At 45.2% G+C, this 115,343-nt stretch carries 99 protein-coding genes and 1 pseudogene (1 of these 100 running past the window's edge); 43 read left to right on the top strand and 57 right to left on the bottom strand.

Annotated features, from left to right (window positions below; all coding sequences use genetic code 11):
• Together VNE01S_RS09680 and yqfB are read left to right on the top strand one after the other, a co-directional pair.
• Nucleotides 1-1,097, top strand: the 3' portion of a protein-coding gene (locus VNE01S_RS09680) for a DEAD/DEAH box helicase (RefSeq protein WP_053395004.1). It extends 103 nt beyond the left edge of the window; the window shows 1,097 of its 1,200 coding nt (coding positions 104-1,200); the start codon falls outside the window, past its left edge; its stop codon occupies nt 1,095-1,097.
• Nucleotides 1,094-1,408: a N(4)-acetylcytidine aminohydrolase gene (gene yqfB / locus VNE01S_RS09675; RefSeq protein WP_053395005.1), complete on the top strand. Its 315-nt coding sequence runs from the start codon at nt 1,094-1,096 to the stop codon at nt 1,406-1,408. Before VNE01S_RS09680 ends, yqfB begins: the two co-directional genes overlap by 4 nt.
• Before the next feature lie 51 nt (nt 1,409-1,459).
• Here yqfB and nqrM read toward each other — a convergent pair whose 3' ends face one another.
• From nqrM to VNE01S_RS09655, 4 genes are all read right to left on the bottom strand, one after another.
• Nucleotides 1,460-1,654, bottom strand: a complete 195-nt coding sequence (nqrM, locus tag VNE01S_RS09670; protein ID WP_053395006.1) for a (Na+)-NQR maturation NqrM — start codon at nt 1,652-1,654, stop codon at nt 1,460-1,462.
• A 1-nt stretch (nt 1,655) separates the two neighbouring features.
• Nucleotides 1,656-2,138, bottom strand: a complete 483-nt coding sequence (locus tag VNE01S_RS09665; protein WP_053395007.1) for a NifB/NifX family molybdenum-iron cluster-binding protein — start codon at nt 2,136-2,138, stop codon at nt 1,656-1,658.
• A gap of 3 nt (nt 2,139-2,141) precedes the next feature.
• On the bottom strand, nt 2,142-2,423 hold the full coding sequence (locus tag VNE01S_RS09660; protein ID WP_053395008.1) for a DUF134 domain-containing protein: 282 nt from the start codon (nt 2,421-2,423) through the stop codon (nt 2,142-2,144).
• A 210-nt stretch (nt 2,424-2,633) separates the two neighbouring features.
• Complete coding sequence (locus VNE01S_RS09655) at nt 2,634-3,515, bottom strand: NAD(P)-dependent oxidoreductase (RefSeq protein WP_053395009.1); 882 nt, start codon at nt 3,513-3,515, stop codon at nt 2,634-2,636.
• Between the two features lie 205 nt (nt 3,516-3,720).
• On the opposite strand from VNE01S_RS09655, the gene VNE01S_RS09650 reads away from it, so the two are divergent.
• On the top strand, nt 3,721-4,365 hold the full coding sequence (locus tag VNE01S_RS09650; RefSeq protein WP_053395010.1) for an HAD family hydrolase: 645 nt from the start codon (nt 3,721-3,723) through the stop codon (nt 4,363-4,365).
• A 165-nt stretch (nt 4,366-4,530) separates the two neighbouring features.
• On the top strand, nt 4,531-5,388 hold the full coding sequence (yghU, locus tag VNE01S_RS09645; RefSeq protein WP_053395011.1) for a glutathione-dependent disulfide-bond oxidoreductase: 858 nt from the start codon (nt 4,531-4,533) through the stop codon (nt 5,386-5,388).
• 104 nt (nt 5,389-5,492) lie between these two features.
• Here the strand turns inward: yghU and VNE01S_RS09640 are convergent, their stop codons facing one another.
• The 3 genes from VNE01S_RS09640 to VNE01S_RS09630 all read right to left on the bottom strand — a co-directional run bounded on the left by VNE01S_RS09640 (nt 5,493) and on the right by VNE01S_RS09630 (nt 10,085).
• On the bottom strand, nt 5,493-5,807 hold the full coding sequence (locus VNE01S_RS09640; protein WP_053395012.1) for a cupin domain-containing protein: 315 nt from the start codon (nt 5,805-5,807) through the stop codon (nt 5,493-5,495).
• 126 nt (nt 5,808-5,933) lie between these two features.
• Complete coding sequence (locus VNE01S_RS09635) at nt 5,934-6,542, bottom strand: CAP domain-containing protein (RefSeq protein WP_053395013.1); 609 nt, start codon at nt 6,540-6,542, stop codon at nt 5,934-5,936.
• A gap of 363 nt (nt 6,543-6,905) precedes the next feature.
• Entirely contained in the window at nt 6,906-10,085 is a 3,180-nt protein-coding gene (locus VNE01S_RS09630) for a chitinase C-terminal domain-containing protein (RefSeq protein WP_053395014.1), read from the bottom strand.
• Between the two features lie 367 nt (nt 10,086-10,452).
• On the opposite strand from VNE01S_RS09630, the gene VNE01S_RS09625 reads away from it, so the two are divergent.
• The gene (locus VNE01S_RS09625; protein WP_053395015.1) at nt 10,453-11,073 is read left to right on the top strand and encodes an esterase/lipase family protein; all 621 of its coding nucleotides are present in this window, start codon (nt 10,453-10,455) and stop codon (nt 11,071-11,073) included.
• A gap of 46 nt (nt 11,074-11,119) precedes the next feature.
• Here the strand turns inward: VNE01S_RS09625 and VNE01S_RS09620 are convergent, their stop codons facing one another.
• The 4 genes from VNE01S_RS09620 to VNE01S_RS09610 all read right to left on the bottom strand — a co-directional run bounded on the left by VNE01S_RS09620 (nt 11,120) and on the right by VNE01S_RS09610 (nt 16,455).
• A complete protein-coding gene (locus tag VNE01S_RS09620; protein WP_053395016.1) occupies nt 11,120-13,870 on the bottom strand; it encodes a M16 family metallopeptidase in 2,751 nt (916 codons plus the stop codon).
• A 272-nt stretch (nt 13,871-14,142) separates the two neighbouring features.
• Nucleotides 14,143-14,994, bottom strand: coding sequence for a mechanosensitive ion channel family protein (locus tag VNE01S_RS09615; RefSeq protein WP_053395017.1), 852 nt, complete (start codon nt 14,992-14,994; stop codon nt 14,143-14,145).
• A gap of 18 nt (nt 14,995-15,012) precedes the next feature.
• Nucleotides 15,013-15,171, bottom strand: a complete 159-nt coding sequence (locus VNE01S_RS19285; RefSeq protein ID WP_156309811.1) for a hypothetical protein — start codon at nt 15,169-15,171, stop codon at nt 15,013-15,015.
• 75 nt (nt 15,172-15,246) lie between these two features.
• Entirely contained in the window at nt 15,247-16,455 is a 1,209-nt protein-coding gene (locus tag VNE01S_RS09610) for a NupC/NupG family nucleoside CNT transporter (RefSeq protein ID WP_053395018.1), read from the bottom strand.
• A 515-nt stretch (nt 16,456-16,970) separates the two neighbouring features.
• Between VNE01S_RS09610 and VNE01S_RS09605 the strand changes: the two genes are divergently transcribed.
• A complete protein-coding gene (locus VNE01S_RS09605) occupies nt 16,971-17,417 on the top strand; it encodes a hypothetical protein (RefSeq protein ID WP_053395019.1) in 447 nt (148 codons plus the stop codon).
• Nucleotides 17,418-17,520: 103 nt separating this feature from the next.
• Here VNE01S_RS09605 and tdh read toward each other — a convergent pair whose 3' ends face one another.
• A complete protein-coding gene (gene tdh / locus VNE01S_RS09600; protein WP_053395020.1) occupies nt 17,521-18,552 on the bottom strand; it encodes an L-threonine 3-dehydrogenase in 1,032 nt (343 codons plus the stop codon).
• Complete coding sequence (locus tag VNE01S_RS09595; RefSeq protein ID WP_053395021.1) at nt 18,552-19,748, bottom strand: glycine C-acetyltransferase; 1,197 nt, start codon at nt 19,746-19,748, stop codon at nt 18,552-18,554. Before VNE01S_RS09595 ends, tdh begins: the two co-directional genes overlap by 1 nt.
• Nucleotides 19,749-19,946: 198 nt before the next feature.
• Between VNE01S_RS09595 and VNE01S_RS09590 the strand changes: the two are divergent.
• Nucleotides 19,947-20,868: pseudogene (locus tag VNE01S_RS09590) on the top strand (LysR family transcriptional regulator).
• Here VNE01S_RS09590 and VNE01S_RS09585 read toward each other — a convergent pair.
• The 3 genes from VNE01S_RS09585 to VNE01S_RS09575 form a co-directional block, all read right to left on the bottom strand.
• Complete coding sequence (locus VNE01S_RS09585; protein ID WP_053395023.1) at nt 20,848-21,252, bottom strand: hypothetical protein; 405 nt, start codon at nt 21,250-21,252, stop codon at nt 20,848-20,850. The pseudogene VNE01S_RS09590 and the gene VNE01S_RS09585 sit on opposite strands and share 21 nt — an antisense overlap.
• A 141-nt stretch (nt 21,253-21,393) precedes the next feature.
• A complete protein-coding gene (locus VNE01S_RS09580) occupies nt 21,394-21,777 on the bottom strand; it encodes a cytochrome b562 (RefSeq protein ID WP_053395024.1) in 384 nt (127 codons plus the stop codon).
• An 84-nt stretch (nt 21,778-21,861) separates the two neighbouring features.
• The gene (locus tag VNE01S_RS09575; RefSeq protein WP_053395025.1) at nt 21,862-22,605 is read right to left on the bottom strand and encodes a phosphatase; all 744 of its coding nucleotides are present in this window, start codon (nt 22,603-22,605) and stop codon (nt 21,862-21,864) included.
• A 187-nt stretch (nt 22,606-22,792) separates the two neighbouring features.
• Here VNE01S_RS09575 and VNE01S_RS09570 point away from each other — a divergent pair, with 187 nt between their 5' ends.
• The 6 genes from VNE01S_RS09570 to VNE01S_RS19450 all read left to right on the top strand — a co-directional run bounded on the left by VNE01S_RS09570 (nt 22,793) and on the right by VNE01S_RS19450 (nt 30,623).
• Complete coding sequence (locus VNE01S_RS09570; protein ID WP_053395026.1) at nt 22,793-25,669, top strand: HD domain-containing phosphohydrolase; 2,877 nt, start codon at nt 22,793-22,795, stop codon at nt 25,667-25,669.
• A gap of 363 nt (nt 25,670-26,032) precedes the next feature.
• Complete coding sequence (gene zwf / locus VNE01S_RS09565) at nt 26,033-27,535, top strand: glucose-6-phosphate dehydrogenase (protein WP_053395027.1); 1,503 nt, start codon at nt 26,033-26,035, stop codon at nt 27,533-27,535.
• Nucleotides 27,532-28,248 carry a 6-phosphogluconolactonase gene (pgl, locus tag VNE01S_RS09560; protein WP_053395028.1) on the top strand — a complete coding sequence of 239 codons (717 nt, stop codon included), beginning with the start codon at nt 27,532-27,534 and terminating at the stop codon, nt 28,246-28,248. The genes zwf and pgl overlap by 4 nt, the downstream gene beginning before the upstream one ends.
• A gap of 39 nt (nt 28,249-28,287) precedes the next feature.
• The gene (gene gnd, locus VNE01S_RS09555) at nt 28,288-29,736 is read left to right on the top strand and encodes a decarboxylating NADP(+)-dependent phosphogluconate dehydrogenase (protein ID WP_053395029.1); all 1,449 of its coding nucleotides are present in this window, start codon (nt 28,288-28,290) and stop codon (nt 29,734-29,736) included.
• Nucleotides 29,737-29,822: 86 nt separating this feature from the next.
• A complete protein-coding gene (locus VNE01S_RS09550) occupies nt 29,823-30,137 on the top strand; it encodes a DUF4144 family protein (RefSeq protein WP_053395030.1) in 315 nt (104 codons plus the stop codon).
• 348 nt (nt 30,138-30,485) lie between these two features.
• Entirely contained in the window at nt 30,486-30,623 is a 138-nt protein-coding gene (locus tag VNE01S_RS19450) for a hypothetical protein (RefSeq protein ID WP_169773942.1), read from the top strand.
• An 85-nt stretch (nt 30,624-30,708) separates the two neighbouring features.
• Here the strand turns inward: VNE01S_RS19450 and VNE01S_RS09545 are convergent, their stop codons facing one another.
• The 3 genes from VNE01S_RS09545 to VNE01S_RS09535 form a co-directional block, all read right to left on the bottom strand.
• Nucleotides 30,709-32,184, bottom strand: a complete 1,476-nt coding sequence (locus VNE01S_RS09545) for a methyl-accepting chemotaxis protein (protein WP_053395031.1) — start codon at nt 32,182-32,184, stop codon at nt 30,709-30,711.
• 13 nt (nt 32,185-32,197) lie between these two features.
• Nucleotides 32,198-32,722 carry a PAS domain-containing protein gene (locus VNE01S_RS09540; RefSeq protein ID WP_053395032.1) on the bottom strand — a complete coding sequence of 175 codons (525 nt, stop codon included), beginning with the start codon at nt 32,720-32,722 and terminating at the stop codon, nt 32,198-32,200.
• A 175-nt stretch (nt 32,723-32,897) separates the two neighbouring features.
• The gene (locus tag VNE01S_RS09535) at nt 32,898-34,667 is read right to left on the bottom strand and encodes a sigma-54-dependent Fis family transcriptional regulator (protein WP_053395033.1); all 1,770 of its coding nucleotides are present in this window, start codon (nt 34,665-34,667) and stop codon (nt 32,898-32,900) included.
• Nucleotides 34,668-34,986: 319 nt separating this feature from the next.
• On the opposite strand from VNE01S_RS09535, the gene exaC reads away from it, so the two are divergent.
• The gene (gene exaC / locus VNE01S_RS09530) at nt 34,987-36,507 is read left to right on the top strand and encodes an acetaldehyde dehydrogenase ExaC (RefSeq protein WP_053395034.1); all 1,521 of its coding nucleotides are present in this window, start codon (nt 34,987-34,989) and stop codon (nt 36,505-36,507) included.
• 96 nt (nt 36,508-36,603) lie between these two features.
• Here exaC and VNE01S_RS09525 read toward each other — a convergent pair whose 3' ends face one another.
• Both VNE01S_RS09525 and VNE01S_RS09520 read right to left on the bottom strand, forming a co-directional pair.
• Complete coding sequence (locus tag VNE01S_RS09525) at nt 36,604-37,368, bottom strand: sulfite exporter TauE/SafE family protein (RefSeq protein WP_053395035.1); 765 nt, start codon at nt 37,366-37,368, stop codon at nt 36,604-36,606.
• 105 nt (nt 37,369-37,473) lie between these two features.
• The gene (locus VNE01S_RS09520; RefSeq protein ID WP_053395036.1) at nt 37,474-38,304 is read right to left on the bottom strand and encodes a DUF6279 family lipoprotein; all 831 of its coding nucleotides are present in this window, start codon (nt 38,302-38,304) and stop codon (nt 37,474-37,476) included.
• 281 nt (nt 38,305-38,585) lie between these two features.
• Here VNE01S_RS09520 and VNE01S_RS09515 point away from each other — a divergent pair, with 281 nt between their 5' ends.
• Nucleotides 38,586-41,084, top strand: coding sequence for a bifunctional diguanylate cyclase/phosphodiesterase (locus VNE01S_RS09515; protein ID WP_053395037.1), 2,499 nt, complete (start codon nt 38,586-38,588; stop codon nt 41,082-41,084).
• A 144-nt stretch (nt 41,085-41,228) separates the two neighbouring features.
• The gene (locus VNE01S_RS09510; RefSeq protein WP_053395038.1) at nt 41,229-42,821 is read left to right on the top strand and encodes a BCCT family transporter; all 1,593 of its coding nucleotides are present in this window, start codon (nt 41,229-41,231) and stop codon (nt 42,819-42,821) included.
• Nucleotides 42,822-42,850: 29 nt separating this feature from the next.
• Here the strand turns inward: VNE01S_RS09510 and VNE01S_RS09505 are convergent, their stop codons facing one another.
• Entirely contained in the window at nt 42,851-43,576 is a 726-nt protein-coding gene (locus VNE01S_RS09505; RefSeq protein ID WP_053395039.1) for a UTRA domain-containing protein, read from the bottom strand.
• 210 nt (nt 43,577-43,786) lie between these two features.
• Here VNE01S_RS09505 and VNE01S_RS09500 point away from each other — a divergent pair, with 210 nt between their 5' ends.
• The 10 genes from VNE01S_RS09500 (at nt 43,787) to dsdA (ending at nt 55,876) form a co-directional block, all read left to right on the top strand.
• Nucleotides 43,787-44,854 (top strand): ABC transporter substrate-binding protein, encoded by a 1,068-nt coding sequence (locus tag VNE01S_RS09500; RefSeq protein WP_053395040.1) that lies wholly within the window; start codon nt 43,787-43,789, stop codon nt 44,852-44,854.
• A gap of 9 nt (nt 44,855-44,863) precedes the next feature.
• On the top strand, nt 44,864-45,670 hold the full coding sequence (locus tag VNE01S_RS09495) for an alkaline phosphatase family protein (protein WP_053395041.1): 807 nt from the start codon (nt 44,864-44,866) through the stop codon (nt 45,668-45,670).
• A complete protein-coding gene (locus VNE01S_RS09490) occupies nt 45,667-46,569 on the top strand; it encodes an ABC transporter permease (RefSeq protein ID WP_053395042.1) in 903 nt (300 codons plus the stop codon). The genes VNE01S_RS09495 and VNE01S_RS09490 overlap by 4 nt, the downstream gene beginning before the upstream one ends.
• Nucleotides 46,556-47,341: an ABC transporter permease gene (locus VNE01S_RS09485; protein WP_053395043.1), complete on the top strand. Its 786-nt coding sequence runs from the start codon at nt 46,556-46,558 to the stop codon at nt 47,339-47,341. The genes VNE01S_RS09490 and VNE01S_RS09485 overlap by 14 nt, the downstream gene beginning before the upstream one ends.
• The gene (locus tag VNE01S_RS09480) at nt 47,341-48,360 is read left to right on the top strand and encodes an ABC transporter ATP-binding protein (protein ID WP_053395044.1); all 1,020 of its coding nucleotides are present in this window, start codon (nt 47,341-47,343) and stop codon (nt 48,358-48,360) included. Before VNE01S_RS09485 ends, VNE01S_RS09480 begins: the two co-directional genes overlap by 1 nt.
• Nucleotide 48,361: 1 nt before the next feature.
• On the top strand, nt 48,362-49,021 hold the full coding sequence (locus VNE01S_RS09475) for an HAD family hydrolase (protein ID WP_053395045.1): 660 nt from the start codon (nt 48,362-48,364) through the stop codon (nt 49,019-49,021).
• Nucleotides 49,022-49,461: 440 nt separating this feature from the next.
• Entirely contained in the window at nt 49,462-50,121 is a 660-nt protein-coding gene (locus VNE01S_RS09470; protein ID WP_053395046.1) for a TetR/AcrR family transcriptional regulator, read from the top strand.
• Complete coding sequence (locus VNE01S_RS09465) at nt 50,108-51,418, top strand: efflux RND transporter periplasmic adaptor subunit (RefSeq protein WP_053395047.1); 1,311 nt, start codon at nt 50,108-50,110, stop codon at nt 51,416-51,418. Before VNE01S_RS09470 ends, VNE01S_RS09465 begins: the two co-directional genes overlap by 14 nt.
• Nucleotides 51,415-54,516: an efflux RND transporter permease subunit gene (locus tag VNE01S_RS09460; RefSeq protein ID WP_053395048.1), complete on the top strand. Its 3,102-nt coding sequence runs from the start codon at nt 51,415-51,417 to the stop codon at nt 54,514-54,516. The genes VNE01S_RS09465 and VNE01S_RS09460 overlap by 4 nt, the downstream gene beginning before the upstream one ends.
• A gap of 28 nt (nt 54,517-54,544) precedes the next feature.
• Nucleotides 54,545-55,876: a D-serine ammonia-lyase gene (gene dsdA, locus VNE01S_RS09455; RefSeq protein ID WP_053395049.1), complete on the top strand. Its 1,332-nt coding sequence runs from the start codon at nt 54,545-54,547 to the stop codon at nt 55,874-55,876.
• A gap of 70 nt (nt 55,877-55,946) precedes the next feature.
• On the opposite strand, the gene VNE01S_RS09450 is transcribed toward dsdA, so the two are convergent.
• The 13 genes from VNE01S_RS09450 to VNE01S_RS09390 all read right to left on the bottom strand — a co-directional run bounded on the left by VNE01S_RS09450 (nt 55,947) and on the right by VNE01S_RS09390 (nt 70,744).
• Nucleotides 55,947-57,935 carry a hypothetical protein gene (locus VNE01S_RS09450; RefSeq protein WP_053395050.1) on the bottom strand — a complete coding sequence of 663 codons (1,989 nt, stop codon included), beginning with the start codon at nt 57,933-57,935 and terminating at the stop codon, nt 55,947-55,949.
• A gap of 246 nt (nt 57,936-58,181) precedes the next feature.
• Complete coding sequence (locus tag VNE01S_RS09445) at nt 58,182-58,595, bottom strand: hypothetical protein (protein ID WP_053395051.1); 414 nt, start codon at nt 58,593-58,595, stop codon at nt 58,182-58,184.
• A 24-nt stretch (nt 58,596-58,619) separates the two neighbouring features.
• Nucleotides 58,620-59,261, bottom strand: coding sequence for a hypothetical protein (locus VNE01S_RS09440; protein WP_053395052.1), 642 nt, complete (start codon nt 59,259-59,261; stop codon nt 58,620-58,622).
• 750 nt (nt 59,262-60,011) lie between these two features.
• Entirely contained in the window at nt 60,012-61,268 is a 1,257-nt protein-coding gene (gene tyrS / locus VNE01S_RS09435; protein WP_053395053.1) for a tyrosine--tRNA ligase, read from the bottom strand.
• A 90-nt stretch (nt 61,269-61,358) separates the two neighbouring features.
• Complete coding sequence (locus VNE01S_RS09430; protein WP_053395054.1) at nt 61,359-62,156, bottom strand: response regulator transcription factor; 798 nt, start codon at nt 62,154-62,156, stop codon at nt 61,359-61,361.
• 137 nt (nt 62,157-62,293) lie between these two features.
• Complete coding sequence (gene katG, locus VNE01S_RS09425; protein ID WP_053395055.1) at nt 62,294-64,462, bottom strand: catalase/peroxidase HPI; 2,169 nt, start codon at nt 64,460-64,462, stop codon at nt 62,294-62,296.
• 256 nt (nt 64,463-64,718) lie between these two features.
• A complete protein-coding gene (locus VNE01S_RS09420) occupies nt 64,719-65,072 on the bottom strand; it encodes a RidA family protein (RefSeq protein WP_053395056.1) in 354 nt (117 codons plus the stop codon).
• Nucleotides 65,041-66,504: an NAD(P)/FAD-dependent oxidoreductase gene (locus VNE01S_RS09415; protein WP_053395057.1), complete on the bottom strand. Its 1,464-nt coding sequence runs from the start codon at nt 66,502-66,504 to the stop codon at nt 65,041-65,043. Before VNE01S_RS09415 ends, VNE01S_RS09420 begins: the two co-directional genes overlap by 32 nt.
• Before the next feature lie 11 nt (nt 66,505-66,515).
• Nucleotides 66,516-66,815, bottom strand: coding sequence for a (2Fe-2S)-binding protein (locus VNE01S_RS09410; RefSeq protein WP_053395058.1), 300 nt, complete (start codon nt 66,813-66,815; stop codon nt 66,516-66,518).
• Nucleotides 66,799-67,896, bottom strand: a complete 1,098-nt coding sequence (locus VNE01S_RS09405) for an NAD(P)/FAD-dependent oxidoreductase (protein WP_053395059.1) — start codon at nt 67,894-67,896, stop codon at nt 66,799-66,801. The genes VNE01S_RS09410 and VNE01S_RS09405 overlap by 17 nt, the downstream gene beginning before the upstream one ends.
• A 58-nt stretch (nt 67,897-67,954) precedes the next feature.
• Complete coding sequence (dctP, locus tag VNE01S_RS09400) at nt 67,955-68,980, bottom strand: TRAP transporter substrate-binding protein DctP (RefSeq protein WP_053395060.1); 1,026 nt, start codon at nt 68,978-68,980, stop codon at nt 67,955-67,957.
• A 12-nt stretch (nt 68,981-68,992) separates the two neighbouring features.
• Nucleotides 68,993-70,291 (bottom strand): TRAP transporter large permease, encoded by a 1,299-nt coding sequence (locus VNE01S_RS09395; protein WP_012842196.1) that lies wholly within the window; start codon nt 70,289-70,291, stop codon nt 68,993-68,995.
• Between the two features lie 3 nt (nt 70,292-70,294).
• The gene (locus VNE01S_RS09390) at nt 70,295-70,744 is read right to left on the bottom strand and encodes a TRAP transporter small permease (RefSeq protein ID WP_245649880.1); all 450 of its coding nucleotides are present in this window, start codon (nt 70,742-70,744) and stop codon (nt 70,295-70,297) included.
• A 145-nt stretch (nt 70,745-70,889) separates the two neighbouring features.
• On the opposite strand from VNE01S_RS09390, the gene VNE01S_RS09385 reads away from it, so the two are divergent.
• Entirely contained in the window at nt 70,890-71,804 is a 915-nt protein-coding gene (locus tag VNE01S_RS09385) for a LysR family transcriptional regulator (protein WP_053395061.1), read from the top strand.
• Nucleotides 71,805-71,912: 108 nt separating this feature from the next.
• On the opposite strand, the gene VNE01S_RS09380 is transcribed toward VNE01S_RS09385, so the two are convergent.
• The 3 genes from VNE01S_RS09380 to VNE01S_RS19280 all read right to left on the bottom strand — a co-directional run bounded on the left by VNE01S_RS09380 (nt 71,913) and on the right by VNE01S_RS19280 (nt 76,893).
• Nucleotides 71,913-75,032: an efflux RND transporter permease subunit gene (locus VNE01S_RS09380; RefSeq protein ID WP_053395062.1), complete on the bottom strand. Its 3,120-nt coding sequence runs from the start codon at nt 75,030-75,032 to the stop codon at nt 71,913-71,915.
• A gap of 10 nt (nt 75,033-75,042) precedes the next feature.
• Entirely contained in the window at nt 75,043-76,188 is a 1,146-nt protein-coding gene (locus VNE01S_RS09375) for an efflux RND transporter periplasmic adaptor subunit (RefSeq protein WP_053395063.1), read from the bottom strand.
• Between the two features lie 552 nt (nt 76,189-76,740).
• The gene (locus VNE01S_RS19280) at nt 76,741-76,893 is read right to left on the bottom strand and encodes a hypothetical protein (RefSeq protein ID WP_156309815.1); all 153 of its coding nucleotides are present in this window, start codon (nt 76,891-76,893) and stop codon (nt 76,741-76,743) included.
• 165 nt (nt 76,894-77,058) lie between these two features.
• Here VNE01S_RS19280 and VNE01S_RS09370 point away from each other — a divergent pair, with 165 nt between their 5' ends.
• Nucleotides 77,059-77,523: an HAD family hydrolase gene (locus VNE01S_RS09370; RefSeq protein ID WP_053395064.1), complete on the top strand. Its 465-nt coding sequence runs from the start codon at nt 77,059-77,061 to the stop codon at nt 77,521-77,523.
• Nucleotides 77,524-77,565: 42 nt separating this feature from the next.
• Here the strand turns inward: VNE01S_RS09370 and VNE01S_RS09365 are convergent, their stop codons facing one another.
• The 3 genes from VNE01S_RS09365 to VNE01S_RS09355 all read right to left on the bottom strand — a co-directional run bounded on the left by VNE01S_RS09365 (nt 77,566) and on the right by VNE01S_RS09355 (nt 80,687).
• Complete coding sequence (locus VNE01S_RS09365; protein WP_053395065.1) at nt 77,566-78,174, bottom strand: DUF6198 family protein; 609 nt, start codon at nt 78,172-78,174, stop codon at nt 77,566-77,568.
• Nucleotides 78,175-78,323: 149 nt separating this feature from the next.
• Nucleotides 78,324-79,688 (bottom strand): diguanylate cyclase domain-containing protein, encoded by a 1,365-nt coding sequence (locus VNE01S_RS09360; protein ID WP_053395066.1) that lies wholly within the window; start codon nt 79,686-79,688, stop codon nt 78,324-78,326.
• Between the two features lie 3 nt (nt 79,689-79,691).
• Nucleotides 79,692-80,687 carry an ABC transporter substrate-binding protein gene (locus tag VNE01S_RS09355; RefSeq protein ID WP_053395067.1) on the bottom strand — a complete coding sequence of 332 codons (996 nt, stop codon included), beginning with the start codon at nt 80,685-80,687 and terminating at the stop codon, nt 79,692-79,694.
• Nucleotides 80,688-81,080: 393 nt separating this feature from the next.
• Here VNE01S_RS09355 and VNE01S_RS09350 point away from each other — a divergent pair, with 393 nt between their 5' ends.
• Nucleotides 81,081-81,959, top strand: coding sequence for an AEC family transporter (locus VNE01S_RS09350; protein WP_053395068.1), 879 nt, complete (start codon nt 81,081-81,083; stop codon nt 81,957-81,959).
• Here the strand turns inward: VNE01S_RS09350 and soxR are convergent.
• A complete protein-coding gene (gene soxR, locus VNE01S_RS09345; RefSeq protein WP_053395069.1) occupies nt 81,930-82,397 on the bottom strand; it encodes a redox-sensitive transcriptional activator SoxR in 468 nt (155 codons plus the stop codon). The genes VNE01S_RS09350 and soxR overlap by 30 nt on opposite strands.
• A gap of 102 nt (nt 82,398-82,499) precedes the next feature.
• Between soxR and VNE01S_RS09340 the strand changes: the two genes are divergently transcribed.
• From VNE01S_RS09340 to VNE01S_RS09320, 5 genes are all read left to right on the top strand, one after another.
• Nucleotides 82,500-83,699, top strand: coding sequence for an MFS transporter (locus VNE01S_RS09340; RefSeq protein WP_174522332.1), 1,200 nt, complete (start codon nt 82,500-82,502; stop codon nt 83,697-83,699).
• 250 nt (nt 83,700-83,949) lie between these two features.
• Nucleotides 83,950-85,569 carry a methyl-accepting chemotaxis protein gene (locus VNE01S_RS09335; protein ID WP_053395071.1) on the top strand — a complete coding sequence of 540 codons (1,620 nt, stop codon included), beginning with the start codon at nt 83,950-83,952 and terminating at the stop codon, nt 85,567-85,569.
• A 462-nt stretch (nt 85,570-86,031) separates the two neighbouring features.
• Nucleotides 86,032-86,346 (top strand): helix-turn-helix domain-containing protein, encoded by a 315-nt coding sequence (locus tag VNE01S_RS09330; RefSeq protein WP_053395072.1) that lies wholly within the window; start codon nt 86,032-86,034, stop codon nt 86,344-86,346.
• A 227-nt stretch (nt 86,347-86,573) separates the two neighbouring features.
• Nucleotides 86,574-87,752 (top strand): substrate-binding protein, encoded by a 1,179-nt coding sequence (locus VNE01S_RS09325; protein ID WP_053395073.1) that lies wholly within the window; start codon nt 86,574-86,576, stop codon nt 87,750-87,752.
• The gene (locus VNE01S_RS09320) at nt 87,733-89,541 is read left to right on the top strand and encodes a GGDEF domain-containing protein (RefSeq protein ID WP_053395074.1); all 1,809 of its coding nucleotides are present in this window, start codon (nt 87,733-87,735) and stop codon (nt 89,539-89,541) included. The genes VNE01S_RS09325 and VNE01S_RS09320 overlap by 20 nt, the downstream gene beginning before the upstream one ends.
• Nucleotides 89,542-89,568: 27 nt before the next feature.
• On the opposite strand, the gene VNE01S_RS09315 is transcribed toward VNE01S_RS09320, so the two are convergent.
• Complete coding sequence (locus VNE01S_RS09315) at nt 89,569-89,763, bottom strand: hypothetical protein (protein WP_053395075.1); 195 nt, start codon at nt 89,761-89,763, stop codon at nt 89,569-89,571.
• Nucleotides 89,764-90,103: 340 nt separating this feature from the next.
• Here VNE01S_RS09315 and VNE01S_RS09310 point away from each other — a divergent pair, with 340 nt between their 5' ends.
• From VNE01S_RS09310 to malE, 3 genes are all read left to right on the top strand, one after another.
• Nucleotides 90,104-91,894, top strand: coding sequence for an alpha-amylase family glycosyl hydrolase (locus VNE01S_RS09310; protein ID WP_053395076.1), 1,791 nt, complete (start codon nt 90,104-90,106; stop codon nt 91,892-91,894).
• A gap of 1 nt (nt 91,895) precedes the next feature.
• Nucleotides 91,896-93,743 (top strand): maltodextrin glucosidase, encoded by a 1,848-nt coding sequence (gene malZ, locus VNE01S_RS09305; RefSeq protein WP_053395077.1) that lies wholly within the window; start codon nt 91,896-91,898, stop codon nt 93,741-93,743.
• A 192-nt stretch (nt 93,744-93,935) separates the two neighbouring features.
• Nucleotides 93,936-95,114, top strand: a complete 1,179-nt coding sequence (malE, locus tag VNE01S_RS09300) for a maltose/maltodextrin ABC transporter substrate-binding protein MalE (RefSeq protein WP_053395078.1) — start codon at nt 93,936-93,938, stop codon at nt 95,112-95,114.
• Nucleotides 95,115-95,153: 39 nt separating this feature from the next.
• Here the strand turns inward: malE and VNE01S_RS09295 are convergent, their stop codons facing one another.
• Nucleotides 95,154-96,050 carry a LysR family transcriptional regulator gene (locus VNE01S_RS09295; protein ID WP_053395118.1) on the bottom strand — a complete coding sequence of 299 codons (897 nt, stop codon included), beginning with the start codon at nt 96,048-96,050 and terminating at the stop codon, nt 95,154-95,156.
• A 145-nt stretch (nt 96,051-96,195) separates the two neighbouring features.
• On the opposite strand from VNE01S_RS09295, the gene VNE01S_RS09290 reads away from it, so the two are divergent.
• Nucleotides 96,196-97,827 (top strand): glycoside hydrolase family 13 protein, encoded by a 1,632-nt coding sequence (locus tag VNE01S_RS09290; RefSeq protein WP_053395079.1) that lies wholly within the window; start codon nt 96,196-96,198, stop codon nt 97,825-97,827.
• Between the two features lie 179 nt (nt 97,828-98,006).
• On the opposite strand, the gene VNE01S_RS19775 is transcribed toward VNE01S_RS09290, so the two are convergent.
• The 12 genes from VNE01S_RS19775 to VNE01S_RS09230 form a co-directional block, all read right to left on the bottom strand.
• Nucleotides 98,007-98,417, bottom strand: a complete 411-nt coding sequence (locus tag VNE01S_RS19775; protein WP_053395080.1) for a DUF6559 family protein — start codon at nt 98,415-98,417, stop codon at nt 98,007-98,009.
• A 47-nt stretch (nt 98,418-98,464) separates the two neighbouring features.
• Nucleotides 98,465-98,914 (bottom strand): hypothetical protein, encoded by a 450-nt coding sequence (locus VNE01S_RS09280; RefSeq protein ID WP_053395081.1) that lies wholly within the window; start codon nt 98,912-98,914, stop codon nt 98,465-98,467.
• Nucleotides 98,915-99,032: 118 nt separating this feature from the next.
• Nucleotides 99,033-99,401 (bottom strand): VOC family protein, encoded by a 369-nt coding sequence (locus VNE01S_RS09275; protein ID WP_053395082.1) that lies wholly within the window; start codon nt 99,399-99,401, stop codon nt 99,033-99,035.
• Nucleotides 99,402-99,511: 110 nt separating this feature from the next.
• Nucleotides 99,512-100,177 (bottom strand): T3SS effector IpaJ family cysteine protease, encoded by a 666-nt coding sequence (locus tag VNE01S_RS09270; protein ID WP_245649878.1) that lies wholly within the window; start codon nt 100,175-100,177, stop codon nt 99,512-99,514.
• Between the two features lie 122 nt (nt 100,178-100,299).
• Entirely contained in the window at nt 100,300-102,009 is a 1,710-nt protein-coding gene (locus VNE01S_RS09265) for a hypothetical protein (RefSeq protein ID WP_082331660.1), read from the bottom strand.
• A gap of 254 nt (nt 102,010-102,263) precedes the next feature.
• On the bottom strand, nt 102,264-103,055 hold the full coding sequence (locus VNE01S_RS09260) for a LytR/AlgR family response regulator transcription factor (protein WP_053395084.1): 792 nt from the start codon (nt 103,053-103,055) through the stop codon (nt 102,264-102,266).
• A 32-nt stretch (nt 103,056-103,087) separates the two neighbouring features.
• Nucleotides 103,088-104,116: a sensor histidine kinase gene (locus tag VNE01S_RS09255; protein WP_053395085.1), complete on the bottom strand. Its 1,029-nt coding sequence runs from the start codon at nt 104,114-104,116 to the stop codon at nt 103,088-103,090.
• Nucleotides 104,116-105,381: a hypothetical protein gene (locus VNE01S_RS09250; RefSeq protein WP_053395086.1), complete on the bottom strand. Its 1,266-nt coding sequence runs from the start codon at nt 105,379-105,381 to the stop codon at nt 104,116-104,118. The genes VNE01S_RS09255 and VNE01S_RS09250 overlap by 1 nt, the downstream gene beginning before the upstream one ends.
• 3 nt (nt 105,382-105,384) lie before the next feature.
• Nucleotides 105,385-106,116 (bottom strand): outer membrane lipoprotein-sorting protein, encoded by a 732-nt coding sequence (locus VNE01S_RS09245; protein ID WP_053395087.1) that lies wholly within the window; start codon nt 106,114-106,116, stop codon nt 105,385-105,387.
• On the bottom strand, nt 106,109-107,368 hold the full coding sequence (locus tag VNE01S_RS09240; RefSeq protein WP_053395088.1) for an ABC transporter permease: 1,260 nt from the start codon (nt 107,366-107,368) through the stop codon (nt 106,109-106,111). Before VNE01S_RS09240 ends, VNE01S_RS09245 begins: the two co-directional genes overlap by 8 nt.
• Nucleotides 107,356-108,039, bottom strand: a complete 684-nt coding sequence (locus VNE01S_RS09235) for an ABC transporter ATP-binding protein (RefSeq protein ID WP_053395089.1) — start codon at nt 108,037-108,039, stop codon at nt 107,356-107,358. Before VNE01S_RS09235 ends, VNE01S_RS09240 begins: the two co-directional genes overlap by 13 nt.
• 9 nt (nt 108,040-108,048) lie before the next feature.
• Complete coding sequence (locus VNE01S_RS09230) at nt 108,049-108,702, bottom strand: hypothetical protein (RefSeq protein ID WP_053395090.1); 654 nt, start codon at nt 108,700-108,702, stop codon at nt 108,049-108,051.
• A gap of 228 nt (nt 108,703-108,930) precedes the next feature.
• On the opposite strand from VNE01S_RS09230, the gene VNE01S_RS09225 reads away from it, so the two are divergent.
• The 4 genes from VNE01S_RS09225 (at nt 108,931) to VNE01S_RS19585 (ending at nt 111,761) form a co-directional block, all read left to right on the top strand.
• Nucleotides 108,931-109,179 (top strand): hypothetical protein, encoded by a 249-nt coding sequence (locus tag VNE01S_RS09225; RefSeq protein ID WP_053395091.1) that lies wholly within the window; start codon nt 108,931-108,933, stop codon nt 109,177-109,179.
• Nucleotides 109,180-109,433: 254 nt separating this feature from the next.
• Nucleotides 109,434-110,741, top strand: a complete 1,308-nt coding sequence (gene guaD / locus VNE01S_RS09220; RefSeq protein WP_053395092.1) for a guanine deaminase — start codon at nt 109,434-109,436, stop codon at nt 110,739-110,741.
• A 402-nt stretch (nt 110,742-111,143) separates the two neighbouring features.
• Nucleotides 111,144-111,344 carry a transcription antiterminator/RNA stability regulator CspE gene (cspE, locus tag VNE01S_RS09215; protein WP_174522331.1) on the top strand — a complete coding sequence of 67 codons (201 nt, stop codon included), beginning with the start codon at nt 111,144-111,146 and terminating at the stop codon, nt 111,342-111,344.
• 207 nt (nt 111,345-111,551) lie between these two features.
• Nucleotides 111,552-111,761 (top strand): hypothetical protein, encoded by a 210-nt coding sequence (locus tag VNE01S_RS19585; protein ID WP_082331661.1) that lies wholly within the window; start codon nt 111,552-111,554, stop codon nt 111,759-111,761.
• Between the two features lie 232 nt (nt 111,762-111,993).
• Here VNE01S_RS19585 and VNE01S_RS09210 read toward each other — a convergent pair whose 3' ends face one another.
• On the bottom strand, nt 111,994-113,259 hold the full coding sequence (locus VNE01S_RS09210) for a RidA family protein (protein ID WP_053395094.1): 1,266 nt from the start codon (nt 113,257-113,259) through the stop codon (nt 111,994-111,996).
• Nucleotides 113,260-113,873: 614 nt separating this feature from the next.
• Between VNE01S_RS09210 and trpB the strand changes: the two genes are divergently transcribed.
• Nucleotides 113,874-115,073, top strand: coding sequence for a tryptophan synthase subunit beta (trpB, locus tag VNE01S_RS09205; protein ID WP_217998400.1), 1,200 nt, complete (start codon nt 113,874-113,876; stop codon nt 115,071-115,073).
• The last annotated feature ends 270 nt before the right edge of the window (nt 115,074-115,343 follow it).

Below are 115,343 nucleotides of genomic sequence, written 5' to 3'. Positions count from 1 at the left end.
TTTTAAAAGGCGAAGACCTTATTGCCGCGGCTCAAACGGGAACAGGTAAAACGGCGAGCTTTGTGCTTCCTATTCTTGAAAAGCTAGCGCGAGGTGACACTCAGCGTAAGAAACGTATTCGCGCACTTATTCTGACACCAACGCGTGAGCTGGCAGAACAAGTTGAACAAAAAGTACGTGACTACGGTCAGAACTTGAACCTCACCTCACTTGCGATGTATGGCGGTGTGGATGAAAAAGCGCAAAAACAAGCATTGATTGAAGGCGTCGATATTCTTGTTGCGACGCCTGGCCGTTTGCTTGATATGTATGGTAAACGTGCCGTGTACTTTGAAGAGGTTGAAATGCTGGTCTTGGACGAAGCGGATCGCATGTTAGATATGGGGTTCATTGACGACATCAACAAGATCCTCGACCGCCTTCCAACAGACATCCAGCACCTACTCTTTTCCGCCACACTGTCGAATAAAGTTCGCGATCTGGCTAAATCCGCTGTACACAACCCATTCGAAATTTCGATTGCCGCTAATCAAGCGTCAAAGAAAAACATCGAGCAATGGCTCATCACTGTTGATAAAGATAAAAAGTCAGCGCTGCTTAGCCATCTGATTCAAGAAAATAATTGGAACCAAGCACTGATCTTTATTGAAACCAAACATGGCGCAGCTAAGCTAGCTCAGCAGCTAGAAAAACGGGGCATTGAAGCAGAAGCTTTCCATAGTGGTCGTAGTCAAGCCATTCGCCTACGTTTGTTAGAAGACTTCAAAGCAGGCAAGATCAAATACATGATCGCAACTGGTGTTGGCGCGCGCGGTATTGATATTGAAGGTCTAGAACGAGTGATTAACTACGACTTACCATTCCCTGCCGATGAATACGTACACCGCATTGGCCGTACGGGTCGTGCAGACGCGCAAGGCGAAGCGATTTCATTTGTCTCCAAAGACAATTTCAAAAACCTGTGTATGATCGAAAGCCGTTTAGGCCACTTGATTGAACGCCGTGAAATTGAAGGGTTTGAACCCCGCAAACCAGTGCCTATTTCTATCCTGAACTATGTGCCTAAGCACAAGCGCCAAAAACAGGAAGAGTCATGAACGCTCCGACAAAAATCACCTTCTTTGAGTTTTTAACACCGTCCATCGTAGCGGGTAAAAAGACGATTACGATTCGTGATGAGTCAGAGTCTCACTATGTGCCAGGTACAACGGTGGAAGTTTTCACACTTGAGACAGACAAGAAAGTTTGTGAGATTAAAATTTTGTCCGTTGAGCCGCTCCATTTTGACGACATCAACGAGTTCCACGCACAGCAAGAATTTATGGAACTGCCGAAGCTAAAAGCGCTGATCCGAGAGATCTACCCAAATACAGATACACTGTATGTGATTAGCTACGAATTAGCCTAAGTAAGAAGCCGCCTCAGACTAAGGGGCGGCTCAAATCATCACTCAGCAGTATCAAGAGTCATCAGGCTCAGAGATTTGATAAAGCTTTTTTTCACTACATGAAGTTTCACAGTTACACACTTTATCTACCCCGACGCTGCCCAATCCACCACAACTCCCTTGAATCCGTTTGTTGTGAAAGATAACGCCTAATGCCATCAGGAATATCACTACCATAAAGCCTAAAAAGGCAAACAACCACGTCATTTTACTCTCCTTGTTTACCTATAAGTTTAGCAAACCTCAGGTTGAAACGATCTCGCCTAGGAGAGCTAGACAAAGCCGAAGACTGTAACCGTGACGCCGCCTTTTCCTTAGCGCCTGAGCATCCTGAGCAACTTGTCTTATTTCGATGCTGAATAGACGGCCTACCTTGCTCACTCGATGCCAGCTTAGTGAGATCGCTCGTAAGCACTGCGTCTAACTCCACGCGCTTAGCAACGCGGTAGACACCGATATTGTGACGGAGTAACTTGGCTAAGGAACGCTCACCAATGTTTCTGGCGATAACCGCCTTAACACGTAACTCTTTAAGCTGATTAAGTAACTGAGACTTGGCCTTACAACCGCCCTCCAAAGCAGCATTAGGGATATTTTTGACCAAACCTTGCTCGTTGTAGAGAGCAATATAGGGCGCTTTCATAAAATGATTAGCGACGTGCAAACCATCATTGGGAATGGCATAGATCATGATTTACTCCTTAGGTGGAAAAATAAGCGCGTTACCTTCAACTAAGCTCTTCGCGACTTTCCATCTTGCTTTCTTCACTGTGTTACCAAATGTTTGCCTTGAAACCCCCATTTGTTCTGCCGCCTCTTGTTGGCTCATCCCTTCGAGATCGGCGAGGCGAAGTGCTTCTAACTCATCAGGCAGGATAGTCATCGAGTCTAATTGGCTAAGTGGTACACCATTGGGCTTAAAACAGGTGTGCGCGGCTCTGCCACAAACTCGGCGTTGGATTTTTGGTCTTGGCATAGCATTCCTCTGGCATCATTTGGCTAGGACGTTATTAGCCTATGCCAAAAACAATTAATAGCATATGCCAATAAAATAAGATTGCAGATCTGACAGTTTAGAGAGTAGGCATATTTACCGCCCTGAATAAAAAAAGAGATGCTAAAAGCATCTCTTACATACTGATCAGTGGCTTGGAGTGAACTTAATCATTCTCTCTGCTTGCATGCTCTATTTCTGATTTTTGGCAACCGACTTAAACAGTACCGACGTATCCATTCGACCTAAGCCTTCTTGTTGCAACTGCGCGTATTGTTCATCCACATTTTTGGTCAACGGTAATTCAATCCCCACTCGCTCCGCTTCTTCCAGGCAGAAACCAAGATCTTTACGCATCCAATCAATCGCAAAGCCAAAATCGAACTTATCTTGTGCCATAGTGACAGCGCGATTCTCCATCTGCCAAGATCCCGCAGCGCCATGTTTTAGCGTGTCGACGACCTGTTCAATGTCTAGGCCTGACTTTTGTGCAAGCAGCAAGGCTTCACTTAAACCTTGCAGAATGCCACCAATACAGATTTGGTTAACCATCTTACAGCGCTGACCTTGTCCATTTTCCCCAAGCAACGTGATTTGTTTTGCGTAAACATCCATCACTGGTGCCACCACGTCAAACACGCTCTGATCACCACCACACATAATAGTAAGAACGCCATTTTCTGCGCCAGCTTGACCACCTGATACGGGCGCATCAATAAAGCTGTTACCATTCTCTTTTGCCGCAGCCGCTAGCTCGATCGCAAGATCAGCCGAAGTTGTGGTGTGATCCACCAGCACTGCACCCGGCTTCAGCCCAGCCAGAATGCCATCTTCGCCAAAAACCACGCTGCGTACATCGTCATCATTACCTACACATACAAATACGACATCAGCGTCTAATGCTGCTTGCTTAGGCGTTTCGCACGCTTGCCCTTGATACTCGCTTGCCCACGTGTCTGCTTTCGCTTTTGTGCGGTTGAATACCTTGGTGCTGTAACCCGCTTTGCTCAGATACCCTGCCATTGGATATCCCATTACTCCTAAGCCAACAAATGCTACCTTCTTGTTATTCATTACTTTCTCCGCTGATTAGTGAATTATTCAATTGATTTGTTATCTTGGCAGTGTACTAAACAATTCAGTTACAATTCACTAACCAAAAGCAACTTTCTACCAATCACCTGTATATTGATCTCACCAATAGAGCAGCTCTTTTACTCGCTACGCCAACTGTGCCAGAATGACAGTAACTCTTTACGTTGTATAAATAAGTCGTACCATGAAATTTCAAGCAGCCATTTTTGATATGGATGGCCTACTACTCGACACTGAGCGTGTCTGCATGCGAGTGTTCAAACAAGCTTGCGAAACCGTGAATCAACCCTTTTACGAAGAGGTTTACCTTTCCATTATTGGTCGCAATGCCGCTGGCATAGAGAAAATATTTCGCAAAGCCTACGGTGATAACCTTGATGAACTCCACGAAGAGTGGCGCAAGAGCTACAACGCCATCGTCAAGCATCAGCCTATCCCTGTAAAACAAGGCGTGGTCGAGTTACTGGAGTGGTTAAACGAGAATAACGTCCCGACTGCGGTTGCCACTTCTACGCACAAAGACGTTGCGTCGGTAAAACTGAGGCTCGCAGGCTTAGATCGCTACTTTGATAGCCTAACTTGTGGTTGTGAGGTTTCTCGGGGGAAGCCAGATCCAGAAATCTATTTACTCGCGGCCAGCCGTTTGCAAGTAAGAGCAGAACACTGCCTCGCATTCGAAGATTCAAATAACGGGGTTCGAAGTGCCGTATCCGCCAATATGACAACCTTCCAAATCCCAGATTTGGTTGAGCCTTGTGAAGAGATCAAAAGCCTTAATCATCATATTATGCCGTCCCTCTCTGATGTTCTGGCTTACCTTCAAAAATAGTCATCGCCTACGTAGAAGCCAGTGATACTTTCCTGGCTTCTTTATACTTTTCTCTCCTTAATCAGCACCATTAGATCTAAACCATTTTTTAGTTTAGGGTTTGTATTTATCGTCACCATCCCAATTATGATTAGAGTCATCGAACAATCTGAATAAGGAATAGCAATGACAAACCAATACGTACCCCCAAAAGTTTGGACAATGGACGAAGAAAATGGCGGTCAGTGGGCGAGCATTAATCGTCCTGATTCTGGGGCACGCCATGAGCAACCTCTGCCAGTTGGTTCACACCCTCTACAGCTCTATTCAATGGGCACGCCTAACGGCCAAAAAGTGACCATCATGCTGGAAGAGCTACTCGCACTTGGAGTAAGTGAAGCAGAGTATGACGCTTACCTAATTAAGATTGGCGATGGTGATCAATTTGGTTCTGGTTTTGTCGATGCAAACCCAAATTCTAAGATCCCAGCTTTGGTTGACCATTCAGGTAAAACGCCAATTAGAGTTTTTGAATCAGGCAATATTCTATTTTACTTGGCTGAAAAGTTTGGCCATTTCTTACCTACTGAGGTGGCCTCTCGCACCGAGGTGATGAACTGGCTATTCTGGTTACAAGGCTCTGCTCCGTATTTGGGCGGAGGATTTGGCCACTTTTATGCTTATGCGCCAGAAAAATTTGAATACCCAATTAACCGTTTTGCTATGGAAGCGAAGCGTCAATTGGATGTGCTAGACAAACAACTGGCTAAACACACTTTCATTGCTGGTGAAGAGTACAGCATTGCAGATATGGCGATTTGGCCTTGGTACGGAAGCTTAGTGCTCGGTAGAGCGTACGATGCTGCAGAGTTTTTAGATGTTGATAGCTACCAAAACGTTAAGCGCTGGGCAGAAATGATTGATGCTCGGGCGGCGGTTCAACGCGGTCGAATTATCAACCGAGACTGGGGCGAAGACTGGGAGCAATTACCAGAAAGGCACTCAGCAGAAGATATTGATGCGGTATTAAAGCTCAAACCTTAGCAATATATACGCTAGCGGTTCTGAAACACAGAATCGCTAGTTGTTGTAGCTGATAGTGATTAGTACGGGTCTACATCTCTAAAGCATAGAACCAGCCGTACACGCTATTGGTAAAAGATAGCCAACCATATTGTGACTGTATTAGATGACGTTTCGACAACTTTGTGCTTTTCGTGAGGCTCAATATTAAGGTAATCACCCGCTTTTAGCTTGATACGCCGACCATCTTCAAATTCAAGAACGCCATACCCTTCGAGCACTAAAACCCACTCATTTTCTTCTTGGTCGTACCAACCTTTCTCAGGAGAGGTGTGCCCGTACGAGAGAATTCTTTCCACTCTAACCCCTTTGGCATTCACCAAGTCTTCGAAAATCTCACTAGAAAGATGACTAGGCACATCGTCAAACAGACTTGTCATAAACGTTCCCTAACATTAAGTGTTCCTTCTTTTATAGGCTACCTCAGCTCTTATGGACAACTATTGTTGTTAAAAAACAGGCCCTGATGGAAATCAGAGCCTGTAGGAAGATAAGGGAATAATCGCTTATAAAGGGCGAGCAAATACTTGCGTCCAGTAAATTCCATAACGGGTATCTGCATTTTCAACTGCAGCAGCACCCAGTTGCGTCACACTGCTGCTCATAATATTTTTGCAGTGCCCCGGGCTAGACAACCAAGATGCCATGACTTCATCAATACTTTGCTGGCCTGCAGCCACATTCTCAGCCCAAGCACTGAATTCGTACCCAGTTGCAGAGATTCGATCACCTGGTGAGCTACCGTCAGATCCCGTGTGATCCATAAAATCAGCATTAGCCATATCACTTGAGTGCGCATAAGCAGCCGACTCTAAACTGTAATCCCAAGTCAGGGCTGGAACTGCGGGCATAATGTCACCACCACAGTTTTGTTGCGTTGAACGCGCTTGGTTCACCGCATATAGCATTAAATCAGCAAATTCGTTGGATTGAGGTGGTGCGACTGGCGTCGTTGTACCTGTATTGCCCCCTGAATCTGGTACAGGGTTCGTCGTGCTACCGCCAGACATATTACTACTGGTTGAGCCTGTATCGGAACTGGACGAGCCGCCATCTGACCCACCGCATCCCGTAAGCACTAACGCAGACAACAAGAATAAAGGAGCAACTTTCATAATAAACCTAGCAATAAAATAAAATGGTGTTAAATACGTGTTTCATACGACCTTCCTCTCAAATAATGAGTTTGCCGAATAAAACACAAGTAATAATTTTGTAAATCGATAAAACGAGGGCCACTATACTGACTCGACCATCAGTCTCTCAATATGCAACGGTTAATAAATGAGCACTTTGACAGTTATTTTACAAAAGCTGACATTAGAAGTTGAAAGGTAGAAAATTGAAACAAATTGCAGTGAAACCATCTAAAATAAGCAACTTGGTTAGCTGGAAATAAAAGAGCCCTACTCTGGTGAGTAGGGCTCTTTGTTATGCTGAGTTACCTAAAAAGCTAGCCGCTTAGCAGGTGCCACTCATTATGGACATGTTACTTCTTCCCAGAACCAATTGGTTTGAGTTGGAGACTCCCATACTCCTGGGTTGTTCTTAGCCAAGAAGCATTTACCATTGTATGAAACCGTCGTTCCGTTGCTCACTTGCGTGCTACCAGGAACCCAAGTAACGACTTTACCTGGATCTGTCGTACCACCGCCTGTATCGCCACCACCGGTATCACCACCGCCAGTGTCGCCACCCGTCGAGCCTGAAAGATCAGCGACTGGTAAGTCTGGTTGCTCTGACTTAAACGCGTAATCCACACCATTGATGTTGACGCTGTAGTTTGCCGGGCCAGAGATTGGTAGGTAGTACACCATATCCAACTCATACGTACCGCCTGCTGGAAGATCTTTCCATGATGGTAGTGAGAACGCCACGCGGTGCATTGGGCCGTCAAGACCGCCAACGTTGTTCGCGCGAGTATGACCAGAAGCAATCACTTTCAAGCCGCCACCTGATTGATCTTTCGCGTTATCTGGTGCTGATACCGGAATATCAAATTGGAACTCAGTTCCACCAGGGATAGCTTGACCTGTATTGTTCGTGAAAGTGATCTTAGGGTTGATCGGGTAGTTTTGATCGCCCACTTTAAAGCCACCAACGCTCACCGTAATATCAACCGCTTCAGTCGGGATCGCACCTGTCGCTACCTTATTGCCGTATGGCGTAGCAGATTTAAACTTGTCGTAAATTGCCTTAGTCATGGTGTTACCCATGTGGTACTCACCGCTTCCAGCTGCACAAGCTTGCTCTGTGGTATCAATTCCTGTGCGGTTGCCGTTAGCATCCAGTACGTAACAGTTATAGTCACCCGCAAGTTCCCAGAACATGATACCGCCGATTTCTTTGTCGATAACGTAATCAGCTTTCACGTTGATCGATTCTTTATCTTCCGTTGATAGGAATACGCTCTTCTCAGCGTTCCACAACCACGGAGCAACAGCGACTGAGTCGTAGTGACGTGTATACGTACCTGTTAGCTTGTCTGAAGGATCAGTTGTTGGGTTTAGACCATATGCTTCAGCATAAGAACCCCAGATGCCTTTTTCTAGGTTCTTCGCGTGCCACATTGGGTTCGAACCTGCGCCCATTTCCTTGCCTTGTGGGTCAAGGTCGTGCCACATGTTGTCGATACCAATTGCGCCGTTACCACAGTTGTTCTTCTCACCTTCACCTGTACCTGGTTGACACTCTGCTTGGTTAGGAAGTGCTGCGCGGCCCCAAAGACCGTTTTCACCGCCAGTGACACCTTGCCAACCACGAGTATAGTAAGGTACACCAATGTTAATTCGGCCTGCAGGCATAGAACCACGGAAGTAGTGGTAAGCCCAGTCAGTGTTTAGGTAACCGATGCCGCCGTATGCAGCAGTACCGTATACGTTCCACTGTGCTAGCTCAGAGTCTTTACCTGTATCGTACAGTGCCGCGTTGTGACCAACGTGGTCGTTCCAAGCACCGTGCAAGTCGTAAGACATGATGTTTACGTAGTCTAGGTACTTAGTTACGTCGAATGTTTCCATACCACGTAGTAGGTAACCTGAAGATGGTGACGCGATGGTCAGCATGTAGTGAGTGCCGTCTTGTGCAGAAGCTGCATCCAACTTCTCACGTAGCACTTTCATTAGCTCTTGGTAAGATGCCCATAGGTACTTACGACGTGGCTCCATGAACTCTTTATCGTATGGGTTACCCGCACCAGCCATTGAAGTTGGGTATTCGTAGTCGATGTCTACACCGTCAAACTGGTACTTACGGATAAATTCGACTGCAGACGTCGCGAATTTCTCGATACCAGCGTGGTTAATAGAACCATCTGCGTTGGTTGTCATGGTGTAGAAACCACCGTCTGCAATACGGTCACCGTTCGCACCGAAGTGACCACCCGTTTCTGCCCAACCACCGATAGAGATCAGGGTCTTAACGTCATGCTTCTTCTTGTAAGTAGCAAGTGCACCTAAGTGACCTTTAAAGCCTAAAGTTGGGTCGACTTCTACACCAGCCCACTCTTTACCTGTTGCAGGGTTATTTGGATCGTTTACGTCACCAACATTCACTTTACCGTCAGAGCCGATGCTCACGAAGGCGTAATTGATGTGAGTAAGCTGTTCCCAAGGAATGTCTTTCACTAGGTAAGCGGTTTGATCGTCATCACCTGAGCGCCAGCTTGTAAAGTAGCCGATAACACGGCGTGGGTGATCCGCACCCATCTTCTCACGGCCTTCTTCGTCATAAATCGAACAGTAAGGTACGTTGACACCTTCTGTTTGATACAGGCCATCAGGGCGACAGTTACTAGCGGTAGCTGCGCCAATAACTTTTAGCGTACTTAACGCAGAATCTGTGGTTGCACCCAGATTATCCGTTACTCGCGCATAGACAGCCAAAGAGCCGGCTTTAGTCGCGGTGTAGTCTAGTGTGTAAGGCGCGGTTGCCGCTGTCCCTACTAAAGCACCAGCCACATAGAAATCCACTTTATCAACACTACCGTCAGCATCCGCTGCATCGGCAGTAAAGGTAACTACACCACCGACATCCACACTATTGGCCGAAAGTGCGATAGACACGGTTGGTGCTTCATTCCCTGGTACTGTACTGTCTGAAACAGTGACAGACGCTAAGCTGACATCGCTTGCCAATCCTTTATCATCGTAAGCAATGGCACTGATTTGATGGTTACCAGAAACAGCTGTCCAAGCCACGCTGTAAGGTGCATTTGTCGCCTCGCCAACTACTACGCCATCAACAAGGAACTCAACTTTCGCCACTGTACCATCACTGTCTGATGCATTAGCCGCAAGAGCAATAACATCACCAGTCACAAGAGAGTCTGAAGCAGAAGGAGAAGTTAACGTTACTGACGGAGCTGTATTGGTTGGCGTCCCAGTATCTCCACCAGTAGAACAGTTATCCAGCAATTTCCACTCTGCGTAGTTTCCAGAGAACTGTTCTGGATTGTTATTACGTGTCCAGTAGTTAGCTTGATAAGCCGACCCATTGTGTTGAACCTTATCACCACCAGTATAAACGGCACTTGCCTGCCATTCATCCAATGAGGAACAGTCAACCGCTGCATAGCTGTTAAATGCCATTAGGCACGACGCCGTCAAAGTGCTCAGAGTAAAAATACTCTTAGACACTTTTGCTCGATGTAAGCGCATTTGTCATTTCCTTAAGTTGTTGTTTAACAGGAATTAAACTTCCAGTCCTTACTCTGAAAGCTTTATTCTTCTCATAAAACAACTTGCGGGAATATGCCGTGTTTGACACCTATTAAAGTGAGAAACTTCAAATTAACTCGCAAACAGATTACAGATTTACGCAAAAGCCACAGAGTTATTTTGCATCAACAACTAATTATTCGAATTTTATTGCGGAGTAAAACATTTGATTTTCAAGAAAAAATACCGAATGGAGTATCTAAATTGATTCAGTTGTGTGACAATTTTCATAAACAATACACTTTTGCCCTAGATCAAAACTAGATAAAAAGCGTATCTTATTGCTATTAGTGCCTAGGAGCGTTGTATGAAAATCATCATATTACATGGGCTGTACATGCACGGCATGGTGATGCAGCCGCTAAGCCAAAAGCTAAAAAATCTCGGATACGAAACTCAGGTTATCACCTATAACAGCGTAGCGATTAACCCCCACCGCCTTTTTAGCTCGATTGATCACGCATTAAGCGATCATGGGCGTAACATACTGGTCGGCCATAGTTTAGGTGGGTTAATCATCAAGCAGTATTTAGACTCAAGGAAACATTCTGAAGAGTGTATTTCACACGTGGTTACGCTGGGATCACCGATGAGGGGGGCATCCATTGTCACGAGAATTCAAGATCTAGGTATGGGGACTATTCTCGGCAACTCACCTCACTTTGGGCTGCAAGAGCATAGTAGCCGCTGGAATTACCCACAAAAACTTGGCAGTATTGCAGGCACTGTTCCTATCGGTGCGCGAGCGCTCTTTTTAATGGATAAACGCAAACCATCGGACGGCACAGTTACGGTAGAAGAAACCACGATTGAAGGTATGACCGACCATATTTCTACTCCTAGCAGCCATACCAGTCTCATTTATAGCTCATTCGTGCCTAAACAAATCGATCACTTTATTCATCACGATACTTTCCTTCACGATTAAAAACGGCCGCCTAATTAGTTAGGCGGCCGTTAAACATATTTATTGTTTATTTTTCTGGCGTTAAGCTGTATTTACTTATCATTGTCGACGAACCAAATGATTCCTCTATTCTTTGGTTTAAGTCGTCTACGGTGATAGATTCGACCGTTTTTTGCACATCTTTTAAAGCACCTACACCGTATCCATGCGCGAGATAGCGGGCATAAAACCACGCTCTTTCGGCTGCATCGTCTTTAAGATATTGCAAAGAAACCGCGACTTGCTTAGCAGCAGTATCAAACTCTTTTTGGCTGACGCCTTCCTTCATTTCCTCAATCGCAACACCAATCGCTTGCTGTATCTTAGCCAAGTCTTGTGGGGCTACTTGGGCTTCTATAAACCAATCTGTACTTGGTTCTTGGTCCTGCCTCACACTGTAAGCATCGGGCGCGTAATCTAAGCTCAGTTCTTCACGTACATATTCGTTCAAACGCTTAAACAGCAACTTTTGCAACATGTCATCCATGAACACTGTTTTCACTGACGTGTCTGAAACGTTGGGATTCGTGATTCGAACCAAGTACAAACTGCTCTTCTCATCATAGATCGGCAGTTCTATCTCAGATTCAGGCGCCGGATTGTAAGCCACTTGGAAGTTTGGTTTTTCAGTACGTTCAAGTGGCATAGAAGCAATATACTGACGCAACAATGAAGTCATATCATTTGGCTGAAGATCACCAATAATCAATAATTTGTTACCCCGATTTTTACCGAACAGATCCTGATGAACCTGACGAATTTTCTCCTCAGTCACCGATGTGTAATCTGGAGCTGAAAGAAAATAGTGGCGGCTGTGGGGTAAGTAACTATTTTTGTTAATCGCTCGCTGCCACTGACCAATTGGTGTGGCGACATAGCGTTCTAGATCTTGATACGTTTTACGCTGGGTTTTCTGTATCTGCCTTTGATCAACATTAATATTGGTTGCAATGTTATAAAGCACTTTAAACGCATCCGCTAAGTTATCTCGCTTAGCGCCAAGGTCAATGCCATGATGAGTAAAATTAATAAACGGAAAAACGTGAATGTTGTTACGTTTTAAGTACGCATCAAAGTCCGGACCTTTAAACCCACCGATACCACTGCTGATCACAACAGGAATTGCAAACTCTTGAGCGGCGAATAGCTCTGGAGGTAATGCAGCTCTACCTCCCTGACTGACATAAATAACGTTGACGTGCTCTTCGGCTTTTTTGTCTTGTTCAAGCCAAACTTCTACACCATTAGAAAGCTCCCAGATATGGAAGCCCTGTCCATTCTTATACTGTTTAATGATTTGACCAGGCTGAGGCGGTTCAACAAGCTCTGCAATATCACTCGAAGCGTTTAGTGGCTTTTTACCCAGCTTGGCCAAGAGCGCCTTCACGTCATTAACATGCGCGCTCGAAACCGACTGAGTCGCTTTGTCATTCACGCCAACCAATACCACAAGATCATCGGATAAAAGAGTTTCTATCTTCTGATTGATTCGTTCGAGATTTACCTTGGACATAAACTCTCCAAGGCTTGCTTTATAATCTTGCTTTGACTGACTTACTCGCTCGGTAGATAAGTCCCAACTGCGATCCTCTGCAAGGCTGACCGCGTCTTTCTGAGCCCAGTGATAGTCTAAATCTTCAAGTTGCTGCTTATAATAAGTAATCGCTGACTCTAAATCTCTTTCTTGAACACCATAATCGCGTAGTGAAGATAATGTACCCAAGAATAGATTTTCAACGTTTTCACGATCCTTTTCTGTGAAAGAAACGGTATACACCGCCACCTGATTTTCGTTTATTGGTACTTGCCCTGCGAATAGGTTCTGTACTGAAAATGCAGAGTCATTAAACACAGAAGTTAGCCTCTGGTCGATAATACCGAGCGCAAGTTCATCAAACAGAGAATCAATTAGTTGTTCACGAGATTCCAGTTTTACTGGGTTGAGCGATGACATCAGGGTAAGCTTTGAAGATTCATACGCGTTTATCGTATCCACATAGTCTTTCAGTGCGAAATCAACTTTTTGGGGCGTTTTCTCTGGTGCCGTACTTGTCTTTTCCCAATCAGAGAACTGAGCTTGGATCAGTTTAAGCGCTTGGTTAACTTCCACGTCACCTGTAATGATCACTTCAGCATAGTGCGGCTGGTACCAGTACTCGTAAAACTCTCTTATGGATTTAGCAGTAGCACGGTTAACGGACTCAACATTTCCTACCGCGTCAGCGTGCTCTAAAGCCGTGCCTTCAATTAAGTGATCATAATATTTGTCGGCAAACCCTTTATTCTCTGGTCGGTTACGACGAATTTCACCTAAAATAACGCCTTTCTCTTTTTCAACTTCACTCGCTGAAATAGTCAGGCCATCAGCAATATCTCGCATCCACTTAAGGCCATTGTCCAGCTGCGCATCATTCGGCAAATCCAGCTTATACACGGTTTCGTAATAGCTGGTATAAGCATTGATATCTGCCCCAAAAGATAACCCGGACTCCTCGAACATTTTCACAACGTCGTTGGACGTAAAGTGCGTGCTGCCATTGAACGCCATATGCTCCAAGAAGTGGGCATAGCCTCTTTGTTGATCGGTTTCATTTATCGACCCCACATTCATGTACAGGCGCAGTGAAACTGGCTCCTTGTCATTTGGATAAATATGATAACTAACACCATTCTCCAATACACCGTACGTCCAATTCGGATCAGGTTGAATCGGTGTCGATGGGTTGAATTGTGAGCACCCAACAAGGAATAAAGATAAGATGAAAAATAGAATTCGCATAGCCACGCCATCTTGTTATGAAACCAAGCGCAAATATAACTTATATGTATGTGTATTGTTGAGAAAAGCGAACGATTACAAACATATATTTTCAAGTCTGCGGCAAAGTCGGCAAACGTAAGTAAATAAACATGAGGACTTAAAAAGTACATGTAAAGAACTTGCAAAATAACCACTAAAAGCCATTGGCGTTCTCAACATAATGTCATTTGAGAACAGCAATGGCTTAACGCTTTGCGGGTATTGCAAGTTAACGTGTATTGAATAAGGCGCTATTCTTTAGAGTTATCTTTAGGAAAGCGCTCTTCATACAGAGCCATAAAATCGGCACGAATGTCTTGCTCTAAATGCGTAGCTTTATCGGTTGGACAAAAAAGCATAAAGTGCACCACCTGCTCGCCCGTTGAGGCGCTAGTAATATGGATATGTGGCTCTGAGCTTGGTAGATCGACACCTGCATGCTTTTCTATCACCGTGTTGTAGCGCTTCGCAACTTCATGGAAATAATGAATGTGCCCGTCGATTTTTTCCATCATCGGCGTAACCAAAGGGTATAAGTTCACAAAATCAGGCACCACAATTGAGAAGTTATGAAAAACATAACGCTTCATGAAATTGAGGTTCTTTACCGGATAGGTAAAAAACATACTATTTGGGAGTGTTGCCGTCTTACCCGTGTAATTGTACTGCCCATGATAAAGATCGATTTCCTGGATCACGGTCGCCATCAGGTTGTGTTCTATCACCTCTCCGCATATTTTGCCGACTTCTATCCAGTCACCAACACGGAAAGAACGTGAACTAGCGCGTTGAATCGACCCCGTAAAGCAAAGAATGATTTCCTTGGATGCAACAACAATCGCAACCGCAATCGCCGTTACCGATAATGCAAACTCATTGATCTCTGACTTCCATAGAATGAAAAGTAGGATAACCAATAAGGCAAACGAGCCGTTTTTAGTCCGAGACATCCAATTGCGCTGCTCTTCCGATACAAAAGCGACATCACCTCGGATTTTAGACAAAATAAATCGGCGAAGAATGTAAACCAGCACGATGATCAGTGCCGTAAAAACCACTTTATGAGTCAGAAGAAAATCGATAACCGACAATACTTTCTCCACTCTATACTCCTACTTTTATTATGATTTTAGGGAACGCATTTCTGCAACTTGGTCCAAAATAATACTGAAACTTGCGTTATCGACATTCGCTAATTCCGCTTTAGCGCTAACTTCCCATAGATTAGCGAATTGATCCAGTTGATCAGATAAGCCGTGCAATGTGGTTCGATAATTCAACCTCGCTCATTGTAAAAGAAAGCCCGACTACCAAGGCAGCCGGGCTATACAATAATTGATGAGGTTCAAATTTAGTTACATCAGGATAAAGATACCTGCCAGACACGCACTCATTAAGTTAGCCAATGTGCCTGCAAGTACTGCTCTAATACCTAGATTTGCAACTTCTGAGCGACGCTCTGGAGCAATCACACCAATCGAGCCAAGCTGAATAGCAATCGAACCAATATTGGCAAAACCACACAATGCAAAAGTGATGATCACTTGGCTGTGCTCAGACAACATTGCTTTATTCTCGACGAAATCAATAAAGGCAACAAACTCGTTCATTACAATCTTTTGACCGATGTATGAACCTGCTGCTAGCACTTCGTGTGCTGGCACACCGATAACCCATGCTAAAGGAGAAAAGACATAACCAAATAGAGCTTGTAACGTCACACCCGTAAAGCCCACAACTTCACCGAGGCTTTCTAGGCCAGTGTTCACCATCGCGATAACACTTACGAAGGCAATCAACATAGTACCAACAGCAACAGCCACTTTCATGCCGTTCATTGCACCGCTTGCCAGAGCATCGATCACGTTGCTCTCTTGCGCTTTGTCCATCTCAATATCAGATTGGTCAATTGGCGTTTCGCGTTCAGGAACAATGATCTTTGCCATCATCAAGCTGCCTGGCGCCGCCATAAAACTTGCAGCGATTAGGTATTTAAGTTCCACACCTAAGCCAGCATAACCACCCAGTACACTACCCGCTACCGAAGCCATACCACCAGCCATTACAGCGAACAATTCAGAGCGAGTCATACGAGATAAGAACGGACGAACAAGAAGAGGAGATTCACCCTGAGAAAGGAAGATGTTACCAGTTGCAACGAGAGATTCAGCTTTACTAGTACCAAGGAATTTTTGAATACCACCACCGATAAACTCGATGACTTTTTGCATGATACCTAAGTAATAAAGGGCGGAGATGAGGGCACTGAAGAAAATGATGATAGGAAGAACGCGAACAGCAAAAATAAAACCAGTATTGGCTAAGTCTCCAAATAGGAAGCCGATACCTTCATCAGCAAAGCCCAATAGACTAGAAACACCACTACTTAAACTGGTTAGTGCTGCCTGCCCCCAAGGGAAATAAAGCACTAAAGCGGCGAAACCAACTTGAAGTAACAATGCACGCGACACTGTTTTCCAATTAATCGACTTGCGACTTTCTGATAGCAATACTGCACACCCTAGCAGTGCTGCGATACCGATTAAGCCAAATAAAACATTCATTGAAGATAACCTCTACAAGCATTGGATTGTTAGCTGGTCCGGTCCGTGGGGTCATTCACTTTTCCTTGTGACGGCTTGTATTGGTAGAGCGCTTGCTCTTAACCGGGCGGGAAGTATAACGAAGAAAAATAGATATTCATCACATATTTTTAAGCAAACGTTCAACTGTTTAATCAATAACCAGCTTACATTCGATTACTTTTACATAGTGATGTGCATCACACTTTATTGACATCAAATATGTAACTTGTCCCATTTATTGTGAATCAACTTCAAAACGATCAAACTAAAATCGTTCTCATTAACATAACTGTTTGGTGTATTGAAAATAGAGTTCTAGCCTTAATGGTGAGTGGCCTGACGTGCCCTCAACGACTTCCCCTAACAACGTCAGTTAGTTAAAGCAATTACAACTATAAGCCCCACTACCCCGTGGGGCCTTTTTATTTCTTGCTCGCACCTTTGCTATGAATGGGTTTACAATACGCAGCCATTTAAAAGTTCGAGAAACGACAATGCAACGCGACTATACTTACGCTTCTCTTTCACAAACCTCTCGCGAAGAGCTCGAGGAACTGAGCCTAAGAATGGTTCACAGACTGGTTCCTGAAGAGTCCATGACGGAACTGTTCACATTTGATCAAGAAGAAACAACGTCAGAAGACAAGCTTCAAGAAGCACAATTTGACGCCATGTTAAGAATGAACGCCATCGCGTTAAGTGAACTACCCGCCCTGTTTGAAGAGTCTGAGAACAAACAGCAGAATATTCAGCGTATGCAGCGCCTGTTACTTTGGCACTTCTATTCGGTATCGTTCCATCTTGAAAGAGCTATTCCATTAGAAACCCACTGTAATCACGTGGAAATCATCGTGAAACAGAGCCCTAAAAACGCACTGGAATGGGTGACTACCTTGACGGACTTGCTTAGACAATACTCACAGATCGCACAAAGCAATTAATCGATCCGAATTGAAAAGCCCGCCGAATTAGGCGGGCTTTGTATATAGCGTGACTAATGTGTCAGTATTTTACGCGCATTTGTTGGCTGAACAGGGAGATTGATTATTCCCAATCAAGGATAACTTTGCCTGAAGCGCCGCTGCGCATCACGTCGAAACCTTTCTGGAAATCATCAATCTTGTAGTGGTGAGTGATGATTGGTGTTAGGTCTAGGCCTGACTGAATCAATGAAGCCATCTTGTACCAGGTTTCGAACATTTCACGGCCATAGATACCTTTGATCACCAAGCCTTTGAAGATCACTTGGTTCCAATCAATACCCATGTCTGATGGTGGAATACCCAGTAGCGCGATACGTCCACCGTGGTTCATCGTCGTCAGCATTGAGTTAAACGCTGATGGGTTGCCTGACATTTCAAGGCCTACGTCGAAGCCTTCAGTCATGCCAAGTTCAGCCATAACGTCTTCAAGCTTTTGCTCAGCAACGTTCACTGCGCGAGTCACACCCATTTTGCGTGCTAGCTCTAGGCGGTATTCGTTTACATCAGTAATCACCACGTGACGCGCACCAACATGTTTCGCAACCGCTGCCGCCATGATGCCGATCGGGCCAGCGCCAGTGATCAGCACGTCTTCACCGACGAGGTCGAATGACAGCGCAGTGTGTACCGCGTTACCGAACGGGTCGAAGATAGACGCTAGGTCGTCAGAGATCTCGTCAGGGATCTTAAATGCATTGAATGCTGGAATCACAAGGTATTCTGCGAATGCACCTTCACGGTTTACACCCACACCCACAGTGTTACGACATAGGTGTGTACGGCCGCCACGACAGTTACGGCAGTGACCACAAGTGATGTGACCTTCGCCAGAAACGCGGTCACCAATTTCAAAACCGCGAACTTCCTGGCCGATACCAACCACTTCACCTACGTATTCATGGCCGACAACCATAGGTACTGGAATCGTCTTTTGTGACCATTCATCCCAGTTGTAGATATGAACGTCGGTACCACAGATCGCGGTTTTCTTAATTTTGATCAGAATATCGTTGTGGCCAAGCTCAGGCTTGTCCACTTCAGTCATCCAAATGCCTTCTTCAGGCTTTAGTTTCGAAAGTGCTTTGATTTTCATTACTTGATGATCTCCATGTCACGACCAACTTCAATGAACGCGTCGATTGCGCGGTCTAGTTGCTCACGGGAGTGCGCCGCTGACATCTGTGTACGAATACGAGCCTGACCTTTTGGTACTACTGGGAAAGAGAAACCGACAACGTAGATGCCCTTTTCTAGTGCGCGCTCAGCAAATTCTGCCGCTACTTTCGCATCGCCCAACATAATTGGGATGATCGCGTGGTCTGCACCTGCAAGCGTAAAGCCAGCTTCTGTCATACGAGCGCGGAAGTGTGTTGCGTTCTCCCATAAACGGTCACGCAGGTCGCCGCTTTCTTCAAGCAGATCTAGTACACGGATAGATGCGTTAACGATCGCAGGAGCCACAGAGTTAGAGAATAGGTAAGGACGAGAGCGCTGACGCAACCAGTCAATCACTTCAGCTTTACCAGACGTGTAACCACCTGACGCGCCACCCATAGCTTTACCCAGCGTACCAGTGATGATGTCAATGCGATCCACAACGTTGTGGAACTCATGCGTACCTGCACCGGTTTTACCCATAAAGCCGACTGCGTGAGAATCATCAACCATCGTTAATGCACCGTACTTCTCTGCCAGATCACAAATAGCAGGTAGATTCGCTACCACACCATCCATAGAGAATACGCCATCAGTGACGATTAGAATGTGGCGAGCACCCGCCTCTTTCGCAGCGATAAGTTGCTGCTCTAGCTCTTCCATGTTGTTGTTTGAGTAACGGAAACGCATCGCTTTACATAGGCGAACACCGTCGATGATAGACGCGTGGTTCAGAGCATCTGAAATGATTGCATCTTCTTTGCCTAGAATGGTTTCAAACAGACCTGCGTTTGCATCAAAACAAGAGGTGTAAAGAATCGTGTCTTCTTTGCCTAGGAATTTAGAAAGCTTTTGTTCAAGTTCTTTGTGGATGTCTTGAGTACCACAGATAAAGCGAACAGACGCCATACCAAAACCGTGCTCATCCATGCCTGCTTTGCCTGCTTCGATTAATGCAGGATGGTTAGCAAGGCCAAGGTAGTTGTTCGCACAGAAGTTAAGAACTTCTTCACCGGTTGAGATTTTAACAGCCGCTTGCTGCTGAGATGTGATGATGCGCTCTGATTTGTATAGGCCTTCAGCCTTTACTTCTTCGATCTGATTTTGAATCTGTTCGTAGAATGCAGAAGTCATTTCAAATTCCTTCCTAGTTATAATTATTAAGCTCAATGCTTGCGTTAATGCTGCGGCTTCGTGCCTACAGTGAATTAACTTAAGTGTAAACGAAGCGTCGTGAATCCATTATCCCACTGGGTGGAAAAACATTATTGAATCTGAGGCACAAATAAGCTCTACTAGACACAATTAATGGCGTAGTTAACAGCAAATATTATGAACAACATGAAGCTGATTGCCCTTCTCCCTGATTTGGCAAGTTTTATTCTGATCGTGGAAGAAGGCAGCTTTACCGCAGCGGCGAAAAAACTCGAAGTCACCCCTTCCGCATTGAGTAAGATGGTGACGCGTTTGGAGGCATCCTTGTCGGTGAAGCTGTTTGAGCGCACCACTCGCACCTTAATTATCACTCGAGCTGGGCAACAGGTTTATGATCAGGCGGTGATTATGGTCAATGCGGCGAAACAAGCGGTGGAACTCTCCGTTTCTGACCACACCGAAATAAGCGGCGCGTTAACTGTGGCGGCGCCAGAAGCATTTTTAAACTCAGTGTTGCAACCTTTTGTGGTTCCCTTTCTTAAGCAATATCCAGATATCCAACTCAAGTTGCGTGTCGCAGACGGCGAAATCGACCTGATCCGCGACAACATAGATATTGCGTTTAAGCTGACTGACAAACCCGACGAGAATTTGGTGCTCAAAGAGATCGGCAGCACCAACTTGGTTCTGTGTGCTAGCCCAGACTATATTCAGCAACGTGGCATGCCGTCTCATCCAAATCAACTTGTCGAGCACGACTGCCTTTATTTGGCGGAAAATGACCGCGACCATATCTGGGATTTCTTCAAAGACGATGAGTTTCACTCGGTTTCCGTCTCTGGCCGATACGCGGTTAACCACTCACAAATGCGTCTAACAGGGGTTAAGAACGCGTTGGGAATTGGCATCTTCCACGATTTCGTGATTGCAGATGCGATAAAAAAGTGGCGAAGTGGTGCCCGTGTTAGCCAACTGGACCATTAAAAGTAACTACCACGGCGGAGTGGCGATGCAATACGCGCAAACTAAGTATATGCCTGCACGATTAAGAGCGTTTATTGATTATGTGAGTGATGCGTTAGCGGAGAAACTGGAATAACAAAGGGAGGTGGGTGTAAAACATAGATGGTAATGAGAATGCCATAGGAGGCGCACGCGGGACAGCAATCTGGTAGCGCACGCTTAGAGCCAAAAAAGCGTACGACTCGACTACGGTCAGTGTGTGTCGTGCAGTGTAGAGAGGTGTTGGAAGTGAATCTTGGTGAAAACTCGAGAAATGACTGAATGGACAAGGTTTGCTGTGCTGGGTTTCAACGTTACCCTCTTCAACCTGTACCAACTCAAAACCGTTGATGGTACACAGTGTCGCCCAGACACCCGCACTGGCGCCATGAGCGTTGATCACAGGCATCAACGTAACAAGCACCCAACTTAGGGCGCTTGCTGATAACATGGCTGAGTTAAAGCGGGGGTTACGTGTCATCGTCACTCTCTCATTACGAAACTCAAATATATAACGAGTAAGTAACAATTTCCGTAATTAATTCTCTAAAACTCAACCACGGTCATGACTTTGTGGTAAAGCTCAGTTTTTAAGCACTACCAGAGCCATAGACATTCAAGATTAACCAAACAACTTGCTCCAGATGCTTGGGTTTTTCTTGTCGTGGTACTCTTCACGCAGTGAGTCAACTTGCTTAAGTTCTGCTTTAGCTGCATCAATATCACCCGCTTCAAGTTTTGATTCAACAGAATCTAACGCAACGGACAGCTTGTTGAAGCCTTCTAAATAAATGTCGAATTTTTCTGGCGCGTACTCACCACGTTTAGACTCTTCAACCAGGTTAGACAGGTTCTCAATCGCCGTTTTCATCGTTGTGATTTCTGTAGCTTCAGCAGCGTGTTTAAACTCCACTTTCATCTGCTTCATATTTGCTTTCAGGTCAACATCTGCCGCAAATGTATGAGCAGAAACAAAAATAGCCAGAGCTGGGATTAACTTTCTCATTGTAATATTCTTCTTTGTTGGGCTGTAAAAAACGTCATTTTACTGAATTTCGTACTTAAAGTTGAGCAACATTTTTGTTTCAAACTATAAACTTTGATATTCAGGTATCGTTGCCCTGCCACGAAGCTCCAAAAACTCTAAAAATTGACGGCAGCTGTGAGTAATCACTTTCTGCTTATCTACGCCCACTTTCTCAAACAACTCAGCCACAAGACTTAGGTTGCCCACATCGTGGCAAAAGTGTGCATCGCTACCTGTGGTAAAGTAAACGCCGATATCTTTACCAATCTGCGCAATGTCGTAACACCTTTCTACGCTGCCAACTCGGCTGTTGCCCTTAAGCGTCGTGTTATTGATTTCGATGGCTACGTTATGGTCTTTGGCACACTGCAAAACTCGCTCAAAATCAAAGTCAAAGTTTGGATTCCCTAAATGTCCTAGTGCATCAATACGACCACCCTTAATCACATTCAGCAATGCTTGTGTGTGGGTTTCTTTATTTGCGGGTCGAAACACAGGTTCATGAAAACTGGCGATCGCCCAATCTAGGTTACGATCGGTTGAGGGATGAATATCAACCTCACCTTCGGTGTTCAGAATATTCGATTCTACACCTCGAATGACGGCAACGCCTTCAAGAAAACGGGGCAGCACTCGCTGGTTAGAGAAGAACCAATAATGAGGTGCACCAGGCATAGACTCTGCGTGATCGGTGGTACAAAACATCTCTAAGCCATTTTGTTTCGCCAATCTCGCATTTTCAATCAATGTGCTGTAGGCATGACCACTGGCATAAGTGTGAGTGTGGGTATCAATGACTAATTTCATATCTCGCGACTAACCAATTCCATTCTCTGCAATGCCTTTAGCCTATCCCCGTTGGTGCCTTCAAAGCAAATTAAACATCCGTGAAAAAGCCACGGACCCAACACTCATAGTTTATTTTCTGACTATAACTTTTGCATGATCGACATATTGAATAATACTTAATAGGTCATTGATAAATGGATTAGATATGAAAATACGTCGCTATTCTCTCAGCATCCACATCACGAGTTTATTCTTGATTCTGACGACGATCGTCGGCTCGGTGCTGATTGCGATAAGTTACCGCCATGCCCAAGAGCTACTCGCAAGCAGTGCTCAGGAAGTCGGTAAAGAGAATAGCTTCAAACTGGAGTCAACCTTTCAGCAAAAAGTTGGCCCTATTTTGACTGCCTTGGATTTCTTAGCGATGAGCCAAGTGGTCGAGCAACACCCCTCCCCAGTCGAGGAACGACGTTTTCTGCAGTATGTAAACCTAATTTTTGAACGTAACCCTGAATTAGCGGCTCTTTACTACGCTAATGAGCACGGCGATCTCACCTTACTGCGATCGCTCAGAAGCAATCAAGACAGGAAAAGATTCAACGCACCAGAAAAAGCAAATCTGATGGTGCATACAACGTCGGTTAATGGCCTCGACCGCTATTATTTTATGGATGGTAGCTACCAGCAGGTTGCGGCTAGGGAGTCAATGGACAACAAGTTTGACCCTAGACTCAGGCCTTGGTTTGTTAACGCAAGTATTGACGGAAAAATAAGGCTAACGGAACCCTATTTCTTTTACTTTTTGGAAACCAGTGGAGTCACGCTCTCTAGGCGCTCTCACAATGGAAGATTAGTAGTAGGAGCCGACTTTACTCTTGACGCTCTTTCCCAACAAATCAGCAAACTCGGAAACTCTACCAACAGTAAGCTCATTCTGTTTGATAACCAGTTCACCGTTCTGGCTCATCACCAAGTCGATGTCAGCTTGGGAGCCAATGTACCACAAGTCCGTCAGGAACTCAGTAATAGCTTGTTTTCCTCTATTTTCGAGCGCGTTTCTGCTGGCCCCTTCTACAAAAAAGTCACTGGTGAGATGAACACTTGGTCACTGACCATGACACCTGTAAACTTAAATGAGCACACGCGCCTGCTTCTTGCCGAAGTAACGCCACAAGAAGATCTATTGGCTAATTTATTTTCGATGCGTGACAGACAAGTAAAGGTGGCGCTGGCGCTGCTAGCGGTCAGTATCATTGTGGTTTGGTTTGTGGCCCAAAGGCTATCTAGACCATTGAAAAAACTCGTCTTACAGACAGACAGCATTGCACGGTTTGATTTTAAGAAAACCCGTTACCCCAAAAGCGTCATAAAAGAAGTCGCGGATCTCACCCAATCGATTGAATTAATGGAACACACACTGCATGACTTATTAGGTCTGTTACGAGAAACCGCCAGCAATCAAGACTTCTCTGTTTTGGCCAAAACGATTACCCATCAAAGCTATCTGGTGACGAAGGCTGAAACGATCGTCCTCTATACCAAAAACGCCAAAACGTCGGAATTCGATGTTGCGGCTAACCACGCCATCATTCCTTTTAAAATCGATTTGAATGAGTTCCTTGGCTCAACGGCTTGGATACAGAAAGACCTATCAAAAGGGGAGATGATCCACATCAGACGCAACGATAACTGCGTAGCCAGTTACCGAGAGACGCTCTACAACACCGACATTTTTATGTTCCCACTGATCAATAGGAATCAGCAGTTAGTTGGAGTTCTTTTATTAGGATATGAGAGAGCCATTACCGCCTCACAAAGTGATAAACATGCTTTCTTAAAAGAACTTTTAAGCTTCGCTGAACTGGCCAAAGAAAACATCGATAAGATTCGCGAACAAAAAGAAATGCTTAATGCCTTTGTCGAACTTATTGCCTCCGCCATAGACACAAAATCTCCGTACACTGGTAGCCATTGCCAACGCGTTCCTAAGCTAAGTGAAATGCTAACAAAAGCGGCAGATGAAGATAACAAGCATTTCCCTACCTTTACGATGAGCAAAAACGATTGGGAAGCGTTGTACCTTGCGTCTTGGATGCACGATTGTGGCAAAGTCACCACACCAGAGTACGTGATTGATAAAGCAACCAAGCTTGAGACTATCTACGACCGAATTCATGAGATACGCATGCGTTTTGAACTGTTGAAAGCCCAGGCAGAAATCGATTATTGGAAAGGAGTTTCTGAAGGGAGAGAAAAGACAGAGCTACAACAGACACTGAACAAAAAACACCAACAATTTGATGAAGACTTTGCGTTCGTAGCCCAGTGCAATATAGGCCGTGAGTCAATGGATCCCCACGACATTGACAGGCTTTATTCAATCAGCCAATACCAATGGAAACGCACACTTGACGATCAGCTTGGTGTTTCTTGGCTTGAAAAGGAGCGAGCAAGCAAACCTGTTCCGTTACCTGTCATGGAGCCACTGTTAAGTGATAAACCTATCCATCAAATCGCTTGGCCAGAAGGTGCTAGCCCGAAAGATATGTGGTCTGAACCCTTTGTGCTTGAGCCCGGAGAGCTAAAGTACAACCGCGGCGAGCTTTACAATCTATCTATCAGGCACGGTACACTGACAGACGAAGAAAGGTTTATTATTAATGACCACATTATACAGACCATGATGATGTTACAGCGGCTCCCCTATCCTGAGCATCTCAAAAATGTACCCGAAATTGCCTGTGGGCATCATGAGCGCATGGATGGCCAGGGCTATCCGAAAGGGCTTTCAGAACAGCACCTTTCCTTACCAGCAAGAGTAATGGCGATCGCCGATGTCTTTGAGGCGCTGACATCAAGTGATAGACCATACAAAAAGGCCAAGACCCTTACTGAATCGATCAGTATCATGACTAAGATGGCGACCTCAGGTCACATTGATCCTAAGTTGTACTTGTTGTTCCTAGAAAAAGAGCTGGATCAAAAATATGCAGAGCTGTTCTTAAGTACTGAACAAAAAACGATGTTTGATAGGCAAGCACATATAGATAAAGTTAAGCAATATCTTAAATCTTTATTCTAGATGCTGACGGCGCCACCAAATTAGAATTTTAACTCTAATTTTCAACATCTTAACAACATCAACCAACCCTTTATCTATCAGTGAGTTACTGAAAAACAAGTCATTATTTAATCGATTGCGTCACAAAAGGTTGATGTATATCAAAGACTCATGGACAATACGCTGCCGAATTGACAATAGTCTCTATATTTCTGCATCCACAATTGCACAGATATTACTTTTGCCTAAGCATTTTTTTAGTTTTACCTATCAAAGCAATAGGTAAGACCAGTTTTGAATATTTCAGTGCCGCTGATAGGTTGGCAGCACTTTAGAGCCTGACACAGGCGCAGAATAACTACCTCGTTTTTAAAGGGAAAGATGATGGTAATACCAGAAAATAGCAGCATCGTGATTTTTGGTGCTTCGGGTGACTTAACATATCGTAAGTTGATCCCAGCTTTGTACCACCTCTACGCGAGTAAGCAGCTCCCAGAAAATTTTGCCATTCTGGGTGTAAGCCGTACTGAATACAGTGATGAGTCTTACCGCGAAAAACTGAAGAAGTCACTTCAGGAGATGGAAAAAACTGAGCCTGAAATACTCGACGCTTTCATTAATCATCTGCATTACCAAGCCATCAACACCTCTGATACCGCAGACTACAGCAAGCTAAGCACTCGTCTCGATCAACTCTCTGATCAATACCAGTTCGAGCAACGCAATACGCTATTCTATCTAGCGACGCCTCCAAGCCTTTACAGCGTTATTCCCGCTAGCCTTGCAGCACACGGCTTGAACAGCGAAGAAGACGGCTGGAAACGACTAATCATTGAAAAACCGTTTGGTTACGATCTTGAGTCAGCACGTATTTTAGATAAAGAAATCCACGAGCACTTCCAAGAACATCAGATTTATCGTATCGACCACTACTTGGGTAAAGAAACGGTACAAAACCTGCTTGTGTTCCGCTTCTCAAACGCGATGTTTGAGCCACTGTGGAACCGCAACTTTATTGATTACGTAGAGATCACTGGCGCGGAATTTTTAGGTGTAGAAGAGCGCGGCGGCTACTACGATAATTCTGGTGCTGTGCGCGATATGTTCCAAAACCACCTGCTTCAAGTATTGGCAATGGTTGGTATGGAACCACCAGCGCAAATCAATGCGGACTCTATGCGTGATGAAGTGGTAAAAGTGCTTCAATGCCTTAAACCGCTTGAAGAAGACGATCTGCGTAAGGACCTTGTGCTTGGTCAGTACACGGCATCCGATGTTCGTGGGCAGCACCTATTAGGCTACCGCGAAGAAAATGGTGTAGCAGATGATTCACGTACCGAAACTTACATCGGTTTGAAAGCGCACATCAACAACTGGCGTTGGAATGGTGTACCATTCTACGTGCGTACGGGTAAACGTCTGCCGACTCGCGTCACTGAAGTGGTTATCCATTTTAAAGCTACACCGCATCCGGTGTTTGGTCAGAACGCACCGGAGAACAAGCTGATTATCCGCATCCAGCCTGATGAGGGTATTCAGATGAGCTTTGGCTTGAAAGAGCCAGGGGCTGGCTTTAATGCCAAAGAAGTGAAAATGAACTTCCACTACACTTCTCTTGAAGAGACGCAAATGCTAACCGCGTACGAGCGCCTTCTACTTGACGCATTAAATGGCGATGCTACCTTGTTTGCGCGTAGCGATGCGGTTGAAGCCTGCTGGAAATACGTTCAACCAATTCTAGACTTCAAACAAGATCCACAAGCACTGTTTGGCTATGCATGTGGTACATGGGGACCAAAAGAAGCAGACGATTTACTGCAACGCGACAACCGCGCTTGGCGCTTCCCTTGTAAAAACCTAACTGACACGGACTACTGCGAATTATGATCAATCACAAGATCTTTAATACAGCGGAACAAGTTGTAGAAAGCTTAGCGAACGATATGAAAGCGTTCAGCGAGCTAGGCCGACCTGTTCACATCTCTCTTTCTGGCGGCAGCACGCCTAAGATGCTGTTTAAGCTTCTGGCCTCTGCGCCTTACGCAGAGTCTATCCAATGGCAAAACCTTCACTTCTGGTGGGGTGATGAGCGTTGCGTGGCACCGGATGATGCAGAAAGTAACTACGGTGAAGCAAACACGCTGCTATTTAGCAAAGTAAACCTACCAGCTGAGAACATTCACCGTATCCTTGGTGAAAATGATCCACAGGGCGAAGCTGAGCGCTTTGCAAAAGAGATGGCTGACGTCATTCCTTGTGAAAATGGCACACCAGTATTTGACTGGATCCTATTGGGCGTTGGTGCTGACGGTCATACTGCTTCTCTATTCCCAGGTCAGACTGACTACGCAGACGAGAACTTGTCTCTTGTTGCGTCTCATCCAGAGTCTGGCCAACTTCGTGTGTCTAAGACCGCGAAAGTGTTAGAAGCAGCAAAACGAATCAGCTACCTAGTACTAGGTGCAGGTAAAGTTGAGATCGTCCACGAGATTCATACCACTCCAGCAAGCGAGTTGCCTTACCCAGCGGCGAAAGTTCAGTCTAAAGCTGGCGAAACAGAGTGGTACCTAGATTCAGATGCAGCAGCAAAAATCGTTTAGTACGGTTGCGCATCCATTAAAGAAAATTGGAGAGAAATAATGAAAGGTGATATCGGTGTAATTGGCCTAGCAGTTATGGGTCAAAACCTTATCCTAAACATGAACGACCACGGCTTTAAAGTGGTGGCTCACAACCGTACTGCAGCTAAAGTAGACGAGTTCCTGGAAGGTCCAGCGAAAGGCACTAACATCATCGGTGCATACTCTCTAGAAGAACTAGTAGAAAAGCTAGAAGCGCCACGTAAAGTGATGCTAATGGTTCGCGCAGGTGAAGTTGTAGACAAGTTCATCGAAGCTCTAGTCCCTCTACTAGATAAGGGCGACATCATCATCGACGGTGGTAACACAAACTACCCAGATACAAACCGTCGTGTTGCTGCACTACGCGAAAAAGGCATCCACTTCATCGGTACTGGTGTATCTGGTGGCGAAGAAGGTGCACGTTTTGGTCCATCTATCATGCCTGGCGGCGCTCCAGAAGCTTGGGAAGCGGTTAAGCCTATCTTCCAAGGTATCTCTGCAAAAACTGACGCTGGCGAGCCTTGTTGTGACTGGGTTGGTAACGATGGTGCAGGTCACTTCGTTAAGATGGTTCACAACGGCATCGAATACGGCGACATGCAGCTGATCACGGAAGCTTACCAGTTCATGAAAGATGGCCTTGGTATGTCTGCTGACGAAATGCAGGCTGTGTTTGCAGAGTGGGACAAAACTGAACTAAACAGCTACCTTGTTGAAATCACAGCTGACATCCTTGGCTACAAAGATGAAGACGGTGAACCTCTAGTAGAGAAGATCCTAGACACTGCCGGCCAAAAAGGTACTGGTAAATGGACGGGTATCAACGCGCTAGACTTAGGTATTCCTCTAACGCTGATCTCTGAATCTGTATTCTCTCGTTGCCTGTCTGCACTGAAAGACCAACGTGTTGAAGCTGAGAAACTGTTCGGCAAGACAATCACGCCAGTTGAAGGTGATAAGCAAGAATGGGTTGACGCGCTACGTCAGGCTCTTCTAGCGTCTAAGATCATCTCTTACGCTCAAGGCTTTATGCTAATGCGCGAAGCGTCTAACGAAAACGGTTGGGACCTAAACTACGGTAACGTTGCGCTAATGTGGCGTGGTGGTTGTATCATCCGTTCTGCGTTCCTAGGTAACATCCGTGATGCGTACGAAGCTAACCCAGATCTAGCATTCCTAGGTTCTGATGATTACTTCAAAGGCATCCTACAAAACAGCCTAGTAGCGTGGCGTAAAGTGGCAGCTAAGTCTCTAGAAGCAGGCATCCCAATGCCATGTACGACTTCTGCACTAACGTTCCTAGACGGTTACACAACAGCTCGTCTTCCAGCGAACCTACTGCAAGCTCAACGTGACTACTTCGGTGCTCACACATACGAGCGTATCGACCAAGAACGTGGCCAATTCTTCCACACTAACTGGACAGGTACAGGCGGCGATACAGCGTCTACGACTTACGACGTTTAATTCGCACAATTTAACGCTGTTTGTTTAACGTTAAAGCGCACTACTCAGGTAGTGCGTTTTTGTATGGTCTAACTGAGGGGAAAAAGATGGTCCATTGGCCAGGAATATTGAAGCTCGACGGAGATGATGAGCTAATCTACATTGCCGATCACGAGGCATTCATGTGTGAATGCAATGAGATGATATTGCAAGAACGCGATAAGCTAATTGACTGCGAAGGTCAAACTTATCTCATTGATATTAAAAATGAAGAGCAGCCACTTCAACTTTGTGAAACTAGATTAAGTGTCTCGCAAGTTACCTCTCTTATCCAAGAGCATGAGTTTGCAAACGCTCAGGTTTGTATCATTAAAATACAGTTTACGTCTATTGAGCAGGCCATCAAAGCAGTGGCAAACTGACTCCTTTACCCCTGACTTTCCTGAAGTAAAACTAGCGGACAGAAAATATTTCGCTTAGTTTTTCAACAAAACCTCTTTCCATCTTCTCTTATGATCGAGTAAAATTCCGCCCCTTATTCTGCTTGAAAAGCAAAAAGCAGTGGATCATAACCCCCTGTCAGGCTGTTGCAGATACATTGAATTTTAAGGTGGAGGCAGGGTGAGTCGTACTACCATGCACTACTCCTAGCTCTACTCGATGACGGAGGATGCCATTCAAGCGGCCCTCCTATATTTTAAATCCGCGATACGCATAGAGGCGTGTCCTCTCCTCTTAGGGAAGGTAAATTGGTTAACTGAGGTTCTACGATGACTATTAATAAGTACTTTGTTTTTGTTCCACAAGCTGAGGAATACAAATTAAAAAAGGAAAATGAATTGGTATCTGAGAAGGAAACTCAACGTCAGGCACTGGTAAAGAAGGCACAACAAGACGGTGGTTTATAAAGCTGTGCTCTGAAAAAGTCGCAATGAAAAAGGAGTACTTTGAGTACTCCTTTTTGTCTACTTGGTTTGGTACAAACCTCGACGTTTATCTTGCGTGTTTTTCTGCAACCACATCCGTAATTGCATTGACAACCCCAAGGCTTGCATCTTCGGCTTTTTCAACCGAAGCGAGTAATTCACTCAGTACTTCATCATCATTCAGCCAATCTTGCTTAACCAAATCCATCGCTGCATGAACGTTGGCATGAACGGCTGCGTGGCTTGATTCCATACGTTTATAAGAACTCAAATGACGGAAAGAATCGTACCCTTGGCCATTGTAGTACCACTGACCTAGGCGGCAATTAAAGTGATCCACTTTAACCGCATCGGCTTCTGCCCCTTGACCATTCTTCTCTAACGCGATGTAACCATTTTGCATGTACACAATGTGATCAAGTTTAACCAGAGAAGCAAATGACATATCTTTGGTCGCATTCGCTAACTGAATTGTCTCTTCCGATGCAATGGCTACCTTATCAAAACTGTCGTGGAAGTGTTCCACTTCAGTCGTAACAATGCTGGTTTGCTCAGCAACTTCACTCGTCTGCGATACGACTTCATCAATTCTGCCTGTCAGCGAGTGGATGGTTTGGCTAATATCTTGTGTAGATTGTCGCGTCCTGTCTGCAAGCAAACGAACTTCGTCCGCAACCACAGCGAACCCACGCCCGACTTCACCAGCCCTAGCTGCTTCAATCGCGGCATTAAGTGCCAACAAGTTTGTCTGTTCAGCAATATTGGTAATGACATCGATGGTTTCAGAAATGCGGCCACTCTCTTCACCCAAGGCTTGGGCCGTAGACTCCATACTTTGCATGCAAGATGTCATGCTTGCTAACGCCACGCGAATTTTCTCTGCCAGCTCTCGACTTTCTTCTGCACCATCTCGGCTTTGCGTTGCAATATTCAGCACGTCATCCATTTTACTCGACAGGTTAACCAACTCTGCTTGGTTGTTTTTCAGGTTGCCAAGCAGGTTGCTGGTATTGATTCGGTGCAGCTCACTCTTCAGTCGATTTTGTCGACCAAAAATATTCACCTGATGCATCGACTCAATCGCTTCGTTCACCTCTTTCATTGTATTGGCGAAGTCTTGCGGCATGCCATCTGGCATCAGCTTACGGTAGTACTTACCTTTGCCCGTCGCTTCAAAGCTGTTCGCCAGCTCTCTTGAGTTGGTTTCAATAATATCGAGAAAGTCATTGAGCGCCCATGCCACAAAACCTATTTCACCCAAGCCTTTTGTTTCAGTAATACGTACGTGCGTTTTGCCGCTTTTTGCCAAGACTAATGCTTTATGAATACGATCTAACGTTGCCAATGGGCGTGTGTAATCCACATACGCGTAAACCGCGAACATCACAGCAAAGGCAACAATCACTGCTTCATAGCTGGTGAAACCATGGTAGTACACGCTGAACGCGTACATGGTTAAAATCGCGATAACAAATACAATACAGATGATCAGAAATTTCTGCCGTAAAAGAGGCACATTCTTACTGGCGTGTTGTTTTTCCATCGTGTCCTCTCCTTTAGCGGTGTTTATTATACAAATCGATAATAAACTCTTCGTAGCTCACGCCGTGAAGCTCTTTTACGTTCGCCACCATTGCATTCCATGATGCCGCAGGCGCAGCGCCACGCTCGGTACTACGCTCAATCGCATTCATTTCAGCATAGATTTTTTCTATTTCTTCTTTAGCTCGGCGAGGAACGGTACGGCGCACTGAAAAATAGCCGACAAGCTTGCCATCTTCGTAATCTGGGGTGACATTGGCGAATACCCAGTAGTAACCACCGTCTGACGTGGTGTTTTTTACAAACCCGAAGAACTCTTCGCCCGACTTTAGCGTTTCCCATAAGCCATGAAACACACCGCGTGGCATATCTGGATGGCGAATAATATTGTGATGTTGCCCTAATAGAGCACTTTCTGGATAGTTTGACACTCGCATGAAAACGCGGTTAGCGTATACGATACGTCCTTGTGTATCAGTCTTAGAGACGATGAACTCATCGCTCCCAAAGCTGACTTCTTGGTTTGATAGGCTAGACAAGGTTTTATCCCTAACGGAAACATGGAATATAGTTGCGCACAGGATAAACTCTTCATAACCATTCGCAAGATGTAAACTAACATAAGGTTATGTATATCAATTTTTTATAATCGTTAAGTTTATAATTTGTGCAAATATGCAGTCCTAAACTCACTTAACGTCACATTACAACTGGCTATTTCTTTGAGCGAATCATCCCCAATGCTTTAAGTTTGCGATATATCGTATTACGACTGACACCCAATACGCGGGACACTTTACTGATATTCCCATCATGGGCATTGTAGACATCGATAAGAGTATTATTCACCGCCGACTTCAAATCCGTTGAACTATGCACGCTTTGTGCATTTTCACTCTTTTCAAGCAAGAGTTTAGCGAGGTGGCTTGGAATATGCTCTAAACGGAGTTCCTCTTCATCCCCTCCAATCAAACAGCTGACCTTGAGCAAATTATCGAGCTCTCGTAAATTACCAGGCCAATCATAATGACTGAGTAAGGTAAGAAGTGCCGGAGATATTACCTGCTGGCCCTCACTATGCTTAGTATGGATAGCATGAATGATCTCTTGTTTATCTTGTCTTTCTCTTAAAGCTGGTAGATTAATGACAAGGCCATTGAGTCGATAGAACAGATCTTGCCGAAATAGGCCCTGCGCGACTAGTGTTTCTAAATCTTGGTGGGTAGCAGCAATGATTTGGATGTCGACACAGTGACTTTCAGTAGAACCAACGGGCACCACGACCTTTTCCTGTAACACAGAAAGCAGACGGCACTGAGATTCGAGCGGCATTTCACCGATTTCATCCAGGAATAAAATACCTTTATCGGCCTGACGAATACGCCCTAAATACCCTTTTGCACTTGCACCAGTAAATGCTCCTGGCGCGTGTCCAAAGAGTTCGGACTCAATCAAGTCTTTAGGCAATGCACCACAGTTGACCGTCACTAGCGCCTCTTTTCGTCTATTACTGTTTTTGTGCAGCGCTTTAACAAACTCGCCTTTTCCAACCCCCGTTTCACCCAGTATGAGAAGGCTAATGTCTTTTCCCAATACTCGATTCGCTTGTTGCCAAGCGGTTTCAATACGGTGTTCACCGAAGTGGAGATCGCTAGACTCACTCACTAACTTACTACGAGGACGTTTCTTTCTTAAAGCACGCTGCTCAAACACCAGGCCACCGCTTTCTTTTGACTCATCCAGTAATTGATCAATGGAAGCACCTAAAAGGCTTGGAGTCGCGATCAATTGAGAGGCCAGTTGATTATGTGCGACGATTTGCCCCCCTTCGTTGGCGATGATAATGCCTTGCCAGCCAGAGCTAAGAACGGATTTATCCATTGCTAGGTCTATCTGAGTCACGCCTTCAGGAATCTGTGAGAGCAAACGGTTTTCAACCAGTTGCACCATATTCTGAACCAGCAGTTGTGCTGTCACATCATGTTCGGCTTGCTCGCTCGTCACATCCAAAACACCCACTAACTCACCTTTATGATTCAGTAACGGGCTTGCAGAACAGCTAATAAAGCGATGATGCTTGATATAGTGCTGGTTACCCACGACAGTCACGGCTTTTTTATCATGCAGTGCCGTGCCGATAGCATTCGTGCCTTTTAAACGTTCTTGCCAACACGCACCTGAGCTAAGAGCAATCGCAGTCAGTTTATCGCGGAATCTGTCTTGCCCCCAGCTAGCGACAATCACACCTTCGGCATCGGTTAGAAGCAAACGGCTATCACTTCGCGCAAACACTTGATTGAACAGTGGCAAAGCGCATTCTTCTACCGCTTCAATAACATGCTGCGCATCAAATCGTCTCTGCTCCATAATGGCCCCGGTGAGTACAACATCATCAGGCTTTTTTATTTCTCTTAAGCCTGCTTCTCGACTTCGGGTCCAAGATGACGCTAACCAATCACTGTTATGTAAAGTCTGTAATTCCATACCTGTTCCACTTCTGAGCATTTTCAGTGTGTCATTTTGGAACACTTGAACATCTTATTAGCCATTCTCTCAGCCCAGACATTCACCAAACAACACCGCGTAAGCACTGTTAACTCTAGCCCTTCACCAAATTCACAACAAGTTTTTAACAACTGGCCTGTGATTTGCGTTACCTATTATGAACAAAAAAATGCACCACGAGTGCTTGTAGCGTTTTAAGTGAGTCGTTGCTCAATTTAGACCTTAACTAACGTGATCGAAAACTTGCTTAGAACGGTATCGAAAAAAAACATGAACGAGAAACAATAAGGATATTTCTATGATTTACGCACAACCAGGTAGCCCTGAATCTGTAGTTCAGTTTAAAACACACTACGACAACTTTATTGGTGGTGAATGGGTGAAACCGGTAGGTGGGGAGTATTTTGATAACATTTCTCCAGTGAATGGCCAGCCTTACTGTAAAGTTGCACGCTCTGGTGAGGCCGATATCGCTCTAGCATTAGATGCTGCTCACAAGGTAAAAGCTTCTTGGGCGACAACCAGTGTTACTGAACGCTCTAACCTTCTGCTTAAAATTGCGGATCGCATTGAAGAGAACCTTGAAGAACTGGCAGTCGCTGAAACATGGGAAAACGGTAAACCGGTACGTGAAACGCTAGCTGCGGATCTTCCTTTGGTTGTTGACCATTTCCGTTACTTTGCAGGCTGTATTCGCGCACAAGAAGGTAGCGCAGCAGAACTTGATGCCACCACGGCAAGCTACCACTTCCCAGAGCCAATCGGTGTGGTTGGTCAAATCATTCCTTGGAACTTCCCGATGCTAATGGCGGCTTGGAAACTGGCTCCAGCACTGGCAGCGGGTTGCTGTATCATCCTAAAACCGGCGGAGCAAACACCGACTTCAATTTTGGTGCTTATGGAAAAAATTGGCGATCTACTGCCTGCTGGTGTACTCAACGTGGTTAACGGCTATGGTCGTGAAGCAGGTCAAGCACTCGCTACAAGCAATCGCATCGCAAAATTGGCCTTTACCGGCTCAACGCAAGTGGGTAACCACATCCTAAAATGCGCGGCTGACAATCTTATTCCATCGACTGTAGAGCTTGGTGGCAAGTCTCCAAACATCTACTTTGCAGACATCTTCGATCATGAAGACGAATACCTAGATAAATGTATTGAAGGCACCTTGCTTGGCTTCTTTAACCAAGGTGAGGTATGTACATGCCCTTCACGCGTTCTCGTGCACGAAGCGATTTACGATAAGTTCGTAGCGAAACTGACTGAGCGTGCAAAACTCATTCAACAAGGTAATCCGCTAGATACGGATACTCAAGTCGGCGCTCAAGCCTCTCAGGAGCAGTTCGATAAGATCCTAAGTTATCTTGAAATTGGCCGCCAAGAAGGGGCAAAAGTCGTATTTGGTGGTGGCGTTTCTGAACAGCCAGAATCGATCAACCAAGGTTACTACATTCAGCCAACCATGCTGGAAGGCCACAACAAGATGCGTATCTTCCAAGAAGAGATCTTTGGCCCTGTTATCGCAATTACGAAGTTCAAAGATGAAGCGGAAGCACTGGAAATCGCTAACGACACAGAATATGGCTTAGGCGCGGGTGTTTGGACACGTGATGCGAACGTTGCCTACCGTATGGGCCGTAAGATTGAAGCAGGCCGTATCTGGATCAACTGCTACCATGCCTACCCTGCGCATGCCGCATTTGGTGGTTATAAGAAATCGGGCATCGGACGTGAAACACACAAAATGATGCTAGATCACTACCAAAACACTAAGAACTTGCTGATCAGCTACGATGTGAATCCACTAGGGTTCTTCTAATACGATGATTAATAGCGTTATTTGATAAACAAAAGGAGCGTCGTCAGGACGCTCCTTTTTATTTATAACGCTCACCGCAGAAGCTTTATTCCTTACTTACCAGTAGACATCAATAAAGAAATAAATCGTCATCGAAATACTAGATAAAGCGATAAATGTGCGTACATGCTGCTGCTTAATGTTTCTCGAAATACTTGCGGCCACATAACCACCCAGCAAAGTTCCAGCCATGACGACACTGCCCCTGCTCCAATCAATCACACCTTCGGTCACAAAAATGGCGATAGCCACCAGCGAAACGCTCGAAGAAACCAACAGCTTGAGGCCATTCATTTGGTTAATGTCTTTGTACCCTGCCAGTACAAGGTAGCTGAGTACTATCACTCCAAGACCTGCGTTAAAAAAACCACCGTACGCCGATACTAACACCAGACACAAAGCGAGGACTACGGTCCCCCAGCGCGAACTAATTGAAGCTCGCTGGGCAAGTTTTGTTGCAAAGTAACTAATCTGCTGGCCAAAAATGAACAGTAAAGTCGCAAACAACAATAGCCATGGAATTGCTTCCAAAAACAACGACTCCGTAATATTAAGCAGTAAGTAGGCCCCAATAACGCCCCCCACAAGGCTCCATATCACGGTAAAGATAATCACTTCTGGGTGCTTAGCAATGTCTTTTCTAAAGCCATAAGCGCCGCTGATGTAACCCGCACAAACAGCAAACGTGTTGGTAGCATTAGCAGCAATCGGGGGAATCCCTACAAATAAAAGCGCAGGAAAAGTAATAAAGCTCCCGCCACCCGCCACACTATTTAAAACGCCGCCCAGTATCCCTGCGACAAACAACAGTATCCATTCCATAATTTTTAATCTGTTTATTTTTTGTCACAACAATGTAACCCACTGTATTGAGTGAGTAAATATTGAACAGAAGTAGAAAACCGGAATAACGCGTGTGAAAACCACTTAACGCAGTGAAAGTACCACCTCTTTCCAGTCCTTTAGCTCGCTACGATAATACTCAACCTGCTCATGCGTAGCGGACTGAACCATTCGCACAAAATGTTTTTCAGAAATGGTTTGGTTGTACTCACGTTTTTGCATAAATGCGGAAGAAAAGTAGCTTTGTGGTTCAAAAAGCAGTTGCTTTAAATGTTGAGGGAAATAAGCCTGATCTTTGCGATGTTCCAAGAGCTTATTGATCTCTATACGCATTTTGATCTGATGATTAATCCAGTCTGGCTGCGTGATTAAGATCTCTTGGCTCCATTGGTCAATGATCTGGCGCTGTTCATCGGTGAGACTACCGAACCACTCTTCAAAATTTTCTTCGAGCTTTTCCGCATATACAGACTGAATCTCATCAGGAGATAAATCTTGGTATTTCTTTTTATATCTTGTGTGCCTGACCCGAATGTTATTCATTAACTCTTCGGCTTGTTCATCACTTAGCTGTTTCGCCAAATCAAGGATGTCGGGTTCGAGTTTCACCAACAGTCGGTTGCTATGTGCTTGCAGCTTTTGCCTGTGCTGCTGTAAATCCTTACGCGAAAAATTTTTCGGATTCAGAGCGATCAGTTCATCCAAATGATCAATATAGAGAGGAAGTTCACTACGTGTATGCCAATGCATCAGTTGCTTGATCTTATCTCGCACCACGGTCTCTTGCTCATCATTCAGCTCAACAAAGTCTTCCATATATCGAATCGCTAGCCAATCGAGTTTGTTGTAGATGAACTTGGTGCTACAGCCGACCACAAGCAAACACAGCGCCACTATTATTCCCCAACCTTTCATAATCCTCACCTATAAGACTCACAGCGTCATTTGACTCTTACTATAGAAATATAGTGCTACCACTTTGCGGTTCTCAAACTACTAAACCGGTTATTGACCAGATAATTGTGATTTGACTCCAATTAAATAGCCCTCAAAATTGATTTACCCCAATTAAAATGCAATTCGTTGAACGTAAACGAGTTGGACTCAGATCATTTACTTGCTATTGATATAATTATTTTGCAATACTCTCTCGCTTAATAATAATTCTCTGTTATCAATAGGATCGTACTTCGTTAATGGATGAGCTAACCGACAAAAAGTTGCTTAACTTAATCACTTATGCACCAGCAACGATCGTTGGCGCTTTCTTTCTGTTCTGGATGGTTCTTTCAGTAACAGACTTGGTAATAAGCTCCAAGGAAGAACTGCTAGAGTTCCAAGAAGAGTACCAGCAACGACAAAACACCATCCTAACGAAACAAGTTGAGTATGTCGCTCAACAAGTCAAGTTTGCTCGTTTGCAAACAGAGCATCAGCTTGAGAATACGATCCAAAATAGAATTCATGAAGCGCACAAGATTGCGACGCGCTTGTATGAAAGCAACAAACATCTCCCAGAAGAACAAGTCACCAAAATTATCACCGATGCTCTGCGCGTCATGCGGTTCAATGAAGGGCGTGGTTATTTCTTCATTTATAAGATGAACGGCATCAATGTGATGCACCCTCTATTACCCCAAGTCGAGGGAACGTCATTGTGGGATTACCAAGACTCACGTGGCAACTACATTGTCCGCGACATGGGTAAAGATGTTAAAAAGCATGGTGAAGCCTTTTATCGTTGGTGGTTCGTTAAGCCAGACAACAAAGAAAAACAGTTTGAAAAAATCGGCTTTGGCCAGTACTTCGAGCCTTACGACTGGTACATCGGTACTGGTGATTACGTTGTTGATGTCGAAAATGACATTAAAAAGACCGTACTTAAATGGATTAAGAATTTGCGCTTCGGCGAATTCGGCTACGTACTCGTCTTAGATGCTGACGGTACTGTGTTGTCCCACATAAACTCTGATGTGATTGGTAAAAAGGCACTGGAGTTGGTCTCTCCTGACCAAGTAAAAAGTACAAAGCAACTGCTAAACGCAAACAATACGTTCGTCGAGTACCACGACATTTATCAGCCTGACACCGTTTCAGACAACACGAAAACCAGCTATGTCATCAAGGAATCTTCATGGGACTGGAGTATTAGTGCGGGAGTGTACAACGAGCGGAGTAATCGAGTGCTAGCTCAACGACAAGCCAAAATGGAAGAAGAGCAGCACAGGGCAATAATCCAAATGATCATCATTGGTAGTGCAGCGACACTTATTGTTGCACTTTGTTCTTTGGCGCTGAGTAAAGTCATTGCCAAACGATTCACACGTTTTCAGGCACGTATCAATACCAACTTCCATCAGCTTCAAGATGCAAAAGATAAGCTTGAGTATTTAGCACGCCATGATGAACTCACGGGCCTTCCTAACCGCTCACTACTTCATGAACAAATCTCACAAGGTATTAAAAACTCTGCGCGCAACTGTCAAATGCTGGCGGTCATGTTTGTAGATTTAGATGATTTTAAAAAGGTCAACGATGTTTATGGCCACACAGCGGGCGATCAACTATTAACTGAAATCGGCAAAAAGTTTGAGTCTTTCCTTGAACCTGGTGAGTTTGTTGCACGATTTGGTGGCGATGAATTCATTTTCTGTTTCCCTTACTTAACGAGCTTAACAGCCGCAAGCAATAAGGTTGAACAGATCAAAAATGTTTTCCAAAGCCAGTTTACGCTTGAGGGCAAGATGCTCCATGCAAGCTGTTCCATCGGCGTTTCCATGTTCCCAACCGATGGCTATGAGCCTGAAGATTTAATCTCCAAAGCCGACATTGTACTTTATAAATCAAAAGCTCGTCAGAAAGGCGATGTACTGTTTTATGACAGCGCAATCAACCAGCAAGTACAACATGACTTTTTACTTGAGCATGAACTTAGACATGCGATTGAACGCGGTGAACTCTCTGTTGCCTACCAGCCACAAATCGAAGCCAAAACAGGCAAGCTTTACGGCGTAGAGGCGTTAATCAGATGGCACAACCCGCAACTGGGCCATGTGTCGCCGTTTGAGTTTATTGCGCTCGCGGAAGAGATTGGGCTTGTCGACCAATTGGGTGAGTTTGTCTTGCATAGAGCGTGTGACGATATCGGACGTTTGTTCCCAACATCGCAAAGTGATCTTAGGCTTTCGGTGAACATTTCCCCGATGCAGTTGATGAGTGCCAATTTTGTTCCGCACCTGCAAAGTGTCGTCGCACAGCATAATCTGCCAAGCAGTCGAATTACGCTTGAGATCACTGAAAACGTGCTAATAAACGATTTACCAAAAGTGACGCCAATCATCGCACGCTTGAAAGAGCTTGGGTTTGCGATCTCACTGGACGACTTTGGTACTGGCTACTCTTCACTCAGTTATTTGAATACCTTGTCGTTGGATGAACTCAAGATTGACCGTAGCTTTGTCGATAAGATGTTGAGCTCAGAACAGAGCAACTCACTTGTTAAAGCCATACTCGCCATCGCTGAGTCTTCAGACATGATGGTGGTGGCAGAAGGCGTCGAAACTGACGTCCAAAAACAAATATTAATCGATTATGGCTGTGATTTCCTTCAAGGCTACTTGATTGATAAGCCGCTGCCAATTGAGCAACTGAATGAAAAATATGCCGTAAAATATTTAGAACTCGAAGAAATTTAAATCATCTAAAGATCGAAGCGATTTTTGTAAATACGTGTGTTATCATCGCCCAACTTTGACACACCTCACGGTTTTTATAAAATTCGATGAGGATAAATGCACGTTTTGTTGTTATCGACAATCCACAAAATAGCGAACTTTTAGATGTCTAACATTACGCAGTCAGTCAACGGTATCTCTTCTTCTGTTGATACGACGGCTACCTCAACTTCTAAACCCTCTAACTTAATCAAAAAACTCGAACTCAATAACCCTGTCTTCTGGATCAGTGGTAGCTTCCTTACTTTGTTTGTATTGCTTGCTATCTCCAACTCTACAGGGCTAACTCACCTAGTTAACACTGGTTTTGGATACGCAACTAAGTACTTTGGCGCATTTTGGCAAGTACTTCTTCTGCTTAATTTCCTTGTAGGTCTTGTCATCGCGTTCGGCCGTACTGGCTATGTGCGCTTGGGCGGCCTATCCATGCCGGATATCGACACGTTTAAGTGGCTATCCATTATTCTATGTACGCTGCTGGCTGGCGGCGGCGTCTTCTGGGCGGCAGCGGAGCCTATTGCCCACTTTGTGACAGCTCCACCTCTCTACGGTGAGGCGTCATCTCCGAAAAACGCAGCAATCAACGCGCTATCTCAGTCCTTTATGCATTGGGGCTTCCTTGCTTGGGCGATTCTTGGCTGTTTATCTTCCGTTGTGTTAATGCACTTGCATTACGACAAAGGATTACCACTAAAACCACGTACCCTGCTTTACCCAATCTTCGGTGACAAAGCAATCAACGGTTGGATCGGTACAGTCACAGATGCATGCAGCATTATTGCTGTTGCTGCTGGTACAATTGGACCTATTGGTTTCTTGGGCCTACAGATAAGTTACGCGCTTAACTCGCTGTTTGGGCTGCCAGATACCTTTATCACTCAGTCTATGGTGGTACTTTTTGCCATCGCGATGTACACATTGTCTGCATTGAGTGGCGTAAGCCGCGGTATTCAAATCATCAGCCGCTACAACATTATTCTGTCAGTAGCACTTGTCGGCTATATCCTGTTCTTTGGCCCAACAAGCTTTATTGTTGACGGTTATGTCCAGGGTGTTGGTCGTATGGTTGATAACTTCTTCCCAATGGCGTTGTTCCGCGGTGATACCGGTTGGTTGAGCTGGTGGACGGTATTCTTCTGGGGATGGTTTATTGGTTATGGCCCAATGATGGCAATCTTCATTGCACGCATCTCTCGTGGTCGTACAATTCGCCAATTGATTTTATCTGTCAGTATTGCTGCACCATTAATCACCTGTTTCTGGTTTAGCATTGTTGGCGGTAGTGGATTGGCATTCGAGCTAGACAACCCAGGCCTTATCTCTGGTGCGTTCGAAGGGTTTAACCTTCCAGCGGTATTACTAGCTGTTACGGCTGAATTGCCGTTCCCGATGATCGTTGCTGTTCTGTTCCTGATCCTGACCACCACGTTTATCGTAACCACTGGTGACTCAATGACATACACGATCAGTGTTGTGATGACAGGTACAACAGAGCCAAATGCGGTTATTCGCTCTTTCTGGGGTGTCATTATGGGTGTGGTGGCTATTGCACTGATTTCGATGGGATCTGGCGGTATTTCTGCGCTGCAATCATTCATCGTGATCACAGCGGTTCCAGTATCATTCATCCTTGTGCCAAGTATTTGGAAAGCGCCTAAGATCGCCAACCAAATGGCAAAAGACCAAGGTATTATTTAAGTTAATAGGCTCTCCCTCCAAGGAGAGCCTTATTTTTCACTGTCGATTCGGATAACCACAGCATCTGGTCGCCAATATTCGAACTCGCAATCCATCAGCTCGCCATCCTGCTTATAGTTCACCCGACAAATCTTCAAGACTGGTTGTCCCTCAGCCAAGTTCAACGCTTTAGCAACATGTGCAGGCGCGGAGGTTGGAATAACGTCAAACCGTGAACGCTTGGTTTCATAGCCGTATTTTTCGCGGAATAACCCCGTTAAAGAGAGTGTGAGGTTCTCAGATAAAATGCCCTCAAACAGATCCGCCTTTAAGACGTTTTCGACAAACAACACGGCTCGACCATCAATGTACCTAAGACGTTCAATCACATGCACTTTCGTTATCACTGCTAACTCTAGTGCTTTTGCGTATTCCTCTTCTGCCAGCTCAGTACGAACATCAATAAGCTTAGTTTCCGCTATGCGGTGCTGTTCGCGAATCATTTGATGAAAGTGGGAGCGTGACAGTGGATTATATTGAATACGCTCAGGCGAAACATACCAACCTCGTCTCTCCTCACGATAAATGAGTCCTTCCGTTTCTAAAGAAATTAAGGCGTCTTTAATCGTAATTCTGGTGGTTGAAAATAGCTCGCTCAGCTCCCTTTCTGAAGGTAACTTTTGCCCTTCGACCATTACCCCTGCCACAATTTGCTTTCTCAAGCTGTTTTTTATTCTGCTCAATTGTGTAGTAGGCGCTACTGCTTGTGTACGCATCCCTGACCTAGTCCAATGAAATATTTACCTCAAATTAGTCCATTCGGATAACAAAAATATGACAGAAACTAATCACTTATAAAAACGACGTTTGAAATATTTTCGACATTAAAGTGCACTAAAACTGTCAAATTAGTAGCAATAAAACGTCACATTCTATCCATAGCATACAAAATGAACTTACTGACCTAGTCCAGAAGGATAGAGACAATGAAAACTTTGCTGAGTCGTTCAACTGCACTCTCTGCAGCACTACTGACCACAACCTTTGCTACACACTCTTTCGCGAAAGATGCGGATCTCCAATCACTGATAGAAGCCGCGCAAAAAGAAGGGGCGGTATACAGTGTCGGAATGCCAGACAGCTGGGCAAACTGGAAAGGAACATGGGCTGATTTGCAGTCAAACTACGGCCTAAAGCACCAAGATACTGACATGAGCTCAGCTCAAGAAATAGCCAAGTTCGAAGCCGAGAAGAAAAAAGCCACAGCGGATATCGGTGATGTCGGCTTTGCCTTTGCTCGCGTTGCGGTTAAAAAAGGGGTCACTCAACCATACAAGCCAACAACATGGAGCGAAATTCCCGATTGGGCAAAAGATAAAGATGGTCATTGGGCGTTAGCTTACACGGGCACCATTTCTTTTATTGCCAACAACAACCTAGTCGAAAACGCACCTAAATCATGGGATGACTTACTAAAAGGTGATTACAAAGTGACTGTGGGAGATGTCGGTGTTGCTGCGCAAGCCAATAACGCCGTTTTAGCTGCTGCATTTGCTAAAGGTGGTGATGAATCCAACTTAAAACCTGCACTTAAATTCTTTGGTGAGCTAGCAAAACAAAACCGCCTGTCATTTACTGATCCAAGCATTGCGAACCTTGAGAAAGGCGAAGTGGAAGTGGCCATCATGTGGGACTTCAACGCGTTAAACTACCGTGACCAAATTGACCGCGAACGCTTTACTGTCACCATCCCCCAAGATGGCTCTGTCATCTCGGGTTACACCACCATCATCAATAAATACGCGCAAAACCCGAATGCAGCAAAATTGGCTCGTGAATACATTTTCAGTGACCAAGGCCAAGTCAATCTAGCCGAAGGCTACGCGCGCCCAATCCGCAGTAGCGTGACGCTGCCTAAATCAGTGCAAGACAAACTTATCTCTAGCGATCAGTACACTAATGTGCACCCAGTGACTGACTTTAAATCGTGGGAAAAATCAGCGCGTAAGCTGCCACGTCAATGGCAAGAAAGCGTTCTAATCCACCAGCAATAAGAGGTCATCATGAGCAATAAGGTTATCCTTGTTGTTCTAGACGGACTGAATTATCAGGTAGCTCGTAACTGTATGGGCTACCTTAACGGTCTTTTAGAACAACAGCGCGCCACACTTTACCCAGTTCAATGTGAACTGCCATCCATGTCCAGACCCCTGTATGAATGCATCTTGACTGGAGTTCGCCCGATCGACAGCGGCATTGTTAACAACAATATTGTGCGTTTGTCGAATCAAGACTCGATTTTCAGTTTGGCGAAGTCGCAAGGTAAAGTGACGGCGGCAGCTGCATATCATTGGGTAAGCGAGCTATACAATATAGCGCCATACAACGCAATACGTGACCGCGTAACAAAAGATGAGTCACTGAATATCCAATATGGCTGTTTCTACCACTGGGATCACTACCCTGATGAAGCCCTGTTCTTGGATGCAGAACACCTGCGCCGCACGTATCAGCCCGATTTTTTGCTCATCCATCCGATGAATATCGATGATATTGGGCATAAGCATGGTCTTGATTCTCGCCAATACCGAAATAGCGCACGCGGCGCTGATATCCATTTGTCAAATTACATCGACCAGTGGCTGGAAGACGGTTACCAGATCATCGTCACCAGTGACCACGGTATGAATAACGACTTATCTCACGGTGGGATTCTGCCTGAAGAACGGGAAGTCCCTTTCTTCGTCATAGGCGATAAGTTCACCCACCAAGAGTGCCAAGTTAACCAGACAGATATTTGCGGTATCGTCTGTCAGTTGCTTGGGATCGATCACAACAAACCCTACACTCAGGAATTGTTAGCACTATGAGCAGTTCTGCGATAACACAAACGCGTGCCGTAGCCCAAACGACTCGTATTAGCTTGCTGAGACGTTTTAAACCTTTAGTTTGGCTCACGCCTTTCGCGTTGTTTTTCTATCTTTTTCAGTTAGCCCCGATGATTTGGGTGTTCGTTAATAGCTTTATCTATGAAGAAGAGTTCTCGTTTGAAAACTACCTAGAGATCCTAGATTCTAGTTTTATGATGCAAGCCTTTGGCAACAGCTTATGGCTTGCTGTCTGGTCGAGCTTGATCGGCTTGGCGATTGCGACTCTGCTGGTCTCTTCGCTGCGTCGTGTCGACTCAAAAATCCGCGACGGCGTGATTGCATTTACCAATATGAGCAGCAACTTTGCTGGTGTCCCGCTTTCATTCGCTTTCATCATTATTTTGGGTACCAATGGCGCGATCACACTGCTACTCAAACAATACGGGCTGCTGGGTGATTTTGACCTTTACGGGAAATGGGGATTACTGGCGATCTATGTCTACTTCCAGATCCCACTCGCAGTATTACTGCTCTACCCAGCATTCGATGCATTAAGTGATGATTGGCAATCCGCCGCTGCCTTGTTGGGCGCAAAAGCATCTCAATATTGGGCAAAGATAGCACTACCTGTGCTTTCTCCTGCTCTGCTTGGTACCTTTATTATCTTAATAGCCAACGCCATTGGTGCTTACGCAAGTGTCTATGCACTTACATCTGGCAACTACAACGTCATTACGATTCGAATCGCGAGTTTAGTTTCTGGAGATTTGTTTTTAGAGCCCAATTTAGCCGCCGCCATTTCGGTGCTGTTGATGATCCTGCTTGCTTTCATCACCATGATTAACCAATGGCTTATTGCTAAAAGCTACGCAGGGAAGAAAACCAATGCAAAACACTAATACCCGATTTCATAAAGGCGTGGTATACACCGTCGTTGGCATTATGCTGATCCCAATTATCGCCACCTTTATCTATTCTTTATCGTCACGCTGGGGCGCAACCATATTGCCAGATGGTTTTACCTTTGACTGGTATGCCAAACTACTCACCGATCCACGATTCATGGATGCTTTTGGACGTTCTCTGTTTATCTGCATTGCAGCACTAGCGTTAAGTGTCATTCTGGTTTTACCCGCAATTTTCGTCGTGTTTTATTACTTTCCCAAGTTAGACAAACTGATGAACCTGCTGATCTTGCTGCCATTTGCCGTACCTCCTGTCGTTTCATCGGTGGGGCTGCTTCAGCTTTATGCGGACAGCGAGATTTCGCTTATCGGCACACCGTGGATCTTAATTGGTACCTACTTCACCATCGCGTTGCCATTTATGTATCGCGCTATCGCCAATAGTTTTGAAGCCATTAATCTGCATGACCTGATGGACGCCGCGCACTTGCTCGGAGCCAATACCTTCCAAGCATTTTTGCTCGTCGTGTTACCTAACTTGAAAAAAGGGTTAATGGCATCGCTATTTTTGTCATTTTCGTTCCTGTTGGGAGAGTTCGTGTTTGCCAACATCCTCGTCGGGACACGCTACGAAACCCTGCAAATCTACCTGTACAACATGCGTCAAACCAGTGGTCATTTTACCTCAGCACTGGTCATGACCTACTTTCTGTTTATTTTCTTACTGACTTGGCTGGCAAGCCGTTTTAGCCGAGGAGTTCAATAATGAGTTACGTAACCGCAAAACAACTGACCAAATCATTCGGTAACAACACCGTCTTTGAAGACATTCAATTTGAGATTGAAAGAGGGGAATTCATTACCCTACTTGGGCCAAGTGGATGCGGAAAATCCACTTTGCTACGCAGCCTGGCAGGGCTCAACCCGGTCGATAAGGGCGAAATTTGGGTAGATGGAGAAGAAATCACCCATCAAATCCCCCAAGAGCGCGGTATTGGTATGGTATTTCAGTCTTATGCCCTTTTCCCGAACATGACGGTAGAAGCAAACATTGGGTTTGGCCTGAAAATGAAAAAGTTACCTGCCGATACCATTCAGCATGAAGTCGCCAAAGTTATTGAACTGGTGGATCTGCAAGGGAAGGAGAAGCACTATCCACACCAATTGTCTGGCGGACAGCGTCAGCGCGTTGCCTTAGCCCGCGCTTTGGTTGTGAAACCACGTATTTTACTGCTGGATGAACCACTTTCCGCTTTGGATGCCAAAATCCGCAAGCATCTACGTCAGCAAATCCGTGATATTCAGAAGGAGATGAACCTGACCACCATTTTTGTCACGCACGATCAAGAAGAAGCCATGATCATGTCTGACCGAATCTTCCTAATGAATCAGGGAGAAATCGTTCAGGCGGGAACGCCAGAAGAAATTTACACTCAACCCGCTAACGAATTTGTTGCTGGTTTTATGGGTCACTACAACCTGGTTGAAGCCCGCGAGGCCAAAACTCTGTTCAACTTAGACACAGATTCGAAAGTCGCGATTCGCCCCGAATCCATCTACGTCAAAGAACAAGGCCGCCAGTACGGCAGCCATATTTCAGCACCACAACCTGCGATTATTAAGAACCATCAATTACTCGGAAACGTAATTCGCTATCAGGTCGATGTGAAAAATTGTGAACTGACGGTCGATTTACTCAACCGTTCTTCAGAGCGACTACTGGCCAATGGTAGCCAGCTAGAGTTATTGTTTAACCTAAACGAAATCCAGCCAGTGAGAGTCTGATATGTCTAAACCCTTGTATGTATTCGATATGGACGAAACGTTGATCAACGCAGATTGTGCGATGATCTGGAATGAGTTCCTAGTCGAAAAAGGTATCGTTACCGATCCAAGTTTCCTTGAAGAAGACCAAAGACTCATGGCGTTGTATGCCAAAGGTGAAATGGACATGGAAGACTACATCCAGTTCTCCATGACACCGCTGGTTGAGCTAACCACCAGCCAGGTGGATGCACTGGCTAAGGAATGCGTTGAAAAGTACATCCTTCCCAAGCAATTTAAACAATCCAAAACACTGATCGCCGAATTGAACAAAGATGGTGTGGAAATGGTGATCATTTCTGCCTCTGTGGCTTTCTTAGTCAAAGCCGTCGGAGAAAGGCTCTCGATAAATCATTCTCTTGGTATTGATTTGGTTGAACAGTCTGGCTGCTACAGCGCTGAGATATCTGGCGTGCCAAGTTATCGCGAAGGAAAAGTCACAAGGCTTAAAGAATGGTTACAACAACAACCTGATGACTATTCTCAGATCCACTTTTTCACTGATTCAATTAACGATCTTCCTTTGTGCCAAGAAGCCGATTTCGCCTATCTCGTGAACCCGTGCCCGCTATTAAAGCCTTATGGAGAACAAAAAAACTGGACCATTCTCGAATGGGATTAATTGCTCGATTCCCTCAACCACTGTAATTTTAACCATTTAACACACTATCAACATCCTGCAGCTCGATGATTCCATTAATGGAATTTATCTTTTCATTTTTGAGGTTTAAATATTCGTGACGAAAGTGTTAGTTTAAACCTCATTGGTTACACTGCTATAAAGTGATTTTAAAGACCGCAATAGCTTTATAACAGTTTGGATACGGACATTGGACCAACAATCTCCAAACAAACAATAATGTAATTATTGCCCTTTAGCCCGCATGGTTGCCCACTGTGCGGGCATTTTTCTTTTTGGCTGACTCAAACTCCGCGTACATACTCAGTTCACATTTCTTGCCAAATTAATCACTTGTTTAAATAGTGTTGAATTAATCTCATATCGCTTACAAATTCATCACTCTATAATTAATCAGTTGTTTAATAATTGAGTGCACAAGGATGAATACAAAACAGCGAAAAGTTGGTCGTCCTAGCGATAAGATCGACGCTCGGGAAAAGCTCATAAGTCATGCTAGGGATCTATTCACCGCCATGGCATACGACAAAGTGTCGACTCGGCTCATTGCTAATAAAGCGGGAGTGAACGTGGCCATGATTCGCTACTACTTTGGCAACAAAGAAGGGCTATTCGAAACGATGTTGCGAGAAACCCTCGCCCCCATGCAGAAGCAACTGCAAACCTTAGTCACCGACAGCTCCGAGAAAAACTTTCTCGATATCATGCGTACTTACTACCAAGAAATGATCAAAATGCCTCAGTTCCCGCGTTTGGTCGCCCAAGTAATGCATATGCCGGAATCAGAGACACAGCGCAAACTGTTAGAGAAAGTGTTCAACGACATCAGTAAACCGATGCAAGGTGTGATGTTCGATAAGCTGGTCGAAAGCGGTATTCTGCGCCAAGGTGCGGATCCTAAGCTTTGCCGCGTTTCCTATCTAAGCCTGATGGTCTTCCCCTTTATTGCCCCACCCGCAATGCTCGCCATACACGGAATCGAGCTCAGTGAAGAATTTTTAAACCGACTGCTTGAGCACAACATAAAACTGATGAAACACGGATTTTTAGACACCCAAGGCGAACCCTATGAAAATAAATAAAAAACTTCTCTTCTTTCCCGCCCTTGCCGTGGGTATTGTTGTGCTCGTGATGGCGATAAAAATGAAGCCCGATCTGCCAGTCAAACCTGCTGGTGATCGCGCAAGGTTAGTCGAAACCATCCCACTAGAATTGAAAGCCATCGCACCTGTTGCCGTGGGTTTTGGTAAAGTCGCGCCAAAAGTGGAGTGGAAAGCAATTTCTGAAGTCTCAGGGAAAATCGTTTATCGTCATCCTCGCCTTGAAAAAGGCCAGATCCTCAAAAAAGGGACAGAGATCCTTAGAATTGACCCACTGGATTATGAATTGAAACTGGTTCAGGCACAGGCCGACTTGAATTCCGCACAGACCTCTCTCGCTAAGCTCAAACAAGAAGAAGACAACCTAAAACAAACTCTGAAAATTGAGAAGAACCGATTGGTTATTGCCAATAAAGAACTGGAACGAAAACGTAACCTTCGCCAAAGAAATTTAGCCTCACAATCGGAAGTCGATCAGCAGCAGCAATCCACACTCTCTCAACGTAAAATCGTGTTGGATATCGAGAACCAAATCGGACTGATGCCCGACGAAATGAAAGTCGCTGAAGCCTTAGTAAAAGTCAGCACTGCAAAGGTTGAAGAAGCACAACGCCTTCTGGATAAAACAGTGATCACTCTACCAAGTGATCTTCGTATTGCCCAAGTCGATATAGAACAAGACCAAGTCGTTAACATGCAACAAACTATGTTGGTTGGTCATGGAATCAGTGTCATGGAGGTCGAGGCTCAGCTTTCTATTCACGACATGCGTACACTCGCTTCTAGCATTGGCAAATTCAATCGCGACGAATCGGGCATCCCTCAACCTGATATGACATTCATCAAAGCCCATATTGAACTTAATAGCGGCAATCTGCATGCAACATGGCCTGCACGAGTGGCAAGGATCAGTGAGACTGTTGACCCGAATCAGGCGACGGCAGGAGTGATCCTAGAAATCACCCAAGACTACCGTGATTTGGAGCCAACCACTGTCCCTCCGCTCGTCAATGGTATGTTTGTGCAGGCAAACATTGAAGGGCAAGCGAATCCGAGTTGGGTCATTCCAGAGCGCGCGCTGCATGGCGATAAAATCTATATAAAAGATGAGAATAACAAGCTAATAATCAAACCTGTTGAAGTTCTTTACCGACGTGACAATCAAGTGGTGGTTGATGGCGATTTGATGCAAGGAGAAAAGCTCATCTTGAATGATCTACTTCCTGCTATCGAAGGAATAATGCTTAAAGAAGTCCACTCAGAGGAGTCTGAATCATGATTCGCTTCTTCTCAAGGCACCCGACAGCCGCCAACCTGTTAATGCTCACTTTGCTGCTTTTGGGTATCACGACTCTACCAAACATAAAACGGGAAACCTTCCCTGAGTTTGATCCACCGTACATTATGGCTGGGGTAGTCTACCCCGGCGCCTCCCCGCAGGAAGTCGAAGAAAGCATTTGTGTACGTATGGAAGATGCGGTCGATGGCTTGGCCAACATTGAAGAGACTCGGTGTGAAGCCATTGAAGGCTCTGCGCGCTTGATCTTAAAACTCAATGAAAAAGCCGATATAGGCCGCATGTTGGTCGATGTTCAGACACAGATCAATTCTATCAATGACTTTCCTAACCAGATTGAATCTCCCGTTGTTCAAGAACTAGACTGGAATGAACCCGTGGTCGATGTCGCGATCACCGCAGATACGACTTGGCCCGAACTCAAAGCCTACACCGAACAGCTTAAGCGAACGTTAAAGCTTGATTATGATGTCTCACTGGTCAGCGTCGCAGGGTTTTCTGACCACCAATATCGTATTGAACTCGATAGCCAATCGATTCGTCAGCTCGGTCTGAGCGTGGGCGATATTGCAGACCAAATTGGACGCCAGAACGTTAAGCTTCCAAGTGGTAACGTAGAAACACCCGACAAAAACTTCCTGATACGCTTTGATGAACGCCGAATCACGCCTGAGGAATTAGAAACTCTCGTGATAGGCTCTGGTGCGAATGGCTCAATCATTCGGCTAAAAGATATCGCAACCATTACTGACCGTTTTGAGCTAGACGAACAAAAAGTTCTGTTTGATGGACATCCTTCGGCTCTGCTCAAAATCAGTAAAAACAAAGAAGATGATGCTCTACGAATCAAAGACCGCGTGGCCCAATTCGTTGAAGATCAGCAAGCGATAGCACCAGATGGCGTAACCCTCCAGCTAACCAATGATCTCTCATCAGTGCTGTGGGACAGGCTGACCATGATGGTACGCAACGGTTGGCAAGGTATTGCGCTGGTATTCGCAACAATGTGGCTATTCTTCAGTTTGAGGTATTCGTTCTGGGTTGCCGCTGGCCTGCCCGTCGCATTTTTAGGTGGCCTCTTCCTAATGGCCCAACTGGGGCTCTCTATTAATATCATGTCGCTCGTTGGCCTGTTAATGGCGATTGGTATCATGATGGATGACGCGATAGTGATTGCAGAATCCATCGCCTCGCACATAGACCGTGGAGAAGATATCGAAAATGCGGTGATTAAGGGGGTCAAAAAAGTACTGCCTGGGGTTTTATCCTCTTTCTTAACCACGGTGTGTATTTTCGGTAGCTTGCTGTTTCTGGAAGGGGAAATGGGCGCGGTGCTTAAAGCGGTGCCACAAGTGCTGATCCTAGTTTTAACTCTAAGCCTCATTGAAGCTTTTCTGATTCTCCCCAATCACCTTTCGCATTCTTTGCATAAAGAAAAGCAGGAGAAACCGGCAGTAAAATTCAAAAAACGACTGATGGACGGGTTCGAGAACTTTCGTAATACACGACTCGTTACGGCGGTAGAAAACGTGGTCGAGTACCGCTACGCTTTTCTGGGAGCGGTCATTACTATTTTGTTGATTTCCATCGCTACCATTGCGGGTGGGTTACTCAAATTTCAGCCCTTTCCCGATCTTGATGGTGATATCGCGGAAGCGCGTATTATTCTCCCGCCTGGCTCTTCTCTGTCACATACCGAAGCCGTTGTTGAGCACATTGTGGCTTCCGCGCAGAAACTGAATCAGGAATGGAGTGCAAAGAATGAGAATGGCACACCGTTAGTGGAACACATTACCAGCCAATTCAATGCGAACGCAGACGCCAATGAGTCGGGCCCACACATCGCTACCGTTCGCTTAGATCTGTTGGGGGCAGAAGTCCGCAATACAGTTATCGACGATTTTATCGCAGCATGGCGAGACGATATTGGTGAACTAGCCGATCCAATTTCGCTTGTTTTCAAGCAACCGACGATGGGCCCGGGTGGACGTGCCATTGAAATTCGCGCCAAACACGACAATTTGGATGAGCTAAAGGCTGCTTCTGTCGACATTCAGCAGTACCTAAAAGAGTTTGATGGGGTACACGGCGTGCTGGATGATATGCGTATGGGTAAGGAAGAAGTATTAGTGAAACTTCTCCCTGGCGCTGAAACCTATGGTATTAATGGCCAGTTGGTTGCGGGACAACTTCGCGCCGCATTTTTTGGTCAAACTGCTGACGAAATCCAAGTCGGTGTTGAAAACATTTCGATCGAAGTACGATTAGATAAAAAACAAGCGGGTGACTTACAGCAGTTAGCCAACTTCCCTATCATTATGCCAAACGGAAGCCAGATTCCTTTGGCCACCATTGCGACCCTCGATTTCCAACGCAACTATGTGCGAATACAGCGTATCGATGGATTAAGAACGGTGAGTATCTTTGGTGACACAGACAATACCAAAGCGAACTCCACCGCCATCATCAGGCAATTCCAGCAAGAGGAAGCCCCAAAACTGCTCGCTAAGTATCCGGGGTTACGTTTTGATTTTGAAGGCGAAGCAAAAGACGCCGCCGAAACGGGTGCCTCTATGGGGAAAGGCTTTATGCTCGGGCTATTTGGCGTGTTCGCCATTCTCAGTTACCAGTTCCGCAGTTACCTGGAACCAGTCGTGGTCATGCTTGCGATTCCCCTCGCCTTTATCGGTGTCGTTTGGGGACACATTCTACTCGGACACTCTCTGAGTATGCCAAGTATGATGGGATTTGTGTCGTTAGCAGGCATCGTGGTCAACGATTCCATATTGCTGGTTCAATACATCCGCCATCATGTAGACGAAGGGGACAGCGTGCATGACTCGGTAGTCAAAGCGAGCCGGGAGCGCTTCCGAGCAGTATTCATCACCTCAATGACCACCGCTGCCGGTCTATTACCGCTCTTAACAGAAACCAGCCTTCAAGCGCAAGTTATCCAGCCTTTGGTGATCTCGATTGTCTTTGGTATCTTTGCTTCCACCCTATTAGTGTTATTTATGGTGCCCGCCGCGTATGCAGTACTTGCCGACTTTGGCTTGGTCCATAAACACGAGAAAATATAACTGAATAATAACAGCCTCTTAGGACCCTATGAATTCAAATAATATTCAACAATTAATTACGGATTTCCCTTTGATCCAAAAACTGATCGACCTTGAGGAAGTTTCTTGGTTTAACCCTAATATCACTAGTTTGGAAGAAGGATTGCCGCATGTTGGCCTGAGCAAAACAGACATCCAAGCAGCCAGTCATAGGCTAACTCGATTCGCACCTTACCTAGCAAAAGCGTTTCCAGAAACCGCTGCTACTGGCGGTATTATTGAGTCTGACCTAGTGACTATTTCACACATGAAAGCGACATTAGAGCAAGAGTATGGTTTAGTCATTGACGGAAAAATGCTGCTTAAAAAGGACAGTCACCTGCCTATCTCGGGCTCAATTAAAGCACGCGGTGGTATTTATGAAGTACTGACTCATGCAGAGAAGCTGGCATTAAACGCAGGGCTGCTTAAAGAATCGGATGATTACAGCAAGCTGCTTAGCGGCGAATTTCGAGACTTCTTTAAACAATACAGTATCGCGGTGGGCTCAACAGGCAACTTGGGGATGTCTATCGGTATCATGAGTGCCAAACTAGGCTTTTCGGTGTCGGTGCATATGTCGGCTGACGCGCGCGAGTGGAAGAAAAACACACTACGCTCTCATGGCGTAAACGTAGTGGAATACGAGCAAGATTACGGCATGGCCGTCGAGCAAGGACGTAAAGAAGCGGAGAAAGACCCGACATGTTTCTTTATTGATGATGAAAACTCAAAAACATTATTCCTTGGCTACTCAGTCGCGGGGGAGCGGGTTAAAAAACAATTTGAGGAGCAAAACATCATCGTAGATGAGGAACATCCTCTATTTGTTTACCTGCCTTGCGGCGTTGGCGGCGGTCCTGGCGGCGTTGCTTTTGGATTAAAAATGGCCTTTGGTGATCACGTCCATTGCATTTTTGCTGAACCAACCCACTCTCCTTGTATGTTGCTCGGTGTTCATACAGGCTTGCATGATGCGATTGCCGTTCAAGACCTTGGTATTGATAACATCACGGCCGCAGATGGTTTAGCGGTTGGCAGAGCATCTGGCTTTGTGGGGCGTGCGATGGAAAGACTGCTTGATGGCTATTACACCCTATCTGATGAACGCATGTACCGTTTACTTGGCCAGTTGGATCAGTCTGAAGCCATACAGTTGGAACCGTCTGCTCTAGCGGGAATGTTAGGCCCAGTATTGGTAACTGAAGCACAAGATTACCTAAACCACATGGGTATGGATAATCAAACAATGAAGAATGCAACGCATTTAGTCTGGGCAACAGGCGGAGGAATGGTGCCAGAAGCAGAAATGCGCTCGTATCTGGGTAAATCAGGCAGATAGAGCACATTGACTTTTAGCAGGCTACAAACCGTAAACGCCACATCCATTTGTGGCGTTTTTATTATCACTCTTACGAAAATCCCACCAAGACATTAGTGCCATTGTTAAAACCCACCAATGCTTCTTGATTATTTAACGGTTTCAAGAAATCAATACGGGCAGTTTCAGTACCTTCTATATCCAGAACTAAAGGCGCACTGTATTCCCTCGACTCAATATCAAAGAGCTGTAAATACGGTGCCCGACTTTTTTCAGCCTCTTTCGACGGGCTCATCGCCATAATGATGCGTTTCTCGCAGGGTAAGATCTTCGCGACACTGATATCATCTGAAAAACAGTGACGGGAAAGTACCTCTTTACCAGAATCAACATCGGTCACCATTAAAAAACAAGGATGTTTATCACTTTCTGGTATGCCTTTTCCAGCTCCATACTCAACCATGCGAGTGTGTTTAGGAGTCAGCGCTTGAATTGGGAAATGGCTCGCGTATAAACCGTGGCTGAGGTTTACTTCGTAGTCGGTAAGTTGTGTATAGGCATAACTCTCACAATCAAACACGTATCTCTCACCTCCTCGAGACGCTAAATAGATACGATTGTCTTCACGATATACGCCGTTATAAAAAGCTCTGTCAACCTTAGTATCGTGCAAAACACTACCCGTGGAAGGCTCGATCACCATCAAGTGACCATAACGACGTCGTCCTCCTTCACTTATGAATAGGAGTCGTTCTTCGTCAATTGGAAAAATAACCCGGCAATCGGAATTAAAGTACCCAGGAACTTTATGCAATAGAGCTCCTGATTTTAGGCAATAGCAGTGGATGTGCTCATCAGCCAGCCAAACCTTTTGCGCTTGCTCATCAACAAAGAAAGTATCTTTACTACAATAGGAAGAAATGATCTTCACAGGGGAATTTTGACCATTATTCCAGAAAAAGAGCTGTCCTTCCTGCAGGGTCACCCAGTCGCCGTTATCAAGTAGTTGGCAATGTTCGATTGATCTACTCGGGTTGGTGTTCTCAGTAATGTCACCTTGTTCTAGGGGCCAATGGTGTAATACATAACTGAAGTTACTCATGCTGGCACGATGGTTACTTTGACTTAAGGTTATTGTTCTGCAGCTAAACTTACACTCAGTTTTTTTTAAGATTTCGCCGCTTTCACTATCAATCAGACGAACCTCTCGATACGCATATAATGCGATTCGATCTTGGTTCATTGCCAACGCAGAATGCGGTAACCTCTCCTGTTGCCACAGCTCCTTACCTGTTTCTAGGTCAATCGCCGTCAGATGTTTACTCCCATTACTGAAAACACATGCCTTGTTATATTTGTTGACCAACTCGCAGTCGTTTTCAGATTTATAAACCGTGTTAGCTTTCCCACCCTTTCTCGGCCAAGATAAAATGCTCTTGCCGCACCCTGCATATACATATTCAGCATCATTCACTACCTTGCCAACCTGGGCTCTTGCTCCCTTAAATTCCGTCAGAGTGCCCTCTTCCAAACCCAGCAAATAGAGTCGATGCGTTCGATTAGTACTTGCACTGATCGCCAGTTGCGCTGGTGCATGCTCGCTGGCTGCAAGGAAATGCACACTATTAATAGAATGCTCGATGTTCAGCTCTAGTGTCACGTTCAAATCTGGCGTTAATAAAAAGAGTGAGTGATCATTTAACGCGACTGCAATGGTTTCTCCATCGTGGCTGACTTCAATCGCCACAATATCGTGCTCAAATGTCTTTTTCAGTGGTGAATCAAGTTGATCAATAGTCGCAGCATAAACGCTGAGTGCACTCGCAATAAAAATTCGATCGCCGCAACATACGTACTTTCTTGCATTAATACTTGTCTGCTTAGGAAGCAGCTCTCCCGTTTCAGCGTCAAAGACTTCAAGGTAACTAGGAGAGCCAGAATATCCGCTTATATAGTGGCTAATAAGATAACGATCGTTATCGCAATAGGCGAGTTTTGTATTGTACTCCTTACAGATCCACTGACGTGAACCAAAACGGCGAAGTACTTGGAGTGCTTGATTAGAGTGGGTACCGCTCATACTCTTTCCCTTGAATAATTGATAAGTGAAACATTAACTGCGAGTTTTATTCGCTTATCATAGTTTGCGTGCTTTGAGGTTTTGATTAGGAGCAAAGGTTTGAGATGAACTCAGCTAAAGCTGCAGACGAATTAAGCCTATATTAGGGAATGGCTCTAGCGCAGGTGACAAAACAACAAATTCGAAAGCATAAACCTCGCTGGAAAAAAAAGGCAGTAGAGCACTGCCTTTCTCATTGAGCGCAGCTTAAAGAGCTTTCTCAATTGTCTTTTTGATTGCTTCTTTACGGTCTTCGACTTGGTTGTCTGCGTTGTAAATCGGCGAGTGGTTCAAGGTTAACGTTCCTTTCAAGTAACTCGCATGGTTGTTCGGGTTAGAGATGTCACCAAAGTTTTGGATAACAACTTTCTTCATGTCTTCTGCGATAGCTTCTTGAGAGAACTCATCATCACAAAGTTCTTTCATCGCTTTGATCAATGGTTCAAAGTAAATAAGTGGCCATGTTTGATCATACAGATGAGAGTAATCGTCAATGGAAATTGAATCCCAATCGATGTCGAACTCAAATTCAAACTTCGCTGCCTTGTGCGCACGACTTACTAAACCATCTAAGCGGTGCTCTTGGAATTCTCGAGCAGCTCGTTTCTCTTTTAAGCCCATTTTCACTCCTTAATTACGAAAATGTTATAGAATTTTATTTAGTCCCGACTCGACTAGAGCGGTGAGTTTAAAGCCAACTGAAGCCGTCAGATCTAAAGATATAGATAGGATCGAGTCATTCAGCTTGAATCGTAAACGGTCACCCTGACGGTGTTGAATGACCGCTTTCGAAATTTTCATTAATTCAGCCTTTGCAAAATCATCTTTTGCAAATTCAGCAAGGTTTTCTTCCAGTGCTGCTATTAAAATGCTTAATTCTTCACTATGGAAGAATGCTTGGCAGCTCTCGTCTAACTCGAAGTTAATGCCAATTTGATAGTTTGTTTGCAAGCGGTCTTCGATCAGTTCGAGCTGACTAATTACATCGATTGCTTCACTTGATATGTCATAGTCTGCCTTATGCCTATTTTGAAGACATAGCTTATGTTTCGAGGCATTCTGCAAAGTAAAATGAACCACCTCAGACAATCGAATAAAACTCAGTTGATCTTTATCACCACTTAAAACCAATAGCCCTTTTTCGCGGCTATACTGAGCAAGTGTGCCAGCCATTGTATGACCATTACGATCAAACACTACCAAGTGATACTTCTCACGAGATGCGACTTGTTCGTTTGCAAAACGCTCAAGAAGACCTAATTCAGGGGCAAGTTCAATTCCTTCCATTGTCGATATTTCCTCAATTAAAGTGTATTAAGCCCCAATTTCAGTGTTCTATTTTATTAGCAATTAATAAAACAGCTGGAAAGGTAACTTTGTATAAAGTCTGATTTAGGGTGTTAATCTAAGTGATAAGTAAGGTTCGTTCCAATGTGTTAATTGTAATAATTGGTGAATTGTAATTTAACTCTCAAATATTTCTAGTCGGTAATTTTATTATAAAATTAAAAATGATACTTCCTGCTCAAATGTTCATATTATAATTAATAATAATAAAATTTAGTTCTTGTTGTGCTCTATATTACTTTCATAATCACACAATTTTTATAGTGTTAATGACCACATAAGGCGTTAATTTCTATCATTTTCAGCCATAAAAGCTCAAATAGGACATTTATGCAGGCACATCTTAAAGCTATTAACCATTAAGTTAATAACTTTTTAATATCATCACCCTGCCCACCGATTAAAACTTACCATAACTATATATTTCAAATAGATAAGTGCGCATACAGTTAATACTAAGGTTTCATTCATTTACCGGATCAAAAAAAATCAATTAAAATATAAGACATGATGATACTAGGATAATAAAAGTCTCATAGTTAAGAATAGTTAATATTTATACATTAAAAAAACGACTTCAATTCAAAAATAAAAACCACTTATTAACTTAAACTACGAATAACGTATGCGCACTTGACCTTCTCAAGGTAGGCGTACTTCAACCAATACGGCCTACCCTCTTTAGTTTCTTCAGCGACTCAACAATCGAAAGGCTTTTTTGCCGCGTTGTACAATCCAATATTTATCAAATAGTGCAAACTGCTGGTCCAAATTATCGCCTGTAGCCAGTTCACCATTAATTCGGATCGCGTTGCTGCTGATCAGCTCGCGCGCGATACGTTTGGATTTAGCTAAATCGCAGGCAACCAACGCAGCGGGCATATCCCACTCAGGCTCAACTTGATAACTTGGTAAGCCATCAAGTGCCAATTGGCTTATTTCAGAACGGTTCAATGTTTTCAGATCACCATCAAACAGCGCTTGAGTGATTCGTTGCGCGCTGTGCAACCCCTCTTCGCCATGAACAAACAACGTCACTTGCTCTGCCAAAATGCGTTGAGCTTGCGGTTTACCTGAGCTTTCCTTGTCTTGCTGTTCGATGTACTCGATCTGCTCGACTGATAAGAAGGTGTAGTAACGCAAGAAACGATATACGTCATCATCAGCAGTATTTAGCCAGAACTGATAGAAGCTGTATGGCGACGTTTTCTCGGCGTCCAACCAGACGGCTCCACCTTCTGTTTTACCAAATTTGACACCGTCTGATTTAGTGATCAAAGGCAGTGTCAGACCGAACACGTTGTCGTTGTTCATGCGTCGAGTCAGGTCAATACCGCTGACGATATTGCCCCATTGATCGCTGCCACCAATCTGCAGCTTACAGCCATACTCTTTATTCAAGTGGACAAAATCGTACGCCTGAAGCAAGGCATAACTGAACTCGGTGAACGAAATGCCCTGATCTGGGCGCTGTAAGCGTTGCTTAACCGATTCGCGGTTGATCATGGCATTGACTGAAAAATGTTTACCAATATCACGCAAAAACTGAATAACATTGATGTTAGAAATCCAGTCCGCGTTGTTGACGATCTTCAATGGTGCGTCTAGTTGATTGTCCATGACTTGCCTGATTTGACCCGACAGTTGCTCTACCCAGCCATTGACGGTGTCTTCAGTATTCAGGTTTCTCTCGGTCGCTTTAAAGCTTGGGTCACCAATCATACCTGTTGCGCCGCCAATCAATGCAATGGGGTTATGGCCCGCATTTTGGAAACGTTTCAGCATGATAAGAGGAACAAGGTGGCCAATATGCAGGCTGCCAGCGGTTGGATCAAAACCACAATAAATCACTTGTGGCGTGCTCAGTTGCTGATTAAGTTCTTCTAGGTGGGTGGTTTGCGCGATTAAGCCGCGCTGTTCTAGGTCTTGAATAAGTGTCGGTTTCATTGTGTCCTCTCTCTGTTCGGTTTTCAGAGTACTTAAGGGAGGAAACAACCGACATATCCCTAAAGGGACAGTTTTGGCAGAAAACCATCACTAACCAGAAGCGATAAGCTGGCTCAAAAAGATGTGGAATAACTCGCTGAGGGATGACACATTCAGCTTGGCATAAATTCGCTTACGATGATTTTTGACCGTTCCAACACCAATATTGAGCTGTTCTGCAATCTCTTTAGAGTCAAACCCTTGAACGAGCAACGCGGCGATTTCTTGCTCTCTTTGCGTTAACAGTTCAGCACCTAACCGGTTTAATGTCTGTTCTATGGCTTGGCGTATATGCTGGGCTTCTTTATGCGCTTCTGGCAACGAAAAAGGCGTTCTAGCCCAGTGCTGATGACACAACGATTGCAAGATATCAAAATGGCCTTGTAAGGCGTTTACCGCTTGAGGTGGAAAACTCTGCTCTCCCATAACTCCAAGGTAAATCACTATCCAGCGCGCATCACTCAGTTTTACCGACAAACAGAGTTCGTCGTTCCATCCTGTTTGGGCATAGAAGTTGTGTTGATATTGCTTGTACTCACTGGCCGATGACAGCACATCTTTCAAACGATAAACACACTCACGCCCTTCACGCTGAATAGCTTGATAAAAAGGATCACTTAAGAAGGAATCCGTGAGGTAGCGCTGAAAAAGGAGTTCACGTGATTCATGGATGGAGTCATACAAATACACAGGGCGTTTGCCTTCGCTGTATCCGAGGATCAGCGCGCAATCAAAGTCGACAACAGAACAAAGATACGCTCCCAAGGCTGAGGTGAAATTGGCTGAATTGATCGAGCGAATCGCATTAGCTAATGCATGGGATTCTGTTGAAGAGGGTTCCAATTTCATTGATGTATGACCTAGTGGCAAGATAGCTAGAGCTTACCGAAATTTGCTTGTTAATCAAACATCGACTCCAGCAAAACCAGAACAATCTTAAAGAGAAAACCACTCCTCTGGCATCCAAAGGAGTGGTGAGGTAACCACTAAATATCGAAGCGGTCCGCGTTCATCACTTTCACCCAAGCGGCAATAAAGTCATGCACAAATTTCTCTTGGTTGTCATCCTGAGCATAGACTTCCGCGTAGGCTCTCAAGATAGAGTTGGAACCAAACACAAGATCCACTCGCGTCGCTGTCCATTTCACATCACCAGACGTACGTTCACAAATATCGTAAGCGTTGCGTCCGGTTGGTTTCCAGCTGTAGTTCATATCGGTCAGATTAGCGAAGAAGTCATTGGTCAGACTGCCAACGCGATCTGTCAATACGCCATGCTGGCTACCACCGAAGTTTGTGCCCAGCACACGCATCCCGCCAATAAGAACCGTCATCTCTACCGCGGTTAAACCAAGTAGCTGCGCGCGATCGAGTAACAACTCTTCTGGGCTGACCACGTAGTGCTTTTTCTGCCAGTTGCGAAAACCATCCGCCAGCGGTTCTAACACAGCGAAAGATTCAACGTCTGTCTGATCTTGGCTTGCGTCACCACGTCCTGGGGCAAATGGGACAGTCACATCAAATCCGGCTGCTTTGGCTGCTTGCTCAATCCCGACATTACCTGCCAGCACAATGGTATCAGCAACACTTAACCCTGAATCTGCAGCTATTTGCTCTAGTGTGTTCAACACATTAGCAAGTTTTGCAGGTTCGTTTCCTTCCCAATCTTTCTGCGGTGCGAGACGGATATGAGCGCCGTTCGCACCACCTCTGGCATCAGAATGACGGAACGTTCTGGCACTATCCCACGCTGTTGAAACCATGTCAGACACGCTCAAACCACTCGCGGCGATCTTGGCTTTCACAGCGTTAACGTCGTAGTTTCGATTTCCCGTTGGAATCGGATCTTGCCAAATCAGATCTTCTGCTGGCACATCAGGTCCGAAATAGCGTGATTTCGGGCCAAGATCCCTGTGGGTCAACTTGAACCAAGCGCGCGCAAAAACGTCTTCAAAATAGGCTTGATCATCACGGAAACGTTCAGAGATCTTGCGGTACTCCGGGTCCATTTTCAGCGCCATATCCGCATCAGTCATGATCGGGTTGTAACGGATAGATGGGTCTTCCACATCAACGGGTTTGTCTTTTTCAGCGATGTTGACAGGTTCCCACTGCGACGCTCCTGCCGGACTCTTGCTGAGTTCCCAGTCGTATTTGAACAATAGGTCAAAATAGCCGTTATCCCACTGAGTTGGATGAGTCGTCCATGCGCCTTCAAGGCCACTGGTGACTGCATTACGCCCAATGCCACGAGATTTGTGATTCATCCACCCTAAACCTTGCTCTTCAATGTCTGCGCCTTCAGGCTCTGGCCCTAAGTCTGCCGCATCACCATTACCATGTGCCTTACCGACCGTGTGTCCACCAGCGGTAAGTGCGACAGTTTCTTCATCATTCATCGCCATTCGAGAGAAAGTAACACGCATATCTTGCGCGGTTTTGAGAGGGTCCGGATTACCATCGACACCTTCTGGGTTGACGTAGATTAACCCCATCATGACCGCAGCCAGTGGATTTTCGAGATCTCGCTGACCTGAATAACGACTGTTTTCAGCGCCACTCGGCGCTAGCCATTCTTTTTCAGCGCCCCAATAAATATCTTTTTCAGGATGCCAAATGTCTTCGCGACCGAAAGCAAAACCAAACGTTTTGAAGCCCATTGATTCGTACGCCATATTACCTGCGAGGATCATCAGATCCGCCCAACTAATTTTATTGCCGTACTTTCTTTTGATTGGCCAGAGTAGACGACGTGCTTTGTCCAGATTGCCATTGTCTGGCCAGGAGTTAAGTGGTGCAAAGCGTTGGTTACCCGTCGCAGCCCCACCTCGACCATCTGCGATGCGGTAACTACCGGCTGCGTGCCAAGCGAGGCGAATCATCAGGCCACCATAATGCCCCCAGTCCGCTGGCCACCATGCTTGGCTATCTGTCATGAGTGCTTGCAAGTCACTTTTAAGCGCATCAACATCGAGCTTTTCCAGCTCTTCTCGATAGCTGTGGCTTTGGCCAAATGGGTTGGTTTTAGTGTCGTGCTGATGAAGGATGTCAAGGTTGAGTGACTTAGGCCACCAGTCTTTTGCCATGTTAGAAGACGTCATGCCACCATGCATTATTGGGCACTGACCAGTTGTGTTCTTATCTTGATTTGCCATGCGTAATCCCTTTGCTTTTCCAGTCGTGGATTATGTACGAATAACCATCCTCCTTTCGCGTGAAGATGTGTCATTAACGTTGATAGAAGTGTAGGTGAGATACTCAAAAGCAACACGGTGTTTACAGCTATTAATCTGATTGGAGAAACCTATAGCAGTCGCGGCCTTATAAAGTAAAAGAGAAGGCTCACACCTTCTCTTTTAGATAATACGACCAATGTTTCCTGCACTTGAGGACAAGAATGGCAGCTGATACTTATTTCTTCAGAGCTGCTGTAACAATCAGCTCCACTTTTAATTCTGGACTGGCCAACTTAGCTTCCCCACATGCACGCGCAGGTGCGTAGCCCTCTTCAAACCACGTATCCCAAACGCCATTCATTTCATCAAAGTCTTTCATGTCTGCTAGCCAAACAATCGTCTGCAAAACGTGCTTGCGGTCACTCCCCGCTTCAATCAATAAATCTTCAACACGTTTCAAAGCCTCTTCCGTTTGCTCCGCAACACTCGTGCCTTTTACACCAACTTGTCCACATAGATACACGGTATCGTTATGAATCACGACCTTACTCATTCGTTTATTGCTGTACTGTTTTTGCACGTTGTTCATGACTTGCTCCTTCACTTTTGTATTTTTCCATAAATGATTTATTGACTGGCGTTAAACTGGCTAACTCTCCCAGCTTCAGCGGTTTGATTGGGTTACGCAGGCGGTAATAACCAACTTGCTCCATCGATAGTCCTATTTTATCGCTGATAATATGTGCGACTGTAGAACCGCAGTAACGCCCTTGGCATGGCCCCATACCGCAACGGGTATAGGTTTTTATTTGATTAATGCCATTCGCCCCATTGGCTGCATGTTGCCTAATTTGACCAGCCGTCACCTCTTCACAACGGCAGACGATAGTCTTATCTGATGGGGATAACGCTTGTTTGGGCGGCGCGTACAAGGTGTCTAAGAATGGACGTACTGCCAACTCATGCTCTATAGATTCTTTGAGCGCCAGAGATTCATTAATCAGCTCTCGGCTCAGCTCGTTTTGTAGCGATTGCAATACCTGGCAAGCGACCAATTCACCTTGTAGCTCGGCCACCAGCGCACCGCCAATACCACCGCTATCTCCGGCAATGAAAACGCCCTGTCGAGAACTCATGTTGTTTTCATCAAGCGTTGGTTTCCAACACACTTGCAAGGCATCCCACTGATGGTCTAACCCCATTGCTCTAGTCAGTTGCACATTTGGAACTACACCGATATGGGCCAATACCGTTTCAGCCTCTAACGACACTTTGTTTCCGCCACACTTAAACACCAGCCCTTGCACAGAATCTGTACCTTCGGCCTCGATATCTGTCGCCCCTGTATAGCGTTTTATTCCGGCCTTTCGTAACTTCGCCAGTAAACCTAGCCCTTTAATCAAATACTTACGCCCTGTCCACGCGTTTGACGCAAATCGGAGTGATTTTAAATATCCATCTGATTGTTGAGTATCGACGATCGCTTTAGGAGGCGATCCGGCATCAATCATTTGCGCGGCCAAAAGGTAAAGTAGTGGCCCCGTTCCAACCATGACCGCTTGTTTGGGCACTAAACCCGATGTTTTCATCATGATCTGACACGCCCCTGCGGTCATTACACCGGGTAATGTCCAACCAACAAACGGAAACGGACGTTCTGTCGCACCAGTAGCAATAATGATATTTTTCGCGATGGTCTTATGTGCTTTGCCTTGCTGACTCCAATAAACCGTATTGTCTTCATCAATCCGCCACAATGTGGCTTGCGATACGTGATTCACTTCCGCTTGATTAAAGGCTTTTACTAACTCTGCGCCGCGCAAGTAATCCGGGCCCAAAATATGACCATTCGGGTGGCCGTTCTCTTGCACTGCGCGGTAAATTTGCCCGCCGGGACGCGCTTGTTCATCGATAACAGTGACGCTAGCACCCGCGGCCGAGCAGCGCACAGCCGCTTTCATCCCCGCGGGCCCTGCTCCGATCACACATACATCCACTACATTGGTTACTTCGTCTTGCATGATGTCTCCTGTTAGGTGGTTTGGCGGCAAATCTGCATGCCGTCTTCGATTAAATTCATGCAGGCTTGAACATTCTGTTCACCATTCACTTCAACGCGACACTCAAAGCAACTTCCCATCATGCAGAACGGTGCTCGCGGGGAACCCGACTGCGGAGTTTCACGTGTATGGTTTACTTGCGCAGAAAAAAGTGCCACGGCAATGGTGTCCCCTTCATACGCGGTATACGCTTTGCCTTCCCAGTAAAACTGAACCAACTTAGGCTGAGAGCTAGCCTGTTCAAGTCGTTGAAACTTAGAATCGTTCTTCACTGAACACCTCCAAATTTGGTGCATCGGCAGAGTCTTCCAGCCAATGTGGAAGTAAATAGGAGTGCGCCGCTGCAAGGGTAATTCCACTGTGGCAGCTGATCAGGTAAGCGCCAGAATGCGTTGTTGATTGCTGGTAGATCGGCAGGCCATCAGGAGAGACAATTCGAATCGCGCCCCAACTGCGGACCAATCTTGTTTGTGCCAAAAACGGATACACGGCGATGGCTCGTTCCGCAATAGCGGCTGTCATTTCAAGCGTGTCACTGTCATCAAACCCAGCGTTTTCTTTCGAGTCACCAATCTGGATGCCGCCTTCGTCAACCTGTCGAATAATGCCAGAAGGACGCTTGATGATTTTCGGCAATTTTTCCGTGATCAGCACTTGCCCCTTTTGAGGAGAAATTGGGGCAACAAAGCCCAACTTAGGTCCGAGTTTGGCCGCACCTAAGCCCGCAGACAGGATCACTTTGTCACTTTGGTACTGCGTACCGTCCTCAAGTGTTACCTGAAAGCGCCCTGTGTCATCCTTTTCAATATCCGAGACATGGACACCCGTAATGAGGTTCGCGCCAAGATGACGAATAGCTTTGGTATACGCTTTAAGTAGTTGCAGCGGATTCACATGGCCATCTTCTGGGCCATAAATCGCTCCTACCACATCTGGGCCGATATCGGGTTCTTCTTCGAGCAAACGGGCTCTGTCCCAGACTTCATAGGGATGATCGGTACCCAGGGCTTCGCGTAAATGCTCGTATTGCTGCGCCTTGGCCATGAGCTCTTTTTCACAGAAGTGGAAATCGTATCCACCTTGCTGAACCAGATTTAACTTTTCACCCGTTGCGCTTTCCAGCTCGTGTGCTAATCCTTGCCACAAATTCACTGAACGACGTGTCCACGCTGCGTAATGTGGCGCGTCTAACCCTTTGCTTGATAACCACACTAAGCCAAAGTTTCCGCGTGATGCCCGATGCGCACTGTCTCCACCGTCTAATACGGTGACTTGATGGCCAGCTTTCAGCAGCCCGTAGGCCAAAGCGCAACCCACGACACCGCCACCGACAACTATGTATTCCGGTTTCATAACATTCTCTTCAGACTAAATTTGGGGGCAGGACTGCCCCCGTTTGTATGTGCTTTGCTTAATTCAGCGCTTTATCTATGATTGGCTGGCTCCAGTCTGAGCCGATATCTTCGATGATCTGTGGCCATACTGTTGCGCGAACTTTATCCGCTGTTTTTCGCAGTTGCGCTGGTGTCATTTCTACAATGGTGGCACCTGCTTCAACGAGTCTTTGTTCGTTTTCTTTTTGGTCGACTTGAGCCGCCTGCCAGCGACGAGACTCAAACTGTTGCGCTGCGGCCTTTAGAGCTTGTTGCTCATTTTCATCTAAGTCATCCAAACGCTCTGAGTTGATCATCAAGTACCAGATCTCGAAGTGCGTGTTCAAAGGAATATATGTCTTTGTCACATCACGGAATGACGCATAGTAACCTTCAGCGCCAGAACCAATCACACCATCAACTACGCCGGTTTGAACCGCAGTGAAGGCTTCAGAGAACGGCAGTGGGGAACCGATGTAACCGACATTATCAGCCAAAAGTTGGAAGCTCTTGATCGGCGGAACACGCAGTTTAATGCCTTTAGCTGAATCTGGGTTGCCTGCATCCACAGCTTCACGATTTAACGAGATACCACCGAAGTAGACTGGATATGCTGCAAGCAGAGTAATGTCTTGTTTTTCAAACAACTCTTCCATGGCTTCACGTACTGGTGCGCCGCTACCATAAACGTTTTGCGCCTCTTCCCAATCATTGGCTAAGAAAGGCAACAGACCAATCTGCATGCGTCTATCCGTCGACGTAGACGCGGGTTGCAACGCCATATCGATAGCACCGACAGAAATACGTTCCTGAACTAAGGTGTAGTCACCCAAGGCATTGGCGGCATAAACGCGCAACTTAAGATCACCGTCTGTTGAGGTTTTAAGCGCCTCACTAAGTTGTTTGATATCGTTATCAACCACTGTCCCTTGTGGACGAACATGACTGATTTTTAATGTCGTTGCTTGCGCAGGGATCGCTGTCACTGCAGCCGCAATGAGCGAAGCAAGAACGCTGTATTTTTTCAGTGTTTTTGATGGTGCAAACTTACTTGTTTTAAACATGGTAATTTCCTTTTAATAACCAAACACAGTAGGGAGGAACAGAGACAAATCTGCCCAGAACGAAGTTAGGATTACGACTGGCAGGTAGCCAAACACAATCAGTAGCATTGCAGGGCCAACGACTTCCGAGAACTTAACGTTTCCGATGCGAGCACCTAGGTAAAGAATCGACGCGTATGGAGGAGTTACACCACCCATTGCCGTGTTTACGCCCATAATGGCGGCAAACTGAATTGGGCTGATACCAATTGCTGTCATCAGTGGTAAAAGCAGCGGCGCGATAAGGATGATGGCAGTAAGGTCATTCACTACCATGCCCACTAAAAACAACAACACGTTAATGAAAATAAGCAGCAACGCTTTGTTATCGGTGATACCAAAGATGGCTTCTACAAGCTGCTGAGGAATATCTTCAACAACGAACATCTGGCTCAGGATGAGGCTAAACAGAATCATAAACATGATAGAGCCAACCGCGGTTGCCGATTCTTTCCCGGATTCCAACAGAGTTTTCCAGCTCAGACCTTTGTAGATCATGAACCCAACTGGCACAGCGTAGATCACTGCGACGGCTGCGGCTTCTGTTGGCGTCATAATGCCGCCATAAATGCCACCCAAAATGATCACAGGCATCAATAAAGCAGGGATCGCGTTAAAGGTTTTGCTTGATGTCTGCTTAATCAATTCTGACATCGTTGGTTTGTCATCCAACACCAGTGGAAACTTACGCGCCATGAACATGTTGATTCCGGCAAAGTTGAAAGTGACCAACAAACCCGGACCTAAAGTCGCAAGAAAACAAGCCAGAATAGAGGTATCTGTGACCCAACCATAGACAATCATGGTGACACTTGGCGGAATCAACAGACCTAGAATTGATGAGTTTGCAATCAAAGCTGTTGCGTACGCTCGTGGGTAACCGCGCTTTTCCATTTCAGGGATAAGCAAAGGCCCAATGGCAGCCACACCCGTCAAGCCACTACCTGAAATTGCACCAATGATTGCACAGCTAACTGAGGCAACAATGCCCAATCCGCCGCGGATATGGCCGACAAAAACGTTCACAAAACCTAATAAACTGGCGGCGATACCACTTCGACTCATGATGGTGCCAGCCAAGACAAACAGCGGTATCGCAAGCAGAACCGGGTTCATTAATTGGCCTGCGCCCCACATCATATTGCCTTTCATCGACATATCGCCGACAAAACTCATCACCATTAACGCACCACCGAAACAGAACGGTAAAGGTACACCGAACGTCAGCAGTATGACCAAAACTGCCACTGCTAACAGAGCTACTTCAACCATAATTTAAACCTTACTTACTGAATAGGATGGAGATCTAAGCTGGCGTACCAACTTGACGATATGAACAGCGATGAAAAGAGTGATCAGAAGTAATCCGAGAAATACGGAGCACTCATGATAAAACGTAGGTATATAAAGCGTTGGACTCTCTTTCCACACTCGCCATGCGTACTTGGCATAATCCCATGCCCAGTAAGTCAGCCAGGCCGAAATAACAAAGCTGATCACTTCACCAACCAGAGCGAGGATCTGGTGTCCGCGTTCTGTCTTAATGAAAATTTCCAGCACATTTGCACGGATTTGCGTGTCTTCCCTTGAAGCATTCACCGCGCCAAGCATGTAGAGCCAAACAGTGGGGATCACCATCGACTCTTCCAGCCCCATAATTGGGACCTCAAAGATATATCGCGTCACGACTTGGATGAACTGCATCAGCGCTACAGATGCAATCAAGCAAGTCAGCAGATATCTGAACTTTTGCTCCACAGTACATTTCCTTATTGTTGTATTTGTAAATACATCGTTAATTTAATGGTGACAGTTAATAAAAACAAATTTAAAATTTCTCTAAAGTCATAATTTTTTCTTATAGGAATACATGAGCAATATATCAATAAAACAACTTGAAACTTTCCGTACCGTGATGCGTTCTGGATCGGTTACTGTGGCAGCGAAAACTTTGTGCCGGACTCAGCCTGCGATAAGCGCGATGCTGGTTAGCTTGGAGAAAGAGCTTGGGTTTGCATTGTTTGAGCGGCATAAAGGCCGGCTAATCCCAAACCCTGAAGCGTACTTTTTACTTGAAGAGACAGACGCCATTCTGGAGCGGTTATCGCGCTCAACACAGCTTATGGCAGAGGTCAAAAACCTAACCCGAGGGAAACTTCGCATTGCGTGCATGCCTGCCGCAGCACTGTTCTTTATGCCGCATGTCATTGCAGAATTTGTGAAGGATAGACCAGAGGTCGAAGTATCGATGATGATGCGCAGCTCGACCATGGTTCAAGACTGGGTCGCCTCCCAGCAGTATGATATTGGGTACTCGGAACTACCGAAAGATAGGGATTCTTTCCATGTCGAGCCCATTAACCTTGAGGGGGTTTGTGCGTTGCATAAAGACCACCCACTGGCGCTTAAAGAAGTGATTACCCCGAAAGATCTGGATAACGAACCGCTGGCTGCGCTGTATACGCGTCACTCCGCAAGTGAGCATGTACGCATGCTGTTTGAGGAATATGGAGCCACTTATCGACCAAGATTCGAGTTGCAGAATTACATTTCAGGCTTCGAATTTGTGGAGCAGAAGCTGTGTGCTTGCATCTGTGATCCAATCAGTGCGGCCAGTTACAAACTGTATAAATCCGGCCAAGGAAATGTGGTGTTTCGCCCATTCACGCCAGCCGTAATGTTTGACCACGCCATTCTCACCCCTGCGCATAAACCTATGTCTCAGCTTGCTAAAGTGTTTGCAGACAACATTCGCCAAGGCGTTGATAAGTTTGTGTCTTTATAATGGTCCTGTTGCCAAACTTAAAAGACACCATCCAATGATAGCTGTAAAAAGTCAGAACAAAAAAAGGGGCAGGACTTTACATCCTGCCCCTGTCTCTACGGCTTAAAGTTATACCGTTTTAATTTTACGGCCAATACGAAGTATTTCCTTAACCTTAGACAGTAGCCTTTTGATGTCATCCAACATCAGATACAAGCAAGGCACCAATATCAGTGTCAGTAAGGTGGCAAATACAACCGCAAACCCAAGTGCAACCGCCATTGGCGTCACCAGTTTTGCTTGCAGGCTCGTCTCGAACATAATAGGCAACACACCAACAAAAGTGGTGATTGATGTTAGTGTAATTGCTCTAAATCGCGCACAGCCTGCTTCTATCACGGCGTCTTTGATGGCTTTACCTTGTGCCCGAAGTTGATTGACGTAATCGGTCATCACCAACGAGTCATTCACGACCACACCAGCCGCCGCTATCAAGCCAAATGTTGACATCATACTGAGATCTAAGCCGAACCAGTAATGCCCCCAGATTGCCCCCGTCAAACTGAACGGGATCACCGACATAATGATAAGCGGCTGAGTATAGCTACGCAGCGGTACGGCAAGCAGGATATAAACAATGATCATACCGGCAATAAAGAAGATCTTTTGCTCATCTTGCTGGGCTTGTTGCTCTTCTATACTGCCACCAAGCTCGGTTTTAACGCCAGGATAAGCAGCAAGTACTTCTGGTAGAATTTCCTCATACACACTGCCAATGACTGCGCCTGGTTCAACCAACTCTTCATCAATCGAACCATATACGTAGACGGTTCTAAATCCACCCTCGCGACGAATCGAGCTCACACCCGGCTGCTGATTAATCTCGACTACATCCCCCAGCATCACTTTCTTACCTTCTGGTGTGGTAATCACAGCGTAGCGCAGCGATGAAAAGGCCTCACGAGTTAGCTTGGGATAACGAACCATGACTTTGATTTCTTCGCCATCACGTAGAACGCGCTGAGCTTCACCACCATAGAAACTGCCACCGACCTGAGTCGCGATATCAAACAAGTCTAAACCCAAGTCGTAGGCCACAGGCGTTAAGGACAACAGTACTTCTTGGCTACCGGTATCAATCGAAGACGAAATATCAAACAGCCCTTCTTTTAGACCAAGTCTGTTGATCAACGCTTTACCAGCCGCGTTTAACGTTTCAATCTCAGAGCCGTAAAGCAGAAAACCGAACTCATCTCCTTGCCCATTGTCATTGATGTCATCTGCGATGGTGATGGTTTTTAATCCTGGAATAACAGGCAGGCGCTCACGCCACTTTCTTGCCAGTTCAAAGGTATTCATTGGGCGTAATTCTTCATCGACCAATGGTACGAGCAAAGTGCCTTCCTTTCGCCCTTGGTTAAAGGCCAGCGTATCTTTGACCATCACTTGGCCCGTTTCGCTAGCAATCTCCGAATCAATATCAAGCACAACGCGTTCGATTGTTTTCAATGCTTCAATCGTTTGTTCGCTCGATACGTTGTCATTCATCACCAACTTAATGCTCGGAAAGTCATGCGGTACCTTGGGAGAAGGCACAATTCTCACGTGATTTGCCATCACAAGAGCCACACTAACAACAAGTAACGCCACAAAACCCGTGAATACACTCCAGCGCCAGTAAGTACAAGCGGTCACCAAGCGTTTATATGGGCCATTAATCAGACCAAAGAATCGTTTATTAAATCGGTCACGCCAACTGCCCTCTTTTATCGGACTAAATTTGGTATGTGCCAAGTGCGCCGGCAATATCAATTTAGATTCAATTAAGCTAAACAGCAGACACAGGATCACAATCGAGGAGATACCAAAGAAAAACGCGCGCTCAATGCCTTTCGACATCAAAAAGGGCGCAAATACCGCGATAGTGGTTAACACGCCAAACGTCGCTGGTGTCGCAACGCGTTTAACGCCCCTAACGACATTCTCAACGCCTCCCCCATTTTTCTCAATTTCCGAGTAAGCGCTCTCGCCAATGACGATCGCATCATCGACGACAATCCCTAACACCATAATGAAGGCGAACAAAGAGACGATGTTGATACTCACACCAATCGCAGGCATCAGCATTACCGCTCCCAGGAAGCAAACCGGTAAGCCAATCATCACCCACATGGCCAGCTTGAAGCGTAAAAACAGACTCAACATCAAGGCGACTAACACCGTACCTTGCAGCAAGTTCTTGAGCATCATCTCTAGACGCGCGTTTAAGTAATACGTCATGTCTACGAGCGTATTGATCTTAAGATCGGATGGAAGCTGTTGGTTTTTGTGCTCAATGTATGCTTTAACAGAATCCGCTACGGTCACGATGTTTTGATCTTTGGTAGCTTTCACCGAGAAGTAGATAGCGTTTTCACCCGAATATTTGAAGTAGCGATCGCCTTCAGTAAAGCCGTCTTTGATCGTCGCAATATCTTGCAGTAAGACTTTTCCACCATTGGCTCCGATTTTCACCGGGATCTGGCGAAATTCTTCTCCTTTATAGTACTGGTTTTCAATACGGACAGAGATCATTCCCGCGTTGGTTCTAACTTCCCCTGCCGAATAGTTGGCCGAATAACGTTGGATCGCATTGCTTACATCGTTGAGCGTTAAGCTGTACTTTTGTAAGGTTCTTGGCTCCACTTCCACGCCGATCTCATACTCAGGCGCACCAAGATCAACCAAAGCGACGTTTTCGAGTTGCAGCAGTTCATCTTCTATCTGCTTGGCAATGGGCTTTAGTTCGAGCAGAGGACGATCACCAACCAATGACATTTCTATCACGTCCTGACGGTACTCATACTGATAAACTTGGATAGGCTCCATGCCCGATGGGAAGTTCGCTGTAGAATCAACTTTCTGCTTCACCTTATCGAGTACATCAGACACGTCTTCGTCGACATCTATCTCAAGTTCTATTCTGCCACTGCCTCGATACGCTGTAGACACGGACTTCTTGATCCCAGTGACATCTTTCAACGACTCTTCAACTTTAATCAGTATGCTTTCTTCAATCTCTTGAGGTGATGCCCCCGGGTACTGCGCAGAAACATTGATATAGTTGACTTCAATGTTGGGAAACATCTGACGCTGAATAAAGAAAAAGCTCACCGTGCCAACAATCAGCACAAACGCCATTAATAGATTGGCAGCGACCGCATTATTCGCAAAGTAAGCAATTAAGCCTTTTTGTTTTGACTCATCCATTTAAAAGCTCCTACTCAGCTGCGTTTTCACTGGTGGATGCGATCGTGACCCGCATGCCTTTTTGAGGATACTCGGGCACCGTCAATACCAACTGCTCATTATCAGCTAAGCCCTGATTGATCAGCATGAATTCTTTTTCTGCTCGCAAAACATTCACCGTACGCGGTTCGAGCTCGCCTTCAGAATTCACGACCCAAACCTGGCGGTTATTAACGATTTCCTGAGGAAGACGATAGATGTGCTTGAGCTCTTTTCCTGCAAATTTAACTTCAACGTAAGAACCAAATTTCATCGGAGTCTGGTCAGATTTAAGAGCGTATGGGTCCTCGACTCGAACCACCATACTAAGCATTCGTGTACTGCTATCCACCACACCTAGGTCACGCGCAATATGACCTTTACGTTTTGTTGTCACTATGCCGCGCTCAATGATATCGGCTTCTATGCCTTCATAGTTTTGTGGCAAAAAGGCACTGTCGAAGCCCGCAATGGGTATGTGGATCTCCGCTGCCTCAATGTTATTGAGCGTGGCGACTGGCGCGCCCGCTGAGATAAATTGACCGACACCAATGTCTCTGGCGACAACAAGCGCGTCATACGGCGCAACGACCCGACAATTGGCTAAATCACGTTTAGCACGCTTCAGCTCTGCTTGAGCAGACTTCACCTGAGCTTGAGCACTTAAAAGTTGCGGCTTGCGAAGATACAAATCCGTCACTTGTTTAGCAGGTAAACTCCTTGCCTGTCTCTTCGCTACTTCCGCACGGGCTTTCTCTTCAATAAGGCTAGCTTTCGCAGTAGCGAGCTGGGCTTCAGCTTGTAAAACCGCCGCCTGATAATTGTCTTTTTCAATACTGAATAGCACTTCCCCACGCTTTACCACACCACCAGCCACAAAATTCGGGTGCCAACTGACCACTTCTCCCGACACTTGAGCCGATAACCGCGTGACTTCCACTGGTTGTAGCTCTCCATGACTGGTGATCACCACTTGGTGATCGCTCGACTGGACAGGAAAAACAGTGACTGTAGGCGGTAATTTCAGTGGGGAAGACTCTTCTGGTTCAGGTGAAGTTGCATCAATCGCAGCGTAGCCTCCATACGCTCCACCAAGTAAGACAAAAGGCAACAACCAACGTAACGGCTTTATTCTCATTTTTATTCCTTACCAAAGTTTTCTCTACTCTCTTCAATGCAGAACGATCAGAAAAGAGAGATGAAATAATGAGTTATATATGAACTGGCAATTTGACATCAATTCTTCATGAACTATCCAATCATTCCAAAATAATTATTTAATAAGTGAATAGGTAAGAAATGAAAACGCCAGCCCATATCGACCATAGCACTAAGCAAACACTAAGCCATAAATTAAACCACTAAATATCAGCATGTTATGATGACGCACAACAAACTTGAACTCATTCGCTTGATGAATTCACTATTGTGTGGCGATTTTTACCAACTAAAGTTATCAATAGGCTCATTGCGGATAGGAAGCATACCGCTTGAAAATGAGCCAACTTGAGCTGGTCGCAACAATTAATATTTACATGAGATTGTGGGACTGAGAAGAGAAAGAGAAGGCTGACAGCAACACGTCTTGTATGTGTAAAGTGAGATTTTTGAATAGGAAGTGTTACGTAAATGAAATCAAAAAGGCTTGGTAAATAACCAAGCCTTCATCATTAGGGATGCCTTTACTGCATTACGCTTTCTTAAGGTCTTTTGCCGGGTAGGTTAAGGTCATTTCGCCCGCTTTAACGTGAACATAAAAACCACCAGAACTTAAACCAGCGACAACCATCTGGCCTAAATCTACACCTTTTGTTGCAACAACAACATCATCAATTGATAGCATTTCAGTACCTTGAATTAAGTATGATTGAATCTCAGGCAAGAATTTAATACCAATTCACCCGGTGGAACTAATCAGGTTTTTTATCGTCTGGATAAACTTTGCTTTTGGATCATTACAGATCCAAACTATTACCAAGATGGAAAAGCAGGAGCGATAGAAGCATTGATGGAGAGAGTATTTCTGTTCGACTGGGGAGACACCCTAATGGTCGATGACCCGGCCAACACAGAGAAAATGTACCTATGGAAAGACGTTGCAGCCGTTGAAGGTGCAGAGGAAACACTCAAAGCCCTTTCCAAACATCACACGATTTACATTGCAACCAGTGCACAAGAATCCAGTGAAGCGGAAATTCAACAAGCGTTTCAGCGTGTGGGGCTTGATCGTTATATCAATGGATATTTTTGTAAAACCAACGTAGGAATAGAAAAAAACTGCGCCGAGTTTTACTTAGCAATCGCTGATGAGCTGAACGTTAAACCCGATGAACTTACCATGGTGGGAGACGTTCTAAATAAAGATGTGTACCCCGCAATAAAGGCAGGCTTGAACGCCATCTGGTTTAACCGTAATTCTGAGGATGTGCCTGAAAATATCGTCAGCATTAGCAAACTGGAAGAGTTGATATAAAAAACGGCTTAGCGAAATGCTAAGCCCTTTTTATTGAACCTGTTATGCAGCGGTAGCCTTTGGCTGATAACGCCCAGGTTTATGGTTCATCGCTAAAATCAAGTTGGTGGCAATCGCGCCAACAACAGACAAGGCAATGAGCCACACATCGACGATAAAGAGCGACAACACAACAATGGTGCAGTCCAAAGCCATCTGCACTTTGCCTGCACGAATACCAAATCTTTCTTGCAGAAATAGCGCTAGAATATTAAATCCACCCAAACTCATCTTGTGTCTAAAAATGACCAGCATGCCGATACCAATCAAACCACCACCAAGCAGCGCTGCGTAGAAAGTATCAATACGTGCAATCTCGATAACATGATGCAGGTGATCCACCGCGAGCGATACAATGGTTACCGCGATAAAGGTGTTGATGGTAAAACGCCAGCCCATTCGTGTAACCGACAAAATATAAAAAGGCAGGTTAAGCACGAAGAAAACCTGACCAAAGCTGAAGTCACTTACCTTCGTTAAAAAGATGGCTAATCCCGCTGTGCCACCAGTAAGCAAACCGACTTTATTGAAGAAAATAACACCCAGTGACACCAAGGCGCTACCCAATATCAACGCGAGTAAATTCTCACGCAAACTATGTTCTTTATCCATTTTCGAAATCCTATCCCTTTGCGATCCACCCAAACGGTGGTGGATCAAACGCGCATAAGATGTCGAGAATTAGTAAATTTGTCGAGAAACTGGACTAAATATCTCATATCTGAAGGTGTTAAATGAACTTTACACCTATAACGAACCATTTACTCTTTAACCGAAGCAAGCGTCACCACTGAATCGGAAACCACACGACAATAGGTTGATTCACTATCAAGGCAAGCCGAACGCTTGAGTTGCTTCGCTCGGTACATGGCTTCATCAGCGACACTTAATAGACCGTCTTTACTTTGTGTTTGATCAGGGTAATAACTGACGCCAATACTCGCCCCAACACTAAACGCTCTGCCATTTAAAGAGATCGGTTCATTTATCGCCTCAATCAACTGCTTGGCTTTGCTGGTCACAATCTTAAAATCATTGAGATGATCCAAGCACACGACAAACTCATCCCCACCAATTCGGCCAACAAAATCCGTCTCTCGCACTGCCTGTTTCAATCGCTCTGCCACTGAAACTAAAATCGCATCCCCAGCATCGTGCCCGTAGGTGTCGTTCACTTCTTTGAATTCATCTAAATCGATAAAGAATAACGCGAGCTTACACTGTGTGCGATTCGCATTGATAATGGCGCTTTCCAAATGGCTATCAAAAGCGCGTCGATTCATAATATTGGTCAGATGATCGTGCTCAGAAAGGAATATCAGTTGCTCTTGCTTTTGTTGTAGCTGCTCTGTTTGACGCCTAACTTCTTCTTCTAACTCTTGTTTTGTTACTGTGCTTTCTCGTAAAGAGTTCGTCATTTCATTAAAAAACTGCGCAACAGCGAGAAACTCAGTGTCTAAGTTGTTCCCTTCGATCTTGGTGTCCAGTTTGCCGTCCGCCAAGTTCGCTATCGCCTTCTTGATGGTAGAAACCCCAGTCCTGAAGCGAAAAAACATACTCCATGCCAACACGCTGACGACAACAGAACTAATGAACAACCATGCTGCCGCATACATCATAACTTGGTTCTGCCGTTCGTCATTATGTGCCAGCACGGCCTGATGCACGTAAGCCAGTTCTTCCGTCATATTTTGTACAATCATATTATAACGAGAATGAAGCAGCCCTCTTGCATTGATATCATCTGCCCCAAGTTTGTCAATGCCACCAACTTTACTGAAATACACTTCCTTCTCTTGATTCAACAACACATCCAAGCTCTGGTTCATGCGCACAATATTATCCAACAACACGGTACTCTTATTGTACTGTGTTAGTTTCGTCGCCAATTCCGCTTGAGCATATTCGACCTGATTCAAACTGGCTTCGTCACTAAACTGGAGAAATACCCACAATTGACTTCGCAGCATATCCACTTTCAGTTGAAGATCGACAACTTGATCAAGCTCAGACTTGGTTTCTTCCCGCTCAAAGCTCACACGAGCAAATGAGAGCACGATAAACAGAGTCAACATCATTGTGGTAATCGATAACGCAAACAGCTTTTTATTTAGAGAGCCCAGCATAATTTAATCTCTTGATGCAACAAGTTGCTCAAAGGGGGATGAGTAAAACACAGCACGAAAATCGGGGGGCTCACTGTCCACGAGTCCACTTTCGACCGCCCAACGCGCCTGCAACTGAATATTAGAGAGAAGAGAGTTTCCCAGCGATAACCGAAAAACTAAATCCTCCCAAGACCACGCCACCTGATCGACCGACAGGTTTAAACTGGTAGCAATTGTTTCTAATGCTTGATCCGGATTGTTATTTATCCACTCTACCGCTAAATCAAGCGCTTTGAGCAATCGTAATGACTCGTCATTTGAGTGCTCCAAGTTCGGAGTCATAGCCAGCAGGTTGAATGAGAGTTGATAAATCGCGCTATTGCCTAAGTTGACCACTTTATTGGCAGATAAGAGCTCCGCCTTATAGCCCAGTGGTTCCCAAGATGAGATGGCATCAACACGATAGGATAAAAGCGCAGGGACCAACTCACTTGGAGTAAGGTATACCTTCTTGAGCTGGAGATTTTTAAGGTTATTAGCAATCAGCACAGAGTCAAAGTAGAACTCACTGGCACTGCCTTTTATAACCCCAACTTTTTTTCCTTCTAACGCTTTTACAGATCGAATATTCGAAGGCTCTAATGTAAGTAATTTCAGGTCGTTATCCGACTCAACAAAACTAACCAAAATTGAAATATCTTGCCTATTAAAGCTTTGAAACATGAGAACGGATTCAGAAGCCGTCGCATAGTCAACATCACGGCTAAGCATCCGATGAGTACAATCTACACCACCATTGCATGGGACCAAAGTGACATCCAGCCCCTGCTCTTTAAAGTAACCACGCTCTTTTGCAATCAGAAAAGGAGACGATAATGGCGTTTGCGAAACAGCGATCGCCAGTTTAGCCTCTATCTTTTTTTCTTCTGTTATCAATTGGGGAGTGAATAAGACGGCAATAACCGCAACAACAGAGAAGATCCCCAAAATTAAAGTATTTCGCTTCTTCGGCGACATATCCAAAAATTCCGTTTTAAGAAACACAATTCATATAAATTTAACGCGTGAATAAATTAGGTTAAGGATACATTCCTGATTTCTACGAAATGACACGCGTTCGTTGGCTAAATTGTGTTCATCGTCACTTTAGAGTTCTGTTTATTTAGCTGCTCACAGCCCTGCACCTTAATAGGTGACTTATCAATAATAGGCTATAAGTCGCATTCATGTAGTGAAATTACACGAATAGCAAACAAATGAAGAGCAACTGTCATTCTCTCGTAAGTCAACGGTCACGAGCCAAACTGCTGTTCATGAGAAAGGTTTCTTTACATTACATCTATTTAATCGCTATCGATTAAGGTAAGTTTGACATAAAGGACAATAAACAATCAGCCGTTAAGGAAAATCATGGTTCAACAAGTCATAGGAATTCTCTTCCCAGTTTTAGCGCTCGTCTTGGTTGGGTTTTCTGTCGGCCGTTGGTTAAAACCGGATTTTCGTCCTATTAATCGAATCAATATGGACACCTTTACGCCCGCTCTTGTGTTCTCTTCTTTGATTTCAATGCCACTGGATACCAAGCAGATACCGCTACTGTCAGCTTCTCTAATCGCGGTTCTATTACCTGGCTTGCTGATGTTTCCAATTTGCAGATTGACGGGATTAAACTTTAAGGCTTGGGCGCCACCTCATATGTTTCGCAATAGCGGTAATCTCGCGATCCCCCTGTTTACCTATACATTTGGCGACAGCGCACTTTCCTCTGCGGTACTGCTATTTGTGGTATCGGCTTGCGTCCACATCAGCCTGGGCTTGGCACTGCTGAGTGAAGGCAACCCATTGAAACAGATTATTCGCATGCCTGTTTTTCTTGCTGCCAGTAGTGCATTAACGCTCAACCTGACGGGCATTGGGGTTTGGGCGCCACTCTATGAAGCCACCAAACTGCTTGGCCAAGCCGCGGTGCCTGTTATGTTGCTGTCACTGGGGGCACAAATGTGTCACATTCGTTTAAGTGGGTTACGTATCGGTATCTTGTGTACCTTGCAATCTTTACTTACAGGGGCCATCGCCTTCTCGGTTATCTACTTTTTTATTCCGCTGCCGACTCTGCAATTACAAATGATGGTGCTGTTTACGATGCTGCCACCCGCGGTCATGAACTATTTATTTGCAGAACGTTTTTCGATAGAGCCAGCCAAGGTTGCTTCCATGGTCTTATTTGGTAACTTTTTCAGTATCTTTACTTTACCTTTGTTACTCACTTTCGCCCTTTCCCTCGGATGACCACTCTTCTGGTGCGGTAAGCAGTGTTTTGCCTTTAAAGGTTTCTGCGCGTATATCCTGAGGGTTGTAGATCGCGCAGGACTCCATTGATAAGCAGCCGCACCCGATGCAGCCACCAAGATCTTCTTGAAGCGCTTTCAACTGCTGGATTCGATGTTCAAGCAAATCATGCCACCCCGTCGCTAAAGCCTCCCACTGCTTGCGATTTGGGGCTTGATGCTTAGGTAAATGAGCTAAAGACGCTGCTATCTCTTCTAAAGTCAGGCCCACTTCTTGCGCAGCTTTGATCACTGCAAGCCTACGTAACACACTGCGATCGTAGCGCCTTTGGTTACCTTGGTTTCGCCAACTGCTTATCAAACCTTTCTGCTCGTAAAAATGAAGAGCAGACACTTTGATCCCCGCGCGTGCAGAGACTTCACCGACAGACATTTCCATATTGTTCTCCAAAACTAAAAATAGTGCTTTACCTCAAGTTTACTTGAGGTTCTAAAGTATGACCAAGTTAAATTGGTTTAGGGAAAAATAATGAAATTATTAATGAAAAACAAAACGCTGCCTTACCTGTCAGGGCGATTCTTCGATGGCATTTCGTCCGGCCTGTTTATGATGGCTTTGCCTTGGATCATGCTGGCAACACCGAATATGGGGCCATTTGTCGCAATGGTGGCACTGGCTTGTACCGCCATTTCATTTTTCCTCACGCCTTTTTTCTCGACACTGATTGACCGACATTCGCGGAAATCTTTACTGGTACTGGTGCAATTTATCCAGTTCGCCACCGCTGGTGTGGTGTTCATAGCATACTTACTCGATTTCGGTTCACACTGGCTGCTCGCTGGGGCGCAACTGATTTACTGGGCATCCAGTAACTTGGGTTGGTCAACAAACAACGCTTTTACTCAGGAAAACTACGACCCACATGAATACGCTTCTATTTCCGGCAAGCAGGAAATCATCATGCAGGGAACAACTCTGGGAGCCGGTGCTTTAGGTGTGATACTGCTAGAAAGCTGGGGAATGTTAGAGTTTGCCGCGTTTGCTGCGATAGCAGCGGGAATTGCCACCTTGAGTTATATTGTTACGCCATATCGACGACAGCTAAGACAAAGCCAAACAACTTCCTTTTCTGACCAGTTAAAAGAAAGCAAACAGATATTCACTAAATCACCTCGTTTTTATGTCTTTCTCATGCTGTCTGCTTTGTCCTACCCAATTCTGACTTACTTGGGTAAGTTAGTCCCTATCTGGTTTTCAGAAACCGGAGTATCTGGCGACTGGTTGGCGGGATACAACATTGCTTTTGGTCTGGGCTCTTTGATTACGGGCGTTTTCGTCGCACGTTTACTCGCGTTAAGTAGCCATACTTCTACTATTGTGTACGCCATGGCGATTGCTGCATTGGCGCTTGTTGGGATGAGTTTCTCCGTTCACCCTGCTCAATTACTCGTCTTCACCTTAATATTTGGCTTCTTTAACGCACTCAACCGGATCGCACGTACAAACTGGATGCATCACACGATTGCGGTTGAGCAACGCGGCCGCGCAGACGGTGGTTTGCAGATGTTTGCAACACTTGTACAAAGTATTAGTTACATCGTCATTGCTCTGTTAAGTCACTATGGTTTAACCCAATACGGCTTCATACTCGCCGCAATAGCCATGATCGGAGCTGCGATGGCGATGAAAGTCATTGCATTAAAAAGCGCAAATGTTCAGGAATTTGTGCCACAAAATTAATAAATTTAGCACAAAAAGCACCGATCCCCCCGAAGCATCTAGGCAATAGAGTGTTCAAAGTTTCCTTATCGTTGGTCACTACGATAAGGAGCTTTTAAAGATCAAGCATGGAGAGTTTGACTGAGGGCAAGTAATCATTATGTAACAAAATGAATACAATTTTTTTATGATTCAGGTCAGTAGTACTAAAGGGTTAGATTGATAGAGTAGGCTGAATATAATTTCAGCAACCTACAGTAGTCAGTGGCTTATGATATTAAACAACCTATCCATAAAATCGAAGCTTAGTTCCATTGTTCTCCTCTCGTTCGTTTTAATCCTCCTCGCGTGTGCTTATAACCTTATTCAGCAACGCAACTCCTCTATGACAGAACGAGAAAACAAGCTAAGTGCACAAGTAGAAACGGCAGTCAGCGTCGCAAAGCATTACTATGACCAAAGAGCGACTTTGGGCGAAGAAGCTGCCAAACAAAAAGCACTGGATGCCATTAATTCACTTCGATATGACGACAGTAACTATTTCTGGATCCTTAACCAGCAGTTAACCGTCATTAGCCATCCACTTAAGCCGAACCTCAACGGAAAAAATGCCGAAAACTTTAAAGATGGTGGCGGTAAATTCCACTGGCGAGAGATGGTTACTATCTCCAAAACACCGGAACAAAAAGGTTTTTTAGACTACCAATGGAAAAGCCCACAAGGGGATCTAAAAGATAAAATTTCATACGTTCACCTATTTCCAGAATGGGATTGGATTATTGGCTCTGGCATTTTGGTTGCCGACATCAACGAAACGTTTTACGCGTTAGCTATTCAAGAGGCGATTGTTGTTGTCGTACTCTCTTGCTTACTGTTCGCTATGGGGTATGCAATCTCACACAATATTGTTACCCCTTTAAATAAGTTGATTGAAAACACTGAGCTTATCGCCGACGGGGATTTGCGTGTACGCATGAGCCTAACGCGTAAAGACGAACTCGGTCTTATGAGTGTGCAAATCGACAAAATGCTAGACAAACTGCAACACACGCTAAAAACGGCTCATGACTCTGCCCAGCTCTCCAGCAACATGGCAAGTAACATAGCACAAGCCAGTGAGGAGGCGGCCACCAGCGTAAACTCGCAACATGCCCAACTTGAGCTGCTTTCAACAGCAATGACAGAAATGAGCGCAACCATCAATGATGTGGCACACAATGCAGAATCTACCTCAGAAAGTACCAACAAAGTGATGGAGCACACTGAACAAAATGATCATACGATGGAGCTAACTTCTCAGGCGATTTCTGACGTATCTCGTGACATTTCTATGGCGAACGATTTGGTGCGTGAACTGCAGGAAGGTGTCGACGAAATTAGTAAAGTAGTGGGTGTCATTCGAGATGTATCAGAACAGACCAACCTTTTGGCGCTTAATGCTGCGATTGAAGCCGCTCGGGCGGGTGAAAAAGGCCGAGGATTCGCCGTTGTGGCAGATGAGGTAAGAAACCTTGCTAGCAGAACACAAAAGTCGACCAATGAAGTCCAGCACACTATCGATACACTGATCGAACATGCCGAACGCACCTTTGTTGCAATGCAAAGCAGCAATGACAATGTCGATAACAGCGTCAATGCTTCCAGCCAAACACGCGCACAGCTCAATGATATTGTGGCAGAAATGCAAAATGCCAACGACATGGTGGCGCAAATTGCGGCGGCATCGGAGCAACAAAGCTCAGTAGCATCAGAAATGAACCAAAACGTCACCAGTATCCACCTATCAGCTAACGAAGTCCTTCAAGCCTCTCAATCTTTGGCTGAAGATAGCCAAGAAATGGCGAATACCGCAGAGCACCTATCCGCGCAACTGCAATATTTTAAAGTCTAATAATTAGGCAGAGGTATTTTCTCTGCCTACTCTTCCCTTATATTTCACTAAGACATCAATTTAAGCGAATTAATTTCTTAATTATATGAAATTATGTGGCACGCTATTTATGAACCACAACAACCTTTATTTTATTCGATCGTATTCATAGGTAAACGCTGCACTTAGCGACATATAAAACCTATATCCACACAAATTACAGGTATATAATAATATTAATAATAAGATTTATCTTATACTAGCAGGGCTATTGGGCCTCTCTGAATTAACCACTCACTTTATCTTTAAGACGAATTAATAGCATAATATTCTAAAAGCTAATAAGCACTACCGGAATTGACCGATATTCGTCAACTTTAATAATAGATTTCCCTAAATTACCAAAATCTAAAAATTCCTTAGTCATTTAATATTTCGATAAGGTTAAAATAAAGCGGCTACGACAGCGGAGGTACTCATTGGATGAATAGCCCATTACCTAGACGGCTAAAATATATAAGAAAAAAGCAAGGGATGACCCAGAGAGAGCTGGGAGATAAACTAGGGATGGACCAAGCTGGCTCCAGCGCCAGAATCAGTCAATACGAAACTGGAAAACATGCTCCTGACTACGCGACCGTCAAACGTATGTCAGAAGTGCTCAACACACCCGTTGCTTACTTTTACTGTGAAGACGACGTACTCGCCCACATTGTTATAGGGGTTTCAAATCACAATTTATTCGCAAAATTAGACATCTTGAATTTCATTGAGTCATACCGAGTAAACGCCCCTTAGTAAGCGGCGTGATAACCGTGAGCCATGGCATGTGAAAGACTGCTACCCACACACTTTTTTCTACACCTCATTGAAGAGGAACAATAGAAATAGTCGAAAAAACAAGCATCGCACAGCAAAAGAGTGTGTACTAATGCTTGTTTTTGTTAGGTATTTCTCCTTTCTCATAGAATATGTTACCTACACTTACGTTATATGAGACAAAGGCCAATACAGTTGAGAACTTTATGGATATAAGAAAAGTCATCTTGTCGTGCGTGGTGTCTTTCATCGCAATATTGACCACAAGCTGCTCACCAGAAAAAAGTACTATCAAGATAGGTGCGGTACTCCCTCTCACAGGAACATTTGCCATTTACGGCCAGCAAGCCCTTAAAGGCACACAGCTGGCGGTGGACGAGATCAATAGCTCCGGCGGCATACTCGGGCATAAGCTGGAAATTATTGTTCGCGATAACGAAACCAACCCAGCCAAAACTGTCAGCTATAGCAGAGAACTCATCCAGCAAGAGCACGTCTTTTCTCTTATGGGGCCCGTCAGCAGTGCATCTCGCTACGCAATGGCTGAAGTCGCTGAAAAATTCAAAACGCCAATGCTCTATGGTATTGATTATGAGGGCCGTCACTTCAGCCGTTATTTAGTGTGTTACAGCACCATACCTGAACACTATATTGAGCCGGTTGTGCCTTACGTCATTGAGAACCTTGGCAAAAGTTTCTACATCTTCGGTTACGATTATGTGTGGCCTCACCGAATGTCAAAACGCATTATTCAATCCGTTAATGAGCATGGCGGCGTGGTCGCCAATACGGAGTTTACTGGCTTTGGTACCAATGATTACACGCCGGTACTGCAACGGATTAAAGCCTCAGGCGCAGACACACTGATGCTGATTTTACCTGGTGGCGACGGCTTTAAATTTTTGTCTCAGATGAAGTCGTTCGACTTTGGCCGCAAAGTGAACATTGTGGCCTTTGCCGCCGATGAAACGTATATGACTAATCTCGACAGTAACTCACTGGATGGCGTGATGACAGCTCTGCACTTTTTCAAAAGTATTGATAACCCAGTCGCTGAGTCATTTGTCTCGCACTATCAAGATTTTCACGGTGAGAATGCTGAGGTCACCTACTCTAGCAAAGCACATTATGATCTGGTGTATCTGCTCGCTTCCGCAATTACCAAAGCCGGTACAATTGATAAAGAGTTAACGCTGGATGCATTTCCAGGACTAGAGCTATACAAAGGGGATATGAAGGTCCGTGTAAGAGAGGATCACCATTTCGACTTACCCATGTATTTGGCTCAATTTTCCGGCGATGAACTCAAAGTCATTCAAAACCTAGGGAGTATCAGCCCCGAAGATCAAAGACAACAGGTTAGCGATGAACAAGCTGAGTATTAAGGTATTTTTTATTTTGCTCCCTCTCGCGATCAGTATCTTGTCTTTTGGCTATGCATACTATCAGGCCCGAGAGAGACTTACGATTGATCACATTATTCAATCTGGTCAGTTGTCTACCTCGCTCGGGGCCAGCGAACTCAGCCATTACATTGATGGTCGGTTTATCGAGTTTGACAGACTGAGTACAGCAATGGCAGGTTGCGAAGTGGATAACATTACGCTGTCAGAAACCGCTTCTAACGCCATCAATTTTACGCGTGGTTTTTCGGCACTGATGATTACCGATGTGTCGGGTAAAGTGACGACCTTTAATCTGTCTGCGAACAAAAGTAACCGATACATTTTACGCAAAAATCTCGATGGGAAGCAGGTTCTTTCTAACAGTGTATTGGCACAACTGGAAGGCTCTTATCGCGACTGGCTTGCAAGCTATAACGAAAACAAGTTACTCGAACAACAAACACTAAAGAAACTCCAAGAATTAAAAATGCGCGGTGAGGAGAACTCATTCGAGAGTCGGCGTGCTAGCAACCAACTTATAGAGTTGAGAGAGAGAAAAAACCTACCTAGGCTGGTGCTCACCCTAGCCGAAAAACAAAGTATCTCCGATTTGGGGCTTATTTTTGACAAAGAGTCTTATTTTTACTCAAGACCACTCGTAGACTGTGATCAAAACCTACTGGGCTACTATACTGCGGTACTTGATAGAACATTAATTGAAGATCAGCTTTTTAATATCAAAACATCATTGATTGAAAGTGGCTTAGAGCACGTTGACGTCATGCTGATCCGTAACAGGGATCTGTACCCGCTTTCAGAAGCTAAATACCTATCGATTGAAAAACTCCATAAACAAGGGCTAAACACCAGTGAAAAGCCAGAAGTAAGAGACGATCTAAATGGTATCTTGATCAATCGCCCGATTAAGTTGAATCTAAAAACACATTTGATTTATGAACAAGAGCTGCCAAAACACGCCAGCGACCCTAAGTTTGGCGTCACACTTGTGGTCTTTGTTTCAGATGAAAATCTCACAGAAAGTAGCATCAATCTTCTACGGGAAGTGGCGTTTTACCTGACCATTGCATTGCTGATATTTGCCGCACTCACGCTTTATCTCTCTCATTACATTGCTTCGCCTATTGTCGATCTCCGCAAACGCATTGCATTACTGTCACGTGAAGGCAAAATTCCGACTGACTTTAAACTCAGAGATGATGAAATTGGTGACCTATTCACCGCATTTTCAGCCATGGCGCATAGCATAAAGCACAAAGAGTCTCAGCTAACCAAGCTGGCACATGAAGACCCTTTGACGGGTATTTTAAATCGCAGAGCACTTGTAGATAACGCCGAGAATGTCAGGCGAATACAAGCACCATCGACCATATGCATGATGGATTTGGACCACTTTAAACAAGTAAATGACATATGTGGTCATGCAGTAGGCGATAAAGTACTCAAATCCTTCTGCCAAATCGTGTCTAACGAAATTCGGCAATCTGATATTTTTGGTCGAATGGGGGGCGAAGAGTTTGCGTTGATCCTACCGCGGACCAACCTAGAAGAAGCCGAACACCTTGCTGAGCGCATTCGTCAAAAGATCGAACGAGAGCTTGGTAACAATGTGTGCAAAAAATTCACAATGCCAATAACCGTCAGTATTGGCATTGTTGAATGGGAAATGGAAGACTTTAACAAAGCACTATCTCGTGCAGACAAACACCTGTATCAGGCAAAAGCGGGTGGCCGCAACCAAACTGTCGTGCAAACGAAAAAGGGCTCGTAACCGAGCCCTACTTAAATTGATAGTTACTTAAACGTCTAGCGACAAACCAATCTGGCTAAGCTTGGTACGAAACTCGTCGATGCTTTCCGCCTGATACGTTGGCGCGCCATTAAAGTATCTTGGTTTTTCCGGCAGCATCGCATTTTTCAACGCTTTTTCTTGCTCTATATCATCATGATAAACCGTAACACGATGTGGGATATCCTGTTTGATTGTCGCCATCTATGTTCTCCTTTTGTCTGACGTTTACTCAGTGTAAAGCGTAGAAAAGAACCGTAGTTTGTCAAAACCTAGAAAAGAGCTGAGATTTCCTATCTAACCCCTCCTTAAGCCTTAAGATCAAAGGCTCCCCCTCCTTTTCAGCAGAAAAAATCAAATCAAGTTCATTGGCGACTTTGTGAGCAAGTAGACATAAAAGACTTGTTTCAACCTCGTTGGGTTTCTTCTATCTAACTCACATTTTCTTCTTCTACGCCCCTGAATTTACAATAAAGGATGAGTAGGCTTTTGTTGCCATGATTTAGCCTGATATGAACGATGAAACATAGGTCTGACCTACACTATGAAAAAGAACAATATTTATCAGGTTTTTACGCGTCTTTTTGGCAACACCAACTCAACCAATGTGCCATGGGGAACCATTGAACAAAACGGCGTTGGAAAGTTCAGTGGTTTTACCGACAAGGCACTGAGTGAAATCAAAGACCTTGGTATTACCCATATTTGGTATACCGGTGTCCCCCACCACGCAGTGATCAATGACTACACCGAATCCGGGATCGAAAATGATCACCCAAGCGTCGTCAAAGGCCGTGCCGGTTCTCCTTACGCTGTCAAAGATTATTACTCGGTTAACCCGGATTTGGCCGATGACCCGAGTCAACGTAATCAAGAGTTCCTTGCTTTAATCCAACGTACTCACAACGCTGGGATGAAAGTCATCATTGATATTGTTCCTAACCACGTTGCACGCGTTTATAAAGGGCTCAATAACCCTCAAGGCGTTAGCGACTTTGGCGCAAATGATGACACTTCGGTCGAATACCACAGAGACAACAACTTCTACTACATTCCTAAGCAAACTTTCTCCTTACCCGATGAACTGACCAAAGCTCCGCCGTTGGGCGGTGAACAACACCCTGACCTGACGCAGCCTTATCAAGAATTCCCAGCCAAATGGACCGGCAATGGATCTCGATTAGCCAAACCAAATTTTGATGATTGGTATGAAACGGTAAAGGTGAACTACGGGGTTAAGCCAGACGGCAGCAAAGATTTTGCACAACTTCCACCGGAATTTAGGCACAAAGGCCACGCCGAGCATTTTGAATTTTGGCAGAACAAATCAGTGCCTGACTCTTGGATTAAGTTCCGAGATATTGCGCTTTACTGGACCAAGCTCGGTGTTGACGGCTTTCGCTACGACATGGCCGAAATGGTACCAGTCGAATTTTGGAGCTATATGAACTCATGGATCAAACATGAAAATCCCGATGCGTTTTTGATGGCCGAAGTCTATCAACCCGAACTTTATCGTGATTATATTCAGCTCGGTAAAATGGATTACCTGTACGATAAAGTTGACCTATACGATAGTTTAAAAACGATCATGCAAGGCCACGGTTCAACGCGAGAAATTGGCCGAATTCAGCACCAGTTAGCCGACATTGAACACCATATGCTGCATTTTTTGGATAACCATGATGAACAACGTATTGCTTCGCCGGAGTTTGCAGGCAGCGCAGAAAAAGGCAAACCTGCCATGTTGATTTCTGCATGTTTATCAAGTGCCCCGACGATGATCTATTTCGGTCAGGAAGTGGGGGAACCAGGCGCAGAGATGGCAGGATTTGGGCAACCTTCCCGCACCTCTATCTTCGATTACATTGGTGTACCTCACCATCAACGTTGGATGAACCACGGCAAGTTTGATGGCGGTCTACTCTCAGAGTCAGAAAAGTCTCTGCGTGAGTTCTACAAAAAACTGCTTAACTTGACATTAAACTGCTCCACACTGACAGGACATTACCACGACCTCTACGCTGCCAACTTTGATAACTTTGCCGACATGCAAGATCAGCTGTTCGCGTTTGCGCGCTCGGATGAAAAACAAAAACTCATCATCGCTGCAAACTTCAGCGATACACAGAGTAAAACGCTGGAGTTGATTATTCCCGACGAACTAATTCAAACCTGGCAACTTGCAGACGGCGAGTACCCACTCACCGATGAGTTAAACAACACTCAATACCGCCTAAAAGTGCGCGATAACACCGGAACCATCGCCCTCGATTTCCCTCCGCTTGCCACTCGATGGCTAACGCTACCACTTGTTTGTTCAGAGGAGTATTAATATGACTTTACCGTTTATCTTCCATGGACAAACACCGGAGTGGGTAACCCATAACGGTGCTCACTTAAAGCTCAAACTTGCGGTAGAAAAAGGTGTGCCATTGAGCAAAGTGATGGTGCGTCACGAGCCCGATAACGAAGAATATTTGGTGGAGATGACGCCAAGCGGTAGCACTGATCATCTCGACTACTACTGCGCGACCGTTCCGCTCAATACGGACCGCGATGTGACACATTATGTCTTTAAGTTGCTGACCGAAAGTGCGCAATACTGGCTTGATGCTAAGGGCGTAAGCAAGCGCGCTCCAGCTAAAGAGGTGCATTTCAAGTTCAACGCCAACCACCAGCCGCCAGAATGGGTGTGTGAACAAGTGTTCTACCAGATCTTCCCGGACCGTTTTTGTAACGGCAAACCCGAGATCAGTGTGAAAGATGGCGAGTACCTTGTCTCGGCAGGTACGAAGCCCGTCAAAGCCAAACAGTGGGGAGAGGCCGTGGATACCAGCGGCCAAAACGGTGGATGTGAGTTCTACGGCGGCGATCTATATGGCGTAGAGAAGCAGCTCGACTACTTGCAAGAGTTAGGAGTGACTGCGCTGTATTTCAATCCGATTTTCACCGCACCAAGCAATCACAAGTACGACACATCCAACTACACACAAGTAGACCCGCACCTTGGTAGCAACGAACATTTCGCCCACTTATGTGAACAAATCCACCAGCGCGATATGAAAGTAATGCTGGATGCGGTGTTTAATCACACCTCTACCGAGCACCCTTGGTTTAATTTACAAGGTTTACACGAAGGGATTGGTGCGTATCAATCGCCGGACTCCCCCTATCGTGATTACTACTTTTTCGAAGGAGATAGCAACCAATACGTAAGCTGGAAAGGCTATCGTTCGCTGCCAGTATTGAACTTTGAAAACGCCGATGTCAGAAACTACATCTACCAAGGTGAACACGCGGTGATCAAACATTGGCTGAAACCGCCCTATTTGATTGACGGTTGGCGTTTTGATGTGATTCATATGCTCGGTGAAGGTGAAGGGGCTAAAAACAACGCGCATTACGTGAAAGCTTTTCGAAATGCCGCGAAGCAGATAAACCCCGACTGCTATGTGCTGGGTGAACACTTCTTTGAAGCCACACAATGGCTGCAAGGTGACCAAGAAGATGGCTCCATGAACTATTACGGCTTTGCGCACCCTGTGAGGGCATTACTGGCAAAGCTCGATATCGCGTTTGACCCGATTGATATTTCCGTCACGGAGTTTTTAGACTGGCAGGCAGAGGCTCGTGCCAAAGTCCCTTGGGCCAATCAACTGTCGCAATTAAACCAACTTGATAGCCACGACACAGCCCGATTTTTAGAACTGGTGCAACACGATCCAAGGCTATTCTCACTCGCGGCCACCTTGCTAATGAGCTATGTCGGAACGCCTTGTATTTACTACGGCACTGAGCTAGGCATGATGGGCAGCCATGACCCAGACAATCGTCGCTGCATGCCCTGGCAAGAAGCAGAGACAAGCCCTTATCTCCCGTTCTTTAAACAGCTCATTTCCACCCGCAAGCAAAGTCTCGCCTTACAGTGTGGCGATTACATTCCGTTGTATCACGATGACCACTGTTTTGTGTTTGCACGCCAATACCAAGATGATCGTGTAATTTGTGCGTTCAATCTTGCCAACCAAGAAAAAGAGGTTGCAATCGAAACGTGGAAAATGGGCGTAAATTCGGCAGACTTTCTCAACCCATTGAGCAGCGACACCGCCTCAGCAAGCAATGGAAAACTCACAATAACGCTTAAGCCTATTCACGGTGTGTTATACCGCCAAATTGGCTAACAGTATCAGTTCACATTAATCTATCTTGGTTTTTACGGCGCAATAGTTTTATTGCGCCGTTTTCTTTGATTATGAGCACATTTCACGCTCGTGATATAGCTTTCATCTATACAAGGTTTCTATCTAACTATTTTCACTACTGAATAAATAGCGATAGATTCATAGTCAATCTAACGACAAGGATTGATAACCATGAAAAAGCTCGTGAAACCTCTTTCTATCATCACACTTTCTGTTCTCGCAGCTAGCCCGGTTGCAGCCATGACAGAAGGTGAAATCACCATTTGGATCAACGGCGACAAAAGTTACGAAGGTCTGGCTGAGATCGGTAAACAATTTGAAGCAGACACAGGTGTGAAAGTAAACGTTCAGCACCCAGAATCTTTGGAAGCGCGTTTTGAGAAAGCAGCAGCTAAAGGTTTGGGTCCTGACATTATCTTCTGGGCTCACGACCGTTTTGGTGGTTATGCAGAAGCAGGTCTACTGAAAGAAGTTACGCCGAGCAAAGAGTTCAAAGATAAGTTGGTTGATTTCAGCTGGGACGCGGTAACAGTCAACGGCAAGCTAATGGGCTACCCAATGGCAATCGAAACGCCATCCCTTATCTACAACAAAGATCTACTTCCTGAACCACCAAAAACATGGGAAGAGTTGGCTGCAATTGACAAGAAAATGAAGGCGAAAGGCAAAACAGCCATCATGTGGGATGTGAAAAACGCCTACTTTACTTGGCCAATGATTTCGTCTGGCGGCGCCTACGCATTTGAAAAAATTGCAGGCGGTTACAATGGCAACAAGACTGGCGTAAACAACGAAGCGGGTGTGAAAGGCCTACAATTCCTTGTCGATATGGTGAACCAAGGTGTGGTTAATCCAGATGCGGATTACTCGGTAGCCGAAGCCTCGTTCAGCAAGGGCGAAGTGGCGATGACAATCAACGGCCCATGGTCTTGGGGCAACCTTGATAAAGTCGGCCTGAACTACGGCGTCGCAGAGCTACCAACACTCAATGGTGGTAAAGGCAATCCATTCGTGGGCGTTTTAAGTGCCGGCATCAACGCGGCAAGCCCGAACGGTGACTTAGCGGTTGAGTTCTTAGAGAACTACCTATTTGTCGATGACGCGCTCAAAACCATGAACGATGACAAACCACTTGGCGCGGTTACACTGAAATCGTTCCAGAAGATCCTAGAAAGTGATGAACGCATCAAAGCGACCATGACCAACGCGGAAAACGGTGAAATTATGCCAAACATCCCGCAAATGACCGCGTACTGGTTCGCAGAAGGCGCAGCGATTGATAACGCTATGCAAGGTAAACAAACGGTGAAAGACGCGCTGGATACAGCCGCGAAGCAAATCACCAAATAAACCCAAATTTTTCGATGTTCATATACCTTTTGCCAGGGGCTATCCCCTGGCTTTTTTTGTGATCAAATCAATCAATGCGGTAGTCGGTTCCGTCAGTGTGCCCACTTTGGTGTAAATACCTACCTGCCCAAGCTGCTCCTCATTTAGCCAAAGTTGCTCTAACCCTTCTTCACGCAATAGTTCAGCAATCTTCGACGTGTACGGCATGATCGCGTTGCTCATTTTGACCATATCAATACTGGCTGACAGTGAATCCAATTCATAAATCACACGCGTCTCTTGCGCCGCGACGGTAAATAACTCTGCGCCTTCCTCGGTCAACACGTCACCATGGCGCGCGTGATCCGGAGTCACTTTGAGTAGCGGATAGTCTTCCGCACGCTGTTCTAATTCGTCTTTTTTCAGCAATGGGTGATTAGGGCGAACGTACCAAGCTTCGCGCTCTTGAAAAAGTGGAATAAATCGCACACGGTAGCGATTGTTAATCCCATTGATTTCATGGCCGATGAACAGGTCGATATCGTCATTCACAAGGTGGTGCAACATAGACAGACCATTACCAAATTCAATGTGCATCGAGCTACTTGGGTAATGTTTGGCAAAGTCTTCGACCGCTTTCGCCGCAAAGCATTTCCACCATGCCTCGCCGACACCCAGCTTCACTTTACCGCCACTTCTGAGTTTCATGTCTGAAAGCTGATGGATCATTTGGGTGTGCTTTTCTTGTACCTCTTGCACATAACGAAAATAAACCCAACCATACTCTGTTAATTCGACCCCCTTAGATTTACGAATAAACAAATCCGTACCGAGCTGCTCCTCTAGCTTCTTGATCGCCGTGGTCAGTGAAGGCTGACTAATATAGAGCTTATCCGCCGCGGCCTTAATGCTGCCCTGACGAGCCACTTCGTAAAAATATCGGTATTGTTTATCCATCATCTATATCACCTTACTACCAAGAGCAAGGAGAGTACCGTTTGGTATTGATTTTTTCTATATCCAAATTCAAAGAATCAATTATTTTTGCCCGATTAAGTTCGCTATAGTCAACGCAGATTTGATTAGTAAGGTAGAAAAAACAATGGAAAAGCGTTGGTGGCATGACAGTGTGGTGTACCAAATTTACCCGCGTAGCTTCTGTGATTCAAACGGCGATGGGATTGGCGATCTGCAAGGTATTATCAGTAAATTAGATTACCTAAAAAACTTAGGCATCGACGTGATCTGGCTGTCACCAGTTTATCAATCACCAATGGATGATAACGGCTACGACATTTCTGACTACCAAGCGATTGCCCCTGAGTTTGGTACCATGGATGACATGCGCGAACTGCTCGACCAAGCCAATGCGCGCGGCATTCGCATTGTGATGGATTTGGTGGTCAATCACACCTCAGACGAACACCCTTGGTTTGTGGAAGCGAAGCAAAACCCAGACAGCGAATACCGCGATTTTTACATTTGGCGTGATGCGGGACCAAACGGCGAAGTACCAAGCGATATCGACTCCATTTTTGGCGGCAGTGCGTGGCAGTGGGATGAAGAGAACCAACAATACTTCTTCCACCTGTTTTCAAAAAGACAGCCAGATTTGAATTGGGAAAACCCCGCAGTTCACAACAAAGTGTTCGAGATGATGAACTGGTGGATTGACCAAGGCATCGGCGGCTTCCGCTTAGACGTGATTGATTTGATTGGCAAGGAAATCGACAAAGGCATTACTGGTAACGGTGATCGCCTGCATCCGCTGCTACAAAAAATGAACCAAGCCACCTTTGGTGACAAAGATCTGCTGACCGTGGGCGAGACTTGGGGCGCAACCCCTGAAATCGCTAAGCTGTACAGCAACCCTGAGCGCAATGAGCTTTCGATGGTGTTCCAGTTCGAACACATTACGCTCACATGGGAAAACGGTGATAAGTGGCAGCCGAAGCCGCTGGATTTAGTTGAATTCAAGCAAGTGCTGACCAAATGGCAGGTTGAGCTGAAAAACGAAGGCTGGAACTCGCTATTTTGGAACAACCATGACCTGCCACGCGTGGTGTCCAAATATGGCTGTGATAAAGAATATCGTATTAAGTCAGCGAAAATGCTCGCGACCACGTTGCACTTTATGAAAGGCACGCCTTACATTTACCAAGGCGAAGAGATCGGCATGACGAATGTTGCCTTTGAGTCCATCGAGCAGTACCAAGACATTGAAACACTCAACTTCTACAAAGTGAAAACCGGTTCTGGCGTCAGCCATGAGCACATGCTCAATGCGATTCATGAAAATGGCCGCGATAATGCGCGCACGCCAATGCACTGGAACCATGAAGCCCATGGTGGCTTTACCCAAGGTACACCGTGGATAGAAGTAAACCCTAATTATCCTGAGATCAACGTTGCCCAAGCATTAGATGATCAATATTCGATTTTCTACCATTACCAGCAGCTGATTGCGCTACGTAAAGCACATCCGGTGATCGTGTATGGTGATTTCATCCCACTGCTGGAGTCACATCCTCAAGTGTTTGCGTACGAAAGAAAAGACCAAGACGAGCACATCGTTGTGATCAACAACTTCAGTTCGGAAAGCATTGAGATTGAATTGCCATCTCACTTAGCAAACCAAGGCTGCACTAGTCTGATTGCGAACTATGAGGCGATCGAAACACTGAATACCGCCATGACGTTAAGACCTTATGAGTCGTTCGCGGTCAAGCTCTAACGGTTGAAAGCACTCTTACTCACAACGTTCATCGAAGCTTTCGTGATTAAGCTTCGATGAACTACCAAAACCGCACAAATATACACGATTAAACTAGAGTGCTTACCGCTACGAATTCAGGTCTACTCGAACTCGTTGCCCATATTTTCCAACACTTTCGTTTTGCACGTTTTACAAGGTTAAGCGCTCTTACCTATAAGTCCCCCCGAGCTATCACTACCGCCAAGCCCGCCGCCGCTATCGCAATTGCTTCCAGTATTCGATTCACTCTCTAATGCTGTAAAAGAAAAATCTGATTGCACGGCAAAGACCACTTGTGAAATATCCCGTCTCATTTGCGAATAGTCACAACCGACATCGGCTGATCTACATATCCGCGCAAACTCTTGGGGGGAACAATACATAGCGTAAGCATAGTAATCATTAGTTGATAGGTTCTGATTCGATCTACGTAACCTTTGTCGCCGAATGGCGCGATCGACTTGCAGCCGCGAATAGTATCTCTTTTTTCCATATCGCTTTTTTAAATCGGCTGGTAGCTTTTTCGCGAACCGTTTTATCTTTATGTTCTTAAAAAAACCGCTAAACATGGCAAGTTCTCTTCCGCGTCGTATAGAACATGAATGGCTCAGGTACGCTAAAGCGCTTTGACCTTTAGCTTGAATGAGTCAATCTGCTCGACTTGCTCTTCAACGAACGAACAAGTGGCCTCGATAAATGCCGACTCTTTGGCCTGGAGAATAAACAATTCGTTCTCGGCGACACAATTGCCGATAAACTTATCGTTTGTATCAAAAGCTGACGCCAATACTTCACGGGCATACTGCGGCTCGTCCGTTAAGTTCTGTTGCACAATCGCTAAACGTACATCAGTCCCCTCTACAAACACCTTTTCTAGAGTAAGACTATAGATGTTATTGAAACTTTCTAGGTAACTCACCGCTTTGTTATCAATTTCACTCTCCTGCAGTACATTGCCAAGCGAAGGCTCTACGAGTTGAGAATAGACAACTCCAAACACGATAACCGCTATAGAAAAACCCGTTCCCCATAGAAAGCCTTTCAGTACTTCACTTAATGTCTTCATATATTTCCTATGTACTCCATACGTCGTAGATTATTCGATACATTCGCAAAACCTTACACTGTCCCTTTATCAAACACATTGAAACCTCGGATCTAATTTTTGGTTTTGCTAGATTTAACTACATTGATACGGCTTCTATTTTGTTACCGTCTAAATCACGAACAAATGCAGCATAGTAGGTTTCACCATATTCTGGACGTAAGCCCGGTTTACCCTCACACGCCCAACCTAACTCAAGCGCTGCTGCGTAAAATTGCTCTACCGCATTTTTATTTGGGGCATTGAATGCTATATGGGTTCCATTACCCGCCGATGCTCTGTTTTCGCAAGGGCAACCAATCCAAAACTCGTAACGTTCCCCATATGCCGCAGCAACGTTCTCGATGTAATGTGTCCGTTGAATGGATAAAGTAGACAAGACTAAATCATAATGTTGAACTGCGGTTGCAACGTCAGCTACGCCAACAGAAACATGATTCAAAATCATCTGGGAGTCCTTTTTTGGTAAACGTAAATATGGGCCAATTTGTTAGAAACAAGCCCATTGCTCCAGTTACTGACTGAGGTCAAAACACTTGTAAAATGAGTCCTACTCACTTATTGGAGCACTCGGATTGAAACGCCTAACCACGTAGCACCTTCACGCTTGTTTGCGCTCTTATGCCAGTTTTCTATAAAACCCCAACCTTCGGGGCTGGCGTCATGGTGAGAGTCAAACCACTCACGTTGATCATTATTAAGTACGTAGTGAAGTGAGTTGTTTACAGATATAACTGAAATTAGCAATGTACCCGTTGGAGTGGAGGGATTCTGCCCTAAAACACGGACAGGGATACCGAGTGTTTCGAAAAGTTTAAACTCTGTCGGAAAGACCGATGTGAGATATTCGTATGTTTCATGGTCGCGAGTGACGACTTCACATTTCAACTCAAATAATCCCAAAACATACAGCATTGCGGCCAAAGAGTTGTAACCGGAGTCATCAATATATTCTGGATTTTCACCGGGGGTAATGATGCCCGTTATTTTATAAAGTTCTAAAGCTAACTCTATATTGTCATACTTGCTGTCCACACAAACCAGTGACCCACTAAACTCTCTTTCAGCAGGAGAGTATCGCCTAAATTCAACCGGCTTATTGAGTGGTAATTTTCCTAACGCGTGTAAACAAGCAACCACGCAGTAAGGACCACAATACAAACTTCCTTCCGGTTGCTTTATTTCCGGGAACACATTCATGATTTTCGTCTGGTCTTCAAGCATAAAAATCACACCTACACTCTGGATTAAAAAACACAAAGGTCGCTAGATGTCAGCAACCTTCGTGAATGGAATCAAAATTGGCCGTGTAAGAACGAACAATATCGATTAGGGCCCTGCCAAATTTAGCAACCTTTTGCTGGGCCTACTTGCTCCCAAACAGCAGCCTGTCCAGGAACATCACCCTTTGACCACCAGCGTGTTCGATATACATAACCGTTGTATTCGGCCTGTTCACCCGCTAGATAGGCGCGTTCCTCTGTCCATGGTAATTCAACCTCACTAACTAGTGTCCAAGGCCCAGAAAAACCCGGCTCTTGATTTTTATTCCACCATTTAGCTTGCCAAATTAGTCCCTGATAGCTGACCTTTTGATTCGTATAAATTTGGCCTTGCTGCCAAGCAGGGTAGTCAGCGGCTTGCGAATCTGTTCCACACTGATTCTGTTCAACCGTCACAGAGATGCTCTGCTCAGTAATATACTCACCATCATATAACTGAACATTAAATTGATACTCTCCTGGCTGAGTTGCACTTATGTTCCAAGTCAGTGGCTCCTCGCCATCCGTAACTTGCAAACCTGTAAATGGAGTCAACATTGCCGTCAATGGATCACCATCTGGGTCATAACTTGCGCTACCATCCAGTAAGAAAGTTTGTCCTACGTTAAGTTTGATCTCGGTGGTATTAAACACCGCCTCAGCAGGGCTACTTCCAGAGGCTTCAACTAACATCTCTTTCCAAGCATCAGCCTGCCCATCGCTGGCCATCCAAGACACCTGATAATTACCCGGCTTGGTGGCCTTAAGCTCATACAGCCCCGGTTCGACTGTTTTCACTTGTAACTGATCAGCTTCCAAAGACCAATCGAACGCCAAAGCATGTCCTTCAGGATCATAGCTATCACGTAAATCAACCAATACTGGTTCATTTACCTTTAGCGTTATAGGTAAATCGCTTACTTTTAAAACTGGTGCAAAATTACTTCTGACAGAGGCAAACGCTGCAAAGCCTACTGAATTAAAACCCTGCGATATCGTATTTTTTATTTGACCTGACTCGTCCAATAGATACACAACATCTGAGGTTGAGATCAGCAAATCACCTTGTTCATTGATATCGATATCAGCTAAATAAGTTTCAATTTCTTGGCGAGTTAATAAATTTCCACTGGCGTCATAGCGGTATAAATGTCCGTCTAGGCTTGCCATAAGAACTTCACCAGTTTGGGTAGCAGTAACTGCACGTGATGAAGAGGTGTGTCCAAGCTCAAGCTGTTTGACTCGCTTCATCGTTACCGGTTCAATAACGTCGAGAGCCCCATACCTATTATGCAACGCATAAAGTAAGCCATCGTTACCGACCGTGATATCAATGTAATCTCGGTCAGTAAAAAACGCTTGCGACTCACCTTTGTTTTCCAAGTCAAAGCGAACTATACCTTTACTCTCAGCATTATTTGTTTTCATATCCGTAAGATAGGCATAACGCCCTAATACAGCAATCCCTCCATAAGTCGTATTGTTTGCTGTACTTAATCCTTCGCTGTAATAGTGCGTGGTCTCTTCATCTTTTACTAATGCCAGCGAGGCATCAAACGTGCCGTAATACAGGGCTGTTCCATAGGGTGTATGGACTAAATCGCGTAAATACCCTGTGCTTTCGGAAAAAAAATGCTGTTGACTTGCTAACAACTGCCCTTGCTTGTCGTAATAATTTATACGATCTTCCGTTGTCGTTAGAATATGAGTCCCAGCTGGTAATTCATTCGCGAACGCCATATTCGCCGACAAAGCCGTTGAGGCCACCATGACCAAACTCGTAATTAATTTCATCCCTAGATCATCCCGATTGTAAGTTTCATCGAGAAACTCTAACACCCGAAATAACCGAAACTAGATCTAAATAAATGAGATTAGATTTTTTAGAGACCTATCATTATATTTTGAAATAGATAGTTTTGTAACGATTAGAATAAGGTTCCCCACTCCGAAAATATCCATTTTTCTTTGTAATCAATAGAGTTAAAAACGGATTTTAATCCTCTCGAATCTACCCTAGTTATTCACTTAACTTTCCTTGCAACCTTTCACCACATATTTGTGAATCGGCTCTGCATCGCTCGGCTAACGGGGAGTTTAGTGTCGCCCACCAGCGCGACCATTTTCCCGGTAAACTCTTTTTTCACCTTATCAATCGCCGACACATTAACAATAATCGAACGATGGATTTGCCAAAACAATTCAGGATTCAACTGCTTGATCAGCTCTTTAAGCGAGGTTCTCAAGAGATACTCCTGTTTCTCACCCAGTTCCATTCGAAGCAAAGAAACATACTTGTCTTCTGCTTTAAAGTAGAGCACTTCAGACGCGGGGATCATGTGGATCTCTTCGCCCCTGTTGGCGCGAATCCAGTGCAGATAAGACGGGGCTTTTTGCTCGGTAAGATGTTGAATTTGATCTAACAGTTGGCTGAGGTCTGGGGATGCAGTGGGGCTTTGTGGCTGCAGCCCTGCTTTGACTTTTTCGACACACTGCATCAAACGCGCTTCGGACACTGGTTTAAGTAAATAGTCAACCGCATTGGCCTCAAAGGCTTTGACGGCAAACTCGTCATACGCGGTGATAAACACCACTTTCGTACTCGCATGGCTTTGCGCTAACTTTTTGGCTACCGACATGCCATCCAACTCGGGCATTTTGATATCGAGAAAGGCAATGTCTGGCGTATGCTGCTCTATCAGCTTTAGCGCAACGTGGCCATTTTCAGCAGAAGCGATCACATCCAGCTCAGGCCAGACTTCACCCAATGCTTTGTTTAGGTGGTGACGCAATAAAGGCTCATCGTCTGCAATCAATGCGGTCATTGGCTCGCGATGCATACTCGTTTCTCCTCAATATACAAAATGGAACGTTACAGCACAGAACGCGCTATCGAAACTTTGGCAATCACACCACCTTGGGGGGCTTCTAGAAGGCTTAACGAGGCGTTGTTGCCGTACAGCGCTTTCAAACGTTCGCGGATATTAGCCAGCCCGATGCCATGACCAACATGCGCAGAGCCGCCATTAAACCCTAATCCATTGTCTTTTATTTCGATCAACAACTGATCTTGAGAAAGTTGCGCGCAAATATCCAAACACCCACCAGCGGCTTTGGGTTCAATTCCGTGTTGGATCGCATTTTCTACAAGTGGCTGCAAAATCAAAGGCGGCAAACTCAGCGGAGCATCTACCTGATTGTCGATGTGATAAGCCAAACGCTCACCTAAACGGATCTTCTGAATCGCCAAGTAAGCGTCCACTAAGTCTAGCTCCCCTTGTAAGGTGGTGTTCTCTTGACGGCTTCGAGTTAATGTTCCGCGCAGCAACTCGGTGAGTTTTTCTAGCATCAATTTGGCGCTTTTGCTGTCACTGTCGATCAGCACGCTAATATTTGCCAGCGTATTGAACAAAAAATGGGGCTCGATCTGGCTCTGCAGTTGCTTGAGTTGACCAAGCAGCAAGGCTTTTTCTTGTTCAGATTGAATACGTTTGGAACGTTCTAGCTGCTTTTGGGCGTTAATGCGCTGCTCGTGAGCATAGAAGTACAGAAAGCAGGTTGAGGTAAAAATAAGACCCAGCACAATAACCGGCTTCAACTGACTAAAATCTGCAAACCGATCGTATTGGCGCAACCAGTAATACGCATTCGCTGTACCAAACACCATGGAACAACAAATCGCAAACAGGTTAATGAGCCGAGGAGAGAAATCCTTCCGGAACCAAGCAATAATATGTGCGCTAAGTACCGCACTAATACCGTAGCCTAAACTGATTTTGAGGTGTTCGAGAAAAGCGCTATTCCAAATCGTTTGGGTAGAAAAGGCAATGACAACGCAAAAGAGCGAGGTAAACGCCAAACTTTTCAATCCATTGATAGCATGCTCTTGGAGTTCGGACATTAGAACCTACCTTTAAAATTTATAAAAATCATACTTTTATCTGACAACGTTGCATAGATTGAATCTTTATCGCCGCTCATAAACCGGAGCGCCATCTCGATATTGAATGAGGCATTGCCAGAATCATACGCTTGATAATCCAGCCATTGGGTGGCCACTACACCACCATCTTGCGGTGAATAAAGCAGATCCACTGTTGGTGTCAGGCGATTAAGCCAAGAGAGATGATTCGACCACTCCCAATGGCTCCAAGCATTGGTATCGAGTGTCCAATGAAACAGCACGTTGTGCTGCACAAGGTTGGCACTTTCAAGCCCCTGCGCATAAGAACGGGCTAACGCACGTGTCGAGTCCTGAGCGTTCAACATCTTTATACGTTCAAGCGCTTGATCCCACTGCGCTCGGCTCCAGCTGCGGCTGTCGTACCAATATTCAACAATAACGTAATTGCCGATTTCATTGGCCCAGTTCACCCCTAACAACACCTGATAACCATGATCTTGAGTGTCTAACGCTACTGGCTGATACCACTCATTTTGCTGATAAGTGACATATTGACGCTGGTAAAGCGCCGAGCTATGCACTGCCCAAGCAGGATTGAGCACCGAAACCAACGAAGTACCGACCAGCCCATGCCTGACGTTGTCATAGTACGCCAACACCTGCCACTCACTTTCACCCATGAGTGCATAGCGACGAAAACCCACCCCCGTTTGTTCCGTTGCTTCTTCTAGTTTACTGCCCGCTTGCTGAGTGGACGAAGAATCCGACACCACCAAGCTCCAGTCCCCTTGCATGTCAAAGTAAGAACCCATTACGGTCAGCGCCCCCTCTTCCACCTGAATACCGACTGGGTTGCGTCGATATGGTTTAAAAATATCTAAAGGACGATAGCCGTAGCCCACGCCCCAATCCAGCCTGAGCTTGCCTGCGGTGAGATCGACAGGCAGGTCAAAAAGCGTCGCTTCCCCTTGCCAGAACAGTTCTTGAACCACAAGCTCGCCTTCATACTCAGCCGCGCTGTCATTGCTCAGGATGTTGCTCCCTTTGGCTGCCAGTAAACCTGTCCAGTTGTATCCGCTGATTTCCACATCCAATAAGGCATCCAACGCTTGTGTGTCATGACGTGGAGGCTCTCCGAGTAAAGCAGAGCGCTGGTGCTGAATGGAGCTTGCACTCACCATCCAATCCCATTCAAAAGCAAGCTCTTGCGCGTTCAGACCGAATGCATAAAGACTGACTAACAACCCCCATAGATGCTTCATGCGTTACAACTCCGAGTCCAAATTACGCGTTAAATAAGCGGGGTTGTAGTACTTCTCTTCCAGCTCATACGGGGTGATTTGTTGGTAAGCGATCACGGTTTTCTTCGCGGGCTGAATCTTATCTAGCAACGTCATCGACACCACACGCGTTTGCCCGTCTCGTTCCCCTTGCTCAAAAATTGCTTGCTTAGCGAGCTTGCCAGAGCGCAAATAGAGATCCGCTTTCATGGGGAAGTCCGTTTTGGCATCCAGCCACAAATCGATACGCTCGTAACTCGCGCCTTGAGTCACAGACTCCAGGCGTAACTGGTTGGTTTGCTCAGATTGTTCCACCAACGTGGCCTGATAATCCTCACTCCAGGTCAGGGTAGATATATCGCCTACCGAGGCTTCCCCCAACAATTTCTGCATCGGCGTAATACGGATCGGACGACGGCTTTTCGGCATCAACAACCAATAGTTGTCGCCAAGCATAAGCATTTTTTGCCCCGCTTCCACTTGGGATTTGAACACCACCAAGGATTCGCGATTGGGTCTGGTGTAAGCGTGGTACTGGCGAGTTTTATCCAACTGGTCGTTTTCAAAGAGTGACACTTGCGATACAACCTTGGCCGCAAGGTGATCCTGACGATAGTTGTCTGCATTTTTCACCATCTGCTGAACGTCGTTGGCGTTCGCAGAAACACTGATGAACACAAGTAGAGTAAGCCCCATTTTTCTCAAGAAACTACACATAAGCCAATGCCTCGGTAATCGGTTTGTTCACGCCCTTGCGAGCAGAAAGCCAAGCGGCTGAAATACAAATTGCGATAACGCCCACAGCGCAAATCGCCAACAACTCAAACGAGAAGTACACATTCAGTGGGTAGCCATCACTTCGGCCCGGAGGGGGTGGCATTTGGATATCCACCACAAAAAGCAGCGCTGAGGTGGCCGCGCTGAGCAAACCGCCCACCAGCGCACCAATCAAGGCCAGCAAACCAGCTTCTCGCACAAATCCGTACACAATGTCAGAAGGGTAGGTACCAAGCGCCGAGAGCGTGCCGATTTCGCGTGTTCTTTCCGTCACCGACATCGTCATGGTGTTAAACAGTGCAACGAAAACCACCAGTGCCATCACCGCGCCCATAATGCCGAATATTCGGTCATAGAGGTCTTTCACCTTGGTATAGAAAAACGCTCTGTCCTGCCACGGCGTCAGCTCAATGGGTTGTTCAAGTGCAGCGTTTGACAATTGGTGCGATACCCAGCTTTGCACCTGAGCGGTCTTTTCAGTTTCAAACAAGAACACCGATAAGGTGCTGACTTTGCTGCTGACAAGCAGCTCCTGTGCGGATTGGATATGCAGGTACAGCTGACGCTTGTCCAATTCCGGCACGCCGGTCGAGTAAATACCGTGAACCTTAAAGTCAAACGCATTCAGTGCACCGCCGCTGGTGGTCGCTAAGAGCGTCACCCAACCTCCCACCTCCACTTTGAGGTTTTTTGCGAGCTCAACGCCTAACATCACTTCCGGTTCGGCAGAGTTATAGCGCGAGGAGTGGATACTCGATAGCGCTTTGCCTGCACGAACGTCCAGAAATGGCCCTTTCATATCAAATTCGCGGTCATTCACGCCGCTACCAACAAAAATCGTCGACTTACTGCCATTTGAAATCAGTCCGTTAAATTCGATTCGCGGCTGCACACCACGCACCTCCTCATTTGCCAGAATCAACCTTGAAATCGCTTGTGCATCCGACAAACCGTTTTCCAGTGGCGTATCTTCGTCTTGTTCGAAGAAACCTGGTTGGCTGACCGTAATGTGCCCGGTATCACGCGCGGTAGATTCTTTAAGTGAATCATAGGTATAGAGTCCAAAACCACCCGCGCAGGTCAGTGCAAACACTGCGATGGTAATGATAAAGACAGACAGCAGACTGCGGCGACGGTTTCTTAACAAATTGAGATACGCCACGCGTAGTGAAAGTGGTATTAACTTGCCCATTTCATCTGCCCCTTATGCATTTGCCCGTCCACCAGCTCAATGGTGCGGTCACACTGAACCGACATACGCGGATCGTGTGTGGCGACGATGAATGTGGTCCCCAATGAGTGACCCAGCGTTTTCATCAACTCAATCACTACGTTGGCTGTGTAGCTGTCTAAACTCGCGGTCGGTTCATCGGCGATCACCACCTGAGGATTGTGAACCAGCGCTCTGGCGATCGCGACACGCTGTTGCTGACCACCCGATAAATTATCCGGTCTGTGATCAGCAAACTCGGCTAATCCGACTTGCTCTAGAATGTCGTAGGCTTTCGCTCGCTGCTGAGCGAGGCTATCGCCGTTAAGCATCAGTGGGTAAGCAACGTTTTCCCATGCACTCATTACCGGAATAAGGTTGAAACGCTGAAAAACAAAGCCAAACTTCGAGCGGCGGTACTGGGCGGCGAGCCGCGGATTTTTGGGGTAAGGCGCGCCCGCTATTTCTACTCGGCCTTGGTAATCCATATCCAACAAACCGAGTACGTTCAGCAAAGTACTTTTCCCTGAACCCGAAGGTCCGCACAATGCCACCATCTCGCCTTGGGCAATTTCGCCATCCACACCTTTAAGTGCGGTTACCTTTTGTTGACCCAATTGGTACTCTTTGAAAATCTGAGAAAACGTAAGCATAACGCCACCTTAAGCTGCGGATTCAATCAAGTCTTTAGCTTGTTGGGTTAATGGATGTTGCGCATCTTGCTGAGCCATCGCTTCCTGCCATGCTTTCGCTTGCGGCATATCTTGTGCTCTGAGCGCGGCTTGAACTGCGTAGAAATACACCCAAGCCGTCGCTTCATAACTCTGTTGATGGAATGCCTCTTCCGCTAACAGCTCTAGAAAAAGGTCATAACCACGCTCGAAGTGATTAAACAGATCGGGCAGGGAGGTAAAAGTAGACGCGGCGATAGATCTCGCCAGATAAGACTCTGGCAAACCTTGACGTGTTTGCTGCTCTGTCAGCGGAGTATTGCAGGATGCTAATAAATCCAAACCTTTTGCTATGGTCGCGAGCCCTTTCTCCGTGTGCGCCATTTGATTCCAAGGCATCCACGCATCTCGACCCATCAATGTTTGTGTGCTGCCGAGATACACTAAGCTCAGCGGATCCACGCCTTGCTCGGTAATGTGCTTTTCAAACGATTGGTGGGCAACATCCACTAAAATCTTATCGCCTTCGGCAGCCTGATTGTAAACGTCAATCATTGCGTCACTCGGGATCGCCATGACCGGTGCACTAAGTAGACTCGCACTCAACAAACCCGCTGCAACCAACGCCAATGTGCATTTTTTCATCTTTCTGTTCCTCAACCTTGTTTCGATAGTGGAAGATTACCCACCAAATAAAATGAACGTGGGGGTTTGCGACGAACTGCCGTTAGCTGGAGTGAATGGTCAAATTAAGGTGTAAACGGTGAATGTATCAGCAGGCAATCACCCAACTGGTAGAATTAAAGGTATAGGAAAGTTAAAGTGCACCGAAAGATAACGGCACGACTGAGAACCAAAGTTAAGAGTAATGTGATGATTGATGACGATAAAGTAATTGATAACCTAGATGATCTTGAGGCGTTCCTGCTAAGCGTAGAAAACGGCTTGCTAGGACTGCAAAACGTCGCAGGTGTGGCGATGGCAACACAGAACACCACTGGCCGTCATTTTGTGGCAGTTTTGGATGACAAGCACCAGCTGTTGCTTGGTCGCTGGGTCACCGAGGAAGTGTTCCAAACCGGACAAGATTTGGTTCGTAACGGCCCAACACGTAAGCACTAAAATAAAGCCCGCAATTTAGCGGGTTTTGTCTCTGAGCATTTCGGTATCTCAATGAGCTGGATGGTCGGCGCCATGCTGGTTGTTTCATCTGGCCTGTTTGCATTTATCCCTGACAATTTGGAAGTCAAAGCGGCTTAAGCTCTGGAAAACACCCTATCCAATGGCTTTATCGAGAGAGGCAACACCGCAAACCTGAGTATTATCAGTTATATTCAATAGAGTGGTTAACGTAGCCTTAGTGTGGAGCAATAAAGATGCGATCAGAAATCACCGCTATTCGTTCGAGCATTCTTCACTTTATTGACGATCCTGCCAAAGTGGAGAATATAGCGGACTCTTATCAATATTGGCCTGATGGTTTGCTGGTCATCGAGAATAGCCACATCAAAATACTTAAGAGTTACGAAGAGTCTGACGCGGGTCTATACGCTCACATTGATGACCAACGCGGCAAACTCATTCTTCCCGGGTTTATTGATACTCACATACACTATCCACAAACTCAGATGATCGCAGCCTATGGCGAGCAATTATTGGAGTGGCTTGAAACCTACACCTTTCCTACCGAAAGGATGTTTCACGATAAAAACCACGCAAAAAACATCGCCACCTTTTTTATCAATGAGCTGCTAAAAAACGGGACAACCAGCGCATTAGTGTTTTGCACTGTACACCCGCAGTCTGTAGACGCATTATTTGAAGAGGCTGACAAACGAAATATGAGGATCATTGCGGGCAAAGTCATGATGGACAGAAATGCGCCCGAATATCTTCTCGACACTGCGCAATCTAGCTATGACGATAGCAAAGCGCTGATTGAGAAATGGCACGGCCGCAATAGATTGCAGTACGCGATCACACCAAGGTTTGCTCCTACGTCTACTCCTGAACAGCTAGCAATGGCTGGAAAACTCAAAGCAGAGTATCCCGATGTGTATGTGCATACACACCTGTCGGAGAACAAAAGTGAAGTTGAGTGGGTTAGCTCCCTGTTCCCAGAACGCGATAACTACTTTGATGTATACCAACATTTCGGCCTCGCTGGAGAAAAGTCCGTTTTTGCCCATTCCATTCATTTAACTGAGGACGAGTGGAATAGCATCGCACAGACCGATTCAGTAATTGCCTTCTGCCCCATTTCGAACCTCTTTTTAGGCAGTGGTCTGTTTAACTTCGGTAAAGCCGAACAAAAGGGAATTCGGGTCGGCCTAGGTACGGATATCGGCGCGGGCACCAGTTTCTCTCAGCTACAGACCTTAAACGAGGCATATAAAGTGGTGCACTTACAAGGAGATAAACTGTCTGCTTTTAAAGGGCTGTATCTTGCCACATTAGGAGGCGCGAGAGCGCTAAGTATAGCTGATAAGGTAGGCAACTTTACCAAAGGCAAAGAGGCGGACTTTGTCATACTCAACTGGTTTGCTACAGACTTGCAAAAGCTGCACAGCTTGTATTCACCAAACTTAGAAGACAGGTTGTTTGCGCTGCTTGTTTTGGGCGATGACCGCAACGTTGATGCCACATATGTTGCTGGTAAGCGCGTTTATCCAGCGCGCAGCTAAGCGAAAACGCCTGTTGGGTGACGAAGCTCCAAGTAATCAAGCCCAGATACTTTTCATCTTAGGTAATGAGAGAAGACCTCAAGAAAAATAAAAAATCAAATTACAATCAACAACTTAAGACAATAAGACAACTCAGAAAATAGTCTTAATGCCTATACAAGAATATTTTTATCCATGAAAAACTAAAAATAAACCTCGCCATAAGCTAATTTACGTGTATAGTGTACTCAGCTCTTACAAACGGGCTATTAGTGAAACAGTTAGTACAAGTCTTTTCTCAGTTAGCTTTCGATACCTTTCGTCTAGATCCTGCGATAACTTTTGTTAATAATATCCTAAAGTAGCCTTTGTTCGCAGTTCTATTATTTTTTAAATTTTTATTAAGGTATCCCTATGTCTAAAATGACTGGTTCAGTAAAATGGTTCAACGAAACTAAAGGTTTTGGCTTCATCACTCAAGATAACGGTGGCGCAGACGTATTCGTTCACTTCAACTCTATCGTTTCTGATGGCTTCAAAACTCTAGCTGAAGGCCAAAAAGTAAGCTTCGACGTTGAGCAAGGCAAAAAAGGCCCTCAAGCGTCAAACGTTACAGCTCTATAATTAAGCTTTAAAACGTTATAAGTATTTTAAGGTGTGGTGAGCTTTCACCGCACCTTTTCTATTTTGAATCTCATCTAAACCATTCCATTTAGCACCTCTCTACTCTTTATTCCCCAATTAGGTAAATTATGTCTCGAAGAACGAGCCGCCAGCGTTTCTGGTACAAAAAATCATGCGAAAAAAACTCACTAAGGAAATAACCACTCATTGTTTAATATAGAATTTTATTTAGAAAAAACCGACTCTCGATGGTCAGCAGAAATACACCAATTAAATAGTGATATTTTACAGCGCCATATCCTTCCTAAACTCCAATCCAATTTATATTCCATACACTTTGATTTTTGTGAAAAATCGATGAAAGGCGACATTTTGTCTAATGATGGTTTTAAGCTGGGAACCTTTGAAGTTAATTAAAATAAAAACATCTTATTTAACGCTACCTTGCTAGATAACCTACATATTTATTTAGATATAAATATGAGTTTATACGCCATTCGCTAATGACATTTCAACTTATTAACAAATACTCATGATGAAATAAAAATGGCAGGCGCTATAACTTGATAGATACTATATCTTTCAAGCCATAACTACCTGCCGGAAAATTAGATGTTTTCAGTGTGCGTGAGTACTATTCACACAATGGCTAAATACGTGGAGGTGTCCCTTCACCATTTGACATTACCACATCAATTTGAACAAGAGCATCCATAGGAATAGCAGAGACCCCTACAGTCGTTCTAGCTGGAAGTTCTTTTTCAAAGAAGTTAGCGTAAACTTGGTTAACGGCATCCAAATCTGCCATATCTTTAAGCTGCACATTTACCTTTACAATGTCATCCATCACATGGCCCACGCTTTCAACAATCGCTTTAATATTGTTTAAGCACTGTTCTGCTTGCTCTTTTACACCACCCTCAATCATGGCATTACTTTGCGGATCAATCGGTAACTGCGCTGCAATGTGGTTGTAATGAGAGAACGCTACCGTCTGAGTGTATAGTGGACTTAATGGCGCTTTATCTGTGTTGTTCGCTCTAATAACAATACCATGTCTGTCTTCCACTTCTTGCGGAGGTGTGCCATCACCATGAGACACAACAGCATCAATTTGCACTAACGCATCCATTGGCAAAGCTGATGCCGCAACAATGGATCGCGCTGGAACATAGGCTACTGTTCTTGCTATCGCTGAATCTGGGAAAAATGTTGTATAAACTTCGTTGACTGCATCGATATCAGCAAGGTCTTTCAAGAAGATATTGATTTTTACGATATCGTCAAAAGGTACATCGATACTTTCTAGAATAGTTTTAATGTTTCTTAAGCATTGTCCCGCTTGCTCTTTTACACCACCAGCAACAATGGCGCCGCTTTTAGGGTCAACAGGCAATTGAGCAGAAATGTTATTGTAGTGAGAGAAAGCAACTGTCTGAGTCGATACCGCGCTATGTGGTGCGCCTTCAGTGTTTCTTGCTAGTTTAATAAGATCGCAAGGCTCTTGGCACGGTGTGCCTTCGCCATTTGAGATGATCGCGTCAACCTGAATCAAAGCATCACTCATAGGCAGCGCATCAACAGCAACGACGGTACGAGTAGGAAAGTAATCTTTGAAGAACGTTGCGTAAACGTCATCAACCGCTTCAATATCAGAGATGTTTTTCAGGAATACATTAATTTTAACCACATCATCCATAACATGGTCGATACTTTCTACAATTGCTTTAATATTATCTAAACACTGTTTCGCTTGTTCTTTTATATCACCTACAACAATTTCATTTGTTTTAGGATCAATAGGTAACTGAGCCGAAATATTATTATAGTGAGAAAACGCTACTGTTTGTGTAGATACTGAATTCTTAGGTGCATTCTCGGTATTTCGAGAAACTTTGATGATACCGCCAGTCATGTCGATTATTATCCTTTTATAAAGTACAGAAATTTATATTTATCTTTAGGTTTTATAATTAAAAAAATCAATGAAGTGGCGAGATAGTAAGACAAACTTCATAAATTAAATGTGATAAAAATCAAAATACATTTTCACTACCAGAACTGGTTTTTAAGGATAATTAGTCACTTATCGACTAATTATCCGAAGTTTCTATCATAATCAGAAATATGTGGCCCTTTAATCTGTAATGATTCGCTATTTATGAATACATACCCAACAAACAAAGCAGCCATTTTTTGATTTTTAGCTCTGTAATGATAGGTTGTTCACAGTAAAACCCTCCAAATACGAAAAACCCTCTTATTTGTATGTTTTTTATGTCGTTAAAAGTGAATAAATTGTCCTAGAAAAATATCTAAGTACACGGCCTACACTCCTAACATGCTGATTTACATGTATACACTTAACTCCCATCAATCAGCCCACACGTGTATCAACCAACTAGTTCACTAGAACAAAAAGTATAATTTAGGCAACTGATCACACAATATTTTACCCAGTTTAGGTATAACTGAGCGATATACTCATTGACTAGGATGTAAATAATGAAGAACTCTTTTGACCACCCAATGCCCAACCAGGACGGATACTTTGGCGAATACGGTGGTAGCTTTGTTCCACCACAGCTGGAACAGATCATGCTCGAAATCAATGCCGCCTATGAAGAGTGCTGCAAAGACCCTGACTTTCAAACTGAGCTAGCACGTCTTTATAAACATTTTGTTGGACGCCCTAGCCCTATTTTTCATGCTGAGAACCTGTCGAATAAATACGGCGTAGACATCTTCCTTAAGCGAGAGGATCTCAACCACACTGGTGCACATAAGATCAACCACTGCCTTGGCGAAGCTATATTGGCCAAAAAAATGGGTAAAAAGAAACTGATCGCTGAAACTGGCGCAGGCCAACATGGCGTTGCTTTAGCTACTGCGGCTGCGCTTGTTGGTTTGGAGTGCGATATTTACATGGGTGAAGTGGATATTGCTAAAGAGCACCCAAATGTGGTCCGCATGCGAATTTTGGGCGCTAATGTGATTCCAGCAACACACGGAAGAAAGACACTGAAAGAAGCAGTCGACGCAGCTTTTGAAGCCTACCTGCAAGATCCTGAAACTCAGATATACGCTATCGGCTCTGTAGTTGGCCCGCACCCTTTCCCTAAAATGGTCCGTGATTTCCAATCCATCATTGGTAACGAGGCTCGTGTTCAATTCCAGGAGATGACTGGCACATTACCCGACAACCTAGTTGCTTGTGTTGGGGGTGGCTCAAACGCCATGGGCCTATTCAGCGCATTTCTAGACGATAAAGACGTTGCCATTCACGGTGTGGAGCCTGCTGGCCGCTCGTTAGAACAAGTGGGAGAGCATGCAGCAACACTGACCTTAGGTGAGCCTGGTGTGATGCATGGATTTAAGTCTTATATGCTAAAAGACGAACAAGGCGAGCCACAAGAAGTGTACTCCGTTGCTAGCGGGTTAGACTATCCGTCCGTTGGCCCACAACACAGCTACCTAAAAGATATCGGCCGCGTTAATTATGGCTCCATTACTGACGATGAAGCGATCGACGCTTTCTTTGAATTATCACGTCAAGAGGGGATCATCCCGGCGATCGAATCTTCTCATGCAGTTGCTTACGCCATCAAACTCGCGAAGCAAGGTGTAAACGGTTCTATCCTCGTCAACCTGTCTGGCCGTGGCGATAAAGATATTGATTTTGTTGTAGAAAACTACGGCACTAAATACGGCATCGAATCGCTACTCTAAACCGAATAATAAAAAGCCACCTGCTAACTTAGCAGGTGGCGACACAATTCAACCCTGTAATCGATTCTAGCTTTCACATAATAAGATGTTTCAAGCGATAGCCAGATTACCGCAATCACATTTTTAATGGCTTAACAACGTTATCCAAGCCTTGGATTTTTCGAACCAGGTACAGCTTTAGTAAATCCCCACTATCCAGACAGCTAGCTTTTTTATCGACTAATAAAAACAAATTCCTACGGGAGTTTCATTTATTGTTGTAACTCACAA

This window comes from Vibrio nereis NBRC 15637 (genome assembly GCF_001591105.1).
Taxonomy (GTDB): domain Bacteria; phylum Pseudomonadota; class Gammaproteobacteria; order Enterobacterales; family Vibrionaceae; genus Vibrio; species Vibrio nereis.
The sequence above is the reverse complement of the archived record's forward strand: the minus strand, read 5'-3'. Positions and strand labels throughout refer to the sequence as shown.

Excerpts from the sequence above, each read along its gene's own strand:
- VNE01S_RS09440 (WP_053395052.1), bottom strand. The coding sequence starts at position 59,261 with ATGGAAGGAATTGAACTTGCCCCTGAATTAGGTCTTCTTGAGCGTTTT.
- malE (WP_053395078.1), top strand. The coding sequence starts at position 93,936 with ATGAAAAAGCTCGTGAAACCTCTTTCTATCATCACACTTTCTGTTCTC.
- VNE01S_RS09595 (WP_053395021.1), bottom strand. The coding sequence starts at position 19,748 with ATGACTTCTGCATTCTACGAACAGATTCAAAATCAGATCGAAGAAGTA.
- VNE01S_RS09495 (WP_053395041.1), top strand. The coding sequence starts at position 44,864 with ATGAGCAATAAGGTTATCCTTGTTGTTCTAGACGGACTGAATTATCAG.
- katG (WP_053395055.1), bottom strand. The coding sequence starts at position 64,462 with ATGGCAAATCAAGATAAGAACACAACTGGTCAGTGCCCAATAATGCAT.
- VNE01S_RS09210 (WP_053395094.1), bottom strand. The coding sequence starts at position 113,259 with ATGACTGGCGGTATCATCAAAGTTTCTCGAAATACCGAGAATGCACCT.
- VNE01S_RS09550 (WP_053395030.1), top strand. The coding sequence starts at position 29,823 with ATGGTCCATTGGCCAGGAATATTGAAGCTCGACGGAGATGATGAGCTA.
- zwf (WP_053395027.1), top strand. The coding sequence starts at position 26,033 with ATGGTAATACCAGAAAATAGCAGCATCGTGATTTTTGGTGCTTCGGGT.
- VNE01S_RS09570 (WP_053395026.1), top strand. The coding sequence starts at position 22,793 with ATGAAAATACGTCGCTATTCTCTCAGCATCCACATCACGAGTTTATTC.
- VNE01S_RS09240 (WP_053395088.1), bottom strand. The coding sequence starts at position 107,368 with ATGGGCAAGTTAATACCACTTTCACTACGCGTGGCGTATCTCAATTTG.
- VNE01S_RS09655 (WP_053395009.1), bottom strand. The coding sequence starts at position 3,515 with ATGAATAACAAGAAGGTAGCATTTGTTGGCTTAGGAGTAATGGGATAT.
- VNE01S_RS09405 (WP_053395059.1), bottom strand. The coding sequence starts at position 67,896 with ATGAAACCGGAATACATAGTTGTCGGTGGCGGTGTCGTGGGTTGCGCT.
- soxR (WP_053395069.1), bottom strand. The coding sequence starts at position 82,397 with ATGGAAATGTCTGTCGGTGAAGTCTCTGCACGCGCGGGGATCAAAGTG.
- VNE01S_RS19280 (WP_156309815.1), bottom strand. The coding sequence starts at position 76,893 with ATGCTATCAATTGATGATGTTGTTGTTGCAACAAAAGGTGTAGATTTA.
- tyrS (WP_053395053.1), bottom strand. The coding sequence starts at position 61,268 with ATGAAACCGACACTTATTCAAGACCTAGAACAGCGCGGCTTAATCGCG.
- VNE01S_RS09370 (WP_053395064.1), top strand. The coding sequence starts at position 77,059 with ATGGAGAGAGTATTTCTGTTCGACTGGGGAGACACCCTAATGGTCGAT.
- VNE01S_RS09640 (WP_053395012.1), bottom strand. The coding sequence starts at position 5,807 with ATGACAAGTCTGTTTGACGATGTGCCTAGTCATCTTTCTAGTGAGATT.
- cspE (WP_174522331.1), top strand. The coding sequence starts at position 111,144 with ATGACTGGTTCAGTAAAATGGTTCAACGAAACTAAAGGTTTTGGCTTC.
- VNE01S_RS09225 (WP_053395091.1), top strand. The coding sequence starts at position 108,931 with ATGATTGATGACGATAAAGTAATTGATAACCTAGATGATCTTGAGGCG.
- VNE01S_RS09275 (WP_053395082.1), bottom strand. The coding sequence starts at position 99,401 with ATGATTTTGAATCATGTTTCTGTTGGCGTAGCTGACGTTGCAACCGCA.
- VNE01S_RS09500 (WP_053395040.1), top strand. The coding sequence starts at position 43,787 with ATGAAAACTTTGCTGAGTCGTTCAACTGCACTCTCTGCAGCACTACTG.
- VNE01S_RS09490 (WP_053395042.1), top strand. The coding sequence starts at position 45,667 with ATGAGCAGTTCTGCGATAACACAAACGCGTGCCGTAGCCCAAACGACT.
- pgl (WP_053395028.1), top strand. The coding sequence starts at position 27,532 with ATGATCAATCACAAGATCTTTAATACAGCGGAACAAGTTGTAGAAAGC.
- VNE01S_RS09585 (WP_053395023.1), bottom strand. The coding sequence starts at position 21,252 with ATGACACGTAACCCCCGCTTTAACTCAGCCATGTTATCAGCAAGCGCC.
- VNE01S_RS19775 (WP_053395080.1), bottom strand. The coding sequence starts at position 98,417 with ATGTTTAGCGGTTTTTTTAAGAACATAAAGATAAAACGGTTCGCGAAA.
- VNE01S_RS09480 (WP_053395044.1), top strand. The coding sequence starts at position 47,341 with ATGAGTTACGTAACCGCAAAACAACTGACCAAATCATTCGGTAACAAC.
- VNE01S_RS09230 (WP_053395090.1), bottom strand. The coding sequence starts at position 108,702 with ATGAAAAAATGCACATTGGCGTTGGTTGCAGCGGGTTTGTTGAGTGCG.
- VNE01S_RS09265 (WP_082331660.1), bottom strand. The coding sequence starts at position 102,009 with ATGAAATTAATTACGAGTTTGGTCATGGTGGCCTCAACGGCTTTGTCG.
- VNE01S_RS09250 (WP_053395086.1), bottom strand. The coding sequence starts at position 105,381 with ATGAAGCATCTATGGGGGTTGTTAGTCAGTCTTTATGCATTCGGTCTG.
- VNE01S_RS09315 (WP_053395075.1), bottom strand. The coding sequence starts at position 89,763 with ATGGCGACAATCAAACAGGATATCCCACATCGTGTTACGGTTTATCAT.
- VNE01S_RS09630 (WP_053395014.1), bottom strand. The coding sequence starts at position 10,085 with ATGCGCTTACATCGAGCAAAAGTGTCTAAGAGTATTTTTACTCTGAGC.
- VNE01S_RS09325 (WP_053395073.1), top strand. The coding sequence starts at position 86,574 with ATGGATATAAGAAAAGTCATCTTGTCGTGCGTGGTGTCTTTCATCGCA.
- VNE01S_RS19450 (WP_169773942.1), top strand. The coding sequence starts at position 30,486 with ATGACTATTAATAAGTACTTTGTTTTTGTTCCACAAGCTGAGGAATAC.
- VNE01S_RS09575 (WP_053395025.1), bottom strand. The coding sequence starts at position 22,605 with ATGAAATTAGTCATTGATACCCACACTCACACTTATGCCAGTGGTCAT.
- VNE01S_RS09460 (WP_053395048.1), top strand. The coding sequence starts at position 51,415 with ATGATTCGCTTCTTCTCAAGGCACCCGACAGCCGCCAACCTGTTAATG.
- VNE01S_RS09610 (WP_053395018.1), bottom strand. The coding sequence starts at position 16,455 with ATGAATGTTTTATTTGGCTTAATCGGTATCGCAGCACTGCTAGGGTGT.
- VNE01S_RS09515 (WP_053395037.1), top strand. The coding sequence starts at position 38,586 with ATGGATGAGCTAACCGACAAAAAGTTGCTTAACTTAATCACTTATGCA.
- VNE01S_RS09525 (WP_053395035.1), bottom strand. The coding sequence starts at position 37,368 with ATGGAATGGATACTGTTGTTTGTCGCAGGGATACTGGGCGGCGTTTTA.
- VNE01S_RS09295 (WP_053395118.1), bottom strand. The coding sequence starts at position 96,050 with ATGGATAAACAATACCGATATTTTTACGAAGTGGCTCGTCAGGGCAGC.
- VNE01S_RS09380 (WP_053395062.1), bottom strand. The coding sequence starts at position 75,032 with ATGGATGAGTCAAAACAAAAAGGCTTAATTGCTTACTTTGCGAATAAT.
- VNE01S_RS09360 (WP_053395066.1), bottom strand. The coding sequence starts at position 79,688 with ATGCTGGGCTCTCTAAATAAAAAGCTGTTTGCGTTATCGATTACCACA.
- VNE01S_RS09375 (WP_053395063.1), bottom strand. The coding sequence starts at position 76,188 with ATGAGAATAAAGCCGTTACGTTGGTTGTTGCCTTTTGTCTTACTTGGT.
- VNE01S_RS09635 (WP_053395013.1), bottom strand. The coding sequence starts at position 6,542 with ATGAAAGTTGCTCCTTTATTCTTGTTGTCTGCGTTAGTGCTTACGGGA.
- exaC (WP_053395034.1), top strand. The coding sequence starts at position 34,987 with ATGATTTACGCACAACCAGGTAGCCCTGAATCTGTAGTTCAGTTTAAA.
- VNE01S_RS09625 (WP_053395015.1), top strand. The coding sequence starts at position 10,453 with ATGAAAATCATCATATTACATGGGCTGTACATGCACGGCATGGTGATG.
- VNE01S_RS09365 (WP_053395065.1), bottom strand. The coding sequence starts at position 78,174 with ATGGATAAAGAACATAGTTTGCGTGAGAATTTACTCGCGTTGATATTG.
- VNE01S_RS09255 (WP_053395085.1), bottom strand. The coding sequence starts at position 104,116 with ATGTCCGAACTCCAAGAGCATGCTATCAATGGATTGAAAAGTTTGGCG.
- VNE01S_RS09290 (WP_053395079.1), top strand. The coding sequence starts at position 96,196 with ATGGAAAAGCGTTGGTGGCATGACAGTGTGGTGTACCAAATTTACCCG.
- trpB (WP_217998400.1), top strand. The coding sequence starts at position 113,874 with ATGCCCAACCAGGACGGATACTTTGGCGAATACGGTGGTAGCTTTGTT.
- VNE01S_RS09330 (WP_053395072.1), top strand. The coding sequence starts at position 86,032 with ATGAATAGCCCATTACCTAGACGGCTAAAATATATAAGAAAAAAGCAA.
- VNE01S_RS09535 (WP_053395033.1), bottom strand. The coding sequence starts at position 34,667 with ATGGAATTACAGACTTTACATAACAGTGATTGGTTAGCGTCATCTTGG.
- VNE01S_RS09270 (WP_245649878.1), bottom strand. The coding sequence starts at position 100,177 with ATGCTTGAAGACCAGACGAAAATCATGAATGTGTTCCCGGAAATAAAG.
- yqfB (WP_053395005.1), top strand. The coding sequence starts at position 1,094 with ATGAACGCTCCGACAAAAATCACCTTCTTTGAGTTTTTAACACCGTCC.
- malZ (WP_053395077.1), top strand. The coding sequence starts at position 91,896 with ATGACTTTACCGTTTATCTTCCATGGACAAACACCGGAGTGGGTAACC.
- VNE01S_RS09385 (WP_053395061.1), top strand. The coding sequence starts at position 70,890 with ATGAGCAATATATCAATAAAACAACTTGAAACTTTCCGTACCGTGATG.
- VNE01S_RS09620 (WP_053395016.1), bottom strand. The coding sequence starts at position 13,870 with ATGCGAATTCTATTTTTCATCTTATCTTTATTCCTTGTTGGGTGCTCA.
- dsdA (WP_053395049.1), top strand. The coding sequence starts at position 54,545 with ATGAATTCAAATAATATTCAACAATTAATTACGGATTTCCCTTTGATC.
- VNE01S_RS09485 (WP_053395043.1), top strand. The coding sequence starts at position 46,556 with ATGCAAAACACTAATACCCGATTTCATAAAGGCGTGGTATACACCGTC.
- gnd (WP_053395029.1), top strand. The coding sequence starts at position 28,288 with ATGAAAGGTGATATCGGTGTAATTGGCCTAGCAGTTATGGGTCAAAAC.
- VNE01S_RS09505 (WP_053395039.1), bottom strand. The coding sequence starts at position 43,576 with ATGCGTACACAAGCAGTAGCGCCTACTACACAATTGAGCAGAATAAAA.
- VNE01S_RS09245 (WP_053395087.1), bottom strand. The coding sequence starts at position 106,116 with ATGTGTAGTTTCTTGAGAAAAATGGGGCTTACTCTACTTGTGTTCATC.
- dctP (WP_053395060.1), bottom strand. The coding sequence starts at position 68,980 with ATGTTTAAAACAAGTAAGTTTGCACCATCAAAAACACTGAAAAAATAC.
- tdh (WP_053395020.1), bottom strand. The coding sequence starts at position 18,552 with ATGAAAATCAAAGCACTTTCGAAACTAAAGCCTGAAGAAGGCATTTGG.
- VNE01S_RS09520 (WP_053395036.1), bottom strand. The coding sequence starts at position 38,304 with ATGAAAGGTTGGGGAATAATAGTGGCGCTGTGTTTGCTTGTGGTCGGC.
- VNE01S_RS09310 (WP_053395076.1), top strand. The coding sequence starts at position 90,104 with ATGAAAAAGAACAATATTTATCAGGTTTTTACGCGTCTTTTTGGCAAC.
- VNE01S_RS09350 (WP_053395068.1), top strand. The coding sequence starts at position 81,081 with ATGGTTCAACAAGTCATAGGAATTCTCTTCCCAGTTTTAGCGCTCGTC.
- VNE01S_RS09475 (WP_053395045.1), top strand. The coding sequence starts at position 48,362 with ATGTCTAAACCCTTGTATGTATTCGATATGGACGAAACGTTGATCAAC.
- VNE01S_RS09545 (WP_053395031.1), bottom strand. The coding sequence starts at position 32,184 with ATGGAAAAACAACACGCCAGTAAGAATGTGCCTCTTTTACGGCAGAAA.
- guaD (WP_053395092.1), top strand. The coding sequence starts at position 109,434 with ATGCGATCAGAAATCACCGCTATTCGTTCGAGCATTCTTCACTTTATT.
- VNE01S_RS09430 (WP_053395054.1), bottom strand. The coding sequence starts at position 62,156 with ATGAAATTGGAACCCTCTTCAACAGAATCCCATGCATTAGCTAATGCG.
- VNE01S_RS09445 (WP_053395051.1), bottom strand. The coding sequence starts at position 58,595 with ATGGGCTTAAAAGAGAAACGAGCTGCTCGAGAATTCCAAGAGCACCGC.
- VNE01S_RS09665 (WP_053395007.1), bottom strand. The coding sequence starts at position 2,138 with ATGATCTATGCCATTCCCAATGATGGTTTGCACGTCGCTAATCATTTT.
- VNE01S_RS09605 (WP_053395019.1), top strand. The coding sequence starts at position 16,971 with ATGCAACGCGACTATACTTACGCTTCTCTTTCACAAACCTCTCGCGAA.
- VNE01S_RS09650 (WP_053395010.1), top strand. The coding sequence starts at position 3,721 with ATGAAATTTCAAGCAGCCATTTTTGATATGGATGGCCTACTACTCGAC.
- VNE01S_RS09355 (WP_053395067.1), bottom strand. The coding sequence starts at position 80,687 with ATGTCGCCGAAGAAGCGAAATACTTTAATTTTGGGGATCTTCTCTGTT.
- nqrM (WP_053395006.1), bottom strand. The coding sequence starts at position 1,654 with ATGACGTGGTTGTTTGCCTTTTTAGGCTTTATGGTAGTGATATTCCTG.
- VNE01S_RS09470 (WP_053395046.1), top strand. The coding sequence starts at position 49,462 with ATGAATACAAAACAGCGAAAAGTTGGTCGTCCTAGCGATAAGATCGAC.
- VNE01S_RS09335 (WP_053395071.1), top strand. The coding sequence starts at position 83,950 with ATGATATTAAACAACCTATCCATAAAATCGAAGCTTAGTTCCATTGTT.
- VNE01S_RS09450 (WP_053395050.1), bottom strand. The coding sequence starts at position 57,935 with ATGAGCGGTACCCACTCTAATCAAGCACTCCAAGTACTTCGCCGTTTT.
- VNE01S_RS09395 (WP_012842196.1), bottom strand. The coding sequence starts at position 70,291 with ATGGTTGAAGTAGCTCTGTTAGCAGTGGCAGTTTTGGTCATACTGCTG.
- VNE01S_RS09320 (WP_053395074.1), top strand. The coding sequence starts at position 87,733 with ATGAACAAGCTGAGTATTAAGGTATTTTTTATTTTGCTCCCTCTCGCG.
- VNE01S_RS09660 (WP_053395008.1), bottom strand. The coding sequence starts at position 2,423 with ATGCCAAGACCAAAAATCCAACGCCGAGTTTGTGGCAGAGCCGCGCAC.
- VNE01S_RS09580 (WP_053395024.1), bottom strand. The coding sequence starts at position 21,777 with ATGAGAAAGTTAATCCCAGCTCTGGCTATTTTTGTTTCTGCTCATACA.
- VNE01S_RS09420 (WP_053395056.1), bottom strand. The coding sequence starts at position 65,072 with ATGAACAACGTGCAAAAACAGTACAGCAATAAACGAATGAGTAAGGTC.
- yghU (WP_053395011.1), top strand. The coding sequence starts at position 4,531 with ATGACAAACCAATACGTACCCCCAAAAGTTTGGACAATGGACGAAGAA.
- VNE01S_RS09280 (WP_053395081.1), bottom strand. The coding sequence starts at position 98,914 with ATGAAGACATTAAGTGAAGTACTGAAAGGCTTTCTATGGGGAACGGGT.
- VNE01S_RS09235 (WP_053395089.1), bottom strand. The coding sequence starts at position 108,039 with ATGCTTACGTTTTCTCAGATTTTCAAAGAGTACCAATTGGGTCAACAA.
- VNE01S_RS09415 (WP_053395057.1), bottom strand. The coding sequence starts at position 66,504 with ATGCAAGACGAAGTAACCAATGTAGTGGATGTATGTGTGATCGGAGCA.
- VNE01S_RS09260 (WP_053395084.1), bottom strand. The coding sequence starts at position 103,055 with ATGCATCGCGAGCCAATGACCGCATTGATTGCAGACGATGAGCCTTTA.
- VNE01S_RS09340 (WP_174522332.1), top strand. The coding sequence starts at position 82,500 with ATGAAAAACAAAACGCTGCCTTACCTGTCAGGGCGATTCTTCGATGGC.
- VNE01S_RS09465 (WP_053395047.1), top strand. The coding sequence starts at position 50,108 with ATGAAAATAAATAAAAAACTTCTCTTCTTTCCCGCCCTTGCCGTGGGT.
- VNE01S_RS09510 (WP_053395038.1), top strand. The coding sequence starts at position 41,229 with ATGTCTAACATTACGCAGTCAGTCAACGGTATCTCTTCTTCTGTTGAT.